This window comes from Pantoea sp. Mb-10 (assembly GCF_021272205.1).
Lineage (GTDB): Bacteria > Pseudomonadota > Gammaproteobacteria > Enterobacterales > Enterobacteriaceae > Pantoea.
Map to the genome: position 1 here is coordinate 286,801 of NZ_JAJSDX010000002.1, position 115,343 is coordinate 402,143.

General features: G+C 56.6%; 96 protein-coding genes, 2 tRNA genes and 1 riboswitch (1 of these 99 running past the window's edge). Of the genes, 51 read left to right on the forward strand and 47 right to left on the reverse strand.

Going from position 1 to position 115,343, the window contains the following annotated elements:
• Window positions 1-58: 58 nt before the first annotated feature.
• On the reverse strand, window positions 59-2,203 hold the full coding sequence (pta, locus tag LU196_RS04670) for a phosphate acetyltransferase (RefSeq protein WP_232759497.1): 2,145 nt from the start codon (window positions 2,201-2,203) through the stop codon (window positions 59-61).
• Between the two features lie 76 nt (window positions 2,204-2,279).
• Window positions 2,280-3,482: an acetate kinase gene (gene ackA / locus LU196_RS04675; protein ID WP_232759498.1), complete on the reverse strand. Its 1,203-nt coding sequence runs from the start codon at window positions 3,480-3,482 to the stop codon at window positions 2,280-2,282.
• Window positions 3,483-3,820: 338 nt separating this feature from the next.
• Here ackA and yfbV point away from each other — a divergent pair, with 338 nt between their 5' ends.
• Window positions 3,821-4,273 (forward strand): terminus macrodomain insulation protein YfbV, encoded by a 453-nt coding sequence (gene yfbV, locus LU196_RS04680; RefSeq protein ID WP_232759499.1) that lies wholly within the window; start codon window positions 3,821-3,823, stop codon window positions 4,271-4,273.
• A 155-nt stretch (window positions 4,274-4,428) separates the two neighbouring features.
• A complete protein-coding gene (locus tag LU196_RS04685; protein WP_232759500.1) occupies window positions 4,429-5,091 on the forward strand; it encodes a sugar phosphatase in 663 nt (220 codons plus the stop codon).
• Window positions 5,092-5,118: 27 nt separating this feature from the next.
• On the opposite strand, the gene yfbR is transcribed toward LU196_RS04685, so the two are convergent.
• Window positions 5,119-5,718 (reverse strand): 5'-deoxynucleotidase, encoded by a 600-nt coding sequence (gene yfbR, locus LU196_RS04690; protein WP_232759501.1) that lies wholly within the window; start codon window positions 5,716-5,718, stop codon window positions 5,119-5,121.
• A gap of 110 nt (window positions 5,719-5,828) precedes the next feature.
• Window positions 5,829-7,046, reverse strand: a complete 1,218-nt coding sequence (locus tag LU196_RS04695; protein WP_232759502.1) for a pyridoxal phosphate-dependent aminotransferase — start codon at window positions 7,044-7,046, stop codon at window positions 5,829-5,831.
• A gap of 957 nt (window positions 7,047-8,003) precedes the next feature.
• Between LU196_RS04695 and lrhA the strand changes: the two genes are divergently transcribed.
• The 15 genes from lrhA (at window position 8,004) to LU196_RS04770 (ending at window position 25,206) form a co-directional block, all read left to right on the forward strand.
• The gene (gene lrhA, locus LU196_RS04700; RefSeq protein ID WP_232759503.1) at window positions 8,004-8,927 is read left to right on the forward strand and encodes a transcriptional regulator LrhA; all 924 of its coding nucleotides are present in this window, start codon (window positions 8,004-8,006) and stop codon (window positions 8,925-8,927) included.
• Window positions 8,928-9,579: 652 nt separating this feature from the next.
• Window positions 9,580-10,023, forward strand: a complete 444-nt coding sequence (locus LU196_RS04705; protein ID WP_232759504.1) for an NADH-quinone oxidoreductase subunit A — start codon at window positions 9,580-9,582, stop codon at window positions 10,021-10,023.
• 15 nt (window positions 10,024-10,038) lie between these two features.
• Window positions 10,039-10,716, forward strand: a complete 678-nt coding sequence (locus LU196_RS04710; RefSeq protein ID WP_021509214.1) for an NADH-quinone oxidoreductase subunit B family protein — start codon at window positions 10,039-10,041, stop codon at window positions 10,714-10,716.
• A gap of 116 nt (window positions 10,717-10,832) precedes the next feature.
• On the forward strand, window positions 10,833-12,632 hold the full coding sequence (gene nuoC, locus LU196_RS04715; RefSeq protein WP_232759505.1) for an NADH-quinone oxidoreductase subunit C/D: 1,800 nt from the start codon (window positions 10,833-10,835) through the stop codon (window positions 12,630-12,632).
• Window positions 12,633-12,634: 2 nt separating this feature from the next.
• Entirely contained in the window at window positions 12,635-13,150 is a 516-nt protein-coding gene (gene nuoE, locus LU196_RS04720) for an NADH-quinone oxidoreductase subunit NuoE (protein WP_232759506.1), read from the forward strand.
• Window positions 13,147-14,493, forward strand: coding sequence for an NADH-quinone oxidoreductase subunit NuoF (gene nuoF / locus LU196_RS04725; RefSeq protein WP_232759507.1), 1,347 nt, complete (start codon window positions 13,147-13,149; stop codon window positions 14,491-14,493). Before nuoE ends, nuoF begins: the two co-directional genes overlap by 4 nt.
• A gap of 100 nt (window positions 14,494-14,593) precedes the next feature.
• The gene (nuoG, locus tag LU196_RS04730) at window positions 14,594-17,317 is read left to right on the forward strand and encodes an NADH-quinone oxidoreductase subunit NuoG (RefSeq protein ID WP_232759508.1); all 2,724 of its coding nucleotides are present in this window, start codon (window positions 14,594-14,596) and stop codon (window positions 17,315-17,317) included.
• Entirely contained in the window at window positions 17,314-18,291 is a 978-nt protein-coding gene (gene nuoH, locus LU196_RS04735; protein ID WP_232759509.1) for an NADH-quinone oxidoreductase subunit NuoH, read from the forward strand. Before nuoG ends, nuoH begins: the two co-directional genes overlap by 4 nt.
• Window positions 18,292-18,303: 12 nt before the next feature.
• The gene (gene nuoI, locus LU196_RS04740; protein WP_128601518.1) at window positions 18,304-18,846 is read left to right on the forward strand and encodes an NADH-quinone oxidoreductase subunit NuoI; all 543 of its coding nucleotides are present in this window, start codon (window positions 18,304-18,306) and stop codon (window positions 18,844-18,846) included.
• Between the two features lie 10 nt (window positions 18,847-18,856).
• A complete protein-coding gene (gene nuoJ, locus LU196_RS04745) occupies window positions 18,857-19,408 on the forward strand; it encodes an NADH-quinone oxidoreductase subunit J (protein ID WP_232759510.1) in 552 nt (183 codons plus the stop codon).
• Window positions 19,405-19,707 carry an NADH-quinone oxidoreductase subunit NuoK gene (gene nuoK / locus LU196_RS04750; protein WP_034825057.1) on the forward strand — a complete coding sequence of 101 codons (303 nt, stop codon included), beginning with the start codon at window positions 19,405-19,407 and terminating at the stop codon, window positions 19,705-19,707. Before nuoJ ends, nuoK begins: the two co-directional genes overlap by 4 nt.
• On the forward strand, window positions 19,704-21,539 hold the full coding sequence (gene nuoL, locus LU196_RS04755; RefSeq protein ID WP_232759511.1) for an NADH-quinone oxidoreductase subunit L: 1,836 nt from the start codon (window positions 19,704-19,706) through the stop codon (window positions 21,537-21,539). The genes nuoK and nuoL overlap by 4 nt, the downstream gene beginning before the upstream one ends.
• Before the next feature lie 83 nt (window positions 21,540-21,622).
• Window positions 21,623-23,143, forward strand: coding sequence for an NADH-quinone oxidoreductase subunit M (nuoM, locus tag LU196_RS04760; protein ID WP_232759512.1), 1,521 nt, complete (start codon window positions 21,623-21,625; stop codon window positions 23,141-23,143).
• Between the two features lie 6 nt (window positions 23,144-23,149).
• Window positions 23,150-24,607 (forward strand): NADH-quinone oxidoreductase subunit NuoN, encoded by a 1,458-nt coding sequence (gene nuoN, locus LU196_RS04765; RefSeq protein ID WP_232759513.1) that lies wholly within the window; start codon window positions 23,150-23,152, stop codon window positions 24,605-24,607.
• A 146-nt stretch (window positions 24,608-24,753) separates the two neighbouring features.
• Window positions 24,754-25,206 (forward strand): GNAT family N-acetyltransferase, encoded by a 453-nt coding sequence (locus tag LU196_RS04770; protein WP_232759514.1) that lies wholly within the window; start codon window positions 24,754-24,756, stop codon window positions 25,204-25,206.
• A gap of 33 nt (window positions 25,207-25,239) precedes the next feature.
• On the opposite strand, the gene LU196_RS04775 is transcribed toward LU196_RS04770, so the two are convergent.
• Complete coding sequence (locus LU196_RS04775) at window positions 25,240-26,898, reverse strand: glucan biosynthesis protein D (protein ID WP_232759515.1); 1,659 nt, start codon at window positions 26,896-26,898, stop codon at window positions 25,240-25,242.
• A 284-nt stretch (window positions 26,899-27,182) separates the two neighbouring features.
• On the opposite strand from LU196_RS04775, the gene elaB reads away from it, so the two are divergent.
• Window positions 27,183-27,506 (forward strand): stress response protein ElaB, encoded by a 324-nt coding sequence (gene elaB, locus LU196_RS04780; protein ID WP_232759758.1) that lies wholly within the window; start codon window positions 27,183-27,185, stop codon window positions 27,504-27,506.
• 140 nt (window positions 27,507-27,646) lie between these two features.
• Entirely contained in the window at window positions 27,647-28,843 is a 1,197-nt protein-coding gene (locus LU196_RS04785; protein ID WP_232759516.1) for a nicotinamide mononucleotide deamidase-related protein YfaY, read from the forward strand.
• 25 nt (window positions 28,844-28,868) lie between these two features.
• Here the strand turns inward: LU196_RS04785 and yfaE are convergent, their stop codons facing one another.
• The 4 genes from yfaE to ubiG all read right to left on the reverse strand — a co-directional run bounded on the left by yfaE (window position 28,869) and on the right by ubiG (window position 33,906).
• Entirely contained in the window at window positions 28,869-29,129 is a 261-nt protein-coding gene (yfaE, locus tag LU196_RS04790; RefSeq protein WP_232759517.1) for a class I ribonucleotide reductase maintenance protein YfaE, read from the reverse strand.
• A gap of 2 nt (window positions 29,130-29,131) precedes the next feature.
• Window positions 29,132-30,262 (reverse strand): class Ia ribonucleoside-diphosphate reductase subunit beta, encoded by a 1,131-nt coding sequence (gene nrdB, locus LU196_RS04795; protein ID WP_232759518.1) that lies wholly within the window; start codon window positions 30,260-30,262, stop codon window positions 29,132-29,134.
• A gap of 68 nt (window positions 30,263-30,330) precedes the next feature.
• Window positions 30,331-32,616, reverse strand: a complete 2,286-nt coding sequence (nrdA, locus tag LU196_RS04800) for a class 1a ribonucleoside-diphosphate reductase subunit alpha (protein WP_232759519.1) — start codon at window positions 32,614-32,616, stop codon at window positions 30,331-30,333.
• A 561-nt stretch (window positions 32,617-33,177) separates the two neighbouring features.
• Window positions 33,178-33,906 carry a bifunctional 2-polyprenyl-6-hydroxyphenol methylase/3-demethylubiquinol 3-O-methyltransferase UbiG gene (ubiG, locus tag LU196_RS04805; protein WP_232759520.1) on the reverse strand — a complete coding sequence of 243 codons (729 nt, stop codon included), beginning with the start codon at window positions 33,904-33,906 and terminating at the stop codon, window positions 33,178-33,180.
• A gap of 177 nt (window positions 33,907-34,083) precedes the next feature.
• On the opposite strand from ubiG, the gene gyrA reads away from it, so the two are divergent.
• Together gyrA and rcsC are read left to right on the forward strand one after the other, a co-directional pair.
• Window positions 34,084-36,723: a DNA topoisomerase (ATP-hydrolyzing) subunit A gene (gyrA, locus tag LU196_RS04810; protein ID WP_232759521.1), complete on the forward strand. Its 2,640-nt coding sequence runs from the start codon at window positions 34,084-34,086 to the stop codon at window positions 36,721-36,723.
• A 163-nt stretch (window positions 36,724-36,886) separates the two neighbouring features.
• The gene (rcsC, locus tag LU196_RS04815; RefSeq protein WP_232759522.1) at window positions 36,887-39,736 is read left to right on the forward strand and encodes a two-component system sensor histidine kinase RcsC; all 2,850 of its coding nucleotides are present in this window, start codon (window positions 36,887-36,889) and stop codon (window positions 39,734-39,736) included.
• Window positions 39,737-39,781: 45 nt separating this feature from the next.
• Here rcsC and rcsB read toward each other — a convergent pair whose 3' ends face one another.
• The 3 genes from rcsB to LU196_RS04830 are packed head-to-tail and all read right to left on the reverse strand — an operon-like array spanning window position 39,782 to window position 44,269.
• Window positions 39,782-40,432 (reverse strand): response regulator transcription factor RcsB, encoded by a 651-nt coding sequence (gene rcsB / locus LU196_RS04820; RefSeq protein ID WP_033791627.1) that lies wholly within the window; start codon window positions 40,430-40,432, stop codon window positions 39,782-39,784.
• Between the two features lies 1 nt (window position 40,433).
• A complete protein-coding gene (gene rcsD, locus LU196_RS04825) occupies window positions 40,434-43,091 on the reverse strand; it encodes a phosphotransferase RcsD (protein ID WP_232759759.1) in 2,658 nt (885 codons plus the stop codon).
• A 23-nt stretch (window positions 43,092-43,114) separates the two neighbouring features.
• A complete protein-coding gene (locus LU196_RS04830; protein WP_232759523.1) occupies window positions 43,115-44,269 on the reverse strand; it encodes an MFS transporter in 1,155 nt (384 codons plus the stop codon).
• An 841-nt stretch (window positions 44,270-45,110) separates the two neighbouring features.
• On the opposite strand from LU196_RS04830, the gene ompC reads away from it, so the two are divergent.
• Window positions 45,111-46,235: a porin OmpC gene (gene ompC, locus LU196_RS04835; RefSeq protein WP_232759524.1), complete on the forward strand. Its 1,125-nt coding sequence runs from the start codon at window positions 45,111-45,113 to the stop codon at window positions 46,233-46,235.
• A gap of 225 nt (window positions 46,236-46,460) precedes the next feature.
• On the opposite strand, the gene LU196_RS04840 is transcribed toward ompC, so the two are convergent.
• Window positions 46,461-46,616, reverse strand: a complete 156-nt coding sequence (locus LU196_RS04840) for a hypothetical protein (protein WP_232759525.1) — start codon at window positions 46,614-46,616, stop codon at window positions 46,461-46,463.
• 400 nt (window positions 46,617-47,016) lie between these two features.
• Here LU196_RS04840 and apbE point away from each other — a divergent pair, with 400 nt between their 5' ends.
• From apbE to LU196_RS04860, 3 genes are all read left to right on the forward strand, one after another.
• Window positions 47,017-48,051 (forward strand): FAD:protein FMN transferase ApbE, encoded by a 1,035-nt coding sequence (gene apbE, locus LU196_RS04850; protein ID WP_232759527.1) that lies wholly within the window; start codon window positions 47,017-47,019, stop codon window positions 48,049-48,051.
• A gap of 15 nt (window positions 48,052-48,066) precedes the next feature.
• Window positions 48,067-48,708 (forward strand): DNA oxidative demethylase AlkB, encoded by a 642-nt coding sequence (gene alkB, locus LU196_RS04855; protein WP_232759528.1) that lies wholly within the window; start codon window positions 48,067-48,069, stop codon window positions 48,706-48,708.
• 84 nt (window positions 48,709-48,792) lie between these two features.
• Window positions 48,793-50,445 carry a multidrug ABC transporter permease/ATP-binding protein gene (locus tag LU196_RS04860; RefSeq protein WP_232759529.1) on the forward strand — a complete coding sequence of 551 codons (1,653 nt, stop codon included), beginning with the start codon at window positions 48,793-48,795 and terminating at the stop codon, window positions 50,443-50,445.
• A gap of 168 nt (window positions 50,446-50,613) precedes the next feature.
• Here the strand turns inward: LU196_RS04860 and LU196_RS04865 are convergent, their stop codons facing one another.
• Window positions 50,614-50,817: a hypothetical protein gene (locus LU196_RS04865; RefSeq protein WP_232759530.1), complete on the reverse strand. Its 204-nt coding sequence runs from the start codon at window positions 50,815-50,817 to the stop codon at window positions 50,614-50,616.
• A 268-nt stretch (window positions 50,818-51,085) separates the two neighbouring features.
• Here LU196_RS04865 and LU196_RS04870 point away from each other — a divergent pair, with 268 nt between their 5' ends.
• Window positions 51,086-51,595: a hypothetical protein gene (locus tag LU196_RS04870; protein WP_232759531.1), complete on the forward strand. Its 510-nt coding sequence runs from the start codon at window positions 51,086-51,088 to the stop codon at window positions 51,593-51,595.
• Window positions 51,596-51,641: 46 nt separating this feature from the next.
• Here LU196_RS04870 and LU196_RS04875 read toward each other — a convergent pair.
• The 3 genes from LU196_RS04875 to LU196_RS04885 form a co-directional block, all read right to left on the reverse strand.
• Window positions 51,642-51,718, reverse strand: a tRNA-Pro gene (locus LU196_RS04875).
• Window positions 51,719-51,790: 72 nt separating this feature from the next.
• On the reverse strand, window positions 51,791-53,545 hold the full coding sequence (gene yejM / locus LU196_RS04880; protein ID WP_232759532.1) for an LPS biosynthesis-modulating metalloenzyme YejM: 1,755 nt from the start codon (window positions 53,543-53,545) through the stop codon (window positions 51,791-51,793).
• A 23-nt stretch (window positions 53,546-53,568) separates the two neighbouring features.
• Window positions 53,569-53,796 carry a YejL family protein gene (locus tag LU196_RS04885; protein ID WP_232759533.1) on the reverse strand — a complete coding sequence of 76 codons (228 nt, stop codon included), beginning with the start codon at window positions 53,794-53,796 and terminating at the stop codon, window positions 53,569-53,571.
• Window positions 53,797-53,954: 158 nt separating this feature from the next.
• On the opposite strand from LU196_RS04885, the gene yejK reads away from it, so the two are divergent.
• Window positions 53,955-54,959, forward strand: a complete 1,005-nt coding sequence (gene yejK, locus LU196_RS04890; RefSeq protein ID WP_232759534.1) for a nucleoid-associated protein YejK — start codon at window positions 53,955-53,957, stop codon at window positions 54,957-54,959.
• A 99-nt stretch (window positions 54,960-55,058) separates the two neighbouring features.
• Here yejK and rplY read toward each other — a convergent pair whose 3' ends face one another.
• Together rplY and LU196_RS04900 are read right to left on the reverse strand one after the other, a co-directional pair.
• Entirely contained in the window at window positions 55,059-55,343 is a 285-nt protein-coding gene (rplY, locus tag LU196_RS04895; protein WP_232759535.1) for a 50S ribosomal protein L25, read from the reverse strand.
• 129 nt (window positions 55,344-55,472) lie between these two features.
• Window positions 55,473-57,227: a DEAD/DEAH box helicase gene (locus tag LU196_RS04900; protein ID WP_232759536.1), complete on the reverse strand. Its 1,755-nt coding sequence runs from the start codon at window positions 57,225-57,227 to the stop codon at window positions 55,473-55,475.
• A gap of 201 nt (window positions 57,228-57,428) precedes the next feature.
• On the opposite strand from LU196_RS04900, the gene rsuA reads away from it, so the two are divergent.
• The 3 genes from rsuA (at window position 57,429) to LU196_RS04915 (ending at window position 60,038) form a co-directional block, all read left to right on the forward strand.
• Window positions 57,429-58,151 (forward strand): 16S rRNA pseudouridine(516) synthase RsuA, encoded by a 723-nt coding sequence (gene rsuA, locus LU196_RS04905; RefSeq protein ID WP_232759537.1) that lies wholly within the window; start codon window positions 57,429-57,431, stop codon window positions 58,149-58,151.
• Between the two features lie 12 nt (window positions 58,152-58,163).
• Complete coding sequence (locus tag LU196_RS04910; protein WP_232759538.1) at window positions 58,164-59,357, forward strand: Bcr/CflA family multidrug efflux MFS transporter; 1,194 nt, start codon at window positions 58,164-58,166, stop codon at window positions 59,355-59,357.
• Window positions 59,358-59,711: 354 nt separating this feature from the next.
• Window positions 59,712-60,038, forward strand: a complete 327-nt coding sequence (locus LU196_RS04915) for a hypothetical protein (RefSeq protein ID WP_232759539.1) — start codon at window positions 59,712-59,714, stop codon at window positions 60,036-60,038.
• A gap of 2 nt (window positions 60,039-60,040) precedes the next feature.
• On the opposite strand, the gene yejF is transcribed toward LU196_RS04915, so the two are convergent.
• The 9 genes from yejF to yeiP form a co-directional block, all read right to left on the reverse strand.
• Window positions 60,041-61,618: a microcin C ABC transporter ATP-binding protein YejF gene (gene yejF / locus LU196_RS04920; protein WP_232759540.1), complete on the reverse strand. Its 1,578-nt coding sequence runs from the start codon at window positions 61,616-61,618 to the stop codon at window positions 60,041-60,043.
• Window positions 61,619-62,641 (reverse strand): ABC transporter permease, encoded by a 1,023-nt coding sequence (locus LU196_RS04925; protein WP_232759541.1) that lies wholly within the window; start codon window positions 62,639-62,641, stop codon window positions 61,619-61,621.
• Window positions 62,638-63,732 (reverse strand): microcin C ABC transporter permease YejB, encoded by a 1,095-nt coding sequence (locus tag LU196_RS04930; protein WP_232759542.1) that lies wholly within the window; start codon window positions 63,730-63,732, stop codon window positions 62,638-62,640. Before LU196_RS04930 ends, LU196_RS04925 begins: the two co-directional genes overlap by 4 nt.
• Window positions 63,733-63,741: 9 nt before the next feature.
• Window positions 63,742-65,547, reverse strand: a complete 1,806-nt coding sequence (locus tag LU196_RS04935; RefSeq protein ID WP_232759543.1) for an extracellular solute-binding protein — start codon at window positions 65,545-65,547, stop codon at window positions 63,742-63,744.
• A 43-nt stretch (window positions 65,548-65,590) separates the two neighbouring features.
• Window positions 65,591-67,156, reverse strand: a complete 1,566-nt coding sequence (locus LU196_RS04940) for a cyclic di-GMP phosphodiesterase (RefSeq protein WP_232759544.1) — start codon at window positions 67,154-67,156, stop codon at window positions 65,591-65,593.
• 272 nt (window positions 67,157-67,428) lie between these two features.
• Window positions 67,429-68,004, reverse strand: a complete 576-nt coding sequence (gene mepS / locus LU196_RS04945) for a bifunctional murein DD-endopeptidase/murein LD-carboxypeptidase (protein WP_232759545.1) — start codon at window positions 68,002-68,004, stop codon at window positions 67,429-67,431.
• Between the two features lie 516 nt (window positions 68,005-68,520).
• Window positions 68,521-69,228: a phosphatase PAP2 family protein gene (locus LU196_RS04950; RefSeq protein WP_232759546.1), complete on the reverse strand. Its 708-nt coding sequence runs from the start codon at window positions 69,226-69,228 to the stop codon at window positions 68,521-68,523.
• Between the two features lie 44 nt (window positions 69,229-69,272).
• Window positions 69,273-70,247 (reverse strand): GTP-binding protein, encoded by a 975-nt coding sequence (locus tag LU196_RS04955; protein ID WP_232759547.1) that lies wholly within the window; start codon window positions 70,245-70,247, stop codon window positions 69,273-69,275.
• A 94-nt stretch (window positions 70,248-70,341) separates the two neighbouring features.
• Window positions 70,342-70,914 (reverse strand): elongation factor P-like protein YeiP, encoded by a 573-nt coding sequence (yeiP, locus tag LU196_RS04960; protein ID WP_232759548.1) that lies wholly within the window; start codon window positions 70,912-70,914, stop codon window positions 70,342-70,344.
• Window positions 70,915-71,064: 150 nt separating this feature from the next.
• Here yeiP and LU196_RS04965 point away from each other — a divergent pair, with 150 nt between their 5' ends.
• From LU196_RS04965 to fruA, 4 genes are all read left to right on the forward strand, one after another.
• Window positions 71,065-71,337: a YkgJ family cysteine cluster protein gene (locus tag LU196_RS04965; RefSeq protein WP_232759549.1), complete on the forward strand. Its 273-nt coding sequence runs from the start codon at window positions 71,065-71,067 to the stop codon at window positions 71,335-71,337.
• Between the two features lie 256 nt (window positions 71,338-71,593).
• Entirely contained in the window at window positions 71,594-72,724 is a 1,131-nt protein-coding gene (fruB, locus tag LU196_RS04970) for a fused PTS fructose transporter subunit IIA/HPr protein (protein ID WP_232759550.1), read from the forward strand.
• The gene (fruK, locus tag LU196_RS04975) at window positions 72,721-73,659 is read left to right on the forward strand and encodes a 1-phosphofructokinase (protein WP_232759551.1); all 939 of its coding nucleotides are present in this window, start codon (window positions 72,721-72,723) and stop codon (window positions 73,657-73,659) included. Before fruB ends, fruK begins: the two co-directional genes overlap by 4 nt.
• A 16-nt stretch (window positions 73,660-73,675) precedes the next feature.
• Window positions 73,676-75,373 (forward strand): PTS fructose transporter subunit IIBC, encoded by a 1,698-nt coding sequence (fruA, locus tag LU196_RS04980; RefSeq protein WP_232759552.1) that lies wholly within the window; start codon window positions 73,676-73,678, stop codon window positions 75,371-75,373.
• 41 nt (window positions 75,374-75,414) lie between these two features.
• Here the strand turns inward: fruA and nfo are convergent, their stop codons facing one another.
• A complete protein-coding gene (nfo, locus tag LU196_RS04985) occupies window positions 75,415-76,272 on the reverse strand; it encodes a deoxyribonuclease IV (protein ID WP_232759553.1) in 858 nt (285 codons plus the stop codon).
• A 161-nt stretch (window positions 76,273-76,433) separates the two neighbouring features.
• On the opposite strand from nfo, the gene LU196_RS04990 reads away from it, so the two are divergent.
• From LU196_RS04990 to LU196_RS05010, 5 genes are all read left to right on the forward strand, one after another.
• Window positions 76,434-76,811, forward strand: coding sequence for a YkvA family protein (locus tag LU196_RS04990; RefSeq protein WP_232759554.1), 378 nt, complete (start codon window positions 76,434-76,436; stop codon window positions 76,809-76,811).
• A 9-nt stretch (window positions 76,812-76,820) separates the two neighbouring features.
• Complete coding sequence (gene yieE, locus LU196_RS04995; protein WP_232759555.1) at window positions 76,821-77,687, forward strand: DNA-binding transcriptional regulator YeiE; 867 nt, start codon at window positions 76,821-76,823, stop codon at window positions 77,685-77,687.
• A 124-nt stretch (window positions 77,688-77,811) separates the two neighbouring features.
• On the forward strand, window positions 77,812-79,278 hold the full coding sequence (locus LU196_RS05000; RefSeq protein WP_232759556.1) for an amino acid permease: 1,467 nt from the start codon (window positions 77,812-77,814) through the stop codon (window positions 79,276-79,278).
• Between the two features lie 179 nt (window positions 79,279-79,457).
• Window positions 79,458-80,513 (forward strand): iron ABC transporter permease, encoded by a 1,056-nt coding sequence (locus LU196_RS05005; RefSeq protein ID WP_232759760.1) that lies wholly within the window; start codon window positions 79,458-79,460, stop codon window positions 80,511-80,513.
• The gene (locus LU196_RS05010) at window positions 80,513-81,301 is read left to right on the forward strand and encodes an ABC transporter ATP-binding protein (protein WP_232759557.1); all 789 of its coding nucleotides are present in this window, start codon (window positions 80,513-80,515) and stop codon (window positions 81,299-81,301) included. The genes LU196_RS05005 and LU196_RS05010 overlap by 1 nt, the downstream gene beginning before the upstream one ends.
• Before the next feature lie 38 nt (window positions 81,302-81,339).
• Here LU196_RS05010 and fghA read toward each other — a convergent pair whose 3' ends face one another.
• Genes fghA through ptrR form a run of 3 tightly spaced genes read right to left on the reverse strand, consistent with a single transcriptional unit; the run spans window position 81,340 to window position 84,274 of the window.
• Window positions 81,340-82,182 carry an S-formylglutathione hydrolase gene (fghA, locus tag LU196_RS05015; protein ID WP_232759558.1) on the reverse strand — a complete coding sequence of 281 codons (843 nt, stop codon included), beginning with the start codon at window positions 82,180-82,182 and terminating at the stop codon, window positions 81,340-81,342.
• 12 nt (window positions 82,183-82,194) lie between these two features.
• The gene (locus tag LU196_RS05020) at window positions 82,195-83,319 is read right to left on the reverse strand and encodes an S-(hydroxymethyl)glutathione dehydrogenase/class III alcohol dehydrogenase (protein WP_232759559.1); all 1,125 of its coding nucleotides are present in this window, start codon (window positions 83,317-83,319) and stop codon (window positions 82,195-82,197) included.
• A 43-nt stretch (window positions 83,320-83,362) separates the two neighbouring features.
• Window positions 83,363-84,274 (reverse strand): putrescine utilization regulator PtrR, encoded by a 912-nt coding sequence (gene ptrR / locus LU196_RS05025; protein ID WP_232759560.1) that lies wholly within the window; start codon window positions 84,272-84,274, stop codon window positions 83,363-83,365.
• Between the two features lie 103 nt (window positions 84,275-84,377).
• Between ptrR and LU196_RS05030 the strand changes: the two genes are divergently transcribed.
• The 7 genes from LU196_RS05030 (at window position 84,378) to mglC (ending at window position 92,610) form a co-directional block, all read left to right on the forward strand.
• Window positions 84,378-85,508, forward strand: coding sequence for a YbfB/YjiJ family MFS transporter (locus LU196_RS05030; RefSeq protein ID WP_232759561.1), 1,131 nt, complete (start codon window positions 84,378-84,380; stop codon window positions 85,506-85,508).
• Between the two features lie 125 nt (window positions 85,509-85,633).
• Window positions 85,634-86,299 (forward strand): GTP cyclohydrolase I FolE, encoded by a 666-nt coding sequence (gene folE, locus LU196_RS05035; protein ID WP_232759562.1) that lies wholly within the window; start codon window positions 85,634-85,636, stop codon window positions 86,297-86,299.
• A 45-nt stretch (window positions 86,300-86,344) separates the two neighbouring features.
• Window positions 86,345-87,505, forward strand: a complete 1,161-nt coding sequence (gene yeiB, locus LU196_RS05040; protein WP_232759563.1) for a DUF418 domain-containing protein YeiB — start codon at window positions 86,345-86,347, stop codon at window positions 87,503-87,505.
• A gap of 142 nt (window positions 87,506-87,647) precedes the next feature.
• Complete coding sequence (gene galS, locus LU196_RS05045) at window positions 87,648-88,688, forward strand: HTH-type transcriptional regulator GalS (protein ID WP_232759564.1); 1,041 nt, start codon at window positions 87,648-87,650, stop codon at window positions 88,686-88,688.
• A 303-nt stretch (window positions 88,689-88,991) separates the two neighbouring features.
• Window positions 88,992-89,987: a galactose/glucose ABC transporter substrate-binding protein MglB gene (mglB, locus tag LU196_RS05050; RefSeq protein ID WP_232759565.1), complete on the forward strand. Its 996-nt coding sequence runs from the start codon at window positions 88,992-88,994 to the stop codon at window positions 89,985-89,987.
• A gap of 73 nt (window positions 89,988-90,060) precedes the next feature.
• Window positions 90,061-91,581: a galactose/methyl galactoside ABC transporter ATP-binding protein MglA gene (mglA, locus tag LU196_RS05055; protein ID WP_232759566.1), complete on the forward strand. Its 1,521-nt coding sequence runs from the start codon at window positions 90,061-90,063 to the stop codon at window positions 91,579-91,581.
• 18 nt (window positions 91,582-91,599) lie between these two features.
• Complete coding sequence (gene mglC / locus LU196_RS05060) at window positions 91,600-92,610, forward strand: galactose/methyl galactoside ABC transporter permease MglC (RefSeq protein ID WP_232759567.1); 1,011 nt, start codon at window positions 91,600-91,602, stop codon at window positions 92,608-92,610.
• A gap of 60 nt (window positions 92,611-92,670) precedes the next feature.
• Here the strand turns inward: mglC and sanA are convergent, their stop codons facing one another.
• The 6 genes from sanA to metG all read right to left on the reverse strand — a co-directional run bounded on the left by sanA (window position 92,671) and on the right by metG (window position 99,550).
• A complete protein-coding gene (sanA, locus tag LU196_RS05065) occupies window positions 92,671-93,390 on the reverse strand; it encodes an outer membrane permeability protein SanA (protein WP_232759568.1) in 720 nt (239 codons plus the stop codon).
• A 132-nt stretch (window positions 93,391-93,522) separates the two neighbouring features.
• A complete protein-coding gene (locus LU196_RS05070) occupies window positions 93,523-95,220 on the reverse strand; it encodes an NAD-dependent malic enzyme (protein ID WP_232759569.1) in 1,698 nt (565 codons plus the stop codon).
• A 157-nt stretch (window positions 95,221-95,377) separates the two neighbouring features.
• Entirely contained in the window at window positions 95,378-96,274 is an 897-nt protein-coding gene (gene cdd / locus LU196_RS05075) for a cytidine deaminase (RefSeq protein ID WP_232759570.1), read from the reverse strand.
• Between the two features lie 125 nt (window positions 96,275-96,399).
• Window positions 96,400-97,092: a CidB/LrgB family autolysis modulator gene (locus LU196_RS05080; RefSeq protein WP_232759571.1), complete on the reverse strand. Its 693-nt coding sequence runs from the start codon at window positions 97,090-97,092 to the stop codon at window positions 96,400-96,402.
• Window positions 97,085-97,459: a CidA/LrgA family protein gene (locus LU196_RS05085; RefSeq protein WP_232759572.1), complete on the reverse strand. Its 375-nt coding sequence runs from the start codon at window positions 97,457-97,459 to the stop codon at window positions 97,085-97,087. The genes LU196_RS05080 and LU196_RS05085 overlap by 8 nt, the downstream gene beginning before the upstream one ends.
• Before the next feature lie 57 nt (window positions 97,460-97,516).
• Window positions 97,517-99,550, reverse strand: a complete 2,034-nt coding sequence (gene metG / locus LU196_RS05090) for a methionine--tRNA ligase (protein ID WP_232759573.1) — start codon at window positions 99,548-99,550, stop codon at window positions 97,517-97,519.
• A 161-nt stretch (window positions 99,551-99,711) separates the two neighbouring features.
• On the opposite strand from metG, the gene apbC reads away from it, so the two are divergent.
• Window positions 99,712-100,824: an iron-sulfur cluster carrier protein ApbC gene (gene apbC / locus LU196_RS05095; protein WP_232759574.1), complete on the forward strand. Its 1,113-nt coding sequence runs from the start codon at window positions 99,712-99,714 to the stop codon at window positions 100,822-100,824.
• On the opposite strand, the gene LU196_RS05100 is transcribed toward apbC, so the two are convergent.
• Entirely contained in the window at window positions 100,821-101,273 is a 453-nt protein-coding gene (locus tag LU196_RS05100) for a GNAT family N-acetyltransferase (RefSeq protein WP_232759575.1), read from the reverse strand. The genes apbC and LU196_RS05100 overlap by 4 nt on opposite strands.
• A 228-nt stretch (window positions 101,274-101,501) precedes the next feature.
• Between LU196_RS05100 and ahpC the strand changes: the two genes are divergently transcribed.
• From ahpC to thiD, 3 genes are all read left to right on the forward strand, one after another.
• Window positions 101,502-102,065 carry an alkyl hydroperoxide reductase subunit C gene (ahpC, locus tag LU196_RS05105; RefSeq protein WP_010617942.1) on the forward strand — a complete coding sequence of 188 codons (564 nt, stop codon included), beginning with the start codon at window positions 101,502-101,504 and terminating at the stop codon, window positions 102,063-102,065.
• Between the two features lie 70 nt (window positions 102,066-102,135).
• Window positions 102,136-103,704, forward strand: coding sequence for an alkyl hydroperoxide reductase subunit F (gene ahpF, locus LU196_RS05110; RefSeq protein WP_232759576.1), 1,569 nt, complete (start codon window positions 102,136-102,138; stop codon window positions 103,702-103,704).
• A 594-nt stretch (window positions 103,705-104,298) separates the two neighbouring features.
• A riboswitch (TPP riboswitch) is annotated at window positions 104,299-104,395 on the forward strand.
• A 176-nt stretch (window positions 104,396-104,571) separates the two neighbouring features.
• Window positions 104,572-105,372: a bifunctional hydroxymethylpyrimidine kinase/phosphomethylpyrimidine kinase gene (gene thiD / locus LU196_RS05115; RefSeq protein ID WP_232759577.1), complete on the forward strand. Its 801-nt coding sequence runs from the start codon at window positions 104,572-104,574 to the stop codon at window positions 105,370-105,372.
• 35 nt (window positions 105,373-105,407) lie between these two features.
• Here the strand turns inward: thiD and LU196_RS05120 are convergent, their stop codons facing one another.
• A complete protein-coding gene (locus LU196_RS05120; RefSeq protein ID WP_232759578.1) occupies window positions 105,408-106,094 on the reverse strand; it encodes a GntR family transcriptional regulator in 687 nt (228 codons plus the stop codon).
• Between the two features lie 331 nt (window positions 106,095-106,425).
• Window positions 106,426-106,501: transfer RNA gene (locus tag LU196_RS05125), tRNA-Asn, on the reverse strand.
• Between the two features lie 295 nt (window positions 106,502-106,796).
• Here LU196_RS05125 and LU196_RS05130 point away from each other — a divergent pair.
• Window positions 106,797-107,918 carry a Gfo/Idh/MocA family protein gene (locus tag LU196_RS05130; RefSeq protein ID WP_232759579.1) on the forward strand — a complete coding sequence of 374 codons (1,122 nt, stop codon included), beginning with the start codon at window positions 106,797-106,799 and terminating at the stop codon, window positions 107,916-107,918.
• A gap of 26 nt (window positions 107,919-107,944) precedes the next feature.
• On the opposite strand, the gene yegS is transcribed toward LU196_RS05130, so the two are convergent.
• The 6 genes from yegS to mdtC all read right to left on the reverse strand — a co-directional run.
• Window positions 107,945-108,844 (reverse strand): lipid kinase YegS, encoded by a 900-nt coding sequence (yegS, locus tag LU196_RS05135; protein ID WP_232759580.1) that lies wholly within the window; start codon window positions 108,842-108,844, stop codon window positions 107,945-107,947.
• Window positions 108,845-109,088: 244 nt separating this feature from the next.
• Window positions 109,089-110,444, reverse strand: coding sequence for a tRNA 5-hydroxyuridine modification protein YegQ (gene yegQ / locus LU196_RS05140; protein WP_232759581.1), 1,356 nt, complete (start codon window positions 110,442-110,444; stop codon window positions 109,089-109,091).
• A gap of 129 nt (window positions 110,445-110,573) precedes the next feature.
• A complete protein-coding gene (gene baeR, locus LU196_RS05145) occupies window positions 110,574-111,281 on the reverse strand; it encodes a two-component system response regulator BaeR (RefSeq protein ID WP_232759582.1) in 708 nt (235 codons plus the stop codon).
• Between the two features lie 3 nt (window positions 111,282-111,284).
• Window positions 111,285-112,676, reverse strand: coding sequence for a two-component system sensor histidine kinase BaeS (gene baeS / locus LU196_RS05150; RefSeq protein ID WP_232759583.1), 1,392 nt, complete (start codon window positions 112,674-112,676; stop codon window positions 111,285-111,287).
• Window positions 112,673-114,076 carry a multidrug transporter subunit MdtD gene (mdtD, locus tag LU196_RS05155; protein ID WP_232759584.1) on the reverse strand — a complete coding sequence of 468 codons (1,404 nt, stop codon included), beginning with the start codon at window positions 114,074-114,076 and terminating at the stop codon, window positions 112,673-112,675. Before mdtD ends, baeS begins: the two co-directional genes overlap by 4 nt.
• Window positions 114,077-114,097: 21 nt before the next feature.
• On the reverse strand, window positions 114,098-115,343 hold the final stretch of the coding sequence (gene mdtC, locus LU196_RS05160; RefSeq protein WP_232759585.1) for a multidrug efflux RND transporter permease subunit MdtC. 1,841 nt of this gene lie beyond the right edge of the window; only the last 1,246 of its 3,087 coding nucleotides appear in the window; the start codon falls outside the window, past its right edge; its stop codon occupies window positions 114,098-114,100.

Sequence of the window (115,343 nt, forward strand, 5' to 3'; positions counted from 1 at the left end):
AAAAAAAAGCGCATGCGGTTCATGCCCGCATACGCTTTATACCAGGAGCTGCGGCTGCTTAACCTTCGGCCTGCTGCGACTGAATCGCCGTCAGCGCAATGGTATAGACGATGTCATCAACCAAGGCGCCGCGCGACAGATCGTTGACCGGCTTACGCATGCCCTGCAGCATTGGCCCGATGGAGATCAGATCGGCGGAGCGCTGAACCGCTTTGTACGTGGTATTACCGGTGTTGAGATCCGGGAAGATAAATACCGTGGCACGGCCCGCCACCGCCGAGTTTGGCGCTTTCGATTTCGCCACATCCTCCATGATGGCGGCGTCATACTGCAACGGACCATCAATGACCAAATCGGGACGTTTTTCTTGGGCAATACGCGTGGCTTCACGCACTTTTTCCACGTCACTCCCTGCACCAGAATTACCGGTTGAGTAAGAGATCATCGCGACGCGCGGATCGATGCCAAAGGCTTTCGCGGAATCGGCGGACTGAATGGCAATCTCGGCCAGCTGCTCGGGATTCGGATCGGGGTTGATGGCGCAGTCGCCGTAAACCAGCACCTGCTCAGGCAGCAGCATAAAGAACACCGAAGAGACCAGCGAGCTGTTGGGCGCGGTTTTGATCAGCTGCAGCGGCGGGCGAATCGTGTTGGCGGTGGTGTGCACCGCACCTGATACCAGGCCGTCCACTTCGCCGCTCTCCAGCATCATGGTGCCCAGCACCACGTTATCTTCCAGCTGCTCCTGCGCCACCACTTCCGTCATGCCTTTGCTCTTACGCAGCTCGACCAGGCGCGGCACATAGCGTTCGCGCACCACTTCCGGATCAACAATTTCGATGCCTTTGCCCAGCTCAACGCCTTGCGCTGCAGCGACACGCTGAATTTCATCGGGATTGCCCAGCAGCACGCAGGTCGCGATGCCGCGCTCCGCGCAGATGGCCGCGGCTTTGACGGTGCGCGGCTCGTCACCTTCCGGCAGCACAATACGCTTCCCGGCTTTACGCGCCAGCTCGGTCAATTGATAGCGGAACGCAGGCGGCGACAGACGGCGGCTGCGCTCTGATGTCGCCGTTAACGACTCAATCCACTCGGCATTGATAAAGTTGGCCACGTACTCCTGCACTTTTTCAATGCGCTGCGTGTCGTCGGCAGGCACTTCAAGGTTAAAGCTTTGCAGGCTAAGCGAGGTCTGCCAGGTGTTGGTCTTGACCATAAATACCGGCAGGCCGGTCTGGAAGGCACGCTCGCACAGGCGGGCAATCGGCGCTTCAATGTGATAGCCGCCGGTCAGCAGAATGGCACCAATTTCAATGCCGTTCATTGCGGCCAGGCAGGCGGCAACGAGTACGTCAGGGCGATCGGCTGAGGTCACCAGCAGCGAGCCAGGTCGGAAGTGCTCCAGCATATGCGGAAGGCTGCGCGCACAAAACGTGACCGATTTCACCCGGCGGGTGTGGATTTCCCCTTCGTTAATGACCTCGGCATTCAGGTGGCGGCACATATCGATAGCGCGCGTGGCGATCAGTTCGAAGCTCCAGGGAACGCACCCCAGCACCGGCAGCGGACTGTTAGCGAACAGCTGTTTGGGATCGATATTGGCGACGCTGGCTTTCGAGGAATCATCAAAAATTTCTGACAGGTCCGGGCGCGTGCGGCCCTGCTCGTCGACTGGCGCATTGAGTTTGTTGATGATAACGCCAGTGATGTTTTTGTTTTTACTGCCGCCGAAGCTGCTCTGCGTGAGTTCAATGCGCTCTTTAAGCTGCGCAGGCGAGTCGTTGCCCAGTGCCATCACGAAGACGATTTCCGCGTTGAGCGTTTTGGCGATTTCATAATTAAGCGCGGAAGCAAACTGGTGTTTACGGGTTGGCACTAAGCCTTCGACCAGCACCACTTCAGCATCCTGCGTGGTCGCGTGATAGTTGGCAATGATCTCTTCCATCAGCACATCTTGCTGGTTGGAACCCAGCAGCGACTCTACGCGTGACATTTGCAGCGGCACGGCGGCTGGAATGGCGGAGTGTTGGCGGATGATGGTGGTGGTCTGATCGGGTGCATCGCCGCCAGCTCGCGGTTGAGCAATGGGTTTAAACACGCTGAGGCGTACGCCTTTGCGCTCCATCGCACGGATCACGCCAAGGCTGACGCTGGTCAGGCCGACGCTGGTGCCGGTGGGAATGAGCATGATTGTACGTGACACAATAAAAACCTCTCAGGAAGTGCAGACGGGCTAAAACCGCTCCGTCAGCCTGCGCTGACGGAGATAAAGGGAGGAATCAGGCGGTGAGGCGCGCCGCATCCTGGGCAATGACCAGCTCTTCGTTGGTGGGGATCACGACAGCCGGGCGGGTGCCCTCTTTATTAATGAAGCCCGCCTTACCGAAGCGCGCTGCGAGGTTGCGCTCATGATCGACGTCAAAGCCCAGCAGGGCCAGTTTACCCAATGCCAACTCTCGCACCAGCGCCGCGTTCTCGCCGATACCGCCGGTAAAGACCACCGCATCCAGGCGGCCATCCATCAGTGCAGTGTAGCTGCCGATATACTTCGCCAGGCGGTGGCAGAACACATCCATGGCGCGTTTGGCATCCGCTTTCGTCGCGTAGTTATCTTCAACGTAGCGGCAGTCGCTGGTGACTTCCGTCAGGCCGAGGAGACCAGACTCTTTGGTGAGCAGCTTATTAATGGCATCGACGCTCATGCCGAGGGCGTCATGCAGGAAGAAGACGATAGCCGGATCGATGTCACCGCTGCGGGTGCCCATCACCAGGCCTTCCAGCGGCGTGAGGCCCATTGAGGTATCGACGCATTCGCCATTGCGGATGGCAGAAACGGAACCGCCGTTGCCTAAGTGGCAGGTAATGATGTTCAGCTCGCTCACCGGTTTGTTGAGCATTTTGGCGGCTTCCTGCGTCACATAGTAGTGGCTGGTGCCGTGTGCGCCGTAGCGACGAACGCCATGCTCGCGATAGAGTGCGTAGGGCAGGGCGTAAAGATAAGACTCTTCCGGCATAGTCTGATGGAAAGCGGTGTCGAACACTGCCACATTTTTGTCAGACAAGTGCGGGAAGTTCTTCATGGCTTCTTCAATGCCGATCAGGTGCGCGGGGTTATGCAACGGCGCGAAAGAGGAGGCATCCTTGATCCCTTGCACCACGGACTCGTCAATGATCACCGATTTTGTCAGCTTTTCGCCGCCGTGGACGATACGATGACCAATTGCAGCGATTTGTGCAGAAAGCGCGGGTTTTTGTGCCAAAATAGTTTTAACGATGAAGTTCAGCGCTTCGCTGTGTGCGGCGCCTGCGCCAAGCGGTGCTTCCTGTTTGCTGCCTTCCAGTTTCCATTTGATGCGTGCTTCGGGCAGATGAAAACACTCCGCCAGACCTGAAAGGTATTCGTCGCCAGTGGCAGGGTTGAGGATGGCAAACTTGAGGGATGAGCTGCCGCAGTTCAGAACCAGGACTAACTTCGTCGACATGGAAGTACCTATTTGATTTAGTAGTGGCGAAAAATGACGCAATCAGACTAACAGCGTAGCCCATGAATGCGGGTCACTTTATGATTAACATCATGCGCTAGTCAAAAAAGCCTGGATGCGCAAAAAATTTCGGTAATTTTACGCATTATTTTGAAATCCACTGGGCTAATATGCCGCTGACGCACGCTTTTATTACGCTAAAGCTTCCGGTAATGTTGTTAAAACGGCGTCAGAATACCCAGTGTGACCTTCAAAGACAAAATCTTTTGAAAGATGTTACGTAAAGTTGTGTTAGTGGCTATTTTTTTTAAAAATTGCAGTTTTAGTTGAGGTCTCTCATGGCAAATGACACGGGCAATCCTGGCTGGTTTGGATTATTTCAGCGCGGCCAGCACTATATGAAGACGTGGCCGGCGGATAAGCGCCTCGCGCCGGTTTTCCCTGAGAACCGCGTGGTAACGGCCACCCGCTTCGCGATTCGTTTTATGCCGCCGTTAGCGGTTTTCACGCTGACGTGGCAGATTGCGCTGGGCGGTCAGCTTGGCCCTGCGATCGCCACCGCGCTCTTTGCCTGCAGCTTGCCCATGCAGGGGCTATGGTGGCTAGGTAAACGCGCCATCACGCCGCTGCCGCCTTCGCTGTTGAATTGGTTTCATGAAGTGCGCGCGAAACTGGAAGAGGCGGGACAAGCCAGCGCGCCGGTGCAGGGTAAGCCGACGTATCAGTCGCTGGCCGACGTGCTGAAGCGCGCATTTAAACAACTCGATCGCACCTTCCTCGACGACCTGTAATGCCTCAAAAACGCCCCCAACCGTGCGGGGCGTTTTCCTTTCTGCTTCTCTTACACGTTCTGCCCGCAGCAACATGCGCGGGCATACCGATCCGCCATTGCCTATGGCACACTAACGCGCCTAGAGCATTCCAATGCCTGTAAAAGGAGCAACGCGTGAAGAAGTACAAGGGTTTTCTGTTTGATCTCGATGGCACGCTAGTGGATTCCCTGCCTGCAGTGGTTCGCGCCTGGTCGCGCTGGGCCGAACGCCACGGCATTGCAGCTGAGGAAGTACTGGGCTTTATTCACGGCAAACCGGCCATGAGTTCACTGCGTCACTTTATGCCCGGCCAGAGCGAGGAGGCGATTCAGGCGGAGTTTCGCTGGCTGGAACGGCTTGAAGCGGAAGACACCGATGGCGTGCAGGCGATTGCTGGCGCGGCAACGCTGCTAGCGTCATTGAATGCGCAGCAGATCCCATGGGCCATCGTCACCTCGGGTTCTGTACCGGTTGCACATGCGCGCCACAAGGCCGCCGGATTACCCCTGCCAGAGGTTTTTATCACGGCAGAGAATATTACGCACGGCAAGCCGCATCCCGAGCCCTATCTATTGGGGGCCAAGCGTTTAGGACTCGCGCCAACGGAATGTATTGTGGTTGAAGACGCCCCAGCAGGGATTATCGCTGGATTAGACGCGGGCTGCGCCGTGGTGGCGGTTAACCCACCGGCCAACGCGCCGCGTGGCCATGAGCTGATGCTTCGCGTGGATAACCTCGCACCGCTGCGGGTTGAAAAAAACGCGGCGGGCGACGTGGCATTAACCACCTTACGCTAGAAGGCGGGCCAGTGAGGCCCGTTCAGCTTAAAGCGGTGAGTCTTGAGAAATTTCATCCAGAGATAAGCTGAAGCTGGGAATAAACACCTCGACGAAATAGTCCATCTCGGGTGAGCGCCGCTGCGCCAGGGTTTTTTCCAGCCGCGCTTTTGCCAGCAGGAACTCATTATTGCCCGCCGACAGCTCCTCCAGACATTTCAGATAGGCGCACAGCGCATCCGCCTGCTTGACCACCGCTTGCTCGCTTTCTGTATGCAGATGCTCATCTAACAGTGGCCGGTAGGCATCCTGCAGCTCAGGGGGCAGCATCTCAATCAGCTTATGCTGTGCGATTTTTTCTATCTTCTTATATTCATGAGCAATTTGCGCATTGTAATACTTAACGGGCGTAGGCAAATCGCCGGTTAACACTTCACTGGCGTCATGATATAGCGCGAGCATGGCGATGCGATCGGCATTGAGGTTGCCATTAAACTTTTTGTTTTTAATTACCGCGAGCGCGTGCGCCACCATCGCGACCTGAAGGCTGTGCTCTGAAACATTTTCGGTGCGCACGTTGCGCATCAGCGGCCAGCGATTAATCAATTTGAGACGCGAGAGATGGGCAAAGAAGTGACTACGGGTCATGACGGATTCCTGTTGCTGCGAGTAGGTGCCTCACTGAAAGCATGACAGTATATACGCTTCATGCCGCCACCGCAGAAGGGATGCCAGCGGCCTCCCTTCTGCGGCGAGGATCACTGACGATAGCCGAGAATAAACCGGCCAAACTTGTTGATCGCCATTTCCAGATCGTCAACGCGCGGCAGCGTGACGATGCGCACGTGATCGGGCCATGGCCAGTTGAACGCGGTGCCTTGTACGAGCAGGACTTTTTCCTGCAACAGGAAATCGAGCACCATTTTTTGATCGTCGAGGATATTAAATTTTTTGGCATCAATGCGTGGGAACATATAGAGCGCTCCCTGCGGCTTGACGCAGCTTACGCCGGGAATCTCGTTGATCAGCTCCCATGCGCGCTGCCGCTGCTCGTAGAGCCGTCCACCGGGTGCAATAAATTCACTGATACTCTGATAGCCACCGAGCGCCGTCTGGATAGCATGCTGCGCGGGCACATTGGCGCACAGGCGCATCGACGCCAGCATTTCAAGCCCCTCGATATAGCCTTTAGCGTGGTTTTTCGGTCCATTCAGCACCATCCAGCCCTGACGGAAACCCGCCACGCGGTAGGTCTTGGAGAGCCCGTTAAAGGTCACCGTTAAGAGGTCCGGTGCCAGAGCGGCGATAGAGTGATGCTGCGCCTCGTCATAGAGGATTTTGTCGTAGATTTCATCGGCAAAAATGATCAGATTATGCTGACGGGCAATCTCGACAATCTCCATCAGCAGCGCCTTGCTGTAAACCGCGCCGGTAGGATTATTCGGGTTAATGATCACGATGCCGCGCGTGCGTGGGGTGATCTTACTGCGAATATCGTCAAGATCCGGGAACCAACCGGCAGATTCATCGCAAAGGTAATGTACGGCTTTACCACCGGATAACGACACAGCGGCGGTCCAGAGTGGGTAGTCCGGCGCAGGTACCAGCATTTCATCGCCGCTGTTCAGCAGCGCTTGCATGGCCTGAACAATAAGCTCAGAAACGCCATTGCCAATATAGATATCCTCTACCGTCACGTCGCGCATATCCCGTGCCTGATAGTGCTGCATGATGGCTTTACGTGCGGAATAGAGTCCTTTTGAATCGCAATAACCCTGCGCGCTCGGCAAGTTGCGAATCACATCAACCAGAATTTCATCGGGGGCTTCAAAACCAAAAGGGGCGGGGTTGCCAATGTTCAGTTTGAGAACTTTGTTACCTTCTTCTTCAAGGCGTTTTGCTTCTTTAAGCACTGGACCACGGATGTCGTAACAGACATTTTCCAGCTTTCCGGATTTATCAATTTGAAAATTCATTGTTACCGCCTCAGTGGGCAGAGTCCTTTAACCTGCCGCAAAAAATAAAACCCGCCCAATTTACTCCTCTCACTGCGACAAAAGAAGGGCAGCGGCGGGTTTTGGCGCGTTTCATATTTTTTGCGGTCATAGATGGTATGAAAAAGGAATAACATCATCATTACTAGTGTTTAAATCTAAAATTTCGTAAATATTTAGAGTATTGCGCCATATTTCATTTCGGGCGTTTCCGGCTTCGTCCTATGTTATCAGACTAAAAAGCGGTGATAGTTTTGTCGCACGCGATGAATAAAGTGATTAGCGACGTGATGAAATAGTTAAAGGAATCTTTTTAGATGCCGAATAATTGTTCACTTAATGGCGGGGAAAGAGATAAAACAATTTCGCCAGTGAATGATTATTCACTTTTGCGCCATAAAACCTGAAAGCGAGCTGACCTCAAACACGACAGTAAACAGAGATTAAATAGTATTTTTGTTGGATCTTTAGCACTTGTTGAAAAACGGTACGGAACGGTTTTCCGAAACGTTAAAAGTCGCAAAGGCGGTATTTTATGGGCAATACGCAGTAAAATCGCACGGTTTGGCACAAAAACATTTCCATTTTTGGCCTAAAAATGATTAAGTATAACTTATTATTTGATGCGCCTTAACGCATCGCATCAGCAAAACACGCTGTTACCGCTTTTGCCCCGCCGGCCTTTTTCGCGGGAAACCAGACAACTACGCAGCTGCCTGCATCTTTTGCACTCAGTTTTAGCCCAAAGTTGTTCTGTCTTTGATTGATGACGCTGCTCCAGAGGGATGGGAGAGAAGGGCGTCGGTTTCCGTTTAATACAATTTTGGATGGACGCTTCAACACAGGGCGGCCGTCAAGCACCATTATCGCTTGTCGCTTTGATAAGCGGTGATACACCAGGGTAGTAGTTTAAAAAAATCTTATAAGTGAAGAAAAAACATGACTAATGCAAATCGTCCGATACTCAATCTCGACCTCGATCTGCTGCGTACCTTTGTTGCCGTTGCTGACCTGAATACGTTTGCAGCCGCGGCTGCAGCCGTGTGCAGAACGCAGTCAGCGGTGAGCCAGCAGATGCAGCGTCTGGAGCAGTTGGTAGGTAAAGAGCTGTTTGCCAGACATGGACGTAATAAATTGCTTACGGAGCACGGCATTCAACTGTTGGGCTACGCGCGCAAGATCCTGCGCTTCAATGACGAAGCCTGCACCTCGTTAATGTACAGCAATATCCAGGGTGTCCTGACCATTGGCGCCTCTGATGATACTTCCGATACCATTCTGCCGTTTCTGCTTAACCGCGTAACGTCGGTGTATCCAAAACTGGCCATCGACGTCCGGGTTAAGCGTAATCCCTTCATGATGGAAATGCTCAACCAAGGCGAAGTGGATTTGGTGGTGACCACTTCCAGTCCGGGAAACTTTACGCATCAGGTGCTACGTACGTCGCCCACGCTCTGGTACTGCGCGGCGGACTACATTTTCCAGCGCGGGGAAGCTATTCCACTGGTACTGCTGGATGAGCCAAGCCCGTACCGCGATATGGCGATTGACCACCTTAACGAAGCCGGCATTCCTTGGCGCATCTCTTACGTTGCCTCAACGTTGGCTGCGGTGCGCGCAGCGGTAAAAGCCGGTTTAGGCGTGACGGCGCGTCCGGTTGAAATGATGAGCCCGGAACTGCGCGTCATGGGTGCGGCGGAAGGCTTGCCAGTTCTGCCCGATACCCAGTACCTGCTGTGCCGCAACCCGGACAGCGAGAATGAGTTGGCGCTGGCAATCTTCAACGCGATGCAATCAACGAACGATCCTTACAACTTGAGTGCCAACGCCGATGGCGCGCTGCTGTTGGATGACGAAGAGTAAAGCATGAAATAGCGGGGGCTTTTATACCGCGCCCTGACGCCAATAAACACGCGAAAATAAGCCTTAGACTGCGATTGTGCAGCTAAGGCTTTTTTTATGCCCCTCAATCGAGGGTTTTTAGCGTTTATAGTGAAAGTAAACTGCTAAACACCACGCGAAAGCATTTTTATTCCATTTTGGAATCAATTGGAAGTTACTTATCATTTTGTTAGCAGTTACTGCGCCGTGGTTGCGCCGTGATACTGCTTGTTTTTGCACCAAAAAACATAATTATGTGTTCTGGATCATAAAAATAGCCCTGTTTAGGGGGCGGAAATCCCGGTAAGACCTGCCAAAATATGGGGGTTAACTGCACGATCCATGCATGCGAATCCCCACTACACTGAAAATAACCTCACAGACTGAAGCGATTTAGCTGGCGCTCAGGAAGGGGAATGTTAATAATATAATGCGGGTGTAAAATAATGTTTGGATACTTTTGTCAAAGTTGACAAAAGGTTATAGAAAGGAGTAAAAACCCCTATAAAATTGCTGTTTATTCCTCAATGACAGCACAGTTTATAAGGTTTTTTTCCTTCCCTTGAATCGATGTGGTGCGTTTGCTGCGCGCGAGCAGGATGCCATCGCCACTTTTGATGAGTAAGCAAAGAGTATGTCAACAGCCACTGAAGTCATTGCCCACAACTGGGCATTTATCGTTTTTATCGTCATTGGATTCGGTCTCTGCGCCTTTATGCTTACCGGCGGTTGGTTGCTGGGCGGTCGTGCGCGTGCGCGCCATAAAAATACCCCGTTCGAGTCGGGCATAGAGTCCGTAGGTGATACCCACATTCGCCTCTCCGCTAAATTCTATTTGGTTGCGATGTTCTTTGTGATTTTTGACGTCGAAGCCCTCTTTTTATACGCCTGGTCGACTTCTATCCGCGAAAGCGGCTGGATCGGCTTTGTCGAAGCCGCAATTTTCATTTTGGTGCTACTGGCTGGCCTGGTTTATCTGGTGCGCATTGGTGCGCTGGATTGGGCACCTGCGCGCCGCCGCGTGGTGGTCAAATCAAGCCCGGTTAGCCATAACCACACCAATCCTCATAAGCAGTAAAAGCGAGGCAATAAGATGGACTACACGCTGACACGCGTAGACCCGAACGGCGGCGATAACGATCGTTATCCCCTGCAAAAACAAGAGATTGTGACTGATCCTCTGGAACAGCACGTGCACCGTAGCGTGTATATGGGCAAGCTTGAGCATGCTTTGCACGACATGGTGAACTGGGGACGCAAAAACTCTCTCTGGCCCTATAACTTCGGCCTTTCCTGCTGCTACGTGGAAATGACGACGTCATTCACGGCAGTGCACGACGTGGCGCGCTTTGGTGCCGAAGTTATGCGTGCTTCGCCGCGTCAGGCTGACTTTATGGTCATTGCAGGGACGCCGTTTACCAAAATGGCCCCGGTCATTCAGCGTTTGTACGACCAGATGCTGGAACCGAAATGGGTGATCTCCATGGGCGCCTGCGCGAACTCAGGCGGCATGTACGACATCTATTCGGTGGTGCAGGGCGTTGATAAATTCCTGCCGGTAGACGTCTATATTCCAGGCTGCCCGCCGCGTCCGGAGGCTTACATGCAGGCGCTGCTGCTGCTGCGTGAATCCATCGGTAAAGAGCGTCGTCCGCTCTCTTGGGTGGTAGGCGACCAAGGTGTTTACCGTGCCAATATGCAGTCTGAGCGTGAAAGGAAGCGCGGTGAACGTATCGCCGTTACCAACCTGAGAACCCCAGACGAAGTTTAAGCGACCCGTAGAAGGATGGCATTTCGGCCGCAGCAGAACATGACAATTTATTGTGTGCCGCCATCCTGACGCTTTCATTTGAGTGCCTGAGTACAGGCCGGAATGGTGAGTAACGTATGACAGATTTGACCACGCAAGATCTCGCTCAGCCTGGCTGGCAAACCCGCGATCACCTTGATGATCCGGTTATCGGCGAGCTGCGTAACCGTTTTGGGCCTGATGCCTTTACCGTTCAGGCGACCCGCACCGGTATTCCGGTGGTTTGGATTAAGCGTGAACAGCTGCCAGAAATCATCGAGTTCCTGCGCAAGCTGCCTAAGCCGTACGTCATGCTGTATGACCTGCATGGCGTAGATGAACGTTTGCGCACCCACCGTGCCGGTCTCCCGGCGGCGGATTTCTCTGTTTTCTACCATCTGCTTTCTATTGAACGTAACCGCGACATCATGCTCAAGGTGGCGTTATCCGAAAACGATCTGAATGTGCCCACCATCACCAAAATTTTCGCCAATGCCAACTGGTACGAGCGCGAAACCTGGGAGATGTTTGGTATTACGTTCAACGGTCACCCACACCTTACGCGCATTATGATGCCGCAGACGTGGGAAGGGCATCCGCTGCGCAAAGATTATCCCGCGCGCGCCACCGAATTCGATCCTTTTACGCTGACCAAGCAAAAAGAGGATCTGGAGATGGAGTCGCTGACGTTCAAACCTGAAGACTGGGGAATGAAGCGCGGCACCAACAGCGAGGACTTCATGTTCCTCAACTTGGGGCCAAACCATCCGTCGGCGCACGGTGCGTTCCGCATCATTCTGCAGCTCGATGGTGAAGAGATTGTGGATTGCGTACCGGACGTGGGCTATCACCACCGCGGCGCCGAAAAGATGGGCGAGCGTCAATCGTGGCACAGCTATATTCCCTATACCGACCGTATTGAATATCTGGGCGGCTGCGTTAATGAGATGCCTTATGTGCTGGCGGTAGAAAAGTTGGCCGGCATCACAGTACCGGATCGCGTCAATGTGATTCGCGTTATGCTCTCTGAGCTATTCCGCATCAACAGCCATCTGCTGTACATCTCAACCTTTATTCAAGACGTCGGCGCCATGACGCCAGTGTTCTTTGCCTTCACGGATCGTCAAAAAATTTACGATGTGGTCGAAGCGATTACCGGTTTCCGTATGCACCCGGCCTGGTTCCGCATTGGCGGCGTGGCGCATGACCTGCCGAAAGGGTGGGAACGCTTACTGCGTGAATTCCTCGATTGGATGCCCAAGCGTCTGAAAGAGTATGACAAAGCCGCACTGCGCAATACCGTGCTGATGGGCCGTTCACAAGGCGTTGCGGCGTACAACATGGATGAAGCGCTGGCGTGGGGAACTACCGGTGCGGGTCTGCGTGCCACAGGTCTGGATTTTGACGTGCGCAAATGGCGTCCCTATTCAGGCTACGAAAACTTTGATTTCGAGGTGCCAGTGGGCGCGGGCATCAGCGACGCGTACACGCGCGTTCAGCTGAAAATGGAAGAGATGTGGCAGTCGCTGCGCATTCTTGAGCAGTGCTTAAAAAATATGCCGGAAGGCCCGTTCAAAGCCGATCATCCGCTGACCACACCGCCGCCGAAAGAGCGCACGCTGCAGCACATCGAAACCCTGATTACGCACTTCCTGCAAGTTTCATGGGGCCCAGTGATGCCAGCCAACGAATCATTCCAGATGATCGAGGCGACCAAAGGTATCAACAGCTATTACCTGACCAGCGATGGCAGCACCATGAGCTACCGCACGCGCGTGCGCACGCCGAGCTTCCCGCATCTGCAGCAGATTCCTTCGGTAATCCGCGGCAGTCTGGTATCCGACCTGATCGTATACCTTGGTAGCATCGATTTTGTTATGTCAGACGTGGACCGCTAATTATGCACGATCAAAAAATTGCCATTCAAACCATCGACCCTAACGAGGTCTTTGTGCTGAGCGAGGCCGAGCACCACGCTATCGAGCATGAAAAACACCATTATGAAGATGCACGCGCCGCGTCGATCGAGGCGTTAAAGATTGTGCAGAAGCAGCGCGGCTGGGTGCCAGACGGTGCCATTCACGCCATTGCTAACGTTCTTGGCATTCCTGCCAGTGACGTAGAAGGGGTAGCCACGTTCTACAGCCAGATTTATCGCACGCCAGTGGGGCGCCACGTTATTCGCTACTGCGACAGCGTGGTATGCCATATCACTGGCTATCAGGGTATTCAGTCCGCGCTAGAGCAAAACCTGAACATTAAGCCGGGCCAAACCACGGCCGATGGCCGCTTTACCCTGTTGCCGACCTGCTGTCTGGGTAACTGCGATAAAGGGCCAACCATGATGGTCAACGACGATACGCACGTTCACCTGACGCCGGAAGGCATCGCCAACCTGTTGGAGCAGTATCCATGACCTTTAAACAGATCATTCGTACTGCGGAAACACATCCTCTGACGTGGCGTCTGCGTGACGATAAGCAGCCGATTTGGCTGGACGAATACCGCAGTAAAAACGGATATGTTGGCGCAGAAAAAGCCCTCAAGGGGCTGAGCCAAGATGAGATCGTTGCCACCGTCAAAGAATCCGGTCTGAAAGGCCGCGGTGGCGCGGGTTTCAACACCGGCCTGAAGTGGAGCCTGATGCCCAAAGATGAATCCATGAACATCCGTTACCTGCTGTGTAACGCCGATGAAATGGAGCCGGGCACCTATAAAGACCGCCTGTTGATGGAGCAGTTACCGCATCAGCTGGTGGAAGGCATGCTAATCAGCGCCTATGCGCTCAAAGCTTACCGGGGCTACATCTTCCTGCGCGGAGAGTATGTGGAAGCGGCCGAGAATTTGCGTCGCGCCATCGCGGAAGCCACGGAAGCGGGCTACCTCGGAAAAAACATTCTGGGCACCGGTTTTGATTTTGAGCTGTTTGTGCATACCGGCGCAGGACGTTACATCTGCGGTGAAGAGACGGCGCTGATCAACTCGCTGGAAGGCCGTCGCGCGAACCCGCGCTCTAAGCCGCCGTTCCCGGCGAGTGCGGGCGTGTGGGGCAAACCCACCTGCGTGAATAACGTCGAGACCCTGTCCAATGTCCCGGCCATCTTCCTGAATGGCGTGGAATGGTACAAGAATATCTCTACCAGTGAAGACACCGGCACCAAAATGATGGGCTTCTCCGGACGGGTGAAAAACCCTGGCGTTTGGGAGCTGCCCTTTGGCACCACCGCGCGTGAGATTCTTGAAGAGTACGCTGGCGGCATGCGCGATGGCCTGAAATTCAAAGCCTGGCAGCCGGGCGGTGCAGGCACCGACTTCCTGACCGATCAGCATCTCGATCTGCCGATGGAATTTGCCAGCATTGGTAAAGCGGGTAGCCGCCTGGGTACCGCACTGGCGATGGCCGTGGATCACGAAATCAATATGGTGTCGCTGGTGCGCAACCTGGAAGAGTTCTTTGCGCGTGAATCCTGCGGCTGGTGTACGCCCTGCCGCGACGGCTTGCCGTGGAGCGTGAAAATTTTGCGCGCGCTAGAGCAGAAACAGGGCCAACCGGGCGACATTGAAACGCTGCTGCAGCTCTGCCGCCAGCTCGGACCCGGCAAGACATTCTGTGCTCACGCACCGGGTGCCGTCGAGCCACTCCAGAGCGCCATTAAATATTTCCGTGAAGAGTTTGAGGCCGGCATCGCGCCGCAGGTGTTCGGGAATACCCGATCCATCGGGGGCATTCAGCCCAACCTGCTGAAAGCGCGCTGGTAAGCCGCTGCTTTATACGGGACGCCCGCTGCGCACGCGCGCGGGTAGAGAATTAGATGTTTAACGCTCGTCCGCGGACGAGCCTTACGGAAGCATGTTCACTATGGCTACAATTCATGTAGACGGTAAAGAATATGATGTGAACGGAGCGGACAACCTGCTGCAGGCGTGTCTCTCTCTGGGCCTTGATATTCCTTATTTTTGCTGGCATCCCGCGCTGGGAAGCGTGGGTGCCTGCCGCCAGTGTGCGGTCAAGCAATTCCAGAATGCCGAAGACACGCGCGGCCGCCTCGTTATGTCCTGCATGACGCCGGCCTCGGATGGAACCTTCATCTCCATTGACGATGGCGAAGCGAAAGAGTTCCGTGAGAGCGTGGTGGAGTGGTTAATGACTAACCACCCGCACGACTGTCCGGTGTGTGAAGAGGGCGGTAACTGCCACCTGCAGGATATGACGGTGATGACGGGACACAGCTTCCGTCGCTATCGCTTCACCAAACGTACCCATCAGAATCAGGATTTGGGCCCGTTCATTTCTCATGAGATGAACCGCTGTATTGCCTGCTATCGCTGTGTGCGCTACTACAAAGACTACGCTGACGGTAAAGATCTCGGCGTCTACGGCGCGCACGACAACGTCTACTTTGGCCGTCCCGAAGAGGGCACGCTGGAAAGCGAGTTCTCCGGTAACCTGGTGGAAATCTGTCCTACCGGCGTCTTTACCGATAAAACGCACTCCGAACGCTATAACCGCAAGTGGGATATGCAGTTTGCGCCAAGCATCTGCCAACAGTGCAGCGTGGGATGTAACACCAGCCCCGGCGAACGCTATGGCGAACTGCGCCGTATCGAAAACCGCTATAACGGCACGGTAAACCACTACTTCCTGTGCGATCGCGGTCGCTTCGGCTATGGCTACGTCAACCGTAAAGATCGCCCCCGTCAGCCGATGCAGCTGCGCGGCAATAGCTGGATCACGCTCAACGCTGAGCAGGCGGTGAATGCCGCTGCTGACGTATTGCGCCAGGCTAATAAAGTGATTGGTATTGGTTCGCCGCGCGCCAGCATTGAGAGTAACTTTGCCCTGCGTGAACTGGTGGGTGCCGAAAACTTCTCTACGGGTATGCCTGCGGGTGAGCAGGAACGCGTTGCCCTGATGTTAGATATTCTGCGTGAGGGAGGGATCTACACGCCTTCGCTGCGCGAAATCGAAAGCTACGATGCGGTACTGGTGCTGGGTGAAGATCTGACGCAGGTCGGTGCGCGCGTTGCGCTCTCTGTACGCCAGGCCGTAAAAGGCAAAGCGCGCGACATGGCGGCGGCACAGAAAGTGGCCGATTGGCAGATCGCCGCCATCCTTAACATTGGCCAGCACGCAAAGCATCCGCTGTTTGTCACCAACGTTGATGAGACCCGTCTGGATGATATTGCCGCGTGGAGCTATCGCGCCCCGGTTGAAGATCAGGCGCGCCTCGGCTTTGCCATCGCCCACGCGCTGGATGAAACGGCGCCGTCAGTCGCCGATTTCGACAGCACCTTGGACGGTAAACTGGATGTTGTGGTACAGGCGCTAGCGGGTGCCAAAAAGCCACTGATCATCTCCGGTACGCACTCAGGCAGCACCGCCATGATTGAAGCCGCAGCCAACGTAGCGAAAGCGCTGAAAGCGCGCGGATCTGATGTCGGTATTACGCTGCTGGCTGATGCCGCCAATAGCATGGGCTTGGGCATGATCGGCGGACAAACGCTGGATCAGGCGCTGGAGCAGTTGCGTAACGGTGAAGCCGATGCGCTCGTGGTGTTAGAAAACGATCTCTACCGTCACGCGCCTAAAGCCGTGGTCGATGCCGCACTGGCGCAAACCGCGAACGTTATCGTGGTGGATCACCAGCGCACTGCGACCCTGGAGAAAGCCGGTCTGGTGTTCTCAACCGCCAGCTTTGCGGAAAGCGACGGCACGTCGATTAACCACGAAGGCCGCGCGCAGCGTTTCTTCCAGGTTTACGATCCGGCCTATTACGACGAGAGCATTGTGATGCTGGAAAGCTGGCGCTGGTTGCACTCGCTGCACAGCACGCTTGAAAGCCGTCACGTTGACTGGACGCAGCTCGATCACGTGATCGACGCGGCGATCGTGGCGCTGCCGCAGTTAAAAGGCATTAAAGACGCGGCGCCTGACGCCAGCTTCCGTATTCGCGGTCAAAAACTGGCCCGTTCGCCGCACCGCAGCAGTGGCCGTACCGCCCTGCGTGCGAATATCAGCGTACACGAGCCGCGTCAGCCGCAGGACAAAGACACCATGTTTGCCTTCTCAATGGAAGGGAACAACCAGCCAAGCGCACCGCGTTCGCAGATTCCATTTGCCTGGGCGCCCGGTTGGAACTCCCCACAGGCGTGGAACAAGTTCCAGGATGAAGTGGGCGGTAAACTGCGCCACGGCGATCCTGGCGTGCGTTTATTTGAGGCGGGAAACGGTACGCTTCCGTGGTTCACTGCCGTACCGGCGCGCTTCACCGAAGGCGAGCAGTGGCGCGTTGCGCCTTACTACCAGCTGTTTGGCAGTGAGGAGATGACGCAGCGTTCACCTACCTTCCAAAAACGTATGGCACCGGCCACCTTGGTGATTAACCCTGCCGATGCAGAAAAGCTGGGTGTGAACCCAGGGGCTTCAGTGGAGTTGGTGTGCGCCGGCGAAACGGTGCGCTTACCCGTTCGTTTCTCTGCCGCGTTGCAGGCAGGGCAGGTGGGGCTGCCGCTGGGTATGCCGGGCGTACCACCGTTCCTTTCCGGTGCGCACATTGACAAACTGCAGGAGGCGGCACAATGAGCTGGCTGACACCGGACGTTATCGACATCATCCTCCAGATTGTGAAAGCCATCGTGATCCTGCTGGTGGTAGTGGCCTGCGGTGCGTTTATGAGCTTCGCCGAGCGTCGCTTGCTCGGCCTATGGCAGAACCGCTACGGTCCTAACCGCGTCGGCTGGGGCGGCTCGCTGCAGTTGGCTGCGGACATGATCAAAATGTTCTTCAAAGAGGACTGGGTTCCGCCGTTTACCGACCGCTTTATCTTCACGTTGGCGCCGGTCATCGCCTTTGTGTCGCTGCTGCTGGCGTTTGCGATTGTGCCGGTTTCACCGACCTGGATGGTGACTGACCTCAATATCGGTCTGCTGTTCTTCCTGATGATGGCTGGACTGGCGGTTTACGCCGTGCTCTTTGCTGGCTGGTCAAGTAACAACAAATACTCACTGCTGGGCGCGATGCGTGCTTCAGCGCAAACGCTGAGCTATGAAGTGTTTCTTGGACTTTCGTTGATGGGCGTCGTTGCGCAGGCAGGATCGTTCAACCTCAATGCCATTGTTGAGAACCAGGCGCACCTGTGGAACATCATCCCGCAGTTCTTTGGTTTCGTTACCTTCTGCATCGCCGGCGTGGCGGTGTGTCACCGTCACCCGTTTGACCAGCCTGAAGCTGAGCAAGAGCTGGCCGATGGCTATCACATTGAATATGCCGGCATGAAGTTCGGTCTGTTCTTCGTGGGCGAATATGTGGCGATTACCACTGTTTCTGCGCTGATTGTGACGCTGTTCTTCGGTGGCTGGCACGGTCCATTCCTGCCGCCGTTCATCTGGTTTGCCCTGAAAACGGCATTCTTCATGGTGATGTTTATCCTGATTCGTGCTGCGCTGCCGCGTCCACGTTACGACCAGGTGCTGTCGTTCGGCTGGAAAGTTTGTTTGCCGTTGACGTTATTGAACCTGCTGGCGACCGCCGCAGTGATTCTGTACAGCGCGCAGTAAGGGGTTTTAGAAATGACATTAAAAGATATTGTCGTTGGCTTCGGCACGACAGTGCGCAGTATCTGGATGATCGGCATGCATGCCTTCGCCAAACGTGAGACGCAGATGTACCCGGAAGAGCCGGTTTACCTGCCGCCGCGCTACCGTGGACGCATCGTGCTGACGCGCGATCCTGACGGTGAAGAACGCTGTGTGGCGTGCAACCTGTGCGCCGTAGCCTGCCCGGTCGGCTGCATCTCGCTGCAAAAAGCGGAAATGCAGGATGGCCGCTGGTATCCGGAGTTTTTCCGCATCAACTTTTCCCGCTGCATTTTCTGTGGTCTGTGTGAAGAAGCCTGTCCTACCACGGCGATTCAGCTGACGCCTGACTTTGAGCTGGGTGAATTCAAACGCCAGGATCTGGTGTATGAAAAAGAAGACCTGCTGATTTCCGGCCCGGGTAAATATCCGGAGTACAACTTCTACCGCATGGCGGGGATGGCGATCGACGGTAAAGAGAAAGGCGACGCGGAAAACGAAGCCAAGCCCATCGACGTCAAAGGCTTGTTGCCCTAAGGAGCCAGCTATGGAATTTGCGTTTTATCTTTGCGGACTGGTGGCGGTGCTAACAACGCTGCGCGTCATTACTCATACCAATCCGGTTCACGCACTGCTGTACCTGATTATTTCACTGCTCTCCATTGCGGGCGTGTTCTTTTCAATGGGCGCCTACTTTGCCGGTGCGCTGGAAATCATCGTCTACGCGGGTGCCATTATGGTGCTGTTCGTGTTCGTGGTGATGATGCTCAACCTGGGCAAAGCGCAGCAGGATCAAGAGCGCGAATGGCTCAAACCGACGCTGTGGATCGGTCCTGGCATTGTTTCTCTGCTGCTGCTGGCAGTGATGATTTACGCCATTAGCACCGCGCACGATCAGGGCATTGATGGCACGGTCATTGATGCGAAAGCGGTGGGAATTAGCCTGTTTGGCCCGTACGTTCTGGCTGTGGAACTGGCTTCGATGCTGCTGCTGGCGGGCTTGGTGGTGGCCTTCCATATTGGGCGTGACGAGCGTCAGGGCGAAGTGCTAAGCAACCGTCCAACGGATGCGCAAGCGAAGAAGGAGGAGCATGCATGATCCCGTTACAACATGGCCTGATGCTGGCTGCCGTGCTGTTTGTTCTCGGCCTGACCTCACTGGTTCTGCGCCGCAATCTGCTGTTTATGCTCATTGGTCTGGAGATCATGATCAACGCCGCCGCGCTTGCGCTGGTGGTGGCGGGCAGCTATTGGGGACAAGCCGATGGCCAGGTGATGTACATTCTGGCAATCAGCCTCGCGGCGGCCGAAGCCAGTATTGGTCTGGCGCTGCTGCTCCAGCTTTATCGTCGTCGTCAGACGCTGAACATTGACACTGTGAGCGAGATGCGCGGATGAATCTTCTCTACTTAACCGTACTGTTTCCGCTGATCGGCTTTTTGCTGTTAGCGTTTTCCCGTGGTCGCTGGTCGGAGAACCTGTCGGCGACGGTGGGCATGGGCTCGGTGGGGCTTGCCGCTCTGACCACCCTGTTTGTTGGCATGGAGTTCTTTAGCCACGGCCAACAGCCATTTACCCAGCCGCTCTGGACCTGGATGCAGGTTGGCCAGTTCAATATCAAAGTGAATTTGGTGCTGGATGGCCTGTCTTTAACCATGTTGTCAGTGGTCACGGGCGTGGGCTTCTTTATTCACATGTTCGCCTCATGGTACATGCGCGGTGAAGAGGGATATTCACGCTTCTTCGCCTATACCAACTTATTTATCGCCAGCATGGTGGTATTGGTCCTGGCGGACAACCTGATGCTGATGTATCTCGGTTGGGAAGGGGTGGGCCTCTGTTCTTACCTGCTGATTGGCTTCTATTACAGCAATCCAGAGAACGGCAAGGCGGCGATGAAAGCCTTTATTATCACCCGTGTGGGTGATGTGTTCCTCGCCTTCGCGCTGTTCATTCTCTACAACGAACTGGGCACCCTGAACTTCCGCGAACTGATGACCCTGGCACCTGCGCACTTTGCCGCAGACAACCATATGTTGCAGTGGGCCACGCTGATGCTGCTCGGCGGCGCGGTCGGTAAGTCGGCTCAGCTGCCGTTGCAAACCTGGCTGGCGGACGCCATGGCCGGTCCGACACCGGTTTCAGCGCTGATCCACGCGGCGACCATGGTGACAGCCGGTGTCTACCTGATCGCCCGCACGCATGGCCTGTTCCTGCTGACGCCAGACGTGCTGCATCTGGTAGGCATTGTCGGTGCCGTGACGCTGGTGCTGGCAGGCTTTGCAGCGCTGGTGCAAACCGACATCAAACGCGTGTTGGCTTACTCCACCATGAGTCAGATCGGCTACATGTTCCTGGCGCTGGGCGTTCAGGCGTGGGATGCCGCCATCTTCCACCTGATGACGCACGCCTTCTTCAAAGCGCTGCTGTTCCTCTCGTCCGGTTCGGTGATTCTGGCTTGCCATCACGAGCAGAACATTTTCAAGATGGGTGGCCTGCGTAAGAGCATTCCACTGGTTTACGTTTGCTTCCTGGTGGGTGGCGCAGCGCTGGCGGCACTGCCGCTGGTGACGGCCGGTTTCTACAGTAAAGATGAGATCCTGTTCGGTGCGCTGGCAAATGGTCACGTCAATCTCATGGTGGCGGGTCTGGTCGGCGCCTTCCTGACCTCAATCTATACCTTCCGCATGATTTTCATCGTCTTCCACGGCGAAGAAAAAATTCATGCGCACGCCGGTAAAGGCATTACGCATCACTTACCGCTCATTGTGCTGCTGGTGCTTTCTACTTTCGTGGGCGCGTTGATTACGCCGCCGCTGGCGGGCGTTCTGCCGGAGAACACTTTTGGCGAAACAGGCAAAGTGGCGCTGGAAGTGACCTCTGGGGTGGTCGCGGTGCTGGGCATTCTGATCGCTGCCGCGCTCTGGCTGGGTAAACGTCAGCTGGTGAGCCGCGTGGCCAACAGCGCACCGGGTCGCTTCTTTGGCACGTGGTGGTTCGCGGCTTGGGGCTTCGACTGGCTCTACGATAAGGTTTTCGTTAAACCTTATCTGGGTGTGGCGTGGCTGCTGCAGCGCGATCCGCTGAATGCCGTGATGAACCTGCCTGCGCTGCTGTCGCGTATCGGCAATAAAGGCCTGGTGACCAGTGAGAATGGCCACCTGCGCTGGTACGTTGCGTCCATGAGCATTGGCGCTGTGGTTGTGCTGGCGCTGATGCTGGTGATCTAAAGATTGATGAGCGGGGCGAGTTCGCTCGCCCAATTAGAATGTCAAAATTGCCTGAAGTCAGGCAATAAAAAGGGAAGTTCGCCGTGTTATTACCTTGGCTAATAATCATCCCCTTCGTCGGGGGCTTGCTTTGCTGGTTAGCGGAGCGCCTCGGCGCGAAAGTGCCGCGCTGGATCGCCATGATCACCATGGGGCTGACGCTGGCGCTTGGCCTGCAGCTGTGGCTGCAGGGAGGCTATTCATTGACGCAGGCTGCCGGTATTCCGCAGTGGCAATCGACGTTCCTTGTGCCGTGGATTCCGCGTTTTGGTATCAATTTCCATCTGGCAATTGATGGGCTTTCCCTGTTGATGGTCGTGCTGACGGGGCTGCTGGGCTTGATGGCGGTGCTGTGCTCATGGAACGAAATTGAGAAATATCAGGGCTTTTTCCACCTCAATCTGATGTGGATCCTCGGTGGCGTAATCGGCGTGTTCCTGGCCATCGACATGTTCCTGTTCTTCTTCTTCTGGGAAATGATGCTGGTGCCGATGTACTTCCTCATCGCGCTCTGGGGTCATAAAGCGTCTGACGGCAAAACCCGTATCACTGCGGCCACCAAATTCTTCATTTATACCCAAGCGTCCGGTTTGGTGATGCTGATTGCGATTCTGGCGCTGGTGTTTGTGCACTACAGTGCCACCGGTGAATGGACCTTCAGCTACGAGCAGCTGCTGAAGACGCCGATGTCGCATACCGTTGAATACCTGCTGATGCTGGGCTTCTTTATCGCGTTCGCCGTGAAAATGCCGGTCGTACCGCTGCACGGCTGGCTGCCCGATGCGCACAGTCAGGCGCCGACGGCAGGCTCGGTCGACCTCGCCGGTATTTTGCTGAAAACCGCGGCCTATGGTCTGCTGCGCTTCAGCTTGCCGCTGTTCCCGCACGCTTCCGCCGAATTTGCGCCTATCGCCATGTGGCTGGGTATTATCGGCATCTTCTACGGCGCGTGGATGGCGTTCTCGCAGACGGATATCAAACGCCTGATCGCCTACACCTCTATCTCGCACATGGGCTTCGTGCTGATTGCCATCTATACCGGCAGCCAGCTGGCGTTCCAGGGCGCGGTGATCCAGATGATCGCCCACGGCCTGTCCGCTGCCGCGCTGTTTATTCTGTGTGGTCAGCTGTATGAGCGTCTGCATACACGTGATTTGCGCCAGATGGGCGGTTTGTGGTCACGTATTAAATGGATCCCGGGCTTATCGCTGTTCTTTGCGGTGGCGAATCTCGGCATGCCAGGCACCGGTAACTTTGTCGGCGAGTTTATGATCCTTACCGGCAGTTTCCAGGTGGTGCCGGTTATCATCGTGATTGCCACCTTTGGTCTGGTGTTTGCGTCGGTGTACTCCCTGATCATGATGCAGCGTGCCTACTACGGTGAAGCCAAATCTACCGAGCCGCTGCCGGGCATGTCCCCGCGTGAATTTATGACCATTGGCGTGCTGGTGGTGCTGCTGACGCTGTTGGGCGTCTATCCTCAGCCGATCCTCGACACGTCCCACGCTGCGATGAGCAATATTCAGCAGTGGTTTACCGCTTCAATTTCAACTACAAGGCCGTAATTCGCCATGACAATAACTCCTCAACAATTGATCGCGTTACTGCCGCTGTTAATCGTCGGATTGACGGTGGTGGTTGTGATGCTGTCCATTGCGTGGCGACGCAACCACTTTGTTAATGCCACCCTGACAGTGATTGGACTCAACCTTGCGCTGTTTTCACTCTGGTTTGTTAGCCACGTGGGTGCGCTGGATGTCACGCCGTTGCTGCGCGTGGACGGCTACTCCATGTTCTATACCGCGCTGGTAATGCTGGCGAGTTTGGCCACCTGCACCTTCGCGTATCCGTGGCTGGCGGGCTACCCTGACAACAAGGACGAGTTTTATCTGCTGGTGCTGATTGCCGCACTGGGTGGCGTGGTGCTCGCCAGCGCCAACCATCTGGCGGCGCTGTTTATTGGTATTGAACTGCTGTCTCTGCCGCTGTTTGGCTTGATTGGCTATGCGTTCCGTCAGAAACGGTCGCTGGAAGCCGCGCTGAAATACACCATCCTTTCTGCGGCCGCCTCATCGTTCCTGCTGTTTGGTATCGCCCTCATTTATGCCGATTCCGGGAGCCTCAGCTTTGTTCAGCTGGGAAAAAGCCTGAATGACGGCATGATTCAGCAGCCGCTGCTGCTGGTGGGGTTGGGCATGATGATTATCGGCCTTGGCTTTAAGCTGTCGCTGGTGCCGTTCCACCTGTGGACGCCCGATGTCTACCAGGGCGCGCCCGCGCCAGTTTCGACCTTCCTGGCTACCGCCAGTAAAATCGCGATTTTTGCCGTGATCATGCGCCTGTTTATGTACGCGCCGGTGACGGACAGCGAAGCGGTACGCACGGTACTGGGCGTGATTGCCTTTGTCTCGATTCTGTTTGGTAACCTGATGGCGATTTCGCAGAGCAACATCAAGCGTCTGCTCGGCTACTCTTCTATTGCGCACTTGGGTTATCTGCTGGTGGCGCTGATTGCGGTGAAAACCCATCAGCTGTCGCTGGAGACGGCGGGGGTGTATCTGGCAGGCTACCTGTTCAGCAGCCTCGGCGCCTTTGGCGTGGTGAGTTTGATGTCCAGTCCTTACCGTGGCCCGGATGCCGACTCGCTCTACTCTTACCGCGGTCTGTTCTGGCACCGTCCCATTCTGTCTGCGGTGATGACCGTGATGATGCTGTCGCTGGCGGGCATTCCGATGACGCTCGGCTTCATTGGCAAATTCTACGTGATCGCGTCTGGCGTAAATGCACACCTGTGGTGGCTCACGGGGGCGGTGGTGGCGGGCAGTGCCATCGGTCTCTATTACTACCTGCGCGTAACGGTAAGCCTCTATCTCAGCCCGCCGGAGTTGCACACCCGCGATACGCCCGCCAACTGGGCATTTACGGCAGGTGGCGTCGTGGTGCTGATCTCCGCGATTTTGGTGCTGCTGTTAGGGGTGTATCCGCAGCCGCTGATCTCGCTGGTGCAGATGGCGCAACCGCTGATGTAACCCTTCACAGCCGCACACTAATCAGGCCTTCGGGCCTGATTTTTTTTGCCTACCGCTTGGCCAGACAAAGCCAGATGTGAGCGTCCCTGCGGCGCGGGGTGTGTTATTCTGCACTTTCCTTTCTCCGATGCATATCAGGAATTATTATGGATATTCAATGGGTTGATTGCCATCACCGGGCGCTAAACGTGCAGCAGCTGCACCGGTTACTGGCGTTACGTAATCAGGTATTTATCGTCGAGCAAAACTGCCCTTACCTGGATATCGACGGGCAGGATCTGGCACGCGACAATCGTCATATTCTGGGGGAATTGGAGGGGAAGCTGCTGGCTTATGCGCGCGTGCTCACGCCTGCCGACGACGCCGCACCGGTGATGATTGGCCGCGTGATCGTGTCACAGGAGGCGAGGGGGCTACAGCTGGGTTACCGCCTGATGGAGAAGGCGCTGGAGAGCTGTGAGCAACACTGGCCGCAGCACGCCATTTATCTTTCAGCCCAGGCACATCTTGAAGGGTTCTACGGCCGTTTAGGCTTTAGCGCGGTGGGGGAGGTGTATCTGGAAGACAACATTCCGCATATCGGTATGCAGAGAGGATAGCGACGAGGTGTGCACCTCGTCGCCTGTGCTGAGTTAGCCCGGCGTCATTTGCCGATCGTCGGTGTATTTACGCTGATCCGGGGCCGGTGGGAAGTATTGGTAGAGCCACGTCTCGCTGAGCGTCTCTTCTTTGGTACGCAGGAATAGCCGCATCTCCACCGGTTTAGTGGACGCGCTGGTTGGATACCAATCGAACAAAATGCGATAGCCATCGATCGGCTCAACGTAGAGGATCTCCACCTGTTTGACCGTCCCGTCAGACACGGTAATCACCGGCTCGATCCCTTTCGGCGCGGCTGCTTTCAGGTCGCCACCGATAAAATCAATGGCAAAGCGGCGGCACCAGGTATCCGGGAAGTGTTCCCCCGGCGCCCAGCCTTCCGGGAAGCCGCCAATGCCGGTGCGGGTGGCATCCACGCGCGCCAGGCCGCTGCGTACCGGCGGCAGCTGGCTCCAGTAGAGTTTGTACTGGAAGCTAAATTCACTGCCCGCTTTCACCGGTTCGCTGGGCTGCCAGAAGCAGACCACGTTATCCAGCGTTTCACCGGTGGTGGGGATCTCCATCAAATTGATAGCACCTTTACCCCATTTGCCAATCGGTTCTACCCACAAACTCGGACGCTTGTCATACCATCCGATCACATCCTGATAGTTTTTAAAGTCGTGATCGAGCTGTAACAGGCCAAACCCACGCGGATTCTCATCCTCGTAAGCGTTAAATTGCAGCCGCTGTGGATTGTTCAGCGGGCGTGCAATCCATTCGCCTTTTCCGGTCCACATGGCAAGGCGATCGGAGTCGTGAATCTGCGGATGGTACGTATTGCACATGCGGCGTTCGTTGGTTCCGCAGCTGAACATGCTGGTCATGGGGGAAATCCCCAGCTGACGGATCTCTTTGCGTGCAAACAGGTGGTTCTCCACCTCCATCACCACGCGCTTCTCTTCGCAGTGGATAGTGAACTTGTACGCGCCGGTCAGACTGGCGCCGTCCAGCAGGGCGTATACCACGAACGTGGTGTCGTCGGCTTTGGGCGTTTCAAACCAAAATGCCGTGAAATCAGGGAACTCTTCCTGCCCATTACTGAACGTATTGACCGCGACGCCGCGCGCTGACAGGCCATACTGATAGGTTTCATCTACGGCGCGGAAATAGCTGGCACCGAGGAAGGAGACGATGTCACGTCGCGCCAGCTCAGGTTTTTTAAAGGCGCGGAAGCCGGCAAAACCGAGATCGGTTTTACCGACCAACTGCTGCGTATCCACATTCGCATCATGGTAGTTAAACAGTTCAGGGCGGAAGTGAATTTCGCGCGCTTCGCGGCTGGCAGCATCCACGGAAAACATGCGAATACGGCGTTTAAAGCCCATGCCCACGTGGAAAAACTGCACATCCAACTCCCGGTCGGGGATGTTGTTCCACAGCGAGTGATTGGCGTCGTACTGAATTTCGTTATAGGCCTGCGGCGTTAGATTGGCCAAGGTGGCGGGCAATGGGCCGGGGGCGCCGCCCCAAGGCTGCTTCGCGAGCGCAGCGGCTTTCTTTTTCAATACATCGAAATCGAAACGCACTGCGGTGCCGTCAGCGATGCCGTCATCGGCCCAGGCAGACTGCGCAAACAGCGAGGAGAGCCCGGTCATACCGCTAACGGCAGAGAGGGCCATGGACGCTTTCATAAATTTTCTACGATTCATGCCGGAGTTCTAATCCTTAGCTGCTCGGGTGTATTTAACTGCCATAAGGACGCAGGGCGTCTGGCTTCAGGGAGTTACGACAGTGGCGAAAACAAAAAATTCAGTGCGCTGAAAATTTATCAGATTAATCAACTAAGCGAAGCAGATTTCGTTGCCGCACGTAACGTTTTTTTCTCTGGGATGCGGCTTTATCACCCCGATAGCGTGGGATCCTGGCAGCCAGCCCCGCAAAGCGGAAATTAATGACTATAGTTAATCGACGAGTTATTACATGGAGGAACTGCATCGTGTCATCTACCAATCAATTTGAAAACCGTTTTGAAACCCACCTTGATGATGATTTGGCGCTGCTGACGGAGACGCTGGAGGAAGTGCTGAAATCCTCGGGCGATCCTGCCGATCAGAAGTATATCGAGCTGAAAATGAAGGCAGAGAAGGCGCTGGAAGATGTAAAACATCGCGTCAGCCAGGCGTCTGACAGCTATTACTACCGCGCAAAACAGGTGGCATACCAGGCTGATGACTATGTGCATGAGAAGCCGTGGCAGGGTATCGGCATCGGCGCGGCGGCCGGCCTGTTTGTTGGCTTGCTGTTAGCCCGTCGTTAATCCCTTTGGGCGTAACCGCGGTTGCGCCCGTTCTTTCCTCGCCCGCTTTCTTCTTTCTGATGACTTCGCACGCTTCGTGATTGTGTTTCACGCGTCTCCTTCCTACAGTTAATGCCTACAGGGACAAGGAGAAAACTCACGTGATACGCGTAGAAATGCTCGCCACGGGCGATGAAGTTTTACACGGGCAAATTGTCGATACCAATGCCGCCTGGCTGGCCGAACTGCTGTTTCAGCACGGCCTGCCTATGACCAGCCGCACCACGGTTGGCGATGCGATGTCCTCGCTGGTGGAAACGCTGGTACAGCGTAGCCACATCGCCGATGTACTGATCGTCAATGGCGGCCTTGGTCCCACCAGCGACGATCTCAGTGCGCAGGCCGCCGCCGAGGCCAGCGGCACGGAACTGGTGATGCACGAGGCGTGGCTGGAAAAAATGGAGGCGTGGTTCGCTGGACGCGGCCGCGTCATGGCACCCAGTAACCGCAAGCAGGCGCAGATCCCGGCTGGCGCTGAAATGCTCAATAACCCGGTGGGCACCGCCTGCGGCTTTGCCATGCAACTCAACCGCTGCTGGATGTTCTTCACGCCGGGCGTGCCGTCTGAGTTTAAAACCATGGTTGAAGAGGAGATCCTGCCGCGTCTTAAGCAGCGCTTTGAGCTGCCCGCGCCGCCGCTCTGCCTGCGCCTAACCACCTTTGGCCGCGGCGAAAGTGACATTGCCAACGAGCTTGAACCGCTGCCCCTGCCGCAGGGCGTGGTCATGGGGTATCGCACCTCCATGCCCATTATTGAAATCAAGTTGACCGGGCCGGAAACACAGCGCGTGGCGATGGAGCAGGTGTGGCAGCAGGTGAAATTGCTGCTGGCAGAGTGCACCATTTTTGAAGGGCGAGAAGGCCTGCCGCCTGCGCTGGCGCGTGAGCTACAGCAGCGTGGTTTTCGTTTAGCACTCAGCGAACAGTTTACCGCAGGTCTCTTGCACTGGCAGTTAGCGTCGGCGGCAGTGCCGCTGAGCGCAGCGGAAATTCTGCCACCGCAGCAGGAAGATCTCGACACGCAGGTGGCGCGCACGCGCGCGCTGGCCGCACGGGAAGGCACCATGCTGGCGCTGTCGGTGGGCGATTTACACGAGGGAGAAATTGCCCTGGCCCTACACACGCCGGAAGCCAGCTGGGGGCAGCGCGTGAAGTTCTCGCCGGGGCGTCATAATCTGGAAACGCGGCAAAAAGTGGTGGCGATGATGGCGATGAATATGCTGCGCCGCTGGCTGCATGGCAGTGACGTCACCACCGGGTACGGCTGGATTGACGTGCTGGAAACGGTGAAAAGCTGAGGCCGCCCGAACAGGCGGCCTGACATCAAAGCTCGATCTCAATCTCCCCCTTGGCGCGGCAGCAGCAGGGCAAAATCTCGCCCTGCTGAATAAACGCCAGGGGGGGTTCTGCATAATCCACTTCGCCTTTTAACAAGCGCATGCGGCAGGATCCGCAGTACCCTTCGCGACACTGAAATTCCACGCACAAATTGTGCGCTTCCAGCGTCGTCAAGAGATTGGGGTGATCGTCTGCGCACTCCAGCCGGGAGCCGGAACTGCGCAGAATGACGACAGAACGACTCATGATTACAGCTGGAAATCGTTAAAGTCGTCTTCGCCCACTTCGGAGTCAATCTGACCCACCAGATACGAGCTCACTTCCACTTCCTGCGGCGCGACCTGCACGTTGTCAGACACCAGCCAGGCATTGATCCACGGAATTGGATTTGAACGCGTCTGGAACGGCAGGTCGAGGCCCACCGCCTGCATACGGATATTGGTGATGTACTCGATGTACTGACACAGAATATCTTTGTTCAGACCGATCATTGAACCGCCGCTGAACAGATATTCCGCCCACTCTTTTTCCTGCTCGGCGGCTTTTTTGAACAATTCAAAGCACTCGTCGCGGCATTCGGCGGCAATCTCTTTCATTTCCGGATCGTCTTCACCGCTGCGCATCAGGTTCAGCATATGCTGCGTGCCGGTGAGGTGCAGCGCTTCATCACGTGCAATCAGACGAATAATTTTTGCGTTGCCTTCCATCAATTCACGCTCGGCGAAGGCGAAAGAGCAGGCGAAGCTGACATAAAAGCGAATCGCTTCCAGCGCGTTGACGCTCATCAGGCAGATATACAGCTGCTTTTTGAGCTTGCGCAGATTGACTTCCACCGTCTTACCCGCCACCTGATGCGTACCTTCGCCCAGCAGATGCCAGTAGTTGGTCATTTCAATCAGGTCATCGTAGTACTTTGAGATATCCTGGGCACGCGCCAGAATTTGCTCGTTGGTCACGATGTCGTCGAAAACCAGCGACGGATCGTTGACGATGTTACGGATGATATGGGTGTAAGAGCGCGAGTGGATCGTCTCGGAAAACGCCCAGGTTTCAATCCAGGTTTCCAGCTCGGGAATCGAAATCAGCGGCAGCAGCGCCACGTTGGGGCTGCGGCCCTGAATCGAGTCCAGCAGCGTCTGATACTTCAGGTTGCTGATGAAGATGTGCTTTTCATGATCGGGCAGCGCCTGATAATCGATGCGATCGCGTGAGACATCGACTTCTTCCGGACGCCAGAAAAAGGAGAGCTGCTTTTCGATCAGCTTTTCAAAAATGTCATATTTCTGCTGGTCGAAACGCGCAACGTTAACGGATTGACCAAAGAACATCGGTTCTTTCAGCTGATCATTCTTGTTCTGCGAAAATGTGGTGTAAGCCATGACTGAGTCCAAAAAGTGAAACGGGCTGGCTGTGCCAGCCCTGAGATGAAAAAGCGCCTGACTTGCGGTTAGATCTTACAAGCGCCGCTTTCGCAGCCATCATCCTGAATGGACGGGGCTAAATCGTCCTGTGCATCTTCCGCACCGTCACGGGTGTTTTGGTAGTACAGGGTTTTCACGCCAAATTTATACGCCGTCAACAGATCCTTCAGCAGCTGTTTCATCGGCACTTTGCCGTTGGCAAAGCGGCCAGGATCGTAGTTGGTGTTCGACGAGATGGCCTGATCGATAAATTTCTGCATCACGCCGACCAGCTGCAGATAACCATCGTTGGAAGGCATTTCCCACAGCAGTTCGTACTGATCTTTCAGACGCTCATACTCCGGCACCACCTGACGCAGGATGCCGTCTTTCGACGCTTTGATCGAGATGTGACCGCGCGGAGGCTCGATGCCGTTGGTGGCGTTTGAAATCTGCGAGGAGGTTTCAGACGGCATCAGCGCTGAGAGCGTAGAGTTACGCAGGCCGTGTTGCGTGATCGATGTACGCAGACCTTCCCAGTCCAGATGCAGCGGCTCGCTGCACACCGCGTCAAGATCCTTTTTGTAGGTATCAATCGGCAGAATGCCCTGCGCATAGGTGGTTTCGTTGAACCACGGGCAGGCACCTTGCTCTTTGGCCAGTTCATTTGAGGCTTTCAGCAGATAGTACTGAATGGCTTCAAAGGTTTTGTGCGTCAGATTGTTGGCGCTGCCGTCGGAGTAACGCACGCCGTTTTTCGCCAGGTAGTACGCGTAGTTAATGACGCCAATGCCCAGCGTACGGCGGCCCATCGCGCCACGCTTCGCGGCCGGGATTGGGTAGTCCTGATAATCCAGCAGCGCATCCAGCGCACGCACTGCAAGGGTCGCAAGCTCTTCCAGATCATCAAGGCTCTCAATGGCGCCAAGGTTAAACGCAGAGAGCGTACAGAGAGCGATTTCACCGTTTTCATCATTCACGTCTTCCAGCGGCTTGGTTGGCAGTGCGATCTCCAGGCAGAGATTAGACTGACGCACCGGCGCAATGCTGGGATCAAACGGACTGTGCGTGTTGCAGTGGTCCACGTTCTGGATGTAGATGCGGCCAGTTGAGGCACGCTCTTGCATCATCAGCGAGAACAGATCCACGGCTTTCACGCGCTGTTTGCGAATGCTGCTGTCTTTTTCATACTGCGTGTACAAACGCTCAAACTCGTCCTGATTGGCGAAGAAGGCGTCATACAGGCCCGGTACGTCAGACGGGCTGAACAGCGTGATGTCTTCGCCTTTCAGCAGGCGGGTGTACATCAGCTTGTTGATCTGCACGCCATAGTCCATATGCCGCACGCGGTTGCCTTCCACGCCGCGGTTGTTTTTCAATACCAGCAGGCTTTCGACTTCCAGATGCCACATAGGGTAGAACAGCGTGGCGGCACCGCCGCGTACGCCGCCCTGCGAGCAGGACTTCACTGCCGTCTGGAAGTGCTTATAGAACGGAATACAGCCGGTATGGAACGCCTCACCGCCGCGAATTGGGCTACCCAGCGCGCGGATACGGCCCGCATTAATGCCAATACCCGCACGCTGTGACACGTACTTCACAATGGCGCTGGAGGTGGCGTTAATGGAGTCGAGGCTGTCGCCGCACTCAATCAAAACGCAGGAGCTGAACTGACGGGTAGGGGTGCGCACGCCCGACATAATCGGCGTAGGCAGCGAGATCTTGAACGTCGAGATCGCGTCGTAAAAGCGTTTGATGTAGTCCATACGGGTATCGCGCGGATAACCGGAGAACAGGCACGCCGCAACCAGAATATACAGGAACTGGGCGCTCTCGTAGATTTCACCGCTTACGCGGTTTTGCACCAGGTATTTCCCTTCAAGCTGTTTCACGGCGGCGTAGGAGAAGTTCATGTCGCGCCAGTGGTCGATAAACGCGTCCATCTGCTCGAACTCTTCCACGCTGTAATCTTCCAACAGATGGCGATCGTACTTCCCCATCTCGACCATTTTTACCACTTGGTCGTAGAGTTTGGGTGGCTCAAACTGGCCATAGGCTTTTTTGCGCAGGTGGAAAATCGCCAAGCGCGCGGCCAGGTACTGGTAATCCGGCGCATCGCGTGAAATCAGGTCTGCTGCGGCCTTGATAATGGTCTCATGGATATCAGAGGTGCGGATCCCATCATAAAACTGGATATGCGAGCGTAACTCAACCTGAGAGACCGAGACGTTGTTCAGGCCCTCAGCGGCCCAATCCAGCACTCGGTGAATCTTATCGAGATCAATACGTTCTTGACGGCCATCGCGTTTAGTAACGAGCAGACTTTGGTTCATGTCGCGTGTTTACCTGTCCATGAAATACAAAATTATCCCCCGGTATGCACAAGGTCTATGCACAAGTCGCTCATTGTGAGTAAACCTGTGGATAAACACTATATATAGGGGGTGCGGGAAGTTTGAACAACAATATGGTGAGTATTCTAGCCAGCATTCTGTTCATCACAAGAGTTGATTTTCACAAAAAAATCCGTCTACGGGGGTGGCTAAAATCCTGGATCCCCATGCCACAAGGCTTACAACAGCTGTCAACCGGGCAGCACTTTTTTTTCATAGTTTGATCGAGCGCTGGTTTATTGCTCAACGGCAGCAGTGCAAGAATTTTCTTAGCGCAAATAACCCGTCAGCGCGCCGAGTCGCAGCGAACATTTACCGCAAACGGTGTGAAATTTTTGTGACGAAAACAGCCTAGAGAAAAGGGATGGGAGCGTCTAAGAGGAAATTGATCTGATGAAGCCGGTGGGCTTGCTGACCCTGAAGCCAGCAAGACAAATCAGCCTGACAGCGGAAGCAAAAGATGCCCCTTATGCTCTCAGGCATGAGCGTGGTCAACCGGGGTTAGTCCGCTTGGCAGTGGGCATGAATCATATAGTTAACGTCAACGCCGCGTCCGAGGCGGAACTGATTGGTCAGAGGATTGTAATGAAGGCCGATCATGTGCTTTTCACGCAGCGGCGTTTCATCAACCCAGTTCAGCAGTTCAGCAGGACGAATAAATTTCTTCACGTCGTGCGTGCCGCGCGGCACCATGCGCAATACGTACTCTGCGCCAAAGACTGCCAGCAGCCAGGCCTTGGGATTACGATTGATGGTGGAAAAAAAGACTTCGCCCCCCGGTTTCACCAGCCGCGCGCAGGCCAGCACCACGGAGCGCGGATCCGGCACGTGCTCCAGCATCTCCATGCAGGTCACCACATCGTACTGCCCAGCGTGACTGTTGGCGTGATCTTCAACGGTTTGCTGCACGTAGTTGATGCTAACGCCGCTCTCTTGTGCGTGCAGGCGAGCAACCTCTAACGGCTCTGCGCCCATATCGAGCCCGGTGACCTCTGCGCCCTCGCGTGCCATGCTCTCGGCGAGGATGCCGCCGCCGCAGCCGACGTCGAGCACTTTTTTGCCAAATAGCCCGTCGCTGTGCTGCGCAATCCAGCCAAGTCGCAGGGGGTTAATACGATGAAGCGGCTTAAATTCACCCTCTAAATCCCACCAGCGTGAGGCCACGGCTTCAAATTTGGCGATTTCAGCGTGATCGACGTTCTGGCGGCTTTCCTGCGGTTGTTCACTCATTGAATCATTACTCCTGGCAAAATATGGCTTCAGTATAAACGCTTAAGCCAGCCCAGCGCATCTTTCAGCGCGAAGGAAAAGCGCCATTAAACCCCGCTTTACGTTCACCGCACGTAAGCGATGTGATATACTTTCGCACCTTTAAAAACCGGCATTAAGTAGAGGGATAGCGGCTCCATGAGCGACCTTGCGAGAGAAATTACACCGGTCAATATCGAAGAAGAGTTGAAGAACTCTTACCTCGATTACGCCATGTCGGTCATCGTTGGCCGAGCTTTACCTGATGTGCGTGATGGCCTGAAGCCGGTGCACCGCCGTGTGCTTTTCGCCATGAGCGAACTGGGTAACGACTGGAACAAACCTTATAAGAAATCCGCCCGTGTGGTCGGTGACGTGATCGGTAAATATCACCCGCACGGTGATTCTGCGGTTTACGAAAGTATCGTCCGTATGGCTCAGCCGTTCTCCCTGCGCTATATGCTGGTTGACGGTCAGGGTAACTTCGGTTCAGTGGACGGCGACTCCGCTGCCGCGATGCGTTATACCGAAGTGCGTATGGCGAAAATCTCCGCTGAACTGCTGGCCGATCTGGAAAAAGAGACGGTCGACTTCGTACCTAACTACGACGGCACCGAGCAGATTCCGGAAGTGCTGCCCACCAAAATTCCGAACCTGCTGGTAAACGGCGCGTCCGGTATTGCCGTCGGCATGGCCACGAACATTCCGCCGCACAACCTCACGGAAGTGATCAACGGCTGCCTGGCCTTTATCGACGATGAAAACATCACCGTTGAAGGTCTGATGGAACACATCACCGGTCCGGATTTCCCGACCGCGGCGTTTATCAACGGTCGCCGGGGTATTGAAGAAGCGTACCGCACCGGACGCGGCAAAATTTATATTCGCGCGCGCGGTGAGATCGAAACCGATGCGAAAACCGGTCGCGAAACCATCATCGTCAATGAAATTCCGTACCAGGTTAACAAAGCGCGCCTGATCGAGAAAATCGCCGAGCTGGTTAAAGAGAAGCGTATTGAAGGCATCAGCGGCCTGCGCGACGAATCGGATAAAGACGGTATGCGCATCGTGATTGAAGTCAAACGCGATGCGGTCGGTGAAGTGGTTCTCAACAATCTCTATTCATTGACCCAGCTGCAAATTTCCTTCGGCATTAACATGGTGGCGCTGCATCAGGGCCAGCCAAAGATCATGACGCTGAAGGAGATCATCGAGGCCTTCGTTCGTCACCGCCGCGAAGTGGTGACGCGTCGTACCATCTTTGAACTGCGCAAGGCGCGCGACCGCGCGCACATCCTTGAAGGTCTGGCCATTGCGCTGGCCAACATTGAGCCCATCATCGAACTGATTCGCCGCGCGCCAACGCCTGCGGAAGCGAAATCAGGCCTGCTGGCGCAGCCGTGGAATCTCGGCAACGTGGCAGCGATGCTGGAACGTGCTGGCGACGACGCTGCGCGTCCGGAGTGGCTGGAACCTGAGTTCGGTATTCGCGACGGTGCCTACTACCTGACCGAGCAGCAAGCACAGGCCATTTTGGATCTGCGCCTGCAGAAACTCACCGGGCTTGAGCACGAAAAGCTGCTGGACGAATACAAAGCGCTGCTTGAGCAGATTGCTGAACTGCTCCACATCTTGCAGAGCGCAGAGCGCCTGATGGAAGTGATCCGCGAAGAGCTGGAAGCGATGCGCGATCAGTTTGGCGATGCCCGCCGCACTGAAATCACCGCCAACAGCGCGGACATCAACATCGAAGACTTGATTAATCAAGAAGATGTGGTTGTCACGCTCTCCCATCAGGGCTACGTGAAATACCAGCCGCTTTCGGATTACGAAGCGCAGCGTCGCGGTGGCAAAGGCAAGTCTGCGGCGCGTATCAAAGAAGAAGACTTTATTGATCGCCTGCTGGTGGCCAATACCCACGATACGATCCTGTGCTTCTCTAGCCGTGGTCGTCTCTACTGGATGAAAGTCTATCAGCTGCCAGAAGCAAGCCGTGGGGCGCGTGGTCGTCCTATCGTCAACCTGCTGCCGCTGGAAGCCAACGAGCGTATTACCGCCATTCTTCCTGTGCGTGAATACACCGAAGGCTACAACATCTTCATGGCGACCGCTGACGGTACCGTGAAGAAAACCGCTCTGCAGGAGTTCAGCCGTCCGCGTAGCGCCGGCATCATCGCCATTAACCTGCGCGAAGATGATGAGCTGATTGGCGTCGCGTTGACCAACGGCAACGATGAAGCGATGCTGTTCTCCGCCGGCGGTAAAGTGGTGCGCTTCGCAGAGGGTGCCGTACGTGCAATGGGACGCTCGGCATCCGGCGTACGCGGCATTAAGCTGGCCGAAGGTGACAAAGTTGTGTCATTGATTGTGCCGCGTGAAGAGGGCGCGATCCTCACCGTGACGCAGAATGGCTACGGTAAGCGCACGTCCAACAGCGAATACCCGACCAAGTCACGTGCGACGCAAGGTGTCATCTCGATTAAAGTCACCGAACGCAACGGACCGGTAATCGGTGCGGTGCAGGTCGTGGATGGCGATCAGATCATGATGATCACCGACGCCGGTACGCTGGTGCGCACCCGCGTATCCGAAGTCAGCGTGGTGGGCCGTAACACCCAAGGCGTGATCCTGATTCGCACAGCCGAAGACGAGAACGTGGTGGGCTTGCAACGCGTAGCGGAGCCGGTTGAAGAAGAAGAGCTTGACGCCATCGACGGCAGCGTACCTGAAGGTGAAGATGAGATCGCACCGGAAGTGGACGCGGAAGATGACGCACCCGACGCAGACGAAGACGAGTAATCTGGCGCGGTAGCACAGCGGCAGGGCGGGCAACCGACCTGCCGTTTTTTTGTCTGAGTTTTAGGCCCAAACGGGCGCGCTGGCTGGCTTTTTTACCCTGATAAAGCTAGTGTATGAGAACGTTTTACACGTCCAATAACCCCATATCGCCTGTGAGTCTCCTTTGAAATATCTGGTCTCCTTTCGCACCACGCTTCGCATCTCGCGCTATCTTTTCCGTGCGCTGGCGCTGCTGCTTTGGACGGTGGGCGCGCTGTTAACCACCTTTTACATCATCAATGTGCTGCACCAGAAAGAGAACGGGGTGCGCCAGGAGTTCGCCACCAATTACGGGCAAACCGAGTGGTATGTGCGCCATTCTGCGGACATGATGCGCGAGCTCAAATACATCACCGAGAATCGCCTGAGCGGCGGCACGGGCATGGAGGTGCTGAATGCGTTTCCCGGCAGCAGAGAGACGTTGCCGCAGTTTACCCCGCTGTTTTCTGACGGTGATTGCACGGCGATGAGTTCCACCTGGCGTAACTCCCTCGAGGCGCTAAGCTATTTCATTAACTACTGGAAAAGCAACTTTGCTTCCGCTTATGAGCTGAACCGGGTGTTTTTTATCGGCGGCGAAAACCAGTGCCTCGCTGATTTTACCTTGGGCAACAACAATACCGTCGAACGTGAACGTAGCTTGAAAGCGCTGCGCGACCGCGTGCTCCACTACCGCAGCAGCAACGAAGAGCAGCGTCGTAACCCGATATACTGGATCACCGCCAGCGCCCAGCCCGGCGTCGGCACCTTCTACATGCTGATGCCGGTTTACGTCGCCAACAAGCTGCAGGCGCTGCTGGGTGTTGAGCAGAATATTCGTCTGGACGAGTTTATTCAGCCCGGCGGCTTACCGGTGGTGGCGACCCTGACGGATGAGAACTATCGCCCGCTGATCAGTTCGCGGCGCGGTGGGCCGGGCTTTTCGCTCGACGATCTGCCCGATGACAGTACCTGGTTCGGCTACCTGGACAGCTATCGCCAGCTGGTGCTAAAAAAGCCGCTGCCGCCGTCTAATCTCAATGTGGTGTGGTCGCTGTCCACCGATGTCCTGATGGACCAGCTAAAGCTGCTGCTGATCAATGCGCTGCTGCTGAATCTGCTTAGCGCCTTGGTGCTGTTTACGCTGGCGTGGTTCTTTGAACGCCGCATGTTCATGCCGGCCGAAGACAGCGCACACCGACTGGAAGAGCATGAGCAGTTCAACCGCAAGATCGTCGCCTCCGCGCCGGTGGGAATTTGTATTCTGCGGACCCGCGACGGCACCAACATCCTCAGTAACGAACTGGCGCATAACTACCTGACGCTGCTGACGCACGAAGATCGCCAGCGGCTTAATGAAATGATTGGCGGTCAGCAGGTTAACTTCGTTGACGTGCTGACCGGCAGTAATACCAACCTGCAGATCAGTTTTGTCCACTCGCGCTATCGCAACGAAAACGTCGCGATTTGCGTGCTGGTGGACGTGTCAGCGCGCGTGCGTATGGAGCAGTCGCTGCAGGAGATGGCGCATGCGGCCGAACAGGCAAGCCAGTCCAAATCCATGTTCCTGGCGACCGTGAGCCATGAATTGCGTACGCCGCTCTACGGCATTATCGGCAACCTTGACCTGCTGCAAACCAAAGCGCTACCCAAAGGAGTGGAGTCGCTGGTCACGGCAATGAATAACTCCTCCAGCCTGCTGCTGAAGATCATCAGCGATATTCTCGATTTTTCTAAAATCGAATCAGAGCAGCTGAAAATTGAGCCGCGGCCTTTCTCGCCACGCGAAGTCGTAAACCACATCGCCAGTAATTATCTGTCGCTGGTGCTGCGTAAACGGCTGACGCTTTACGTCCTGATGGAAAACGACGTGCCGTTGGCGATGGAGGGCGACCCCATGCGCTTGCAGCAGGTGATCTCCAACCTGCTTAACAACGCCATTAAGTTTACCCACACGGGATGCATTATTTTGCACGTGTATGTTAAAGAGGGGTATTTGGCCTTCCGCGTGCGTGATACCGGCGTGGGCATTCCAGCGAAAGAGGTGACGCGTCTGTTTGATCCTTTCTTCCAGGTCGGTTCCGGCGTGCAGCGTAACTTCCAGGGCACCGGTTTGGGCTTGGCGATATGCGAAAAACTCATCAACATGATGGACGGCGATATCGAGGTGGATTCAGAGCCGGGCATGGGCAGCCAATTTATTGTCCGCATCCCGATCTACGCGGGACAACAACCTGCGCCGCCGCTGCTGGATGGTCTGCAAGAGAAAGCCATCTGGCTGGATATGCGAAACGACTATCTCGGTAGCTTCTTGCTGCGGCTGCTGCAACAGCAGGGTATCCAGGTCGCGGATTACCAAGGCGAGGCGGCAGCCGATGACGTGATCATCAGTGACCATGAGGACGCGCTAGACCAGGCCGTGCGCGCGCACATTCTTATCAGCGGCGACCACATTGATATGCCGCAGGAACGCGCGCCGGGCCAGTGGGTACACTGCAGCGCGACGTTGCACGATCTGCCTCTGCTGCTGGGCCGTATCTATCGCCTGAACGTTGACAGCGAAACCAGCACGCCGCTGCCGCTGCCGGGCGCACGCGAAACAGAAAATTACGACGACATTATTGTGCTGATCGTGGATGACCATCCGATCAACCGTATGCTGTTGTCGGAACAGCTTGGCACGCTGGGCTATCAAACTAAAACGGCGCAGGACGGCGTAGATGCGCTTAACGTACTCAGCCGCAATCACATTGATATTGTGCTGAGTGACGTCAACATGCCGAACATGGATGGCTATCGCCTGACGCAGCGCTTGCGCCAGCTGGGACATGCTTTCCCGGTTATCGGGGTCACGGCCAACGCGTTGGCAGAAGAGAAACAGCGCTGCATGGATGCAGGCATGGACAATTGCCTGTCGAAGCCGGTGACGCTGGATGTGCTGAAAAGTACGTTGGCGCGCTACGCGGCGCAGGTAAGAAAAGGTCGGGAAGGGTAGGGAAGAGACGAATGAACGGGCGCAGCAGGTGCGCCCGTATGGGTATTAATCTTTGTCGACCTGCGTGGCGCTGACGGATGAAAGGTAGTTCAGCAGCGCGATATCGTTATCCACGCCCAGTTTCATCATGGCAGATTTCTTCTGGCTACTGATGGTCTTGATACTGCGGTTGAGCTTTTTGGCAATTTCCGTTACCAGGAAGCCTTCAGCGAACAAACGCAGCACTTCACTCTCTTTCGGCGACAGACGCTTGTCACCGTAGCCACCCGCGCTGATTTTTTCCAGCAGTTTGGCCACGCTTTCTGGCGTGTATTTTTTGCCTTTCTGCAAGGCGGCCAGCGCCTTAGGCAGATCGGTAGGAGCACCCTGTTTCAGCACAATCCCTTCGATATCGAGATCCAACACGGCGCTCAGGATCGCCGGGTTATTGTTCATGGTCAGAACGATAATCGACAGATCCGGATAATGGCGCTTGATGTATTTGATCAGGGTAATGCCATCGCCGTATTTTTCGCCCGGCATGGAGAGATCGGTAATCAGGACGTTAGCATCCAATTTGGATAAGCTATTGATCAATGCTGTCGAGTCTTCGAACTCGCCTACAACGTTAACCCATTCAATCTGTTCCAGTGACTTACGGATACCGAACAGAACAATTGGATGGTCATCGGCAATAATTACATTCAGGTTATTCATCTTATTGGTTACCTTGCTGCAGCAGTTGATTGACGTAAGCGTCAATTTCACTGGTGGTATTTTTAATCGTCAGATCATCACAGAGTTTAATCTGCTGTTCCAACTCTTCACAAAGCTGTTTACCTGGAACCAGATTTAGCATGGCGAATACGCCTTTCAGGCGATGCGCTGTCTGAGCAAGCGAGGCGTAGTCCTTCTCCGCCGACTCAGTATACAGTCTCTTCACATCAGGCGGTACTGTCTCGGTAAACAGCTGAAAATAGCCTCCGCTCAGCAGTGGAGTCTCAGCCTCTTCTTCGCGGCTCTCCTCCAGCAAATCATGAGACAGTTGCTTTTCAATCAGTCCCAGTAATGCATCAAGTAGCGCACTACTGAGATTGAAATTCACGCGGTACTGCTGCTCGTTCAGAGCGTGGTACCCCATTTCGTCACCGGCGAGCAACAGTGCCCAGCCCGTGAGACGACCGGGATCGTCGGTCACCAGCACATCGTGTTCTTGTCCAGACAAGCGTTCGTCAGACGTGAGGCACTTCGCGCCCCAGTTTTCCAGATGGCGGCAAACGATCTTGTGCACATCTTCCACCGCGATATCCACCAGCGCGGTGACGCCTTCCAGGAGTTTTTCTTCCTGTTCGCTTTGCTGCTCAAGCGTCAGCGGCAGTTGGATATGATAGCGCGTGCCGATCTCCGGTCTCGCGGTGATATCCAGCTGGCCGCCCATCTGCTTGCAAAGCTGCTTGCACAGGAATAAAGCCATGCCAGAAGCCTGACCATAGCGATCTTGGGTCGTTTCACCTAAATACGGGAAATCGACGTTTGCCAGCTCATCCACGCTCAAACCTGAACCCGTATCGACCAATTGCAGCAGGACGGTGTCCGGTTTGGTTTCGTGCGCGTTGACTTCCAGCGTAATTTTACCCCAGCGCGTGGTGGTCAAAGCATAGTGCATAAGCGTGGTAAGCACCTTGCGCAGCGCACGACGATCGCCAAAACGCATCTCGTCGTTGGCCAGATGATTATTCATTACCAGCGCCAGCCCCTTACGGCGCAGCAGCGGCAGCGTCTCCAGCGCGATCTCATCCAGCAGTTCTTGCAGGCTAAACACGCTCGCATCTGGCGACCAGTCGTGGGCTTCGAGGCGATTCAGCAGCACGATATCGTCCACCAGCCGCGCCAGCCCCTGGCTCTCATCCAGCAGATCCAGCACGCTCTCATCCTCGGTGTGCTGACTGAGCTGCACCAGCTGCGCCACCATGCTTTCCAGCGGCTTATTCAGCGCGTGGCCGAGATTGTGCATAAGCTGCTGGCGCATTTGATGGTTGCGATCCAGCACCTGCTGCGCTTTTTGCAGCTTTTTGTTCACCAGCAGCTCGCGATCTTGATCGCGCATCATAAACAGCTGGGTATGTGGCGACAGCATGCTGCGTGCGTGGCGAATTTCGTAGACTTCATTGTTAATGGTGGCCTGCAGTACGCCCTGGTGCTGATCGGACATATTGATGATTTTCTGCAGGTTAAGATGGGGCAACAAATGCTCGGCAATCTTGTTGCTTAACAACGTACGGTTAGTGGCGAAATCATACACCAGCAGGCCCACAGGCAGGCTGGCAACAATCTCTTCGTTGAGCATCCGCAGCGAATCAAGCTCGGCGCTCTGGTTTTCATTTGGCCGCAGCGACTGCTGCCGCAGCAGCGTGATGCCCGCCAGCGACAGCAGCACCAGCGCCACATAAATCAACAGCGGCCACAACAGATTGTGCAGCGTATCCACAGCCAACACCGTCAGTGGGATGCGGTACACCAGCTGCAGCGACGTGCTGGGTAAGGTCGCGGCGATTTCCAGGTTAGGATTCACCAGCGACACATGGGTGGATTCGCTGGTGGTATCGTCGCTGGTGCCCGAGGTCGTCGTGCCGGTCTCCTGGCGCAGCTGGAAGTTCTCCAGCGGCATATTGCGGGGGATCAGGTCGTTAACCGGCAGGTCAAACGCCACCACGGTGGCCAGGTGGCCGGGCTGATTGAAGGTGGTGCGCAGGGTGAAGTAGTGGTCGTTTTGCCAGCTAAAGTGGCGTAGCGGCGAGAAGCTTTCGCGCTCATCCAAGGCATTAGCCTGCTGCAGCATCTCTGCACGGCGGCTGTCCACCAGCGAGGTGATTGCGCTCTCTTTGTAACGCGTGGCCATATCTTTCAGCGGCAGCGTGGAGATCATGATCAGGCTGTTGTCCTGCCCATTCAGAAAATACATCGACCACGTGGGGTTCTCGGCGCCCCAGAGCGTGTCGAGGTAATTTGACATACGCATCGACATGTCCAGCGTGCTGCCATCGTGCGAGCCAAAAATCAGCGCTTCGGTCTTACGCCGGGTTTTTTCCAGATAGTAAACATCGGGGCGCAGACGTGTTTCCTGAAGGTTGCTGTTGGGCGTGGAGCCTACGGCGCTGGTGGCGAGGTTTTCATAAATTTGCCACGTGGCGAAACGATAGGCATCAATGCGCTTTTGCATGGCCCGTGCGAGATCGCTCATCGCATAACGCTTATCGGTCAACCGGGCATTGATGCTGTTATGCACCATGGCACCCAGCGCAAGAAACAGGACCAGGTTAAACACCACAAAAAAGCGGGTAACGTTGCCGGACGTTAACGGAAATTTGTAAGGCAGCATATTGTTTCAGGATCCTGCAATTATCGCGTTACCAGACGGGCGCTGGCGGCAACGGCCAGCAGCAGCAAGGCGATAAGTAAAAATGCGCCGCTCAGGCTGAGCCACTGGGAAATCAATCCGATCAAAGCCGGGCCTGAAAGAATACCTGCATAGCCCAGCGTTGTCATGGCGGAAATCGCCAGATTTGCGGGCATTTCACGCTGGTTTCCGGCGGCGTTGAACAGCATGGGCACCGTGTTGGCCAAACCGAAACCCACCAACAGGAAAGCCAGCAGCGCCACTTGCGGCCACGGCAGCAAAACGGCAAGCGTCATTCCGGCGGCAGCGGTCAGGGCACCCGTGAGCATCACCGGATAGCGTCCAAAGCGTTGGATCACGCGGTCGCCCGTCAGGCGGCCCAGCGTCATCGCCACCGAGAAAATGGCATAACCCAGACCGGCGTGCGCCACGCTGATTTGTTGGCTCTGCAATAACAGCAGGGCGCTCCAGTCAAGCACGGCACCTTCGGCCAGAAACAGGATAAAGCAGAGCAGGCCAAGAAAGGCGACCCAACCGCGCGGCACCACCAGCCACGGCTGATCGGGTTGATCCAGACGTTCGGTCATTAGCGTGGGCAGACTTAGCATTAACAAGATAGCGATCAGGAGCATCACCAGCCCCACGGCCTGTAATGGCGTCAAGCCGACGCTTAATAGCAGGCTGATAGAGCCAGCCCCCAGAATGCCGCCCAGGCTAAAGAAGCCGTGGAAGCCTGACATCATGGGGGTGCGCGCCGCTTTTTCCACCTCAACCGCCTGGACGTTCATCGCCACATCAACCATGCCAAGGCCAGCGCCGAAAACGCCGAGCGTCAGGGCCATCAGCCAGACGGTATCGACAAAGGTTAATAGCGGCAGCATGGCCAGCACCACCACGCTGGCGCACAGGATCACCTGGCGGCAGCCGAATCGAGCAATCAGCGCGCCGGTCACCGGCATAGCCACCAGTGAACCCATGCCGAGGCAAAGCAGCAGGCCGCCAAGTGACGCTCCGCTTAGCGCCAGGCGCTCGCTGGCATAGGGCACCAGCGGTGCCCATGCTGACATGCTCAATCCAGCAATCAAAAATACAAGGCGCGTGCCGGCGTGGACACGGGGATGAAGAGCGTTACGCTGTGCGGCGTCCAGTGATGTCATAAAGGGGTTTTCATTAACCAGTAAAGCCAGGAAGTTTAGCATTAAAACGAACACATACGCGGCATCTCATCGTCGCGCGCGTCGCACATGGCACATTCACTACGCGGCATATTACCGATGTTTTTAGCACCGTGGCATTTTTCCAGAACTTTCCTGGGCTGCCTCAGCGTCTGTGGCAGTGTGGTTTGAACAGGCATTGCCAGCCGCAATAAGAGGAGCAGGGCAAGAAAATGGTGCAATGAAAGAAAGAAAAGCGTGGTGTAAGAACCTTTTACTTTGTTTAGCGCATAAATTAACCCGCTTGAGGGAAGTATAATGTGCGCATTAAACCGAAGGCGTAAACCCAGAGCGAGTCGTCTAAGTGGATGTTAATTTTTCTGTGAGTACAGGTGCGGTACACGTTATTAAGCGAAGCAGGGAGAATGAGCAAAAAAAAGCCGGACACAAGGTCCGGCAGGAATCAGGGTAATTGAATCATTCGGGGTGAATGAAGGTAATAATGAAATAAATGATGATAGCGGGAGTAATTGTAGGCGCTCGAAGTCCAGAAGTTTTATCATTCAGTGCGGCATGGGTGTTTTTGTAAATCAATGATTCTTATGATTTTAAATTTCACTTGTCATTCTGTGCGATTATTTTTAATCAATCGTGCTGCTGAGAAGTTCCGCGTAATTTACAAATTGAAATACATATTAAAGACAAAGAGACACTTTTGGAAATTTAGTATCATTTTCACAATAGATTATTGCCTCGTATAAATTAACAATGGCGTGCCGGCTGAATTTTATCCATTCGGTTCGCAGTGGCATATATAAAAGGCACATTTTACGAGGGCAATAAAATGAAACGTCGCGTTCTCTCCCTACTGGTTCCTGCTGTGTTGGCGGCGGGGTCAGCCAGCGCAGCTGAAATCTATAACAAAGACGGGAATAAATTAGACCTTTACGGCAAAGTTGATGGGTTGCATTACTTCTCTGACAACGATGATTCAGATGGCGATCAATCTTATCTGCGTTTCGGCTTTAAGGGCGAAACGCAAATCGCTGACCAGCTTACCGGCTACGGCCAGTGGGAGTATCAGGCTGCGCTGAATACCGCTGAGAGCGAAGGCACCAAAAATAGCTATACCCGCGTGGGCTTTGCGGGGCTGCGCTTCGGTGATGCCGGCTCCTTTGATTACGGCCGTAACTATGGCGTGGCCTATGATATTGGCGCGTGGACCGATGTGCTGCCCGAATTTGGTGGTGATACCTACGGCGCGGACAATTACATGTTCCAGCGCGGCAATGGCATGGCGACCTATCGCAACACCAATTTCTTTGGGCTGGTGGATGGCTGGAACTTTGCCGTGCAGTATCAGGGCAAAAATGATAATCCGACGGAAGCAATCGGTTCCGGTCGCGACGTGCTGGGTGAGAACGGCGATGGCTGGGGCCTGAGCACCACTTATGACCTCGGTGCGGGCTTTGGCATTGGTGCGGCGACGTTCCAATCCGATCGCACCAACAACCAGAATGGCAACAATCCGCGTACCGCGACGATTCTTGGCCGCGGTGACAAAGCGCAGGCGTATACCGGTGGCCTGAAATACGATGCGAACGACGTCTACCTTGCCGCCATGTACACCCGCTCTTACAACGCCACCCGCTTTGGCGACAGTACCAGCAGCGATGGCGTATACGGTTTTGCCGATACCGCGGACAACTGGGAGCTGGTGGCGCAGTATCAGTTCGACTTTGGGCTGCGTCCGTCACTGGCGTTTGTGTCATCACGCGGCAACGTACAAGGCTTTGGCGACCAGAATTTGAAAAAATACGTGGATGTCGGCGCGACGTACTACTTCAACAAAAATATGTCGACCTACGTCGATTATCAAATCAACCTGTTGGATGATAATACTTTCACGGATGCCGCTGGAATCAATACCGATGATGTCGTGGCGCTGGGCCTGGTTTACCAGTTCTGATGCGCGGTTGCGTGGCCTGCGGGCCACGCTGTGCCGCCGTTGATGCCTCAAAGCCCATGCTTTCCCGGGTTCTGACTCACGGTGCGGGCCGCGTTCAGCCCGCAAGAGCTTTAGAAGCAAGCGATACTCCTACCGCTGTTCGATTATCACACGGCATATCAACAGTACCAATGCGAGAAGGCGCCCGGACGCGCATCCGGGCCTGTGCGAGCAGTGAGCGTTAGCTTAATGTATTTTGCGCCGCCGCAGGCGCGCTTCATCAGTTTGCGCCGCGTGATTCAGTGCGGTGGCGCTGCCTTCCATCGCGACGCCTGCCAACGTAAAGGCAGAAAAATTGAGCCAATCCCGCCAGCGGGTACGTGCCGTTTTTTCCTTTTCCATACTGCATCTCGCTTGTTGTTCAACACAGCTTCAACAATGCAGGATTCATGCCAGTACACCGCTCGCAGCGCCACATGCGCCGCGGCCGCTTTGTTACACTCTTACCGCCCTGGCACAGTGCAGGGCGTAGCCCTTTTGGTGCGACGCTCAGCGGCGACGTGATGGGTAATGCTGGATCAGGCGATGGCGGTAACGCTGCCAGCTGCGAAACGATCCATAAATGAACAATACGGCGGAAACGGCAACAATCATAAATAGCATCTGTCTCTCCTTTCATGAGGGGGGCAGTAATGGACCATCCTGAGAGATCGTGTTCGTGACTTCAACCAGATTTAGCCTGGTTTACATGCTATTTGTGCTTTGAAACATCGGGAATAAGTGTGTTACAGAGGGTTGATGGATGAAAATTAAGCGGATTCTGCTGGTCATTGGTGTGGGTTTCTTACTCAGCAGCTGCGATAAACCTGATGCGCCGCGCACGCTGGTGCTGGAAGGGAAAACCATGGGCACCGTGTGGCGTGTCAGTTTGGCGGGGGTTGACGTGACGCGCAAGCCTGCGTTACAGCGGCTGATTCAACAGCAGCTGGATGAAGATGACCACCAGCTCTCCACGTGGAAAAAGGATTCTGTGCTGTCGCAGTTCAATGCCTATCAGGGCACAGCCCCCCAGCCGGTGAGTGCGGATATGGCGGATATTGTGACCGCAGCGCTGCGCATCGGCGCCAAAACCGACGGTGCCATGGATATTACCGTCGGCCCGCTGGTGAACCTGTGGGGATTTGGCCCCGGTAAACCACCTGCCCATACGCCGGACACGCGCGCGATTGCCGCGGCAAAGGCGCAAACCGGCCTGCAGCATCTGCGCGTGCTGCAGGGCGTTGATGGGCAGTGGCTGCAAAAAGATTTACCGAGCTTGTACGTCGATCTTTCAACCATGGGCGAGGGCTATGCAACCGATCATCTCGCACGACTGATGGAACAGCAGGGCATCACCCGCTATTTGGTCTCGGTCGGCGGCGCGGTCCTGAGCCGCGGGCGTAACGCTGACGATCAGCCGTGGCGCGTGGCTATTCAGAAGCCCACCGATCGTGAAAACGCGGTGGAAGCGCGGGTGGATTTACAGGGGCACGGCATCAGCACCTCCGGCAGCTATCGCAACTACTATGAATTAGATGGCAAACGTATCTCGCACGTCATTGACCCGGCAACCGGACGGCCCATTACGCACAAGCTGGTCTCGGCGACGGTGATCGCCACCACCGCGCTGGAAGCCGACGGCTGGGACACGGGACTGATGGTACTGGGCCGTGAGCGCGCCGAGAAACTGGCGTTAAAAGAACATCTGGCGGTGTATTTGATCAGTAAAGAGGGCGACGGATTCAGCCACTGGATGTCGCCGCAGTTTGCCTCTTTTCTGATCGATAAAACCCACTAACCTACGGAGGCGCAGATGCTGGATTTATTTGGTGATGAGGCACCGTGGCAAGAGCCGCTCGCGGAAGGGGCGGTCATTTTACGCCGCCGCGCCCGCGAGGAGGCCTGCGCGCTGCTGGCGGCCATTGAAGCGATTGCGGCGCAAAACCCGTTTGTACACCGCATCACGCCGGGCGGCTATCGCATGTCGGTGGCGATGACCAACTGCGGCGACGTGGGCTGGTCTACCGACGCGCGCGGCTACCAGTACAGCGAACGAGACAATGCCAACGGACAGAAATGGCCACCGATGCCCGACCTGTTTCGCGCGCTCGCCCTGCAAAGCGCGCGGGAGGCGGGGTTTCCTGACTTCAATCCTGATGCCTGTCTGATCAACCGCTATGAGCCCGGTGCCAAGCTGTCACTGCATCAGGATAAAGACGAGAAGGATCTGCGGCAGCCGATTGTGTCCGTGTCGCTGGGACTGCCCGCCGTTTTTCAGTTTGGCGGCTTCGAACGCGGCGAAGCGACGCAGCGCGTGCTGTTGGAGCACGGCGATATCGTGGTATGGGGCGGACCGTCACGCCTGCGCTACCACGGCATTTTACCGTTAAAAGCAGGCGTCCACCCGGACGCCGGGCCCTATCGCTTTAATTTAACCTTCCGCCGTGCGCGCTAGCGTTACTGAAATGAGAATTATTCTTGCTATCATCCGGTGCGTCATTAAACTGCAGGCTGCTTGATTGACCACCGGAATGTCTTCATGGCTTTACTGCACGTTGTTTTTCGCCAGTACCGCTGGCCGTTTATTGGCGTTATCCTGCTGACTCTGTTAAGCGCCGTCTTGGGCATTGGCCTGATTGCCTGGATTAATACCCGCCTGATCGTTGCGGTGGATACCGGCTTTTCCGTCCTGCCCAGTTTCCTCGGGCAATTGATTCTGCTGATGGCCGTCACGCTGGGTTCACAGCTGGCCTTAACGCAGCTTGGGCACCACTTTGTTTGGCGCCTGCGCGGCGAATTCATTAAGCGCATCCTCGATACTCGCCTTGAACGCATTGAGCAGATCGGCAGCGCGCAGCTGCTGGCGGGACTCACCAGCGATGTGCGGGCGATAACGCTGGCGTTTGTGCGCCTGCCAGAATTGATTCAGGGCATCATTATTACGCTGGGTTCCGCGCTATATCTGGCGTGGCTGTCACCGAAAATGCTGCTGATTACGCTGCTGTGGCTGGCGGTGACGCTGGTGGGCGGCTGGCTATTGGTGTCGCGCGTGTATCAGCATATGGCGAAGCTGCGCGACATAGAAGATGATCTCTACCGGGATTTCCAAACCATTATCGACGGGCGCAAAGAACTTCGACTCAATCGTGAGCGGGCGCAGCTGATTTACGACAGCGTTTATCAGGTAGATGCTACACGCTATCGCCACCATATTGTGCGTGCCGATACGTTCCATCTGAGCGCAGTGAACTGGTCAAACATCATGATGCTCGGTGCCATAGGTATGGTGTTTTACATGGCGAACGGCTTGGGCTGGGCTAACACCGCCGTGGCCGCGACCTATTCACTGACGCTGCTGTTTTTGCGCACGCCGCTGCTGGCGGCGGTGGGTGCGCTGCCCACCTTACTGAGCGCGCAGGTGGCGTTTCGCAAAATCCATCTTTTTGACCTCGAACCCTATCGGCGTGATTTCGCTGCGCCCGCGCCCGCCAAGACCTGGCAAACGCTGGAGCTGCGTGATGTCTGCTTTCACTACGGCGAGCAGGGCTTTCACATCGGGCCGATCACGCTGACGCTACGCCGCGGCGAGCTGGTGTTTTTGATTGGCGGCAACGGTAGCGGGAAATCCACGCTGGCGATGCTGCTAACCGGCCTTTATCAGCCTACCGGCGGTACGGTGCTGCTGGATGGGCAAGCCGTTGACTGGCGCAACATCGACAGCTATCGCCAGCACTTCTCGGCGGTGTTCACCGATGTTCACCTGTTTGATCGTTTAATTACCCAGGGCGCGCAGCCAGCCGATCCGGCGCTGGTTGAGCAGTGGCTGAAACGGCTTAAGATGCAAAACAAGCTGCAGCTAAAGGGGAATCAGGTGCGCGACCTGCATTTGTCGAAAGGACAAAGCAAACGGCTCGCGCTGCTGCTGGCGGTGGCAGAGGAGCGTGACATTCTACTGCTGGACGAATGGGCTGCCGATCAGGATCCGCATTTCCGCCGTATTTTTTACCGGGAACTGCTGCCGTGGCTGCAGGCTGCGGGAAAAACCGTGTTTGCCATCAGTCATGACGATCATTACTTTGCCCATGCTGATCGCCTGTTAGAAATGCGCGATGGGCGGCTGGTTGAACTGGTTGGTCATGAACGTGACCTGGCGACGTTAGATGCGGTACAGCGCACCGATACCGGCCAGTGAACATCAGGTAAAACGGTGCGTAATGCGTATTGAGTTTTAAGGCTGCGGACCAATAAAGAAAGGGGCGAGCAGGGCGAAAAGCAGGAGCAAACGGAAAATAGCGCATCGCGGCTGACGGTTAACGCACCGTGTTACCCGCCAGCCGCGCGAGGGACAAGCCAACGTCGCTTAATGGTTGGGTGGAATAGCCATACCTTTAATTTGTACTACGAAATGCTGATGCCCTTTAGTAATGCGCGCACCGCGGTCGCACCAACGTGACGCCAGGCGGAAGAAGTCGTCGCTATCGATATCATAAGCCAGTTCGACCTTGCTGATGCCAGAATGCAGAAGCTCTTCCGCGTCCTGTAGGTTTTTTGCTTTGATAACCATAATCGTTGTCCATCTCAAACAGGGGAGACCAGAGTAAAACGATTGTGTGACGTTTTTGTTTCAGTTTGATGAAGTCCTGAGAAAAGCGCATGAAAACGTGATCGCGATCATCATGGATTGCTTGAAATAACCGTTTGATTATATGCATAAATAATAACGCATCGCGATCGGCCTGCTGGCGGTGGCGGCGGCTCGCGCTGCCATAAAGCTGTCACCCTTTACCGCTACGCTGACGCCACCTGAGACGACGTTTATGGGGAGTATGAATATGCATACCGGTTCAAGCCTCTTACTGGCCATGGCTATGAGCACGACCGCCGTACAGGCGGCGGATCTTTCTTTTCTCAATCCGCAGGGCAACATCGAGATGCAGCCCGGAAAGCTGCTGTTTTTGCATAAACTGCACTACCGCAAACTCTATGAGGAGAAGCCCTTTCCCGATGCGGTGATCTATTACTACAGCAACGGGGTGTATAAGATATTGTCGCAGGGAGAGAACCACTACGGCCTGTATGTGCAGCAGGGCAGTATCAAAGATCAAACCTACACCATTCGCTACATTTCGGCACCGTCACAGGATTGGGGCGGGAAAACCGCGTTTCACCAATTAACCTATGTGAATGGCGCGCAGGCGTCCCTGTTCCTGCAGAACGCCATCACCGATACCGGTGAACAGATCGCGCAGCAAAACGGCGAGTTTATTCTGCAGGAAGAGGGGCTGGATGCGGTCGATAATGGTCGCTGGGACGACAACATGAAAATCGCCCCCAAGAAATAGGCAATAAAAAAGCAGCCTTGGGAGGCTGCTTTTTTTTGGGATTATTTGGTCGGCACGAGAGGATTTGAACCTCCGACCCCTGACACCCCATGACAGTGCGCTACCAGGCTGCGCTACGTGCCGATCGTGGAGAAGTAGTCTACTGACTTCGCGCGCATTTGCAAGATGCAGACGCGCTAACTGCCTTATATTTAATCAGTTAGCGATAAATCGTTTCTCTTCCGTTAACACCTGCAACAGCAGCGCCAGCTCCGGTTTGTGATCCTTGAGCTTATTCCCTTCGGCATCATAGGCGCTGTAGCTGCCGTTATTATTCAGCACCAGGGTGACGTTAGGCGTGGTCACGACCAGTTTGCCGTCTTCGCTGCTGGCCACCCAATTGTGCTGACGCGGGGCGGCAAACAAGTCCTGGCCCTGCGAATAGTCGCCGGGATTATTACGCACATGCAGCAAGCGCTGCATCAGCGTCGTCATCACATCCTGCTGATCGGTCAGGGTGTTGATGGTTTGGGCTGGCGTATTTGGCCAGTGCACCACCAGCGGCACCTGAAGCGTCGCACGATTGCCCGGGTTGTCCTCTTTGTCGTCCAGGGCCTGCGCCCGCTGCGCCGTGATCACAACCACAGTGTTTTTGAGCAAGTCGCGCTGCTGAAGCGTTTGCAGCACGGCGGCAATCTGCTGATCGACACCCGCCGCCTGCCGCAGATAGCTACGCTGACGCGCTTTCACGTTATCGCCTTTGGTATCGATGCCGTTGAGCGCTATCCACGAGAACCACGGCGCACGGTTATCTTGCTGGCCCTTGAGCCAGCTTTGCCACTGGCTCACGGTGGTGCTGTCGGGCTGTCCGTTTGCTTCCGGCAGCGTGTAGTCGGCGAGTAGCGCCTGGCGGTACAGCGGTTGGCTGAAACCGTCAGAAGAGAAGAGACCGAACTGATAGCCCTGATGGTTCAACGCCGACAGCAGCGCCGAGGGCATGCGCATGGCCAGGACGCCATCCATGTAGCTCGACGAAATGCCGTAAAATAGGCCAAACAGCCCTTTATCCGGCTGGATACCCGCGCTGTAATGCTGGGTAAAACGCACGTTCTCACTGGCAAACTGATTCAGCGTCGGCAAGGCTTTGCTCAGCGTGGCATTGTTCAGGCTCTCTACCGTGAGCACCAGCAGATTGTGACGCGAACCCGCATCGCGGAACGTGATATCGCTAAGTGGATATTGCACAGACAGCGCTTCCGGATCGCCCTGCTGCACCAGCCTGCGCTGGTAAGCCTGCGCGTCCAGCAGTCCGTGACGTTCAAGGAAACGGCGTGCCGTCATGGGATAAGAGAGCGGCAGGTTAGCGCGCTGCATCGTAATAGGACGATAGAAATTGGCATCGGCCCAGATGTACAACAGGTGGCTGGCAAAGAAAGCGGTAATGAACAGTGCCGCCAGCGGCTTACCAAAGCTGCGGCGGTTCAGACTGCGCAGTTTCTGCCAGCTCCAGGTGGCAAACAGCATCTCCACCAGGAAAATCAGCGGCACGCTGATAAACATAAGCTGCCAGTCGCGCGCCATCTCGCTCTGGTCGGGATTGATCACCAGCTCCCACACCACCGGATTCAGGTGCAGGTGGAAGCGATTGAACACTGCGCTGTCGACCATGATCAGCGTTAATCCCGCCGTCGCGACCATCGCGGACAGCACCCTCAGCAGGCGCTGCGACATCACCACAAAGGTAAGCGGGAAAACGATCAGCAGATACGCGGCGAACACAATAAAGCTGAAGTGGCCAATCCAGCTGGTATAAGCATAAATGCGGCCCGCAAGGGACGCGGGCCAGTCGGCAACAAACAGATAGCGACTGCCCAATATCAGCGCGAACAGGATATTAAACAGGGCGAACCAATGCCCCCAGCTGATCATCTGGGAGACTTTTTCACGGTAGCGCTGCCGGTTGGTTACCATATTTATAAGGTCAAATGTGCAATTTAATGGGCGTTGTCATCGCGCACGGAAGACTGCAGCGCGTCCGCGAAAGAGCGTGCCAGGCTACGGCGCTGGGCCGGAGAGACACTGGTATTGATCAAATTAGTGACCATGTTTCCCAACACCATCAGGGAAAGATCGGTAGGCGCTTTGTCTTTTTCAAGAACCTGCGCCAGCTGTGCGAGCAGCTGTTCAACGCGCTCGTCGCTGTAACGGGATGATTGTGGCATATCGTCGATTAATCAAGTGTGAAAGGGCGACATAGTACCGTAACAACGCCCTTTTTTCCGCACTTTTATCGCAAGCAAAGCGATCCCTTTGTGCGCGGAGTTGAAAGCGGCGTCGGGCGGTGTTTGAATACGCGCCTGAGCCCAAAGGAGAGTTTACCATGAGTCTGGATATCGACCAGATTGCCCTGCATCAGTTAGTGAAACGTGATGAGAATCAGCTGGAGCTGGTGTTACGCGATACGTTGCTGCCCACGACGCGGGCGGTCGAAGAGATGGCCGAAGAGCTGCACCGCGTCTATAGCGCCAAAAGCAAAGCGTACGGACTGTTCAACGAAGGAAGCGAACTGGCCGAGGCGTTGCGCCAATGCCGTCAGGGTCAAGATGACTTTCTGGCTTTCAGCCGCGCCGCCACCGGACGCCTGCGCGACGAACTGAGCAAGTACCCGTTTGCCGAAGGCGGCGTGGTGCTTTTCCTGCATTACCGCTATTTGGCGGTGGAGTATCTGTTGGTGGCCGTGCTGAACAGCCAGTCCAGCATGCGCGTCAACGAGCAGTTGGATATCAGCAGCACGCACTATCTCGACATTAACCACGCCGATATTGTGGCGCGCATCGATCTCACCGAATGGGAAACCCAGCCGGAGTCTACTCGTTATCTCACCTTCCTGCGCGGTCGCGTAGGGCGCAAGGTGGCGGATTTTTTCATGGATTTCCTTGGCGCCAGCGTGGGATTGGACACCAAAGCGCAGAACCGTGGATTGCTGCAGGCCGTGGACGACTACTGTGCGGAATCCAATCTGGATAAAACAGAACGGCAAAACTATCGCCAGCAAGTGTATAGCTACTGCAACGAACAGCTGCAGGCCGGTGAGGAGATAGCGCTGCAGGATCTGTCCAGCGAACTGCCGCCGCTGGGGGAGAAAACCTTCCAGGCTTTTACCGAAGAGCAAGGCTATGCGCTTGAGGAGCACTTCCCTGCGGATCGCAGCACGCTGCGCCAGCTCACCAAATTTGCCGGTAGCGGCGGGGGCTTAACGCTGAACTTTGACGCGATGCTGCTGGGAGAACGTATTTTTTGGGACCCGACAACGGACACCTTAACCATCAAAGGTACACCGCCGAATCTGCGCGACCAGTTACAGCGCCGCACCGGCGGTCAGTGAATCCGCGCACCCGGCGGGTCGTTTCCCCGTCGGGCAAGCTGACAGAAAGCCATAAAAAAACGCCGCAAGTGCGGCGTTTTTTTTATCAACTCGCAGCGATTAGGCGCGAACGAAGTCGATGTGGTGCAGTTTTGGCTTGAACGGGTGGCGCTGAACAGCCTGAACTTTTACTTTGATCTCTTTGCCATCAGCAACCAGCGTCAACACGTCGCTGTAGAACTCAGGCTTAACCTGCATGTTCATGACCAGGTCATGATCCAGTTCAACAGCAACCGGTGCTTCAGTTCCGCCATAAACGATAGCCGGGAACTTGTTTGCTGCGCGCAGGCGGCGGCTCGCACCCTTACCCTGCTCTTTACGTACATCTGCGTTGATAGTGAACATCGTGATATCTCTTCGTTATTCCTGTTACAGGCGACCCAGCAACAGAACGGTTATTCAAACGCTTTTACGGATGCAAAAGCGGGCGGCATTATAGCCGTATCGGAGCAGGGGGGCAAATGATTCCGCCGCTCAGCGCAGTTCGTTGGCGCGCCGAAAGCGGCCCTGATAGTCGAACACTTTTTCTCGCACCTGCCAAAAGTGACCTTTCGCGCGCGCGACCACAAAATCGGGATGGCGCAGCAGCGGTTGCAACGCGATGACGTCAGCGGCGGTTTGCCAGCCCAGCGGCACGCCGGGCGCGCGCTGGTGCGGACGCATAAAAACGTGCTCAAACGCTTTACGCTGCGCGGGCGTCTGTAAGCGGAAGCGTTCGCTGACGCTGGTGCCCTCTTCATCGTAATAGGTGGCTTTAAGCCATTCGCCCTGGCTATCGCGCCCCTGCTCCAGCGTCATGCCGCCGCAGCGCAGCACGCGCGCATCTTTGAGCTTCAGGGCGGCTTTAAGCATATCGTCAGGATCAACCAGTACGCGTGCGCACTGATGACAGCGGCGCGCAGCAATATCGTTTTCTGCGTTGCAGTCCGGGCAGTTTTTGAAGCGAAAGCGATAATCACACTGTTCGCGCTCGCCCTCGTCATCTTCCAGCACGCCTTGACAGCGGCGGCCAAAATGCTCGATCACGTGGCCATCCTCGGTGGCTTTGCCCCAGAACGTGTTGGCGAAGCCACACGCCGGACAAAACACCTGCACTGGCTGGTTGTCGCTGGCGCCTTTGGGGGCACCCACTTCAGGCGTGAAAAGATCGTGCGGATTACCCGCGTAATCCAGAATCACACAGCGGGTTTTCCCCGGCGCGAGACGCAGGCCACGCCCAACGATTTGCTGATACAAACTGACCGATTCAGTGGGGCGCAGGATAGCAATCAAATCCACGTGCGGCGCATCAAAGCCGGTGGTCAACACGGCAACATTCACCAGAAATTTAAGCTGTTGGGCTTTAAACGCGGAGATAATGCCGTCGCGCGCTTTGCCCGGCGTGTTAGCCGAGATCAGGGCGCTGTTTTCCGGCAGCAGTGACAAGATCTCCTGCGCGTGCTCCACCGTGGCGGCAAAGATCATCGCACCGCGGCTCTCCTCCGCAAACTCAACGATCTGGCGAATAATTTGCGGCGTAATACGCTGCTGTCGGGTGAGTTCGCGGTTAAGGTCGGCTTCGCTGAATAAGCCGCTGTTTTGCGGCACCAAACGGCTGAAATCATACTGCACCACCGGCATATCCAGTCGCTCCGGCGGGACGAGAAAGCCATGTTTAATCATATAGCGCAGGGGCAGTTCAAAAATGCAATCGCGAAACAGCGCCTGCGCATCGCCGCGCACCATGCCGTGATAATGAAAGTGATAAATCCACCCTTTGCCGAGGCGAAACGGCGTGGCGGTCAGGCCGAGCAGCCGCAGTGACGGATTGTGTTGGCGAAGGTGTGCGAACAGTTGCTGATATTGGCTCTCTTCGCTGTCGCCGATGCGGTGGCACTCGTCCACGATGACCAGCGAAAAGGCGCTGTCAAACTGGTCGAGATTGCGCGCTACAGACTGCACGCTGCCAAACACCACCTTACTTCGCGCCTCTTTGCGCTGCAGGCCCGCAGCAAAAATGTCGGCCTCCAGCCCGTAGGCCTGATATTTACTGTGATTCTGCTCAACCAGCTCTTTTACGTGCGCCAGCACCAGCACGCGACCGCGCGCCAGACGTGCCAGTTCGGCGATCACCAGGCTTTTACCGGCGCCGGTAGGCAGCACAATCACCGCGGGCGTTGCATGGCGACGAAAGTGCGCGAGGGTGGCGTCAACGGCCTCTTGTTGATAAGGACGGAGCGTAAATGACATCGACATTAACTTTTTACTGAATGGACACCCAGTATGCCATGAAAGGCACGGAAACGCAGGCGCACTACTGTTAGCAGGCGAAGGAAAAGGCTATACTGCCGAGACATTTTTAGCGGATCTCCCGGCAAGTTTGCGCCTTGGGCGCAGCGGGACATAACACCGTGACATTTCCCTCCGCAGTAACAGGCAAAAAACACATTCATGCGACTCGATAAATTCATCTCTCAGCAGCTGGAAGTTAGCCGCGCAATTGCTGGCCGTGAAATACGCGCCAGAAAAATCACGCTCAATGGCGAAGTGGTGCGTGACACCGCGTACAAAGTGCAGCCGCAGGACGTCATCGAGTATGACGGCCATCCGCTGGTGGTTCAGCACGGCCCGCGCTATTTTATGCTGAACAAGCCGCAAGGCTACGTCTGTTCCACCGACGATCCCGATCATCCCACCGTGCTTTACTTTATCGACGAGCCTGCGGCGTTCAAGCTGCACGCCGCAGGCCGCCTGGATATTGATACCACCGGTTTGGTGCTGCTCACCGACGATGGGCAATGGTCGCACCGCATTACTTCGCCGCGCCACCATCTGGCGAAAAGCTATTTAGTTGAACTGGAAGCGCCGCTTGATCCCGCCCTGGTGGAGACGTTTGCCGCCGGGATTCAGCTGCACAATGAGAAAACCCTGACCAAACCCGCCGAGCTTGAAATCCTGGATGAGAAAGCCGCGCGCCTGACGCTCAGTGAAGGGCGCTACCATCAGGTCAAGCGTATGTTCGCCGCCGTGGGCAATCATGTGGTGGCGCTGCACCGCGAGCGCATTGGCGACATTGTGCTGGATGAGGCGCTGGGTGAAGGTGAGTACCGTGAGTTAACTCAGGAAGAGGTCGACAGCATCGGGCTGCCTGACGAGCTTAAACAGTCTAAATAAAGAGGAGAGGCCGTGCGTAAGGAAAAAAATTCACCGGCGGGCTTGGTGGTGATACTCGGGTTGCTGGCGATGCTGATGCCGCTCTCCATTGATATGTATTTGCCTGCCATGCCGCAAATTGCCCGTGAATTTGGCGTCGCGCCTGGCAGCGTGCAAATGACGCTCAACCTCTACATTCTGGGGTTCGCCATTGGACAGCTGGTTTACGGGCCGCTGGCCGACAGCTATGGCCGCAAGCCGGTGATTGTGTTGGGAACGCTGATTTTCGCCTGCGCGGCGGCGGCCTGTGCGCTCTCACACTCTATCGATCAGCTGATTTTAATGCGCTTCCTGCACGGTTTATCCGCTGCGGCCGCAAGCGTGGTGATTAACGCCCTGATGCGCGACAGCTACTCCAAAGAGGACTTCTCGCGCATGATGTCGTTTGTGATGTTAATCACCACCATTGCGCCGCTGTTAGCACCGATCATCGGTGGCTGGCTGTTATTACTGTGGAACTGGCACGCCATTTTCTGGGCGCTGTCGCTGGCGGCGCTGATCACCACCGTGCTGGTGGTGACGCAAATTCGCGAGACGCTTAAACCGGAACAGCGGCAGCGTTTTCATTTGCGTACCACCTTGGGCAATTTTGTTACGCTGGTGCGGCACAAGCGGGCGTTTAGCTACATGCTGGCGAGTGGCTTCTCCTTTGCGGGCCTGTTTACTTTTCTTAATGCCGGTCCGTTTGTGTATATCGAAGTCAATCACGTCTCGCCGCAGAACTTTGGTTATTACTTCGGTTTGAATGTGGTGTTCCTGTTTGTTATGACGCTTGTCAACAGTCGCGCGGTGCGCCGTTTTGGTCCGCTGGCGATGTTCCGGCTGGGGCTGCTGATTCAATTCTCCATGGGACTGTGGCTCTTGGTGGTCAGCGCCTTCAATTTGGGATTTCTGCCGCTGGTGTTTGGCGTCGCGATGTTCATCGGCTGCGTGGCGGTGGTCTCTTCCAATGCCATGGCGGTGATCCTCGACGCCTTTCCGCACATGGCGGGCACCGCGTCTTCGCTGGCGGGTACGCTGCGCTTTGGCGTCGGCGCGCTGGTTGGGGCGCTGCTTTCACTGGTCAATCTGAACAGCGCATGGCCCATGGTGGCTTCCATTGCGCTGTGCGCGACGCTCTCTCTTATCCTGTTTAGCTACGCTTCTCGTCCTTCTCGCGCGGGCTAAGCGCGCGAGGCCCTTCGCGCCGCCTTTCGTGGGGGCGCGGCGCCCACCTGCGCCTGGGTTGTCGATCCCTCACGCCTCGCCTCGTGGCAAACGCGTCGCGTGCAGCGGCTAAATGTTTCCTGATTGTGAAAAATAATAAGAAAAAAAGTAAAGAGATTGCGTCTAAAATGAATGTCTATGGCTGGCGAACCGCGCAAAGATGCGCTTAAATGCGAGAATGCCCGCAAAAAGTAAATCTTCAGCGCGCTACGTTATCAAAACGCGAAGACTCGCCTTGACATTAACTTTAGAGCAATCGACTTAGTGCAATAGCGATCGCCGTGAACCACGTACACGTTTCTGGGGACAGGACCTATGTTGCAACTCTCCGTTATGCATCGTCTACCGCAGCTTTATCGGTGGTCGCTGGATCATGTAGGTAAAATAGAACAGCAGGATGCGCTCAGCGGCACCGCGGATGAGGGGCTGGTGGCGCTGCGCTTGCTCAGTCATGAAGGCCTATCGGCGCTGGAAATTCTGCACCAGCTGCAAGAGACGCTGGCGCAGATTCAAGTGGAAGGCAAAATTGCCGAATATGAAGGACAGCCGTGTTTACTGATTCGACGCAGCGATGAAAGCGCCACCAGCTGCTGTTTGAAAAATCAGGGCGTGGCCATGGCGGAAACCTTCGAAGGACACTGACATCACCGCTCGCCCATCGCCGCAGCCAGCAGCTGACGCGTATAGTCGCTGGCAGGGGCGTTAAACACCGCCTCGCAGCTGCCTTGCTCTATCACACTTCCCTCGCGTAGCACCACCAACTGATGACATAGCGCGCGCACCACCTGTAAATCATGGCTAATGAGCACATATGCCAGCTGATGTTGCTGCTGTAAACGGCGCAGCAGGATGAGAATTTGCTTCTGCACCGATCGATCGAGTGAAGAGGTGGGCTCGTCCAGCACGATGAGACGCGGCTGTAAAATCAGGGCGCGTGCAATGGCGATGCGCTGACGTTGGCCACCGGAAAACGCGGCCGGATAGCGCGAACGGCTGGCTGGATCCAAACCGACCTCTTCCATGACCGCGATCACGCGCGCCTCCTGTTCGGCAGGGTTCAGTTCGGGCCGATGAACCGCCAGTCCTTCGGCAACGATCTGCTGCGCCGTCATGCGCGGATTCAGTGACGCGTTAGGATCCTGAAACACCACCTGGATACGCTGGCGTAGCGGCAGCAGTGCCTGCCGTGAGAGCTGGTGCAGCGGCTCACCCTCAAACCAGATTTCACCGCGTGCGGTAATCAAGCGCAGCAACGCCAGCGCGGTGGTGCTTTTACCGGATCCCGATTCTCCCACCAGCCCCAGGCTTTCGCCAGGCTTCAGGGTGAAACTGAGGTCTGTTAATGCCGTTTTCTCACGCACGGTACGTTTAAACACACCGCGTCGAACCGCGAAACGGACCTGTAACTGCTTTACGTCGAGCAGCGGCGGCGCATCCGCGAGCGGAACGGGCAGGCCGTCGGGCTCCGCGTCCAGCAGTTCCCGCGTATAGGCATGCTGTGGCTGCAGGAACAGTGCACGGCTGCCCTGACTCTCGATTTCCCGGCCGTGGCGCATCACCGTGACGCGATGCGCCAGCTGCCGCACAAGAGTCAGGTTGTGGGTAATAAACAGCATGCCCATGTTTAGCTCGCGCTGCAGCTCACGCAGCAGCTGTAGAATTTGTGCCTGCACGGTAACGTCCAGCGCGGTGGTAGGCTCATCGGCAATCAGCAATTTGGGCTGGGTTAACAACGCCATGGCTATCATGACGCGCTGCCGCTCTCCGCCCGACAGCTGATGCGGGAAATCCTGCAGGCGCGACGCGGCGTGCCGGATGCCAACGCGATCGAGGCAGCTGAGTATCTCGCCGCGCGCGGCTTCGCGCCGCATGCCGCGGTGTAATGAGAGAACCTCATACAGCTGTTTTTCAAGGGTGTGCAGCGGATTCAGCGACACCATGGGTTCCTGAAAAATCATCGCCATCTGGTTGCCGCGCAGGCCGCGCATCTCGCGCTCGCTGGCCTGCAAAATGTCGCGTCCGGCAAAAACGATATCGCCGTGGGGAAAGCTTACCGGCGGCGGCAGCAACCGCATGATCGCCAGCGCCGTGAGGCTTTTCCCCGAACCGGATTCTCCCACCAGCGCCAGCGTTTCACCCGCCTCAACGTGCAGCGAAACATCGTGTACCACGGGCTGGCCATCAAACGCTATCGCCAGGTGCTTGACGGATAACAGACTCATTTACTGACCTCGACTTGGATCAAAGGCGTCGCGCACGGCTTCGCCAATAAAAATCAGCAGCGACAGCAGCAGCGCGAGCGTGAAGAAACCGGCGAGTCCGAGCCACGGTGCCTGTAAATTGTTTTTACCCTGCAACAGCAGTTCCCCCAGCGAAGGTGAGCCCACCGGCAAGCCGAAGCCGAGGAAATCCAGCGAGGTGAGGGTGGTGATGGATCCACACAGGATAAAGGGCAGATAGGTCAGCGTGGCGACCATGGCATTGGGCAAAATATGGCGCAGCATAATCCGCGCATCGCTGACGCCCAGCGCGCGTGCGGCGCGGATATAGTCAAAATTGCGCGCGCGCAGAAACTCGGCGCGCACCACGCTGACCAAACTCATCCAGCCAAAGAGCACCGTCACCAGCAGCAGCCAACCGAAACCGGGCTGAATCACGCTGGAAAGTAAAATCAGCAAGAACAGCGAGGGCATACCGGACCAGACTTCAATCAGACGCTGACCGATCAAATCCACCCGCCCGCCAAAATAGCCCTGAATCGCGCCGACCACCACGCCAATCACGCTGGAAAACAGCGTCAGCAACAGGCCAAAAAGCAGTGAAACCCGGGTGCCATAGAGCAGCCGCGCCAGCACGTCGCCGCCGTTAGCATCGGTTCCCAACCAGTTTTGTGCAGACGGCGGCGAGGGGAACGGCACCTGCGTGGCGAAGTTGATGGTGCTGTCACTGAAGCGGATCGGCGCCCAGATCGCCCAGCCCTGCTGCGCGATGCGCTGCTGCAGCCACGGGTCCTGATAATCTGCTGCCGTGGCAAACTCGCCGCCGTAATCGCGTTCGCTGTAAGTATGCAGCAGCGGCACATACCAGCGCGCCTGATAGCGCACCAATAGCGGTTTGCTGTTCGCCAGCAGCTCTGCGCCCAAGGAGAGGACAAAAATCACCAGGAAAATCCACAGTGACCAGTAACCACGCCGGTTGTGGCGGAAGCGCTGCCAGCGCTGCTGGTTAATCAGTGAGAGCGTCATTGGCGTCCCTCGAAATCGATGCGCGGATCCACCAGCGTATACGTGAGATCGCTGAGAATATTCATCATCAAACCTATCAACGTGAAGATATAGAGCGTGCCGAACATCACCGGATAGTCGCGCTGAAGGGTGGCGTCGTAGCCCAGCAGGCCTAAGCCGTTGAGCGAAAACATCACTTCAATCAGTACCGAGCTGGTAAAGAACATGCTGATGAAGGTGGCCGGAAAACCGGCGATGACCAGCAGCATGGCATTACGAAACACGTGGCCGTAAAGGATACCTTTTTCATCAAGGCCTTTGGCACGCGCCGTGACCACGTACTGTTTGCGTACTTCATCCAGGAACGCGTTTTTGGTCAGCATCGTCAGCGTGGCGAAGCCGCCAATCACCGTGGCCAGCACCGGCAGCGCAATGTGCCAGAGGTAATCGCCGATTTTGCCATACCAGGACAGGCTATCGAATTGCGGGGAGGTCAGGCCGCGCAGCGGAAACCAGTCTAAATAGCTGCCGCCCGCAAACAGGACAATCAGCATAATCGCGAACAAGAATGCCGGCACCGAGTAGCCGATGATAATGAATGTGCTGCTCCAGATATCGAAGCGACTGCCGTTGTGCACGGCTTTTTTGATGCCGAGCGGGATCGAGACCAGATAGATAATCAGCGTGCTCCACAGGCCGAGGCTGATGGAGACCGGCAAACTCTCTTTGATCAATTGCAATACCGAGGCGCTGCGGAACAGGCTGTCACCAAAATCAAAGCGCAGGTAGTTCCACAGCATGTCGCCGTAGCGCTGCAAAAGGGGTTTATCAAAGCCGTAGCGGTGGGTGATCTCCGCGACCACTTCGGGGTCAAGGCCGCGTGCGCCGCGGTATTGGCTGTCACCCGGATTGGCCGCAGCCAGCACGCTGCGTTCGCTGGCGGCGGGGGGCCCTCCGTTGGCAAAGCCGCTGCTGTGGCCAAACTGGGCGTTGGCCAGCGCCTGATCCACCGGCCCACCGGGCGCAATCTGCACGATAAAAAAGTTGAGCGTAATGATGGCCCACAGCGTGGGGATCACCAGCAACAGTCTACGAAAAAAATAGGACGCCACGCGACCTCCTTAACGTTGATCGGCGGGTAGCCTGGCGGCTTTCGCGCCGTCATACCACCAGTTTTCCAGCCCGGTAGCGTAGGCCGGTTTTACGGCAGGCGAGGCGTATTTGTCCCACCAGGCGAGTCGCTGCTCGGCGTCATACCACATCGGGATCATATAAGCATTCCACAGCAAGACGCGATCCAGTGCCTGCCCGAGCGGCAGCAGGGCGGTACGATCGCCTTGGCGATCGGCAATCTGTTGCACCAGATTATCCACCCGCGGATCTTTCACGCGCGGCGTATTCCATGACGAGTTGATATACGGCGATTGCCAGATGGTCTGCAGGCTGGTGGAAGGCCACGGCATCGCCTGATACAGCGTCTGGATCATATCGTAGTCGCCGTTGCGCAGACGCCGCAGAAACTGCGAGTTATCGACTTGTCTCAGCGACATGCTGATCCCCAAACGCTGCAGGCTGTGCTGGAACGGCAGCGCCCAGTCATTTTGTGCCCCGCTGCGTAGCAGCAATTCAAAGCGGAACACCTGTCCGGTTTTATCGTTAACCAATTGCTGATTTTTAACGTGCCAGCCGGCGTCGTTCAGCAGGCGCAAAGCCTTCAGCAGGTTCGCGCGATTAAATCCGGTGCCGTCAGAGCGCGGCGGTAGGTAAGGCTCGGTGAACAGCGCCGGCGGCAGTGTTGCTTTGAACGGCGCGAGCACGCGCTGCTGTGCCGCATCGGGAACGCCTTGTGCGGCGTAGTCGGTGTTCTGGAAGTAGCTGCTGGCGCGCTGGTAGGCCCCGTAAAACAGCGCCTTGTTCATCCATTCAAAATCAAAGGCCAGCGTGAGCGCCTGACGCACCCGGCGGTCGGCAAACAGCGTTTTTTCATTGTTAAACGCCAGCCAGCGGGTATCGGTGGACACGCGATTGGGCGTGGTGGATTGCACAATGAAATGCTGGGTGAAGTTGCGGCCGTGATACTGGGTGGCCCACTTTTTCGCCGACACCTCTTCACGCAGATCCACCGCGCCCGCTTTGAAGGCCTCAAACGCCACGTTGTCATCCAGATAATAGTCATAGCGCAGCGTATCAAAGTTATTACGGCCGCGATTAACCGGCAGGTCGGCGGCCCAGTAATCCTTGACGCGCCCGTACTGAATATACTGCCCCTGCTTGTAAGCAGTAACGCGGTAAGGGCCGCTGGAGAGCGGCGGATAACCAAGTGGCTCATTGAATTTTTTGTTCTGCCAAAAGGTGTGCGGTAGCACGGGCAGCGTCAGCCAGCTCAGAATCAAGTCTTTGTCCGGTTTGGGCATGGTGATGCGCACGATGCGCTGATCCAGCGCCTTAACCTCAACGCCGCGAAACGCGACGCGAAACTGCGGCACCCCCTCTTTCATGAACTTCTCAAAGGTGAATGCCACGTCCTGCGCCGTAATGGGAAGGTGATTGTGGAAGCGCGCAAGTGGATTCAGCGTGACCTCCATCCAACGAAAATCCGCAGGATAGCGCGCCGACAGCGCAATCAGCGGGTAGAAGCTGGCGGGTTCGTCATCGGATGCGGTAAAGAGCCCGTCATACAGGGTTTCTGTGCCCACACCGGGATTCCCGCGTGACGCATAGCGATTGAAGTTATCCCAGGTGCCGACAACCGCTATCGACAGCTTGCCGCCTTTTGGCGTGCCGGGATTCACGTAGTCATAGTGGGTGAAGTTGGTGCCATACTTAGGCTCGCCCAGCTTGGCGAAAGCGTGGCTCTCGCTAACGGTGGCGGCCTGCAGGGGAAGCGCACAGCTTATAACGAGTGCAGTGACAATGCGCAGCAGCATGAGCGGGATTCTCCATGAAACAATAGCCTTGCACGCAAGCCTTTTAGGCCAACAGCGACGGATTTTGATAATAGTTGATGAGCCTTTCCGGGCATAACGGGCGGCTGAACAAATAGCCTTGCAGGTGGGTTACACCGTGATTAACCAGCCACGTCATCTGATCGGTGCTCTCGACGCCTTCCGCCACGGTTTTCAGATTGAGCCGTTTTGCCAGCAGCAGTACCGCGTCCAGCACCGGCGAATTGACGGTTTCTCTGCCAATGCTCTGTACGAAGCCGCGATCGATCTTCAGGTAGTCGAACGGGTATTTTTCCAGATAGAGCAGGGCGCTGTGGCCGGTGCCAAAATCATCAATCGCCAGCTTGATGTTGTTTTGGTGCAGCCAGGCAAAATGCTCACCGGCGTTATGCTCTCCCACCATAGTGCGCTCTGTAATTTCAAACACGTAGCTGAAATGGTCGGGCGGCATGGCGTCAACCCAGGCTCGAACGTGCTGGCGGAAATCCGCTGCGGCAAGATGCAGGGCCGAGAGGTTGAGGCTCATACGCGTGCCGCGTGGCAGCGTATGACAAAGCGTGTGAGCGTCGCGCGCCACCAAAGCAAAAAGATGCTGCGTCAGGGGGACAATAAGGTTTTGCGCTTCAGCACTGCTGATAAACGCGTCAGGCGGAATCAGGCCTTCGGTGGGATGACGCCAGCGCAGCAGCGCCTCTACGCCATACGGCTGACCGTTATGCGCGAGCACTAACGGCTGGTACTCAACGTGAAACTGTCCGCGCTTTATGCCCTGCAAAATTTCTTTACCGGGTCGTTGACACAGCGTTAACAGCAGCCAACTTGTGCCCGCCATCAACAGCGAAAACAGCAGGCCGCTGACTAAAATCATGTGCAGATCGCCCGCGGAGACCGTGCTGCCGTACAGCAAAAACTGCATGTCGTTGTGGTTAACCGCCAGCGTATTAAGCGCGGGTGGCAAATCGCTAACGTTAATCACCTGATTGCTGCCGCTCAACAGCGCTTTGTTACCGACCACCAAGGCTAAACGGGTGATTTCAGGGTGATAAGAGGCCAGAAGCTGATAACGCGTCAGGGTGATATTCAGGGTGGCAAAGATGCCGCTCTGTTCCGCGCCGGAGCGTTTCATCCACAGCGCCAGCGCCGGTTTCATCGGCTGCATGGGGGTGCCTTCCAGCAGACGGATATCGTACTCACGCTGCAGATTGGAGCTCGGTGATATGCGGTTGACCGCCAGCAAAAACGCGCCGGTGGCTGACGAGCAATACGCGTTGCCGCGATCCACCAGCAGAATGGCGCGCAAATTACTGATAAACGCGGCGTGCGCCGTTAATGCCTGGCTGACGCTGGCGCAGGGGCGCTGCGAGTAGGGCTGTAAGGGGGAGAGGGTCTCCTCCAGCGTGCTGATGACTTGCTCAAGATCGTCACGGCTCTGAATAAGCAGCTGTTCGTGCTGTTGAATGCGTTTATGCCAGGTCAAGGTCAATAAAACGGTGACAAACAGCAGGAAAAACCCCAGTCCGCTTAGCGCGCTCAGCCAAGCGACCCGGCGCACGTAGGTGGCATGACGTTTAAACGTCCCCGACAGTGGCATGGAGTGCATTCCTCTTTATGACGCCATTTTCTTTTTAATAGCAGCGCAGGCAGCGACGGAAGGCGCTGTGCGCGCGTCGTCTGGCCGGTCATTTCAGCGCTGACTGTTGCGGTCAGCAAGCAAATGAGGATATACCGAGCGCGCAAAAAAAGTCTTGTTATATTTTTGATTTTAATTACTTTTCTACCGCGATTGCGCGTATTTTGGGCAAAAAAAAACGCTGCATGGCAGCGTTTTCATTTTCTCTGGCTGAGAAGGATATCGGGCGCAAATTAGCTTGAGTGTTTGGCTAATACGCGACGCGCTTCACGGTAGCGAGATTTCCAATAGCTCTCATTGAGGCTGGAAATCATCACGCCGCTGCTGGTGGACGCGTGAACAAAGTTGTCGTTACCAAGATAAATGCCCACGTGACGACCGGTTGAACCGGCGCGGAACAGGACTAAATCACCTGGACGCAGTTTGTTGCGTGAAATCTCTTTGCCGGTATCTTGCTGCTCTGACGTAGAGCGCGGCAGTTCTAAACCAAACTGATCGCGAAAGGTGCGCTGAACAAAAGCAGAACAATCGATGCCGCGCTTGGTGTCACCGCCTAAACGGTAACGTACGCCTTTCCAATCGGTGTACTGTTCCATGATGCGGGACTTAACGTCCACGTTCTGCACCATCTGTTCAAATTCGTCTTGAGACGCCTGAAGTAAAAAACCATTCTGGTTGTTAACTTCATGATTCTCGTTATTCGCGCTCTGACCGTTATGTGTGCTACTACATGCCGATAAAAGTGTTGCTAAAGCGACTGCGGGTAAAATATGTCTGAGGTATCTCAGTATTGGTTGAGACTTGACCATTATCGGTGATTTCCTTCGATGTCCTTACGACAAAATGTCGCCAGCCAGATGACAAAACGGGTCGAGATTAATAAGAGCGACTCTCTAAGACAATTCCTTAATTACTAAAATGTGTTAATGCACACATTTTTCGCTGCTTAAGGCACCGCATTTTATGCTACTTGCTTGAGATCGGAATCGAGGTTAACCGATTACAGGCCGCGTGGCGAGTGCTTTTAAATAAATTTCGATAGCTTTTATTGATGTGAAATCAATTTGTGACACTCTGGCTACTTTATCATCGATTGGTCGTGTTTACGGGCCAATTAGCGGCAGGAACAGGCGCTATTTCACCGGCTAAGGTGCATTTTGAGAGGGTTCTGGGTGGACAGGCTTCAGATAAAGGCTAGCAGAGCGGGGGGTTGCCATAATCTTTTCTTTTATCAGTAAAAAAATTAGGTTGCTAATGATTATTGATAAAATTTTGATAAGCGCGGGGACAACCCCTAAGCGAGCCAGTTCACCCGCGCTTAACAATTACCGTTGTGGCTTATATTTGCCAGGCAGTGTGCGATATAACCAATTGACGAGCACGTCACTGGCGGGGGTTAACAACCACCAGCTTAGGCCAACAAGAATCACTGAAAGTGAGCCTACAGCAATGTCGGTGAACCAGTGCGCACCCGCCATAACGCGCGGCAGCGAGAACAGCACCACAATTAATGCGCCACCGACAAAGGCCCGTACGCCAAAATAGCGGGCCATAAAGCAGGCGAAGATGATCAGCATCATGCCGTGGTCGCCGGGGAAGCTGTCCTTGGAGGCGTCCTTCGCGGGGATGCCAGTGAGTTCGCTGACGCGATGCACGTTATCGAAGAACAGCGTGGGGCTGGAATGTTTCACCGGCAGCAGGTGACCGAGCTGATTCAGCACCACCGCGGTAAGCAGCATTGTGATGCCAATAGCAAACAGGCGCCGCCGTCCTTGCGGCGTTTCCCTGCGCCAGTAATGCAAATAGAGTAGCCCCATCGCCAGCAGCGATACGGCGTCAAAGCCGCGAAAATTGGCGATCGCCACCAGCAGGGCAAAAGCGTGGTGATCCACCATTTGATCGTTAAAGCCGAAAAAAATGGCCTTATCAATGTTGAACCAGAAGCCGTGGTCGGGAGGCAAGTACCAAGAAAGAAACAGCATCACGCCCAGCGCATTCAGCAGCAGGATCGTGATTAAACGTGTTGCGCGCATAAGAAATAACTCAAAAAGAAAAATAACGGGGCAACCTAACGCAGCTAATTTAAACGAATCTTCAACAGCGCGGTTTGCAAACTATTCCAGTCAGCCGGCTGATGATGAATCAGTTCGATGCGGCTGTCCGGCGGTGAAGTAGGACGGGTTTCGATGAACAGGTCATCCCCCTGACGATTAATGGTGACCACCCCGTCTGGCGTGCGCAGAACCCCTTTTACGCGATCAACCGGTGCGTGCCGGGCCCACTCCAGCGCAGCGATGGTATCAAACACCGTCTCGCCATCGAAAATCCACCCGCACGAAGCATAGCCTTGACCTTCATTAAGCGCACGGCGCCAACGGGCAGAATTATCCAGCTTGAGCGCGGCCAGCCCGTTTCGCGGCGCGGCATGCGCGTGGTGAATGGCATCCGGTATCGCACGATCCGCTAAGGCCGACTGCTGCAACAGCGTCGGATCGATCTCGCCCCATGCCGTTTCCACGAGCGTACGGTCACCCAGCGAATGGCGCTGCCAGTCGGTTAAGCGCGCGCGATCGTCGTCGGACCAGCGGTCGCGCTTGTTGGCAATAATAATGTCGGCAGCGGTAAGCTGATCGCGGAAAGTGTGGTTCTCAGCGATGCGCGCGTCGGCGAGCTGGCGCGGATCCAGCAGCGTGAGCGTCGCCTCCACGGTAATCCAGGGTTGATAGACCGCAGAGCGCAGCAGGGTGAGCAGCTGTTTGGGATGACCGAGTCCGGTGGGTTCGATGATCACGCGGTCGGGCTGATTCTGTTTAAGCAGCATATTCAGCCCGACCTGCAGCGGAAAGCCGTTGACGCAGCACAGGCAACCACCGGGGATCTCTTTCAGCGTGGCACCGCGATCGGCCAGCAGCGCGCCGTCGATGCCAATTTCACCGAACTCATTCACCAAAATCGCCCACTTTTCGTCGGCCGGTTTGTGCGCCAGGAGATGCAGCAGCGTGGTGGTTTTGCCGCTGCCGAGAAAGCCAGTCAGGATATTAACGCGCGTCATAAATAACTCCCTGTGTTAGCGCGCAGAGCAACAGGCCCGGCGCGGACGAGGCTGTTATATTATAACAGCCCGCCGCAGCCGGAAAAGCGGGTAATCAATCGGCGCGGCCCATATAGCGACGCTCAGCAATATGAATGCGGATGCGGTCGCCATTGCTCAGGTATTCCGGCACCTGAATAGAGAGACCGGTGCTCATGGCGGCTGGCTTGGTGCGTGCGCTGGCTGAAGCGCCTTTAATGCCGGGCGAGGTGTCAACAATGTCCATATCCACGGTTTGCGGCAGCTCCAGCGCCAGCACTTGGCCGTCCATGGTCAACACCTGAATGCCGGGAATGCCGCCCTCAGGAATAAACAGCAGCTCTTCTTCAATCTGATCCCGTTTGAAGGAGTAGGGGGTGTAATCTTCATCATCCATAAATACGTATTCGTCTCCGTCGATATAGGAGAATGTCACGGCGCGACGGCTGAGCTGGATAGCATCAATGATGTCGTCGCCTTTAAAGCGTTCTTCTACTTTGAGCCCGGTGCGCACATCGGTAAAACGCATTTTATACAGCGTGGCGGCACCGCGCGCGCTGGGGCTTTGCACATCAATATCTTTCACCAGCAGCAGTTTGCCGTTCCAGGTGACAGCCATTCCTTTTTTAATCTCATTTGCCTTGGGCATGATGCGTTCTCGTTAGCGGAATAAAGATGCGCGCCACGTTACGCCCGCGCTGAAAAACAGGCAAGTCGGCCGCGCTAAAATTGTTGCCCCCGCATAGTAATTGCGTCAGGAGACTGCTATTGTCGCGCCAGATTTTTACAGGAGCAGCTGATGTTTTGTCGTGACCAGTGCGGCGCCTGTTGCACCGCCCCCTCTATCTCCTCGCCGATTCCGGGTATGCCTCACGGCAAGCCAGCCAATACGCGCTGCGTGCAGCTTGATGAGCAGCAACGCTGTAAAATCTTTGGCTCGCCGCTGCGGCCTGCCGTGTGCGCCGGTCTGCAACCCAGCCGCGAAATGTGCGGCCGCGATCGTGACGCGGCGATGACCTACCTGTTGACGCTGGAAGCAGAGACCGCCCCCGAAAAGCTGACGGGCTGCTGACCGCGCTCGCCTGCCTGTCGCTGCGCTTACAGCACCTTGTTCAGCTTGCAAAGCAAGAAAATTCTTAAATCCCGAATGAAGTGTGCGTAACGTCAAAAATCTGCTAATCCCTTCGCACATTTCCTTGCCTGTTAGCGGGCGCTGTACCATATTCCCTGAAACGTTTCAGCGTTGTTACGTGGGCTTACGCCGACGCGCGCAACGCGTTATGTCGCCATCAGGCTGAAACGATTCAATTCAGCAAGTGAGGAGAGATATGTTCCAGCTCGAAGTTCAGGCCATTCATACCGGTGCTAGCGCACAAAACAAAGAAGAGGCCATTCGTCAGGTCGCAGCGGCGTTGACCGCTGCCGGAAACGTCGCCGAAGGTTACGTCAACGGCATGCTGGCGCGTGAACAGCAAACCACCACGTTTCTGGGCAACGGGATTGCAATCCCGCATGGCACCACCGACACCCGCGACTTAGTGTTAAAAACCGGTGTACAGGTTTACCAGTTTCCGCAAGGCGTGGACTGGGGCGACGGACAAACCGCCTATGTGGCTATCGGCATTGCCGCCAAATCCGATGAACATCTTGCGCTGCTGCGCCAGCTCACCCACGTACTGAGTGACGACAGCGTAGCGGCCCAGTTGAAAACGGCTTCCGCTGACGAGTTGCGCGCGCTGCTGATGGGTGAGAAGCAGGCGGCGGAGTTCAGCTTTGATACCTCGCTGATTGCCGTTGATGTCGCGGCAAACGATTTGATGACGCTGCAGGCGCTGAACGCGGGTCGTTTACAGTCCATCGGCGCTGTTGATGCGCGTTTTGTGACGCAGGCCATCTCTACCACGCCGCTGAGTCTGGGACAGGGCATCTGGCTCAACGATAGCGCCGAAGGCAACCTTCAGAGCGCCATCGCCGTAAGCCGCGCCGCGACACCGTTTACCCATCAGGGCGAAAGCGTCGCCATGCTGCTGACCGTGGCCGCCACGGACGCGCGTCCGCTTGAGGTGCTGAGCTATTTGAGCGCGCTGCTGCAGAATAACAAAGCCCAGCGCCTGCTTGACGCGGATGCGGCGGGCGTACTGGCGCTGCTGACCAGCGAAGTAGATGAAACGGCCGATGTGCTGACAGCGGAATTCACCATCCGCAACGAGCACGGGCTGCATGCGCGTCCGGGCACGGCGCTGGTGAGCGTGATTAAGCAGTTTAACAGTGACATCACCGTCACCAACCTTGACGGCAGCGGCAAACCGGCCAACGGACGCAGCCTGATGAAAGTGGTGGCGCTGGGCGTCAAGAAAGGCCACCGCCTGCGCTTTACCGCCAGCGGCGAAGATGCGCAGCAAGCAATCGACGCCATCGGTGAAGCCATTAACAGCGGCTTGGGCGAGGGGGTGGCATGAGCCGTCGTGTTGCAACCATCACACTGAACCCTGCTTACGATTTGGTGGGCTATACGCCCGAGATCGAGCGCGGTGAAGTCAATCTGGTGAAAACCACCGGACTGCATGCGGCAGGTAAAGGCATTAACGTGGCCAAAGTCCTTAAAGATTTGGGCATTGACGTCACCGTTGGCGGTTTTCTTGGCAAAGAGAATCAGGACGGCTTTCAGCAGCTGTTTAGCGAGCTAGGCATTGCGAACCGTTTTCAGGTGGTGCAGGGCCGTACGCGCATTAACGTCAAACTCACCGAAAAAGATGGGGAAGTCACCGATCTCAACTTCTCGGGCTTTACCGTCACGGCGCAGGATTGGGAACGTTTCACCACCGATTCCCTCTCCTGGCTCGGACAGTTTGACATGGTGTGCGTGAGCGGCAGCTTACCCGAAGGCGTGGCGCCCGAAGCCTTTACCCAGTGGATGAGCGATCTGCGCACGCTGTGCCCCTGCATTATTTTCGACAGTAGCCGCGAGGCGCTGGTGGCAGGGCTGAAAGCGGCACCGTGGTTAGTGAAGCCTAATCGCCGCGAGCTGGAAATTTGGGCGAACCGCAAACTGCCTACGCTGCAGGACGTGATTGCAGCCGCACATGAACTGCGCGAGCAGGGCATTGCGCATGTGGTGATTTCTCTGGGTGCGGAAGGTGCGCTCTGGGTGAATGCCTCAGGCGAATGGATCGCCAAGCCGCCTGCGTGCGAAGTGGTGAGCACGGTGGGGGCCGGAGACTCGATGGTCGGCGGACTGATTTACGGCCTGCTGATGCGCGAATCCAGTGAACACACGCTGCGTTTGGCCACGGCAGTGGCGGCGATGGCCGTCAGCCAAAGCAACGTTGGCGTTACCGATCGTACCCAGTTGGCCGCAATGATGGCGCGTGTCGACTTACAACCCGTTAACTGACAGCAGGAGAGCGATAATGAAAACGCTGCTGATAAAAGATGCTTCACTTGGCCTTGCTTCCGCACACCTTGCACTTGAGCGCCTGCGCGCCAGTGCCGCGCAGGCAGGACTGACGCTAACCGATAACGCCGCAGACGCCGAGCTGGTGCTGGTTGCGGGCCATCAGGCGCCGCAGGATGCGGCACTGGCAGGAAAATCTGTCGCGCTGGTGGATGTGCAGCAGCTGCTGCGCGATCCGCTGGCGGCCATTGATCAGGCCAAAGCCCAGGCGAAAACCTGGCAGCCCGCAGCGGCACCGGCTGCGACAACGGTTGCAACAGGCAGCGCGCAAAAACGCATCGTGGCAGTGACCGCCTGCCCAACGGGCGTTGCGCATACCTTTATGGCTGCCGAAGCCATTGATGCTGAGGCGAAAAAGCGCGGCTGGTGGGTGAAAGTTGAAACCCGCGGCTCAGTGGGCGCAGGCAATCCGATTACGCCAGAAGAAGTGGCGGCAGCCGATCTGGTGATCGTCGCGGCCGACATCGATGTGGATCTGGCGAAATTCGCGGGCAAACCGATGTACCGCACCTCCACCAGCCTGGCGCTGAAGAAAACCGCGCAGGAGCTGGATAAGGCGCAGGCAGAAGCCAAAGTCTATCAGCCTTCGGGCAATAGCGCCGCTGCCAGCGGCCAAGGTGACAGTAAAGAGAAAGCGGGCGCCTATCGTCACCTGCTGACCGGGGTTTCTTACATGCTGCCGATGGTGGTTGCCGGCGGCCTGAGCATTGCGCTCTCCTTTGCCTTCGGTATCACCGCGTTCAAAGAGCAGGGCACCCTGGCCGCCGCGCTGATGCAAATCGGTGGAGGAAGCGCCTTCGCGCTGATGGTTCCGGTGCTGGCTGGCTTTATTGCCTTTTCCATCGCGGACCGTCCGGGTCTGACGCCGGGCCTGATTGGCGGTATGATCGCCACCAGCATCAACGCAGGGTTCTTGGGCGGGATCATCGCGGGCTTTATTGCCGGCTATGCAGCGAAGCTGATCAGCGGCAAGTTGAAGCTGCCACAAAGTATGGAGGCGCTGAAACCCATTCTGATCATTCCCCTGGTCGCGAGTTTGATTACTGGCCTGCTGATGATCTACGTCGTGGGCAAACCGGTAGCGGGCATCATGAGCGGTCTGACGCACTGGCTGTCCAACATGGGCACCGCCAACGCCGTGCTGCTGGGCGCCATTCTGGGCGGCATGATGTGCACCGACATGGGCGGTCCAGTCAACAAGGTGGCTTACGCATTTGGCGTGGGGCTGCTGAGTTCACAAACCTATGCGCCAATGGCCGCGATCATGGCGGCGGGTATGGTTCCACCGCTGGCCATGGGCTTGGCGACGCTGGTTGCACGTCGTAAGTTCAACAAAGGCCAGCAGGAAGGGGGCAAAGCGGCGCTGGTGCTCGGCCTGTGCTTCATTTCTGAAGGTGCCATTCCGTTTGCCGCCCGCGACCCAATGCGCGTGCTGCCTTGCTGTATCGTGGGCGGTGCCATCACCGGCGCGATCTCCATGGCGATTGGTGCCAAGCTGATGGCACCGCACGGTGGGCTGTTTGTGCTGCTGATTCCAGGGGCTATTACCCCGGTGCTGGGATATCTGCTGGCGATTGTGATCGGTACTGCGGTAGCGGGTCTCGGTTACGCCATTCTGAAACGTCCGGAAGAAGAGCTGGCCAAAGCGGCTTAAGCGTTACCGGCAATAAAAAAGGGAGCCTTGGCTCCCTTTTTTTATGCGCTCACGCTAGCGCGTTGTTCGGCCTTCAGCCAGGCAATCTCATCCCGCCAAATGTCAGGGTTGATGGTTTCCAGAATCATCGGGATGCCGTCAAAACGCGCATCTTTCATTAACCAGCTAAACACCGTTTTGCCAATGTTGCCTTCACCCAGGCTATGGTGCCGGTCAACCCGGCTGCCCAGGGCGCTTTTGGCGTCATTCAGATGCATGCCGCGTAAATATTGGAAGCCTACAATGCGCGCAAAGTCGGCAAACGTCTGTTCACACGCGGCTTCGGTGCGCAAATCATAGCCGCCGGCAAACGCGTGACAGGTATCAATGCAGACGCCCACGCGCGATTTATCTTCAACGTGCTCAATGATGGTGGCGAGGTGCTCGAAGCGGAACCCCAGATTGCTGCCCTGGCCCGCCGTGTTTTCGATCACCGCCACCACATTTTTCGTCTTATCGAGCGCAATATTAATCGACTCAGCAATGCGTTTCAGGCAGGCTTCTTCATCAATTTGCTGCAGGTGGCTGCCGGGATGGAAATTGAGTAGCGTCAGCCCCAGCTGTTCGGCACGCTGCATTTCATCCAGAAACGCCTCACGTGACTTCTCCAGTGCATCCTGCACCGGGTGGCCGAGGTTAATCAGATAGCTGTCGTGCGGCAGGATTTGCGCAGCGGTAAAATGATACTGTTCACAGGCGCGTTTAAAGGCGTCAATCACCTGCGCTGACAGCGGGGCTGCCTTCCACTGACGCTGATTTTTGGTAAACAGGGCAAAGGCGGTGGCCTCAAGCTCATGGGCGCGAAGCACTGCCTGGTCTACGCCGCCTGCTGCACTGACGTGTGCGCCGATATATTTCATGCCACTCTCCGGTTGGGCGATAGGTGAAACAAAGCGCCCATCATAGCGGAACCGTCAGCATCAGGGTATGGTAGCGCCTGCGATCGTGGCATTACCGGTTTCATACCGTCAATACTCACGCGATAGGTTATCGACCACACGACGTGACAAGAGGGATAGCAATGTTCGTGCGCTTGCGCCGCTGGGCTCGGCTGATAAAACGGGATGTACTGACGCTGTGGTTCGCCTGCCGCGATCCGCGTACGTCGTGGTGGTTTAAGCTGCTGGCGTTTGGCGTGGTGGCTTATGCCCTCAGCCCCATCGATCTCATTCCTGATTTTATTCCCGTGTTGGGGCTACTGGATGACGCCATTATCGTACCGCTCGGGGTGATCATTTTGCTGCGCCTGTTGCCGCGTGAAATTCGCATCAGCAGTGCGGAGCGGGCCGAGGTGCAGCGCGCACGCGGCAAAAAAATCATCAGTCGTAGCGGCCTGGCCATTGTGGTGCTGATGTGGCTGGCGGCTATTGCGTATCTTGTTAAGCATTACGCACTGTAAGGAGGATGCTTGCACATCACGCTGCGTCAGATTGAGGTCTTTACCGAGGTGCTGAAAAGCGGGTCTACCACCCAAGCCTCACAGGTGCTGGCGCTGTCGCAATCTGCGGTGAGCGCTGCGCTAGCCGACCTTGAAGGTCAGCTGGGCGTGCAGCTGTTTGATCGCGTGGGTAAACGTCTGGTGCTGAATGAGCACGGGCGCTTGCTCTATCCGCGCGCGGTGGGATTGCTGGAGCAGGCGGGCGAAATAGAACAGCTGTTTAGCGAGGATAACGGTGCCGTGCGGCTTGCTGCCAGCAGCACCATTGGCAATTATCTCCTGCCCGGTATGATCGCCCACTACCGCCGCGATTTCCCGCACCTGCCGCTGGAGTTGAGCGTCGGCAACAGCCAGGATGTGATGCATGCCGTAGCGGATTTTCGCGTGGACATTGGCTTTATTGAAGGGCCGTGCCACGAGCCGGAGATCATCAGTGAGCCGTGGCTGGAGGATGAACTGGTCATTTTTGCCGCGCCCGATGCCGCGATCCTACAGCAGCCTGTGACGCCTGCGACGCTGGCCGCCGCGCCCTGGATTCTGCGTGAGCGCGGGTCCGGTACGCGAGAGATCGTGGATTATCAGCTGCTGTCGCATCTGCCGCAGTTCCAGCTTGGCATGGAGTTGGGCAATTCGGAAGCGATCAAACACGCGGTACGGCACGGCATGGGGATCAGTTGCTTATCGCGCCGCGTCATTACCGATCTGCTGGATAGCGGCGCACTGCTTGAAGTCAAAGCGCCGCTGCCGCGGCTAACGCGCACGCTTTATCGCATTCATCATCGGCAAAAACACCTCTCCAACGCGCTGCAGCGTTTCCTTACGTATTGTCGGGAATAACCCTTCCCAGGCTAATAATCAGCGGGCGATTATGAAGGTAACTAATAACCCGCTGGGAATGCTATACAGCTTAGGGTTAGCTGCTACAATCGCGCCTTATTTTTATCCGCTATAGCGTTTACACATGCATAATGACACAAAAACAACACAACAACCTGGCCTGCGCCGAGCCTTAAAAGCGCGTCACCTCACCATGATCGCCATTGGCGGTTCGATTGGCACCGGGCTGTTTGTCGCCTCCGGCGCGACGATCTCCCAGGCAGGCCCCGGCGGGGCGTTGCTCTCCTATGCGCTGATTGGCCTGATGGTCTACTTCCTGATGACCAGCCTCGGCGAGTTAGCGGCTTTCATGCCGGTTTCCGGTTCGTTCGCCACCTACGGCGCCAAATACGTTGAAGAAGGCTTTGGCTTCGCGCTGGGCTGGAACTACTGGTACAACTGGGCGGTCACCATCGCGGTGGATCTGGTTGCCTCTCAACTGGTGATGAATTACTGGTTCCCGGACACGCCCGGCTGGATCTGGAGCGCGCTGTTCCTCGGCCTGATGTTTTTACTTAACGTTATTTCGGTCAAAGGCTTTGGCGAAGCGGAATATTGGTTCTCACTGATTAAAGTGGTCACCGTGGTGATTTTTATCGCGGTGGGCGTGCTGATGATTACCGGCATCCTGCGCGGCGCAGAGCACGCGGGCTGGCACAACTGGACGGTGGGTGAAGCGCCGTTTGCCGGCGGTTTTGCGGCGATGATCGGCGTGGCGATGATTGTGGGTTTCTCGTTCCAGGGCACGGAGCTGATCGGTATTGCTGCAGGCGAATCAGAAGATCCGGCGAAAAACATTCCGCGCGCGGTGCGTCAGGTATTCTGGCGTATTCTGCTGTTTTACATCTTTGCCATTTTGATTATCAGCCTGATTTTGCCCTACACCGACCCGCAGCTGCTGCATAACGATGTTACCGACATCAGCGTCAGCCCGTTTACGCTGGTGTTTAAGAACGCGGGTCTGCTCTCGGCGGCGGCCGTGATGAACGCGGTAATCCTGACGGCGGTACTGTCAGCGGGTAACTCGGGCATGTATGCCTCGACGCGTATGCTGTATAACCTCGCGCTGGAAGGGAAGGCGCCGCGCCTGTTTGCGCGTCTTTCCAAAGGCGGCGTGCCGCGCAACGCGCTAATCGCCACGACGGTGGTGGCGACGCTCTGCTTCCTGAGTTCGAAGTTCGGCAATCAGGAAGTCTATCTGTGGCTGTTGAACACCTCTGGTATGACCGGTTTTATCGCGTGGCTGGGTATTGCCATTAGCCATTACCGCTTCCGTCGCGGCTATGTTGCTCAGGGCAACAATGTTGCCGACCTGCCATATCGCTCGGGCTTCTTCCCGCTGGGCCCGATTTTTGCCTTTGTGCTGTGCTTAATGATTACGCTGGGCCAAAACTATCAGGCGTTTCTCAATGACACCATTGACTGGTACAGCGTAGCGGCAACCTACATTGGCATTCCGCTGTTTCTGTTGATTTGGCTCGCCTACCGGCTGGTGCGGCGCACGCGCATCGTGAAATACAGTGAAATGGAATTTCCTGCTTTCAAAGAGTAGTTCTGTCAACGCGGCCTCGGCCGCGTTGTTTATCGCCGCAGGATCTGCTGGCTCTCCCGTTTTTTTGGGATTTGTAACACTGTTATAATTGATAATTATTATCACCTGGACTATTGTGGCAGCCGTTACGATTTCGACAAGAAACAGGATGAAAAATGCACACCACGGACTCCGCGCTCATGGCGGATAATCGCCGCGAAGCTGAAACCATGACGCATTATCGTCAGATTCTGCGTCAGCGCCTGCTGATGATAGGCGTATTGGTCCTGATGATACTGGCCTCCGTTGTTCTTGATTTCACGCTGGGCCCAGCCGGCCTGTCGCTTGACACCCTGTGGCAAACCCTGACGCAGCCTGACACTATGGACGCCGGAACGCGCGTCATCGTCTGGGATATCCGCCTGCCTTACGCGCTGATGGCGGTCGTCGTAGGCTGCTCGCTCGGCCTGGCCGGCGCGGAAATGCAAACCATCCTGAATAACCCCTTGGCCAGCCCCTTCACCCTGGGCGTCTCGTCGGCGGCAGCGTTCGGCGCCGCGCTGGCCATCATTCTCGGCATTGGCATTCCCGGTATTCCCGATCAATGGTTTATTTCAGCCAATGCCTTCGTGTTCGCGCTATTCGCTGCCCTGATGCTGGACGCGGTGACGCGCTGGACCAAAGTTTCGACCTCCGGCGTGGTGCTGTTTGGGATTGCGCTGGTCTTCACCTTCAACGCGCTGGTCTCAATGATGCAGTTTATTGCCAGCGAAGACACCTTGCAGGGCTTGGTGTTCTGGACCATGGGCAGCCTCGCGCGCGCCTCGTGGGAAAAGCTGGGGGTGCTCAGCGCCGCGTTTGCGATACTGGTTCCTTTTTCCCTGCTCAGCAGCTGGAAACTCACGGCGCTGCGTCTTGGGGAAGATCGCGCCGTAAGCTTTGGCATTGATGTGCGCCGCCTGCGTCTGGCGACGCTGCTGCGCATCAGTATTCTCTCCGCGTTAGCGGTCGCGTTTGTCGGCCCCATCGGTTTTATTGGGCTGGTGGCACCGCACATTGCCCGCATGATGTTCGGCGAAGATCACCGCTATTATCTGCCAGCGAGCGCGCTGGTGGGGGCGCTGGTGCTGTCGCTCGCCTCGGTGGCGTCGAAAAACCTCATTCCGGGCGTCATTATTCCGGTGGGTATTGTGACCTCGCTGGTCGGGGTGCCGTTCTTCCTGAGCATCATTCTGCGCCACCGGGGGACCGTCTGATGGAACAAGGGTTACAACTGCGTCATTTCCACGCCGGTTATCCAAAACGCAACGTCATCGAGGATCTTAGCGTTACGCCGCTGCCGCGTGGCCGCATTACCGTGCTGCTCGGCCCCAACGGCTGTGGCAAATCCACGCTGCTGCGTGCGCTGGCCGGTTTGGGTAAAGGGCGGGGCGAACTGTGGCTGAACGGCGAAGAGCTGATGTGCCAGCCGTTTAGCAAACGGGCGCAGCGGGTGGTTTATCTGCCGCAAAGCCTGCCAGCGGGTGTGCATTTGCACGTGCTGGAATCCATTATCGTGGCGCAGCGTGCGTCTGGCGGCTTACATAGCGCGTCCAGCGAAGCGGAAATCATGCATTTGCTGGAACAACTCGGCATCGCACACCTGGCCATGCGCTACCTTGACCAGCTCTCAGGCGGTCAAAAACAGCTGGTAGGACTGGCGCAGTCGCTGATCCGTCGACCGGAGCTGCTGCTGCTGGATGAGCCGCTCAGCGCGCTGGATCTGAATTACCAGTTCCACGTCATGGATCTGGTGCGTCGTGAAACGCGCCTGCGCAATATGGTGACGGTGGTGGTGGTGCACGACATCAATATCGCGCTGCGCCACGCCGATCATGCGCTGATGCTGAAAGACGGCGCGCTGCAAGCGCAGGGCGCGCCAGCCGAGGTGATCACGGCAGACACCCTGGCGCACGTGTACGGGGTGCGTGGCCGTATCGAGCACTGTTCGAAAGGGATGCCGCAAGTGATGATTGACGGACTGGTCGCGGAGTCGCTGGTCTAAAAAGCAGGGCGCGCCATGCGCGCGCCCGCGTTATGCCGTTAGATCAACAGATGCTTCGCATGGAAGCGCAGGTGATCCTCCACAAAACTGGCGATGAAGAAATAGCTATGGTCATAGCCCGGCTGAATGCGCAGCGCAAAGGGGAACCCCTGCGCCTGCGCCACCGCCTCTAACTGCTCGGGGCGCAGCTGATCGGCGAGGAACTGATCGCCATCGCCCTGGTCAATCAGCAGCGGGAGACGCTGCTCCACGTTTTGCATCAGCCAGCAGCTGTCCCATTCGCGCCACGTGCTGCGATCCTCGCCCAGGTAGGCCGTAAAGGCTTTTTGACCCCAGGGCACGTCCATTGGATTAACAATCGGCGCGAACGCCGAGGCGGAGGCGAAGCGCCCGGCCAGTCGCAGCGCCAAGACCAGCGCACCGTGGCCACCCATTGAGTGGCCCATGATCGACTGGCGATCGCTCAGCTTGAAATTATCGGCCACCAGCGCGGGCAGCTCTTCACTGAGATAATCGAACATCCGGTAATGGGTCGCCCACGGCGGCTGCGTGGCGTTCAGGTAGAAGCCCGCGCCTTGGCCCAGATCATAACCGCTGTCATCCGCGACGGCATCACCACGTGGACTGGTATCCGGCATGATCAATACCAGACCCAACTCCGCGGCCACGCGCTGCGCGCCCGCTTTAGTGGTGAAGTTTTCGTCGTTACAGGTCAGTCCCGCCAGGAACCACACCACCGGTGGCGGCGTGTCCTGCTTGGGCGGCGGCAGAAAAATGCTAAACGTCATCGGGCAGTTCAGCACGTCTGACGCATGGCGCCAGCGCTGCTGCCAGCCGCCAAAAATACGGTGCTCTTCCAACAGCTCCAAATTGCCTGTCATCACGCCCCCTGCTTATTTGGTGAAGTGCACCACCGAACGGATCGACTTGCCTTCGTGCATCAGGTCAAAGGCATCGTTGATCTCTTCCAGCGGCATGGTGTGCGTGATGAAATCATTCAGCGCGAATTTCCCGTCGAGGTAATCCTGCACGATGCCTGGCAGCTGCGTGCGGCCTTTGACGCCGCCAAAGGCGGAGCCGCGCCAAACGCGCCCGGTGACCAGCTGGAAAGGACGCGTAGAAATTTCTTCGCCCGCGCCCGCAACGCCGATAATCACCGATTCGCCCCAACCCTTATGGCAGCACTCCAGCGCCGAGCGCATGACGTTGACGTTACCGATGCATTCAAAGGAGAAGTCTACGCCGCCATCGGTCATCTCAACAATCACGTCCTGAATCGGCTTTTCATGATCTTTCGGGTTGACCAGGTCGGTTGCACCCAGCTTGCGCGCCAGGTCAAATTTGCTGGTGTTGATGTCGATGGCGATGATGCGGCCGGCTTTCGCCATTTTTGCACCGATGATCGCTGAGAGGCCAATGCCGCCCAGGCCGAAGATAGCGACCGTATCCCCTTCTTTTACCTTGGCGGTGTTCATTACTGCGCCCATGCCGGTGGTGACGCCACAGCCCAGCAGGCACACTTCTTCCAGCGGCGCGTCTTTGCTGATTTTCGCCAGCGAGATTTCCGGCACCACGGTGTATTCGGAGAAGGTGGAGGTACCCATATAGTGGAAAATCGGCTTACCGTCTTTAAAGAAGCGCGTGGTGCCATCTGGCATCAGGCCTTTGCCTTGGGTGGCGCGAATGGCCTGGCAGAGGTTAGTTTTGCCAGAAAGACAGAACTTACATTTGCCGCATTCAGGGGTGTAAAGCGGGATCACATGATCGCCCACCGCGACGCTGGTGACGCCTTCACCGACGGCTTCCACCACGCCGCCGCCTTCGTGACCGAGGATGGCGGGAAACACGCCTTCGGGATCTTTACCGGAGAGCGTATACGCATCGGTATGGCAAACGCCGGTGGCGACAATGCGCACCAGCACTTCGCCTTTTTGCGGCGGCATGAGATCCACTTCTTCAATTTTCAGCGGTTCGCCCGCTGCCCAGGCAACGGCTGCGCGGGTTTTAATCATGTTCATACACTCTTCCTTTGATGTCGTGGTGAATTACAGCGTAAAACGCTCAGTCGGCTGACTGCAGCGGATGCAGCAGCTCATCATTGAGCGGTCGGTCGTCAAACATATCGATAATCAAATATTTCAGGGCTTCCACGTTCGGTGTGAACGCGTCGCGGCGCCACATCAGCCAGGTGGCGGTGTCACGGTAAGCGGGTGGCAGCGTATGCTGCTGCACACGCGCTTGCGCAGGCATTTGCGCCAGCACCGAGGCGGGCATCATGGCCACGCCCGCGCCGCCGGCCACGCATGCCACCATGGCGTGATACGACTGAATTTCCATCACGCTGTGCGGCGAGGTATGGCTTTCGCGATACCACGATTCCAGTTTAGTGCGATATGAGCAGCTGCTGCCAAAGGCAAACAGCGTGTCCGCCTGCACGTCACGCGCGCTGTGTATCGGCGCATGGTCGAGGCTGGTGATCAACACCATCTCTTCGTGAAATGCGATACAGCCATTGAGATCGTCGTGGCTCGCCGGGCCGTCCACCAGCGCCGCGGCCAGCGTACCGGCGCGCACTTTATCGATGATATCGCCGGAGGTGCCGGTTACCAGTGACAGTGCCACGCTGGGATAACGGTGGTGGTAAGCGGCCAGCAGAGCAGGCAGGCGCGTGGCGGCGGTGCTCTCCATGGAGCCAAACGCAAAATTGCCCCCCGGCTCACCCGCGCGCGCCATGTTCAGCGCTTCGTCGCTAAGTGCCAGGATGCGCTGAGCATAGTTGAGAAAATTGTGTCCCATAGGCGAAAGGCGTAGCCGCTGTTTCTCACGTATAAACAGATCGACGCCAATTTCTTCTTCCAGCTGACGCAGGCGCGTGGTGAGATTAGAGGGCACACGATGAAGCACTTCAGCCGCGCGCGCCAGGGAGCCGGTTTCGGCCACAGAGCAGAACATACGCAGCTGTACCAGATCCATATTCTCTCCTCGTGAGCAACTTGGTTAATAATATTCACTTTTCGTGAGTCTAAACATCCAGCATGCTGGTGACAAGGGTAAATCACAGGTCTTTGAGGTCAGGATGGCATTTCGCGTCGCGCTGAGCGCGTTTCTAAGTTTAGTGGTTGCAATGGGGATTGGTCGGTTTGCGTTTACGCCGCAGGTACCGCTGATGATTCACGACCACCAGCTGACGCTAAGCAGCGCCAGTTTGGTCGCAGCGTTCAACTATCTCGGTTATCTCTGTGGATCGTTCGATGCGATGCGCGCGCGACGTCGCGTTGAGTGGCGACTGCAGGCGGGCGTGTGGGGCGCGGTGGCGCTGACGCTGCTCTCGGCCTGCGTGAGCGGACCGTGGCTGCACGGGCTGATTCGCTTTCTGATTGGCTGCGCCAGCGGCTGGGCGCTGGTGCTGGTGGCGGCGTGGAGCAATGAGCAGCTGCTCCACCACGGGCGGCCCGGGCTTTCCGCGGCGGTGTTTGCGGGCCCCGGCACCGGTATTTTCCTCAGCGGCATTGTCGCCGTGGTGCTCCACGCCAGCGGTGTGAGCGCCGCGTTTGCCTGGGCAACCTACGGCGTGATGGCGCTGCTGCTGATTGCGGTGATTGCGCGCTTCCTGCCGCGCACCGGGCAGCTGCATCGTCCCAGCGAAGCGCCCGCGCCGCTGGTGCTCAATGGCGATCTCAAACGTCTGGTGCTGAGCTACAGCCTGGCGGGTTTTGGCTATATATTGCCCGCCACATTTTTGTCGCAAATGGCGGCGGCACGCTTTCCCGACAGCGCGTTTGCGCAGTTTGTCTGGCCGGTGTTCGGCGGGGCGTCGGTTGTCGGCATTGTGCTGGGGATTCTGACGCGCCGCTGGGGCAGCACGCATCTCCGGCTGGCGATGGTGCTGTGGGCGCAGGCGCTGGGCGTCATTGCGGCGATAGTGGTTCACGGCCTGCCGGGGCTGCTGATAGGGGCGCTGCTGGTGGGAGGCGGCTTTTTATGCGTCGTGCAGATGGCGCTGCAATATGGCCGCGAACTGGCGCCGCAGCATGCGCGCTACCTGGCGGGATTGCTCACCACCGGCTACGCGCTGGGCCAGCTGGGTGGGCCGCTGCTGTCGTGGATCGCGACCTCACTGTGGCAGCGACTCGATCCGGCGCTCTGGGTGGCCGGTATGGGGTTACTGATCGCGGGTGCGCTGGTGCTGCGCCGCACGACGCGCTAAATCCCGTGCCTGTCCAATCAGATTGATTGCTGGATTACGCGCGTATTGTGTTTCACAATACGCGCTCAGAATTTCCCCCGCAGGCTGTTCGCCGCGGGTGCATCACCAGCCGGAGAGAGAGTACGATGAGCACCTTAAGTCAGGAAGCCGCCTTGGTTCATGAAGCGTTACTGGCGCGTGGCCTGGAAACGCCGCTGCGCGCCCCGGTGCGCGAAATGGATGACGAAACCCGCAAGCGCGAAATCGCCGATCACATGACCCAAATCATGCAGCTCCTGAATTTGGATCTGAACGACGATAGCCTGATGGAAACGCCGCATCGCATTGCCAAAATGTATGTGGATGAGATCTTTTCCGGCCTGGACTACGCCAACTTCCCAAAAATCACCGTCATCGAAAACAAGATGAAAGTGGATGAGATGGTGACGGTGCGCGACATCACGCTGACCAGCACCTGTGAGCACCACTTTGTGATTATCGACGGCAAGGCCACCGTGGCCTACATCCCAAAAGATAAGGTCATCGGCCTCTCTAAAATCAACCGCATTGTGCAGTTTTTTGCCCAGCGTCCGCAGGTGCAAGAGCGCTTGACCCAGCAGGTGCTGGTGGCGCTGCAAACGCTGCTTGGCACCAACAACGTCGCGGTGTCCATTGACGCCGTGCATTACTGCGTTAAAGCGCGCGGGGTGAAAGACGCCACCAGCGCCACCACCACGACGTCGCTTGGCGGCCTATTTAAATCCAGCCAGAACACGCGTCAGGAGTTCCTGCGCGCGGTGCGTCACAGCTGATCCCAAGGCGGCTCAACAGCCGCCTTTTTTACGCCTAAGGTTTGCATGCAACGCTATCTTGCGCTGGATTTCATTCGTGGCTGCGCCATTCTCGGCATTTTACTGCTGAACATCGTGGCGTTTGGCTTACCGTCGGCGGCCTACCTCAATCCGGCATGGCAGGGCAGCGCCTCGCTTTCCGATGCCTGGACATGGGCCATCATGGATGCCCTGGCACAGCTCAAATTTTTAACGCTGTTCGCGCTGCTGTTTGGTGCTGGACTGTCGCTGCAGTCAGCGCGCGGCACGCGCTGGATCACCGCTCGCCTGACGCTGCTGGTGCTGCTGGGTTTCATACACGCGGTGTTTTTCTGGGACGGCGATATTCTGCTGGATTATGGCTTAATTGGGCTGATCGTCTGGCGCATGCTGCGCGACGCTCCCTCCAATCAGGCGCTGTTGCAAACCGGGGCGCTGCTGTATCTCTTGGGTTGTGGCGCGCTGCTGGCGTTTGGCGTCGTCTCAAGCCCGACCGCGCCGCAAAACTGGCTACCGGGCGCCGCGACGCTGGAATATGAGCATTTTTGGAAAGTGCAGGGCGGTCTGGAAGCGATGCAAAACCGACTCGGACAGCTCTCGTCAGGGCTAATGGCGCTTGCCGCGCAGTATGGCTGGCAGCTGGCTGGATTGATGTTAATCGGCGGCGCGCTGCTGCGCAGCGGCTGGCTGAAAGGGGAGTTTAGCGTGCAGCACTATCGGCGCGCAGCAGCGCTGCTGCTGACGGTAGGTTGGCTGATCGCGTTACCGGGCATTGTGGGGCAGTGGTGGCTGGGATGGGATTATCGCTACAGCGGGTTTTACCTGCAGCTGCCACGCGACCTCGCCAGCCCGTTCATCAGCCTGGGCTATGCCGCACTTTGCTTCGCGCTATGGCCGCATATCTGCGCGACGCGCATCAGTCGCGCCATTCAGTGCGTGGGACGCATGGCGTTAAGTAACTATCTGCTCCAGACGCTGATTTGCACCACGCTATTTTACCGCTTTGACTTGTTTATGGCATTTGACCGCCTGACGCTGCTGGCGCTGGTGCCTGCTGTCTGGCTGGTCAATATTCTCTTTTCCGTACTGTGGTTACGCGTCTTTCGGCAGGGGCCGATGGAGTGGCTGTGGCGTCGGCTGACGCGTTTGGCCGCGGGAAAATCTGCTGCATCCTCTGCTATCAGATAATGACCTGCATCACAAAGGTTACAGAATTGCATGTAACCGCTTTCATTGGTGTGACGTGATTCACGTAGTGTCCTGCCTCGGCCTGCCAGAATAGCGCCGTTACGCGCACCCTGCGCATTTATAGCCTCTGTGGAATCACTGCATGATAACGATTCGAGATGTCGCCCGTCAGGCCGGTGTATCCGTAGCCACCGTCTCGCGTGTGCTCAATAACAGCAGTGCCGTCACGCCCGACACCCGCGATGCGGTACTCCAGGCGGTAGAATCATTGGGATATCGCCCGAACGCCAACGCGCAGGCGCTGGCCACGCAGGTCAGCGACACCATTGGCGTCGTGGTGATGGACGTGTCCGACCCGTTTTTTGGCGCGCTGGTAAAAGCGGTGGATACCGTGGCGCAGCGTATGCACAAACACGTGCTCATCAGCAATTCGTGGCATCAGGAAGAGAAAGAGCGACACGCCATTGAGGTGTTGATTCGTCAGCGCTGTAACGCGCTGGTGGTGCACGCGAAAACGCTTTCAGACGCTGAGTTGGCGAGTTTTATGGACCAGGTGCCGGGTATGGTGTTGATTAATCGCACTATTCCCGGTTATGCCCACCGCTGCGTGTGCCTCGACAACACCACCGGTGCGCTGGTCGCCACGCGCATGCTGTTACAACAGGGGCACCAGCGCATCGGTTATCTCAGCTCCAGCCATCCCATTGAAGATGTCAGTCAGCGGCGGGAAGGCTGGCTGCAAGCCCTGTCAGAACAAGGCATTACGCCACAAGAGTCGTGGATTGCCCACGGCGAACCGGACATGCAGGGCGGTGAGGCCGCAATGGTCGAGCTGCTGGGCAGAAATTTGCATCTGACCGCTGTGTTTTCCTACTGCGACGGCATGGCTGCCGGGGCATTGACCGCGCTAAAAGATAACGGCATTCAGGTGCCGCAGCATTTTTCCGTCATCGGCTTTGATGATATCCCGATTTCCCGTTACACCGATCCGCAACTGACGACTGTACGCTATCCCATTGTATCCATGGCAAAACTTGCCACTGAGCTGGCGCTTAGAGGCGCTACAGGACAGCTTGATCCACAGGGCATTCACTGCTTCCTGCCCACGCTGGTGCGTCGCCACTCGGTGGCTCAGCGGCAAATTGTGGAGTCGGTCACTAATTCAGGTGATACCGCCGTGTAACCGTTTCCAATCTGTGATTGTATTCACAGTTAATTAACAGCCCCCTCACTATGATGGCAGCGTCTCACCGGACTGAAACAGCATGTAACACCGCATCCTGCGTACAGGCATGTTTCAGCAGCCGATTGAAAAAGCACACAACATGCATCAGGAAGCGTTTTCGCATTGGGAAGTCAGGCACGTACGCGTGGCCCGGTTTTGCGTGACGCGTCCGCACCACACCGATTGTAACCGACGGCGCAGGCGGCCCGCAGGCAGCAGGCGCAATGATGATATGCCCTACATAAAAAAACCGGAGATACCATGAATAAGAAGGTTTTCACGCTCACAGCACTGGTTGCCAGCATGATGTTTGGTGCAGCCGCGCACGCCGCCGATACCCGCATTGGCGTGACCATCTATAAATACGATGACAACTTCATGTCGATGGTACGTAAGGACATCGAGAAAGAAGCGAAAAGCCTCGGCGGCATTCAGCTGCTGATGAACGACTCGCAGAACGATCAGTCCAAACAAAACGATCAGATTGACGTGCTGATGGCGAAGGGCGTGAAAGCGCTGGCCATTAACCTGGTTGATCCCGCTGCTGCGGCAGTGGTGATCGACAAAGCTCGCGCTAACGATGTGCCGGTGGTGTTCTTCAACAAAGAACCTAACGCCAAAGTGCTGGCCAGCTATGACAAAGCTTACTACGTGGGAACTGACTCTAAAGAGTCAGGCATCAAGCAGGGCGAGCTGATTGAAAAGCACTGGAAAGCCACGCCAGCGTGGGATCTGAACAAAGACGGTCAGATTCAGTTCGTGCTCCTGAAAGGTGAGCCAGGCCACCCGGATGCGGAAGCCCGCACCAAATACGTTATTGATACGCTGAACAAAGATGGCATCAAAACGCAGCAGCTGGCGATGGATACCGCAATGTGGGATACCGCGCAGGCTAAAGACAAAATGGATGCGTGGCTCTCAGGCCCGAACGCCAACAAAATTGAAGTGGTCATCGCGAATAACGACGCCATGGCAATGGGTGCGGTTGAAGCACTGAAAGCCCACAACAAAACCTCCATTCCGGTGTTTGGCGTGGATGCGCTGCCAGAAGCGCTGGCGCTGGTGAAATCAGGTGCGATGGCGGGTACCGTGCTGAATGACGCGGAAAACCAGGCAAAAGCCACCATTGATATGGCGAACAACCTCGCGCAGGGCAAAGAGCCAACGGCGGGCACCAACTTCAAGCTGGTAGATAAAGTGGTGCGCGTGCCTTACGTACCGGTTGATAAAGAAAATCTGTCTCAGTTTGTGAAGTAATTCGTCACGGGCGCGGCGTTTTAACGCCGCGCCATGTTGCCTCTGAACAACGCTTTTTTTAGCCAGGTAAATTATGGCCAGTGAGAATCCGACCACACAGCGTGAATATCTGCTGGAGATGACGAATGTCTCGAAATCATTTCCAGGGGTGAAAGCCTTAGATAATGTGAATTTAAAAGTGCGGCCGCACTCGGTCCATGCCTTAATGGGCGAAAACGGCGCCGGTAAATCGACATTATTAAAATGCCTGTTTGGTATTTATAAAAAGGATACGGGGAGCATCCTGTTTCAGGGTGAGGAAATTGATTATAAGAGCTCCAAAGAGGCGCTGGAAAATGGCGTATCAATGGTGCATCAGGAATTAAACCTGGTTCTGCAGCGCAGCGTAATGGATAACATGTGGCTGGGCCGTTATCCACAAAAAGGCGTGTTTGTCGATCAGGAAAAAATGTATCGCGACACCAAAGCGATCTTTGATGAATTAGATATTGATATCGATCCACGCGATAAAGTAGCCAATCTTTCTGTGTCGCAAATGCAGATGATTGAAATTGCCAAAGCGTTCTCATATGACGCGAAAATCGTGATCATGGATGAGCCGACCTCCTCGCTGACGGAAAAAGAGGTTAACCATCTGTTTACCATTATCCGCAAGCTGAAAGATCGCGGCTGCGGCATTGTCTATATTTCGCACAAGATGGAAGAGATTTTCCAGCTGTGCGATGAAATCACCATTTTGCGTGATGGACAGTGGATCGCCACCCAGTCGCTGGAAGGGCTGGATATGGACAAGATCATTGCCATGATGGTAGGCCGCTCGCTGAACCAGCGCTTCCCGGATAAACACAACGTGCCGGGCGAAGTGATTCTTGAGGTGCGTAATTTAACCTCGCTGCGTCAGCCGTCTATTCGCGATGTTTCCTTTGACCTGCACAAAGGTGAGATTCTGGGCATTGCCGGACTGGTGGGCGCCAAGCGTACCGATATCGTGGAAACGCTGTTTGGCATTCGCGAAAAGTCGGGGGGCACAATTAAGCTGCACGGCAAAGCGATTAACAACCACAGCGCCAATGAGGCCATCAATCACGGTTTCGCGCTGGTCACCGAAGAGCGCCGCTCCACCGGTATTTATGCTTACCTGGATATTGGATTTAACTCGCTTATTTCCAACATCAAAAAGTATAAATCCAGCATGGGGCTGCTTGATAATAAACGCATGAAAAGCGATACCCAATGGGTGATCGATTCGATGCGCGTTAAAACGCCGGGACATCACACGCAAATTGGATCGCTGTCAGGTGGAAATCAGCAGAAAGTCATTATCGGACGTTGGTTATTAACGCAGCCAGAAATTCTGATGCTGGATGAGCCAACGCGCGGTATTGATGTGGGCGCGAAATTTGAAATTTACCAATTGATTGCTGAACTGGCAAAGAAAGAAAAAGGCATCATTATTATTTCTTCCGAAATGCCAGAACTGCTGGGAATTACCGATCGTATTTTAGTGATGAGTAATGGCCAGGTAGCGGGCATTGTTGATACCAAAACGACCTCGCAGAATGAAATCCTGCGTTTAGCGTCATTACACCTTTAATGAAGCAAGGGCTTTAACATGAAAGCGACTACTAAAAAGAATGCGCTGACCTGGTTAAAAGAGGGCGGCATCTATGTTGTCCTGTTCGTACTGCTGGCAATTATTATTTTCCAGGATCCCACATTTTTAAGTTTAATGAACCTGAGTAACATTCTGACGCAATCGTCGGTGCGTATTATTATTGCGCTGGGCGTTGCCGGATTGATTGTTACGCAAGGGACCGACCTCTCCGCCGGACGTCAGGTGGGCTTGGCCGCGGTGGTTGCCGCCACGCTGCTGCAATCCATGGACAACGCCAACAAAGTGTTCCCGCATCTGGATACCGTGCCGATTCCGCTGGTGATTCTGACGGTGTGCATCATCGGTGGCGTTATCGGTCTGGTTAACGGTGTGATCATTGCTTACCTCAAAGTGACGCCGTTTATCACGACGTTGGGCACCATGATCATCGTTTACGGTATCAACTCGCTCTATTACGACTTCGTGGGCGCGTCGCCGATTGCCGGATTTGACGCAGGCTTCTCTAAATTCACCCAAGGCTTCCTGCGCTTTGGTGATTTTAAACTCTCGTTCATCACTTTCTACGCCATCATCGCCATTGTGTTTGTCTGGATCCTGTGGAACAAAACGCGTTTTGGTAAAAATATCTTTGCCATCGGCGGTAACCCGGAAGCGGCTAAAGTCTCTGGCGTCAACGTGCCGTTGAACCTGATTCTGGTGTATGCCCTTTCTGGCGTGTTCTATGCGTTCGGCGGGATGTTGGAAGCGGGCCGTATCGGCAGTGCCACCAACAACCTGGGCTTTATGTACGAGCTGGATGCGATTGCGGCGTGTGTGGTCGGCGGCGTGTCGTTTGCCGGCGGCGTGGGCACCGTGGCGGGTGTCGTGACCGGGGTGATCATCTTCACCGTGATCAACTATGGTTTAACCTATATCGGCGTTAACCCTTACTGGCAGTACATCATCAAGGGCGGCATTATTATCTTTGCCGTGGCGCTGGATTCGCTGAAATACGCGCGTAAAAAATAGCTTTTCTCTGCAGAAAAAGGCCGCGACTGTCGCGGCCTTTTTTATTTCCGCTATCCAGCGCTATTTTTGTCGCTTCTCGTCCAGCTCCAGCAGCTGCTCAGGCGTTACCGCTGGATAGCTCTGCGCATCTTCCGGGACGTCGTGCACGGCTGGAATAGGAACCAGCGGGCCGAGAAAGCGCGGCTCGCGTTTCATCAGGTAGAGATCGGCCAGCGCGCCAAGCCGGGCACCCACTTCGCGGAAACGCACTGACAGCATATTTTTCGGTGAGGGCACCGCGTAGCACTGCGCCTGGATACCCAAGTTCAGCGCGATATAGAGCGCACGCTCACAGTGAAAGCGCTGCGTGATGATAATAAAATCGTTGGTATCAAATACTTTCCGCGTGCGCACAATCGAATCTAGCGTGCGGAATCCAGCATAATCCAGCACGATATCGGCGGGATCGACCCCCGCTTTGATCAGATCGCGGCGCATCGTTACTGGCTCGTTATAGCTCTGCTGCGCATTGTCTCCGCTCAACAGCAGGTAGTTCACCTTGCCGCTGTTATAGGCGTTAAGCGCACCCTGAATGCGATAGAGATAATATTGGTTAATGACGCCAGTGCGGTAGTACTTGGCGGTGCCAAGCACCACGCCAACCTGACGATGGGGCAGCGAGGCAACATCGTCGTAGATGTAGGGCGCGGTTTTGTAACTTATCCAGCGATCAAGGCCGAGCGCCGTCGCCATCATCGCTAAAATGATGAAAATCAGACCGATGAAAACGCGTTTAATCATGCGCGCGGGCACTCAGATGGCGGATAAACCGAATGCAGCAAGGCTACTTGAGGCGGGTGCGGTAAGCAAGTTAACGCCAGTTGCCTGGCGTTTTTTTAAGCGTTGCCGGAGGGCGCCGGCAAACGCCCTCGGTTAGATGGAGGTACGGCGATAGTGACGATACTGCGGCAGCCAGAAATTGTTGTTAACGGCTTTCGACAGCACATCTTCTGACGTGACTACCGCCACGCCCGCCAGCTGCGCCGCTTTGCCCACTTCCATGGCGATCAGTTTTGAGACGCCCTGAATGTGTTTGATCTCCGGCAAGACCGGACCTTCACCGTCGTTCACCAGCGGCGAACAATCGGCCAGCGCGCGGCTGGCGGTCATCAGCATGGAGTCGGTCACGCGGGTGGCACCGGCCGCGATCACGCCCAAGCCAATTCCCGGGAAGATATAGGAGTTGTTGCACTGGGCGATAGGATAGGTTTTCCCTTTCCAGGTCACCGGAGAGAAGGGGCTGCCGGTGGCCACCAGCGCCGCGCCGTCGGTCCAGGCGATAATATCCGCTGGCGTCGCTTCAACGCGTGATGTCGGGTTCGAGAGCGGCATCACAATCGGACGCGGGCAGTGTTTGTGCATCTCACGAATGATCTCTTCAGTGAACAGCCCTGGCTGGCCTGACACACCGATCAGAATATCTGGACGGGCGTTGCGCACCACATCGAGCAGGGAAATGGAATCGTTGGTAACGTCCCACTCTTTGAGGTTTTCGCTTTTCTGCACCAGCTTGGTTTGGAAATCCAGCAGATTTGGCAGTTTGTCGGTCAGCAGGCCGAAGCGATCGACCATCATGACGCGTGCGCGCGCTTCATCGTCAGTCAGACCTTCCGATTTCATCTGCGCAATAATCTGCTCGGCGATACCGCATCCGGCAGAACCGGCGCCGAGGAACACCACTTTTTGCTCGCACAGGCGGCTACCTGCCGCACGGCTGGCGGCAATAAGCGTGCCGACCGTCACCGCTGCGGTGCCCTGAATATCATCGTTAAAGCAGCAGACTTCATCCCGATAGCGTTCCAGCAGCGGCATGGCGTTTTTCTGCGCGAAATCTTCAAATTGCAGCAGCACGTTAGGCCAGCGGCGTTTCACTGCCTGAATAAATTCGTCAACAAAAGCTTCGTACTCTTCGCCCGTGATGCGCGGATGACGCCAGCCCATATACAGCGGGTCGTTCAGCAGCTGCTGGTTATTGGTGCCGACGTCCAGCACCACCGGCAGCGTATAAGCCGGACTGATGCCGCCACAAGCGGTGTACAGCGACAGTTTTCCGATAGGGATCCCCATGCCGCCGATGCCCAGGTCGCCCAGGCCAAGAATGCGCTCGCCGTCGGTGACCACAATCACCTTCACATTCTGCTTGGTGGCGTTTTGCAGCATGTCTTCAATGCGATCGCGGTTGTTATAGGAGATAAACACGCCGCGCGCGCGGCGATAAATTTCCGAGAAGTGTTCGCACGCCGCGCCAACGGTGGGGGTGTAGATAATGGGCATCATCTCTTCGAGATGATTGTCGAGAAGGCGATAGAAAAGGGTTTCGTTGGTGTCCTGGATATTGCGCAGATAGACGTGCTTGTCGTTGTTGTTTTTGAAATCCAGGAATTGTCGCCAGGCGCGTTCTGCCTGCTCTTCGATGGTCTCAACGGCGTCAGGCAGCAGGCCGTTAAGGTTGAATTCGTTACGTTCTTCCAGCGTGAATGCGCTGCCTTTGTTCAACAGCGGAAATTCCAGCAAGATCGGACCCGCGTAAGGAATATACAGCGGACGTTTACTTTCGTACTCGAGTTCCATGCAGTGTTTGCTCCGGTTGCAGTGTCTGCTGGCGCGTCGACGGGAGAGCGAGACGCCAGACCTGTTTTTAACGACGTTCTGGCGCCCGATCCTATGAGATTTCTTGCAGATGTACAGCTTTTGTTAACAGCAGGTCACAAAAGCGATGAAACGATCACTAAACTGATGTTTTTGAAACTAAAGTAACTGAAAAATCGTCACAGCCCAGTGCGGCCAGCGTGGCGCGCGTGGCGTCGCGCTGGGTCAGGGTGCACGCCTCACATTCCGCCAGTACCGCCTGCTGCACGCTGTGAACGTCTTCGTGATGCATGTTCAGCATAATCAGCGCCGCCTGCAGCGGCGGTAAACTCGGATTGAACGCCGCATTTTCAGCGTAGCGACCGCTATAAAGATTGCCGGCGCGGGTGCGCAGCGCCACGCCGCTGTAGCTGCGGCTGTACGGCGCATGACTCTGGTCCGCAGCCGTAATGGCGGCCTGCTGCAGCGCATCGCCGTGCGGCACGAAACCTTGCTGATTGGGCGTCATCAACCGCTCAGCAATATCCAAATCGGCCGGTCCAAACGCGTCTGGCAGGTAATCGGCCAGCGTATTCACGGCGCGACCTGGCAGGCTAATGCGGATGGCGGTGCCGCTGTTGAGTTCATTCATAAACTGCCGACAGTGACCGCAGGGCGTGTAGTTCACCGTGATGGTCGCCAGCGCAGGCTCTCCGCGTAGCCAGGCGTGCGCGATGGCACTCTGCTCCGCGTGAATGGTTTGCTGCATGGTGGCGTGCGTGAACTCCATGTTGGCGCCGAAATACCATGCGCCGCTGGTGCCACGTGCGATAGCACCCACGTTAAAATGAGATATGGGAGCCACGGCGCAGCAGGCAGCGATAGGCAGTAGCGCCAGCGCCAGCGCATCGTCATCCATTCCGGTTGCCTGTTGCAGCTGCGTCACCGCCTGTGGGTTTAACACGCCGTGAAAATTTTCATCGTCCAGCAGTGGCTGAAGGGCGCGTTGTAAGGTAACGGGCAGTGTAGCGAATGCCGGGTTAAATCGTGGATGCATGGTGTGATGACCTCATAAAACGCGGTGGCGGCAACGCGCCGCCTGAGGTTTATATGTGATCCATGTCGCTATGACAATGCAAGTTGCTTAGGTTGTTTCAACTTTGCGAGATCTCTCGCAAAGTTTTAGCCCAACCACCGCATCAGCAGCGGGAAAATAAACGGCGCCAACAGGGACGTAATAATGCCGCAGATCACCAGCGCCAGTGAGCTGAACGCACCTTCCTGGTAATCGACCTCGGCGGCGCGCGCCGTGCCCAGGGCGTGCGAGGCGTTACCGATTGCCAGCCCGCGCGAGGCGGTTTTACGCACGCCAAACAGGTTCAGGAGCGTATGTCCCAGCACCGCGCCGAGTACGCCAGCGATAAGCACGCAGATTGCGCTGATGGCGGGGATGCCGTGCAGCGAACCCGACACCGCCATGGCAATCGGTGTGGTGACGGACTTGGGCAGAATCGTGGCGGCAATTTGCGGCGTCGCCCCCATCCACAGCGCAATGGCCGTGCCGGACACCATGGCCGTGAGGCTGCCTATAAAACAGACGGTAATGATGGTTTTCCAGCGCGCCCGAATCTGGTGCATCTGCTCATAGAGCGGCAGCGCGAGCGCGACGACCGCAGGCTGCAACAGCTGGTTAAGCAGCGCGCTGCCGGCAAAATAGCGGCTGTAAGGCAGATGGGTCAGCAGCAAAATAGGGATGATGATCGCCATCGCCACCAGCAAGGGATTGACCAGTGGCAGTTTGAGTTTGCTCGCCAGCTTGCGCGCCAGCAGAAAGGCCGCCAGGGTCAGCGGCAGCGACCACCAGGCATCACTCATGGGATTTTCCTCCCCGCTGCTGTAGGCGGTCTGCGCTCAACCCCACAATCAGCAGAACCAGAACCGTGCTGAGCGTGCAGGAGACCACAATCGGGCCAAACTGGGCGGTGAGCAGATCGGTGTAGCTCATTACGCCCACGCTAATCGGCACGAACAGCAGGGCCATATAGCGGATCAGCAGATGGCAGCCGGGTTTCACCCACTCTACTGGCAAAATTTGCAGCGCCAGCAGCATAAACAGCATCAGCATGCCGAGGATACTCCCCGGCAGCGTAAACGGCAGCAAGCGCGCCAGCCCGTTACCGGCATACAGCGCAGCGTAGATAATGATAAAGGCGCGCAGATAGCGCCAACAGGCAGTTAACACAACAGGCTCCTGACGTTTAACCCCATAAAAAAGCCGCCTGACAGGCGGCTGGTTCACTTACTTCACGGGCATGCCGGGCTGTGCGCCGCTGTCCACGGACAGCACAAACAGGTCTTTGCCGCCCGGTCCCGCAGACAGCACCATGCCTTCTGAGACACCAAAGCGCATTTTACGCGGCGCAAGGTTAGCGACGATGATGGTCATTTTACCCACCAGCACCGAGGGATCCGGGTATGCCGCGCGGATGCCGGAGAAAATCTGGCGCTTCTCACCGCCCAGATCCAGCGACAGGCGCAGCAGCTTGTCGGAGCCTTCCACGCACTCTGCCTGCTCGATCAGCGCCACGCGCATGTCCACTTTGGCAAAATCATCAATGGTAATGGTATCGCCAATCGGTGCATCCGCCAGCGGACCGGTTGGTGCAGGCGCGTTGGCCGCTGCCGCATCCTCTTTAGAGGCCGCAATCAGCCCGTCGACCTTCGCCATTTCAATACGTCCGTACAGCGCTTTAAACGGGGCAACCTGGTGATTCAACAGCGGTTGGGCAATCGCATCCCACTGCAGTTCGCTCTGCAAGAATGCTTCGGCGCGCTCGCTCAGCGCAGGCAGCACCGGTTTCAGCCAGGTCATTAATACGCGGAACAGATTAATGCCCATTGAACAGATGGCCTGCAGATCGCCGTCGCGGCCTTCCTGTTTCGCCACCACCCACGGCGCTTGCTCATCAACGTAGCGGTTCGCGCTATCCGCCAGCGCCATGATGTCACGAATAGCGCGGCTATATTCACGATTTGCCCACGCCTCGCCGATGCGCTCGGAGGCGTCCACAAAGGTCTGATAAAGCGCAGGGTCAGCCAACTCACTGGCCAGCTGGCCGTCAAAGCGTTTGGTAATGAAGCCAGCGTTACGCGAAGCCAGATTCACCACTTTGTTGACGATGTCGGCGTTCACGCGCTGGACAAAATCTTCCAGGTTCAGATCGATGTCGTCAATGCGCGAGGAGAGCTTGGCCGCGTAATAGTAGCGCAGGCTGTCGGCGTCGAGATGCTGCAGCCAGGTGCTGGCTTTGATAAAGGTGCCGCGCGATTTTGACATCTTGGCGCCATTCACCGTCACATAGCCGTGCACAAACAGATTGGTCGGCTTGCGGAACTGGCTGCCTTCCAACATCGCTGGCCAGAACAGGCTGTGGAAATAAACGATATCTTTGCCAATGAAATGGTAGAGCTCGGTGGTCGACTCTTTTTGCCAGAATTCATCGAAATCAATGTCGCCGCGCTTGTCGCACAGGTTCTTGAACGATCCCATGTAACCAATTGGCGCGTCCAGCCAGACGTAGAAATACTTGCCCGGCGCATCGGGAATTTCAAAGCCAAAGTAGGGCGCGTCACGGGAAATATCCCACTGCTGCAGCCCGGCGTCGAACCACTCCTGCATTTTGTTAGCGACCTGCTCTTGCAGCGCACCGGAGCGCGTCCACGCCTGCAGCATGGCGCTGAACGACGGCAAGTCAAAGAAGAAGTGCTCAGAATCGCGCATCACCGGCGTCGCACCCGACACCACGGATTTCGGATCAATCAGCTCGGTTGGGCTGTAGGTCGCGCTGCATACTTCACAGTTATCGCCATATTGATCGGGCGCTTTGCATTTTGGGCAGGTGCCTTTCACAAAACGGTCCGGCAGGAACATGCCTTTTTCAGGATCGTAGAGCTGTGAAATGGTGCGGTTCTTAATAAAACCGTTCTCTTTCAGACGGGAATAAATGAGCGAAGCCAGTTCGCGGTTCTCTTCACCGTGCGTAGAGTGGTAGTTATCATAGCTGATATTGAAGCCGGCAAAATCCGCTTCGTGCTCTTGCTTCATCTCCGCGATCATCTGCTCGGGCGCAATGCCGAGCTGCTGTGCTTTCAGCATGATCGGCGTACCGTGCGCATCGTCCGCGCAGATGAAGTAAACCTGGTTGCCACGCATTCGCTGGTAACGGACCCACACGTCAGCCTGAATATGCTCAAGCATGTGACCTAAGTGGATAGAGCCGTTTGCGTACGGCAGGGCGCACGTTACCAGAATTTTTTTAGTGACTTGAGTCATAATTTGCGTAGCTTTCCGTGAATGAAAAATCGGGTTTAGATGTTAACTGATGCACCCTCTGGCGTAAACACGGCTGCTCCGCTACGTCACTTTTAATGGCTATCTGATATCATTGAAAGCACATCGCCGATCGCTGGCGCCATGAAAAGAGAGGAGTAGGGATGACTTCACAATCCCGGCAGCATCACACCCCTGAAGCCCTGCGCGCTGTGGTTATCAGCGTCCTGAATCGCTTTGACCATCCCACGCTGCGTCACAATCTGGTCACGCTGAAAGCGCTGCACCACGTGGCGCTGCTGGACGACACGTTACATATCGAACTGCTCATGCCGTTTGCGTGGGGCAGCGCCTTTGACGAACTGAAAGCCGAAACCAGCGCCGAGCTGCTGCGTTTGACCCAGGCGCGCGCCATCGACTGGCGTCTGCGTCACGACGTCGCCACGCTGAAGCGGGTAAAAAACCTGCCGGGCGTGAGCGGCGTAAAAAATATCATTGCCGTGAGTTCGGGCAAAGGCGGCGTGGGCAAATCCAGCACCGCCGTGAACCTGGCGCTGGCGCTGGCGGCGGAGGGGGCCAGCGTCGGTCTGCTCGATGCGGATATTTACGGCCCGTCCGTGCCCAGTATGCTGGGCACCTCGCATGAACGTCCCACCTCGCCTGATGGCAAACACATGGCGCCTATTCTCGCCCACGGTTTAGCCACTAACTCAATTGGTTACCTGGCCTCCGAGGACAATGCGATGGTATGGCGCGGGCCGATGGCGAGCAAAGCGCTGACACAGCTGCTCAATGAAACGCTGTGGCCTGAGCTGGATTACCTGGTGCTGGACATGCCGCCGGGCACCGGCGACATTCAACTTACGCTGGCGCAAAACGTGCCGGTGACCGGCGCGCTGGTGGTTACCACGCCGCAGGACATTGCGCTGATGGATGCGCGTAAAGGCGTGGTGATGTTTGAAAAAGTCAGCGTACCGGTGCTGGGTGTGGTCGAGAACATGAGTATCCATATCTGCAGCGAATGCGGGCATCACGAACCCATTTTTGGCACCGGCGGCGCGCAGCGGCTGGCGGATGATTATCATATCCAGCTGCTGGCTCAGCTGCCGCTGCACATCACGCTGCGGGAAGATTTGGACGACGGCGAGCCTACCGTAATACGCCGTCCGGACAGCGAATTTACCGCACTGTATCGCCAGCTGGCGGGGCGCGTAGCGGCCCAACTCTACTGGCAGGGCAGCGTCATTCCCGGCGATATCGCCTTCCGGGCGATCTAACCCGCAGCCTTGCCGCTGGCGCGCGCCGCCAGCGGCAAGTGCATCAGCACGTATTTGCCTTGTTCGCTTTCACCCAGCGCTTCCCGATGCCAGCCCTGTTTTTCGTAAAAAGCCAGCGCCGCGCGGTTTTGCGCCAGACACTTCAGCGCGCCGGTCGAGGTGAAGCGCTGCTGCGCCGCGGTAAGCAGGGCGCTGCCGACGCCGCGCCCCTGGAAAGCAGGATCGACAAACAGGCTGTGTAAGAAGTTATCGTTGTCCAACACCCCGGCAAAACCGACGCGATGGCCTTCTAACTCTGCCACCAGCACCGTTTCTCCCAGGATTACCGCATCAAAATCTTCCAGCTGCCAGGCATCGCCTTTTAGCCACGTCCAGCTGTGGCGTCGCGCTGCCAGATAGAGCGTGCGCAAAAAGGGCCGGTCGCTTTCCTTAAACAAACGAATCTCCACATCAGGCTCCCGCAATAGAGGTCATACTCTAAAAGTAGCAGGCGACGCCAAAGGCGAGAAAGCCTGTTAAATGCCGGGTTAATCTGTGTAGAATGCCGCGGCAAGCCGCATGAAATCTGGCTTTGGGCCACTTGATAGCTTTTGGTTATCTGAGTGATAACGCCTGCTTATTAGAAGTTGGCCCAAAAATTATGTAACTTGCATCACATATTTTAACGGAGGTCACTCATGTCCATTATTAATACCAAGATCAAACCCTTTAAAAATGCCGCCTTCAAAAACGGCGAATTCATCGACGTAACCGAAAAAGACGTTGAAGGTAAATGGAGTGTTTTCTTCTTCTATCCGGCTGACTTCACCTTCGTATGCCCGACTGAGCTGGGTGATGTTGCAGACCATTATGAAGAGTTCCAGAAGCTGGGCGTAGATATCTACTCCGTTTCCACTGACACGCACTTTACCCACAAAGCCTGGCACGGTTCTTCTGACACCATCGCCAAGATCCAGTATGCGATGATCGGCGACCCAACTGGCGCACTGACCCGCAACTTCGAAATCATGCGTGAAGCTGAAGGTCTGGCCGATCGCGGTACGTTCATTGTTGACCCAGAAGGTATCATCCAGGCGATCGAAATCACCGCAGAAGGCATCGGCCGCGACGCCTCTGACCTGCTGCGCAAAGTGAAAGCCGCCCAGTACGTGGCTTCTCACCCAGGTGAAGTGTGCCCGGCTAAATGGAAAGAAGGCGACGCCACGCTGGCACCATCACTGGACCTGGTTGGCAAAATCTAACCACCGCCCAGCCCTTCGATCTTTCTCAATCGGGTGCTGCGGCACCCGATTTTCTTGACAGGAACTCACTATGCTCGACACCAATTTAAAAACGCAGCTCAAGGCCTACCTTGAGAAATTAACAAAACCGGTTGAGTTGATTGCTACGCTGGACGACAGCGCGAAATCTGCTGAGATTCGCACGCTGCTGACCGACATCGCCAGCCTGTCAGAAAAAGTCAGCTTCCGCGAAGAGAACGATCGGCCGGTGCGTAAACCTTCGTTTTTGATTACCAATCCTGGCCGCAGCGGCGGGCCGCGTTTTGCCGGCTCCCCAATGGGCCACGAATTTACCTCCCTGGTGCTGGCACTGCTGCAGACCGGTGGGCATCCTTCTAAAGAAGCGCAAAGTCTGCTGGAGCAGGTTGCGGCGCTGGACAGCGAGCTGCACTTTGAAACTTACTATTCGCTGTCGTGCCATAACTGCCCGGATGTGGTACAGGCGCTGAACCTGATGGCGATCCTGAACCCGCGCATCAGTCACACGGCCATCGACGGCGGTATGTTCCAGCACGAGATCACCGAACGTAACGTGATGGGCGTGCCGGCGGTTTACCTCAACGGTAAAGAGTTTGGTCAGGGCCGTATGAGCCTGGCTGAGATTGTGGGTAAAGTGGATACCAACGCCGACAAGCGCGCCGCAGAAGAGTTGAATAAACGTGCGGCCTACGACGTGCTAATTGTTGGCAGCGGCCCGGCAGGGGCGGCAGCAGCCATTTACTCGGCGCGTAAAGGCATCCGCACCGGTCTGATGGGCGAGCGCTTCGGCGGTCAGGTTTTGGACACGGTCGACATCGAAAACTACATCTCCGTGCCGAAAACCGAAGGCGCCAAGCTGGCGGGTTCCCTGCGTGCGCACGTGGAAGATTACAACGTTGACGTCATTGATACCCAGAGCGCCATCAAACTGATTCCGGCGGCAAAAGCGGGCGGTTTACACGCGCTCGAAACCGCCTCAGGCGCGGTGTTGAAATCGCGCAGCATCATCATTGCCACCGGCGCGCGCTGGCGCAACATGGGCGTCCCGGGCGAAGAGCAGTATCGCACCAAGGGCGTGACCTATTGCCCACACTGCGACGGCCCGCTGTTTAAGGGCAAGCGTACGGCGGTCATTGGCGGCGGTAACTCCGGTGTCGAAGCGGCCATCGATCTCGCGGGCATCGTTGAGCACGTCACGCTGCTGGAGTTCGCGGGCGAAATGCGCGCCGACAAAGTGCTGCAAGATAAACTGCGCAGCCTGAAAAACGTGGATGTGATCCTCAATGCGCAAACCACCGAAGTCAAAGGCGACGGCAGTAAAGTCACCGGCCTGAGCTACATCGACCGCACTAACCAAACCAGCCATGAGATCGCACTGAGCGGCATCTTTGTGCAAATTGGATTGCTGCCGAACACCGGCTTCCTGGAAGGCGCGGTTGAGCTGAACAGAATGGGCGAAGTGCTCATCGACGCCAAATGCGAGACCAGCCTGAAAGGGGTATTCGCAGCAGGCGACTGCACCACGGTGCCGTACAAGCAGATCATCATCGCCAGCGGCGAAGGTGCGAAAGCCTCTCTAAGTGCTTTTGATTATCTGATCCGCACCAAGCCGGCTGAATAATGCTGCGATAGCCACGCCATCACCCCGCAACCTGTGTTGCGGGGTTTTTTTTATCCCAACCACCGACGCGCCTGTGCATCACTGATATCGCGATAAAACACTTTGTGCAGTCGCACCCCGCAGCCTGTGCACCGCGCCTGAACATACGTGCACATGCCCTGTCGTCCATCAGGACGCTGCGCGCCGCACCGCGTAATGCGCATAACGTGCCAGCGATGGGCGTGGGGAATCCAAGCCAGAAGCCGTGAGATCATCTTGAGTCCGTGAGAAAAGCGTTAAACCGCAGGGATTAAGCCCGCACGGCGTCGCGATGACGTTGATATGTATCAAGCTCCGGCCTTACCGCACGCTTTTTTACTTCCTGGTGTCGAATAGCGCAACTTCAGCGCTTTACGCTGCAGCGCAATGGACGCCGGGCATTGATCTGGCAAGGTATCGCCGAGGGCGGCGCAAAAATAGTCGCTGCCCGAGGGGGATGTGCGCCGGGAAAATGACGTGGGCGCGCACGCTTCGCCACCTTCAATCTGCCTGCGCGCGTGCGGCTTGCGCTGTTCCCGCGCCTTGCCGTATGCTGAGGCGCAGTAACGCCTGTTACTGAATGACTCGGGGTGCCCTTCTTTGTGAAGGCTGAGAAATACCCGTATTACCTGATCTGGATAATGCCAGCGTAGGGAAGTCAGATGCCTGACCGCATTCGCCTTCTTGATCGCCGGTTGGGAGCCTTATGACCTATCAACCTGACCTTCTTGCTCACGCGCCGTGCGCGCCTGCCTTCTTACCGCCACACGTTTGTTGCCGGATACTCACCGTTCCGCCTGCCTGCGGCGCCTTTTTCACTGGCATCAACGGCGCGACGGAGGCGGCGGCATGAAACGCATCAATGCCCTGACGATTGCAGGCACCGATCCCAGCGGCGGCGCGGGAATCCAGGCCGATCTCAAAGCGTTCTCGGCGCTGGGCGCCTACGGCACCAGCGTAATCACCGCGCTGGTGGCGCAAAATACCTGCGGCGTGCGGTCGGTCTATCGCGTTGATCCAGACTTTGTCACCGCTCAGCTGGACGCGGTGCTGGATGATGTACGCATTGATACCGCCAAAATCGGCATGCTCGCCGAGGCGGCCATCGTCGAGACCGTCGCGCAGCGGCTGGAACAGGCCCGACTGCCGTTTGTGGTACTGGACACGGTGATGGTGGCAAAGAGTGGCGATGCGCTGCTGTCGCCCGAGGCGGTGGCGACGCTGCGTGAGCGTTTGCTGCCGCAGGTGTCACTCATCACACCCAACCTGCCTGAAGCCGCAACGTTGCTGGGGTGCGCGCAGGCGCAGGATGAAACGGACATGCGGCGCCAGGGGGACGCCCTGCTGCAACTCGGCTGCGACGCGGTGCTGATGAAGGGCGGGCACCTGCTGCACGCCGAAAGCCCCGATTGGCTGATTACGCGCCGTGGACACCAGCGCTTTACCGCCGCGCGCGTGGCGACGCGCCACACGCACGGTACCGGCTGTTCACTCTCGGCGGCGCTGGCCGCGCTGCGTCCACAGCAGCCGGATTGGCCAGCCACCGTGGCGGCGGCAAAAGACTGGCTACAGCAGGCGCTGCGGCACGCGGATTCTCTGGAGGTGGGGAAGGGGATTGGGCCGGTGCACCATTTTCATCACTGGTGGTAAGCCGCAGGTTAGCCTAATGCCGGAGCTGTCCGGCGCTAGGGCGTTTCAAACCACGCGCTGTTCTGCGCCGCAATCGGGGCCATGTTAAGCATCATCGCTTGCAGATGGTGGCGCAGGGCGCACTCTGCGGCGTCAGCATCGCCAGCTTGCAGCGCCTGAAAAATTGCCCTGTGCTGTTGAATCAGGCTCTCCGGCGGCGCCAGCGCACTCAGCGTCAGAAAACGCACGCGATCCAGCGTGGCTTTGATGTTCTCGACCGTTTCCCATGCCAGCAGGCAATCAATGCCCTCGGCAATGAGACGATGAAACTCATCGTCGAGCAGCATAAAAGCCTGACTGTCGTGACGTTCTGCGGCGAGGTGCTGGAGCTGTAAGTTGTGTTCCAGCGCCATTAACCCGTTGGCGGTCAGCGTTAGCGCGGCGCGGCGCACCACGGCAACCTCCACGGCTTCGCGAATAAAGCGCCCGTCGGCCACGCGCTGCAAAGAAATTTTGCGCACGAAGGTGCCGCGCTGCGGCAATACCTGCACCAATCCCGCTTCGGCCAGTTTAATAAAGGCCTCACGCACCGGCTGACGCGAGACGTTAAAGCGCGTAGACACGTCTTTCTCCGACAGCAGTGCGCCCGGTTGAATGGCACAGGTGACGATATCTCTACGCAAATAGCGGTAGATCTGCTGATTAACAGGCTCGCTGGCGGTAAGGGTATAGGCGGTCGACATGCGGCAATATCCGTATTACGGCCAGCACGGCTAGCCTGAAATGAAAACGACTGCCCCTGTGCGCAGCGGGTGAGCAATCGGCGAGCTCGCCGCCTGTTGCCTGAGCGACGAAGGGGCCCTCGCGCGGGAAGTATGCGAGCATGGCGGTACGTCGCGCAGCAAGAGAGGGCAACATAGCGTTACCGATTCTACCCGACAACCCTAAGGGTGAAGGTTGTGAACCGGCTCACAGCGGGGGCCATCAACGGCGTAGCGTAGGGGAGGTCAGCGCCGCGCGGCTGAGCAACGGGCATAAAAAAAGCAGCCGTAAAGGCTGCTTTTTTCAAGAATTTGGCTCCTCTGACTGGACTCGAACCAGTGACATACGGATTAACAGTCCGCCGTTCTACCGACTGAACTACAGAGGAATCGTTTGGAACGGGGCGCATATTATCGGGGTGGCTGAGGGTTGTCAAAGCCCTTTTTCATAATTTTTTCTGACTGCCGAATAAAGCGTCAATCTGCCGTCGCGAAGAAGCGATGACGGCGAATAGCACGGCTGTTTGTGATTGAAATCACTATTGTTGTGCAAAATTACATCCTGATTTGTCGGTTATGTCAGATACCTCGCAAAGATGATCACAGATATTTCATTTCGCCGTTGTGACGGCAAAAAACGAAACATATATTCCGCATCATCTCCCCTCCTGTAGCAGGTGCAGCATGAACAAAGTCAGAATCGGTATGATCGGCAGTGGCTATATTGGTCGTTGTCACGCCATTGCCTATGCGCAGGCGCCGACGGTTTTCCCGCTCAAGGGCGAAATCGTGCGTGAGATGCTGGCCGAGGTGGATATCGAGCGGGCCAGGACACAGGCTGCCGCGTTCGGTTTTGCGCGCGCCACGGCAAACTGGCGCGAATTGGTGAGCGATCCGCAGATTGACGTCGTGGATATCTGCGCCCCGAACTTTTTGCATAAAGCGATGGCGCTTGAGGCAATCCGCCACGGCAAACACGTTTACTCAGAAAAACCGCTGTCCCTGTCGGTCGCGGACGCAGAAGAAATGGTGCTCGCCGCGCAGCAGGCCGGTGTAAAAACGCTGGTAGGCTTTAACTACATGAAAAACCCCACCAGCCAACTGGCGCGGGAGATCATTGCCGCTGGCGAAATTGGCGACGTGGTGCACTTTTATGGCACCCATAACGAAGATTATCTCGCCCGTCCCGAGACGCCGCTGGATTGGCACTGCCAAAAAGCGCTGGCAGGATTGGGCGCGCTGGGCGATTTGGCCGCCCATATCGTCAATATGGCGCACTATTTGGTGGGTGAGATCGAGGAAGTCAGCGGCGATATGATGACGGTCATCGCCCAGCGTCCCGACCCCAAGGATCCCGCGCGGCTGCTGCCGGTGGAGAACGAAGATCAGGCCAGCGCGCTGCTGCGTTTTAAAAACGGTGCGCACGGCGTGTTTGAAACCTCGCGCATTGCCTGCGGCAGCAAAATGGGCCTGACTTACGTGGTTACCGGCACCAAAGGCACGCTGCGCTATACCCAAGAGCGCATGGCGGAACTTGCGCTCTACAATCACGACGATCCCGCCGGGCGCCAGGGGTTTAAAACCTTACTGACCGGACCGGCGCACCCTGACTATGCCAACTTCTGTGTGTCGGCGGGGCACGGCATTGGCTTTAACGATCAAAAAACCGTGGAGATCCGCGATCTGATCAATGGCATCGCCGCCGGCGATCGTCTGTGGCCGGATTTCACGGAAGGGCTGCAGGTGCAAAAGGTGTTGGAAGCGGTAGCCATCTCGGCAGTGGAGCGTCGCTGGGTCAAAGTGTAAAAGGGGCGTCTGACGCCCCGTGGCGATCACGCCAGCAGTGGACACTGCGGTGGCAGACGGCAGTTTAGCGCGCCAGGCATCACCTCAAGGGTAAACTCACTGCCGGTCAGCGGCTCGCCGTCGAGATTAAACGTCATCTCATTGGGCGAGCGTATGGTCAGGGACGGCAGCTGTGCGGTGACGATATTGGGGTTCTCATCGTCACGCGTCAGCGAGTGCAGCAGCGTAGGCAGCAACTCCTGCGCCGTCACGATGCTGAGATTCAGTACGCCGTCATTAATGAGCGCCTCCGGGCAGAGTTTTTGCCCGCCGCCCGCCTGACGCCCATTCCCAATACCGATCACCAGCGCATCGCCCTGCCAGGCAAAGCCCGGCCCGCTGATTTCACAGCTATCTGGCTTCAGGGCATCCACGCGCATTAAGCCGTGAATAAAGTAGGAGACGCCGCCCAGCGCGGATTTCAACTTTTCCGGCGTTTCCGTGGTGATTCGCGTGCCAAAGCCGCCGGTCGCCATATTGATAAAGAAGCGATCGCCGTTCACGCAAGCAAGATCGATAGCGCTCGCTTTGCCCACCAGCGCCAGACGCAGCGCGGGCTCCATCTCCGCGGGAATGCCCACGCTGGTGGCGAAATCGTTGGCGGTGCCCAGCGGTAAAATACCCAGTACCGGGCGCTTTTCAGCAGGCAGCTTTGCCAATGCCGTGGCGATCTCATTGACGGTGCCATCGCCGCCGCCAGCGACCACGGTTTCCGCCTGCAGCGTCACGGCTTCCTGAATATAGCGTTCACCGTCGCCCTTTTCCCATGTGACTCGAACCGCCACGTTAAACCCCTCGTCACGCAGCGTGGTGACGGCGGCGCGCAGATCTTCGTTGCCCGCGCCTTTCCCGTTGAGGATCAGCATGGTGAGCGAATTAGTTTGCATAATCAGTTCCTTGATGCGTGATTCAGTGCAGTGGTTATAGCATAGCTGCGGCGAAAACTTTATTTTGCGGAGGCGGAAAAAAAGAAGACCCGCACGGGGGAGCCGGGCGGGTGAATGAGGTGGTTCCTGATAGAACTTGCCGTTAGTTGTTACTCGTTAGCAGCAGGCGCGATGATAAGGCGCACGTGCCTGGCGGTCTGTGATCCTGTTCTAACTTCCCCATTTTCTTTACGAAAGTGGGATCTCAACCACGCGGCGCCTGCGTGGTGCCTTCGCCATTAAAGTTGCGCAGCAGCAGGGCATACGTCAGCGCCACCGAGGCCGGTACCGGCATCCAGACCCGGTGCCCGTCGCCGGGCGCGACCTGCACCGCGTCGCCGCGATCGTTTTGCAGCGTCTCCAGCGTGGCATTGAGGTTGCCCTCAGGCGTCATGATCTCCACGGCATTGCCCACCATAAACTTATTCTTTACGGCGATTTGTGCCCAGTCACCGCGCCGTTCGCCGGTAAATTCACCGACCAACTGCTGCCGCTCAGACACCGAAAAACCCTGCTGATAGTTTTGGTAACTGTCGTGCGTATGGCGGCGTAAAAAGCCCTCGGTGTAGCCTCGGTGCGCCAGGCCTTCCAGCGTTTCCAGGAGCGAGGCGTCAAAGGGTTTTCCCGCGGCGGCATCATCAATCGCGCGGCGGTAGACCTGCGCGGTGCGCGCGCAGTAGTAAAAGGACTTGGTGCGCCCCTCTATTTTCAGCGAATGCACGCCCATTTGGCTCAGGCGCTCCACGTGCGCCACGGCGCGCAGATCTTTGGAATTCATGATGTAGGTGCCGTGTTCATCTTCAAACGCGCTCATGACCTCGCCGGGCTTCATTTTTTCTTCCAGCAGGAAGACCCGATCGGTGGGGGCGCCGACGCCCAGCGTGGGTGGCTGGACGGTCACGGGCTGATGAATGCCAACGATATTGCCGAGGTCGTCCTGCTGGCCCTCCTGCACGTTGTATTCCCAGCGGCACGCATTGGTGCAGGTACCTTGGTTGGGATCGCGTTTGTTGAGATAGCCGGACAGCAGGCAGCGCCCCGAGTAAGCCATGCACAAGGCGCCGTGCACAAAAATTTCCAACTCCATCTCCGGCACCTGCGCGCGAATCTCGGCAATTTCGTCCAGCGACAGTTCACGAGAGAGGATCACGCGCGTGAGGCCCCTCTGCTGCCAAAATTTCACCGTGGCCCAGTTTACCGCATTGGCCTGCACGGAAAGATGAATCGGCATGGCGGGGAACGCCTCGCGTACCAGCATGATCAGCCCAGGATCGGACATGATCAGCGCATCGGGCTGCATCGCCACCACGGGCGCTAAATCGCGGATAAAGGTTTTTAACTTCGCGTTATGCGGCGCAATGTTCACCACCACATAGAATTTCTTACCCAGCGCGTGCGCTTCGGCAATGCCCTGCGCCAGCACCTCGTGGGTAAATTCATTATTACGCACGCGCAAACTGTAGCGCGGCTGGCCCGCGTAAACAGCGTCGGCGCCGTAGGCAAAGGCGTAGCGCATGTTCTTCAGCGAGCCTGCTGGAGAAAGGAGTTCGGGTTTAAACATGGGGCGTCTCGCGGCTGTCGAATCGGCCGGTCATTGGATGACCGCACAGGGCTGCGGCAAACAGCCCTGCAAAAAGTGGGGATTTTAGGCGGACGCGGGCGCGAAGTAAATTGATCGCGATCAACGCCGCTAGATCACACGGCAGACATCCGCTTCCCAGCGATAACCCATGCCGTAAACCGCGCGAATGAACGGCTGGTCAGCATCCAGATTCTCCAGCTTGCGCCGCAGATTTTTAATGTGGCTGTCGATGGTGCGATCGGTCACCACGCGATAGTCATCGTACAAGTGGTTTAACAGCTGCTCGCGCGAAAAGACTTTGCCAGGCTCCAACGCCAGGGTTTTCAGCAGGCGAAATTCGGCGGGCGTGAGCTCCAGCGCCTGCTCGCGCCAGCTGGCCTGGAAGCGGCCTTCATCGATGATCAGCGGCGACGTCAGCTGCGCCTCTTCCGGCGAGCGGCGTACGCGGCGCAGAATGGTTTTCACGCGCGCCACCACTTCACGCGGGCTAAACGGTTTGCAAATGTAGTCATCCGCGCCGATTTCCAGGCCCAGCAGGCGGTCAATCTCTTCGGTGCGTGCCGTGACCATGATAATTGGCAGCTCGGAAAAGCGGCGGATCTCCCGGCACAGCGTCAGGCCGTCGCGGCCGGGCAACATCAGGTCCAGCAGCATCAAGTCAGGCGGTGTATTTTGCACATAATTCAGCACCTCGCTGCCGTCGGCAATATGGTGCGTGCGATAGTTAGAGGCTTGCAGATAATCCATCATCAGCTGTGCCAGCTTGGGCTCATCTTCTACAACAAGAATCAGGGGATCGTGGCTGTCCGGGGTCATAAGTCATTTCTGGTAGGGAACATACGGCAAGTTTAGCCTGATTTGCAGTCCACCTAAATCAGAGTGACGCGCAGAAATCGTGCCGCCGTGCGCTTCAACGATATTTTTACATATGGCCAGTCCCAAACCGGAGCCGCCGCTGGCGCGATTGCGCGAGCTTTCCGCGCGGAAGAAACGCTCAAACAGCTGCGCCAGCTGCGTCGCCTCCACGCCGGGTGCGCTATCGGCAAAATCCAACTGCCACTGCTCTCCAGAGAGCGCCATGCTAAGCTGCACGGTGCCGCCTGCGTCGGTGTAGCGCAGGCTGTTTTCCAGCAAATTGGTAAACAGCTGCATCAGCCGATCGGGATCGCCAAAGCTCTCGGCCTCAGCGGGCAGGGCAAGCTGCAGCGTCAGGCCGTGGCTGCGATAGCGCGCGGCAAAACTGCCCGCGACCACTTCCAGCAGCTGCACCAGCTCCACCGGCTGTTTGCGATAGGCCAGCGCCCCCGCATCCGACAGCGAAAGCTGATGCAGATCCTCCACCAGCTTGGTGAGCACCACCACTTCGCTTTGCAGTGAGGCCACGGCCGCCTGCGTCAGCGGTCGCACGCCATCCTGCATCGCTTCTAACTCGCCGCGCAGGATCGCCAGCGGCGTCCGCAGCTCGTGGGAGATATCGGCCATAAATGCGCGGCGGTTACTCTCATTCTTTTCCAGCGAGCGGGCGAGCTGATTAAAATCGCGCGCCAGCTGACCAATCTCATCGCTGCTATCCACTTCCACGCGGGTGGCAAATTTGCCCGCGGCCAGGTGGTGCGTACCGTCCACCAGCCGCTTTAACGGCGCCAGCAAGCCGCGTGCCAGCAGCCAGGTGACCAGCGCGGCCAGCAGCGTGGTTAGCGCGACAATCATCCAGCTGGTTTGGCGCTGCTGGCGATCGAAATTGATGTCGGTACTGCGGGTGAGCCGCTCGGCAGGGGAGGCGATGACCCAGCCCACCACTTTGCCATTGCTGGTGGTGATGCTGCGTCGAGACCCTTCCGGCGGCACCGGGGCGCGCGGGCCAGACAGCACCTTATACTGCTGATCGATGATCCAAAACTGGGTGCGCCAGCCGTGCGGCGGCAGCTGATTGCCGCTGCCAGGGTTCTGCTCCAGCGAGCGCAAGATGGTGAAAATCAGGCGATCGTTATTGCGTAAAAAATCCCAGCTGCCGTGCTGCTCGTACTGGTCGGCCAGCGCATCACTCAGCAGAGTGAGACGCTGCTCGTTGCCGCGCTTAATATAATCCACAAAACCGTGCTCAAAGCTGAGGCGCACGCCCCAGTGCATGGTAATAATCACCAACATGCAGGTTGAAAAGATGGCGATAAACAGTTTGGCGCCAATGCCGAGTCTGACCGGCTGTTTCATGATTTTCTCCTGCGGGTGAGTACCACGTTTTTACTGATGTCGCGGGGAACACGCCAAAACACCAGCGCGGGCAGCGCGATAATGACCGCCATACAGAGCCAGCTGTACATAAATGTCTGTTGCACCGCCGCACCGTTGCCCAACGCGCCATGGCTAAAGGCCCCGAGCAGCAAACCGGCCACGGTCACGCCGATGCTCATGGCCAGCTGCATCACCATGGAGAGCAAGCTGTTGCCACTGGAGGCGAGATCGTCCGGCAGATCTTTCAGGGTTAAGGTATTCATGGAAGAGAAGCGCACCGCATTGACCATGCCCTGTAAAAACAGCACCAGCGGCAGCAACCACCACACCTGCAATAGCGCCACCAGCGGAAACAGCAGCACCACGCCCGCAAGCGCCAGGGTCGCGCCCACTAGGGCCCGGCGATAGCCAAACCGGTTTACCAACTGCACGACTGCCCGCTTAACGCCCATATTGCCCAGCACCATGGGGATCATCATCAGCCCGGCGTGAAACGGGCTGAAGCCGAGGCCGACCTGCAGAAAGATCGGCGTCATGAACGGGAGCATGCCGCTGCCGATGCGCCCGGTTAAGCTGCCCAGCAGACCGATACGGAACAGGCGGTTATCAAACAGCCGCAGGCTGAACAGCGCGCGCGCGTTGCCGCGGCTGTGCCACAAATACAGCAGCAGCGCTGACACCCCAGTGACCACGAGCACCGCCAATCGCCACGTCGAGTCGCTGCTGCGCGTGCCATCCAGCGCCAGCGTGAGCGTCGCCATACCGATAGCCAGCAGGGTGAAGCCGAGGAAATCAAAGCGTCGCGGCGGCAGCGCGCCGTTGGGCAGCAGCAGTAAGGCAGCCACGGCACCGACCATGCCCACCGGAATGTTGATCAAAAAAATCCAGTGCCAGCTGGCGTACTCCACCAGCACGCCGCCCAGCGCCGGACCGAGCAGCGGGCCGATTTGCCCCGGTAACGTCACGAACGTCATCGCCGACATATACTGTTCGCGCGGGACAATTTTCATGACCGTCAGGCGGCCCACCGGCACCAGCATGGCGCCGCCGATGCCCTGTACGACACGCGCCAGCACCAGCTGATCGCGGGAGTCCGCCAGGGCACACAGCAGCGACCCTAAGCTAAACAACACGATGGCGCTGCAAAACACCTTGCGCACACCAACGCGGTCCGCCAGCCAGCCGCTGAGCGGCAGCATCACCGCGACCGTCAGCACATAGGCCACAATCACCGCATGCATTTGCTGTGGACTGACGTGGAGATCGCGCGCCATCGACGGGATCGCCGTGTTGACGATGGTGGTGTCCAGCGTCTGCATAAAGAAGCCGAAGGCGACAATCCACAGCTGCCAGCGCACGCTGGCGGGTTGCGTTTCCACATTCACTCCCCAGCCCGGTTTTTACCGGGCGCGCGTCTCATTAAGGTGGGCCACTGTTTTACGTCGGCGGCTCAGCTTATCCATCATCAGGTAGACCACCGGCGTGGTGTAGAGCGTCAGCAGCTGGCTCATCACCAGGCCACCGGCGATAGTAATGCCCAGCGGTTGGCGCAGCTCCGCACCGTCGCCGCGGGTCAGCACCAGCGGCAGGGCACCGAACAGCGCGGCCAGCGTCGTCATCAGGATTGGCCGAAAACGCAGCTGGCAGGCCTGGAAGATCGCTTCACGCGGCGTCAGATTACGGCTGCGCTGGGCCTCAAGGGCAAAGTCCACCATCATGATGGCATTCTTCTTCACGATGCCAATCAGCAGCAGAATACCGATAAGGGCGATGAGGCTAAACGGTGTGTTAAACAGTTTTAGCGCCAGCAGCGCGCCCACGCCCGCCGAGGGCAGGGTGGAGAGGATGGTCAGTGGATGCACATAGCTTTCGTACAGGATGCCCAGCACGATATACACCGCGGCAATCGCCGCCAGCATTAGCCACAGCTGATTAGACTGGGACTGCTGGAACACCTGCGCGGTCCCGGCAAAGCTGCCGCGCACGCTGGACGGGACGCCCAGCGCCGTCATGGTACGATCGATGGCGTCTGAGGCCTGCGACAGCGAGACGCCTTCCGGCAGGTTAAAGGAGACCGTAGAGGCCGCCGACAGCCCCTGATGGTTGACCGACAGCGGGGCGTTAGCCGGCTGCCACTTAGCAAAGCCGCTAAGCGGGATCGCCGCGCCGTCGCTGTTGATAACAAACATCTTATCCAGCGCGCTAATATCCTGGGTGTAACGCGGATCCACTTCCATCACCACTTTGTACTGATTAAGCGGCTGATAAATGGTGGAAATTTGCCGCTGTCCGAAGGCGTTATTCAGCAGCGCGTTCGCTGCCGACACGTCAATGCCTAGCTGCGCCATGCGGTCGCGGTCATAGGTTAACGCCATTTCACTGCCGTGATCTTGCTGGTCTGAGTTGACATCGGCCAGCTCCGGCAAGGCTGCTAGCGCTTCGCGAATTTTGGGTTCCCACGTGCGCAGATCGGCCAAGTTATCGGACAGCAGCGTGTACTGATAGCTGGCGTTGGATTCGCGCCCGCCAACGCGGATGTCCTGCACGGCGTTCAGATAAAGATTGGCGCCTGGCTCTTTTGCCAACTTGGTGCGCAGGCGAGCAATCACCGCTTGCGCATTCTCGCTGCGCTCAGAAAGGGGTTTG

Excerpts from the sequence above, each read along its gene's own strand:
- ackA (WP_232759498.1), bottom strand. The coding sequence starts at position 3,482 with ATGTCGACGAAGTTAGTCCTGGTTCTGAACTGCGGCAGCTCATCCCTC.
- yfbV (WP_232759499.1), top strand. The coding sequence starts at position 3,821 with ATGGCAAATGACACGGGCAATCCTGGCTGGTTTGGATTATTTCAGCGC.
- yfbR (WP_232759501.1), bottom strand. The coding sequence starts at position 5,718 with ATGACCCGTAGTCACTTCTTTGCCCATCTCTCGCGTCTCAAATTGATT.
- LU196_RS04695 (WP_232759502.1), bottom strand. The coding sequence starts at position 7,046 with ATGAATTTTCAAATTGATAAATCCGGAAAGCTGGAAAATGTCTGTTAC.
- lrhA (WP_232759503.1), top strand. The coding sequence starts at position 8,004 with ATGACTAATGCAAATCGTCCGATACTCAATCTCGACCTCGATCTGCTG.
- LU196_RS04705 (WP_232759504.1), top strand. The coding sequence starts at position 9,580 with ATGTCAACAGCCACTGAAGTCATTGCCCACAACTGGGCATTTATCGTT.
- LU196_RS04710 (WP_021509214.1), top strand. The coding sequence starts at position 10,039 with ATGGACTACACGCTGACACGCGTAGACCCGAACGGCGGCGATAACGAT.
- nuoC (WP_232759505.1), top strand. The coding sequence starts at position 10,833 with ATGACAGATTTGACCACGCAAGATCTCGCTCAGCCTGGCTGGCAAACC.
- nuoE (WP_232759506.1), top strand. The coding sequence starts at position 12,635 with ATGCACGATCAAAAAATTGCCATTCAAACCATCGACCCTAACGAGGTC.
- nuoF (WP_232759507.1), top strand. The coding sequence starts at position 13,147 with ATGACCTTTAAACAGATCATTCGTACTGCGGAAACACATCCTCTGACG.
- nuoG (WP_232759508.1), top strand. The coding sequence starts at position 14,594 with ATGGCTACAATTCATGTAGACGGTAAAGAATATGATGTGAACGGAGCG.
- nuoH (WP_232759509.1), top strand. The coding sequence starts at position 17,314 with ATGAGCTGGCTGACACCGGACGTTATCGACATCATCCTCCAGATTGTG.
- nuoI (WP_128601518.1), top strand. The coding sequence starts at position 18,304 with ATGACATTAAAAGATATTGTCGTTGGCTTCGGCACGACAGTGCGCAGT.
- nuoJ (WP_232759510.1), top strand. The coding sequence starts at position 18,857 with ATGGAATTTGCGTTTTATCTTTGCGGACTGGTGGCGGTGCTAACAACG.
- nuoK (WP_034825057.1), top strand. The coding sequence starts at position 19,405 with ATGATCCCGTTACAACATGGCCTGATGCTGGCTGCCGTGCTGTTTGTT.
- nuoL (WP_232759511.1), top strand. The coding sequence starts at position 19,704 with ATGAATCTTCTCTACTTAACCGTACTGTTTCCGCTGATCGGCTTTTTG.
- nuoN (WP_232759513.1), top strand. The coding sequence starts at position 23,150 with ATGACAATAACTCCTCAACAATTGATCGCGTTACTGCCGCTGTTAATC.
- LU196_RS04770 (WP_232759514.1), top strand. The coding sequence starts at position 24,754 with ATGGATATTCAATGGGTTGATTGCCATCACCGGGCGCTAAACGTGCAG.
- LU196_RS04775 (WP_232759515.1), bottom strand. The coding sequence starts at position 26,898 with ATGAATCGTAGAAAATTTATGAAAGCGTCCATGGCCCTCTCTGCCGTT.
- yfaE (WP_232759517.1), bottom strand. The coding sequence starts at position 29,129 with ATGAGTCGTTCTGTCGTCATTCTGCGCAGTTCCGGCTCCCGGCTGGAG.
- nrdB (WP_232759518.1), bottom strand. The coding sequence starts at position 30,262 with ATGGCTTACACCACATTTTCGCAGAACAAGAATGATCAGCTGAAAGAA.
- nrdA (WP_232759519.1), bottom strand. The coding sequence starts at position 32,616 with ATGAACCAAAGTCTGCTCGTTACTAAACGCGATGGCCGTCAAGAACGT.
- ubiG (WP_232759520.1), bottom strand. The coding sequence starts at position 33,906 with ATGAGTGAACAACCGCAGGAAAGCCGCCAGAACGTCGATCACGCTGAA.
- gyrA (WP_232759521.1), top strand. The coding sequence starts at position 34,084 with ATGAGCGACCTTGCGAGAGAAATTACACCGGTCAATATCGAAGAAGAG.
- rcsB (WP_033791627.1), bottom strand. The coding sequence starts at position 40,432 with ATGAATAACCTGAATGTAATTATTGCCGATGACCATCCAATTGTTCTG.
- LU196_RS04830 (WP_232759523.1), bottom strand. The coding sequence starts at position 44,269 with ATGACATCACTGGACGCCGCACAGCGTAACGCTCTTCATCCCCGTGTC.
- ompC (WP_232759524.1), top strand. The coding sequence starts at position 45,111 with ATGAAACGTCGCGTTCTCTCCCTACTGGTTCCTGCTGTGTTGGCGGCG.
- LU196_RS04840 (WP_232759525.1), bottom strand. The coding sequence starts at position 46,616 with ATGGAAAAGGAAAAAACGGCACGTACCCGCTGGCGGGATTGGCTCAAT.
- apbE (WP_232759527.1), top strand. The coding sequence starts at position 47,017 with ATGAAAATTAAGCGGATTCTGCTGGTCATTGGTGTGGGTTTCTTACTC.
- alkB (WP_232759528.1), top strand. The coding sequence starts at position 48,067 with ATGCTGGATTTATTTGGTGATGAGGCACCGTGGCAAGAGCCGCTCGCG.
- LU196_RS04860 (WP_232759529.1), top strand. The coding sequence starts at position 48,793 with ATGGCTTTACTGCACGTTGTTTTTCGCCAGTACCGCTGGCCGTTTATT.
- LU196_RS04865 (WP_232759530.1), bottom strand. The coding sequence starts at position 50,817 with ATGGTTATCAAAGCAAAAAACCTACAGGACGCGGAAGAGCTTCTGCAT.
- LU196_RS04870 (WP_232759531.1), top strand. The coding sequence starts at position 51,086 with ATGCATACCGGTTCAAGCCTCTTACTGGCCATGGCTATGAGCACGACC.
- yejM (WP_232759532.1), bottom strand. The coding sequence starts at position 53,545 with ATGGTAACCAACCGGCAGCGCTACCGTGAAAAAGTCTCCCAGATGATC.
- LU196_RS04885 (WP_232759533.1), bottom strand. The coding sequence starts at position 53,796 with ATGCCACAATCATCCCGTTACAGCGACGAGCGCGTTGAACAGCTGCTC.
- yejK (WP_232759534.1), top strand. The coding sequence starts at position 53,955 with ATGAGTCTGGATATCGACCAGATTGCCCTGCATCAGTTAGTGAAACGT.
- rplY (WP_232759535.1), bottom strand. The coding sequence starts at position 55,343 with ATGTTCACTATCAACGCAGATGTACGTAAAGAGCAGGGTAAGGGTGCG.
- LU196_RS04900 (WP_232759536.1), bottom strand. The coding sequence starts at position 57,227 with ATGTCATTTACGCTCCGTCCTTATCAACAAGAGGCCGTTGACGCCACC.
- rsuA (WP_232759537.1), top strand. The coding sequence starts at position 57,429 with ATGCGACTCGATAAATTCATCTCTCAGCAGCTGGAAGTTAGCCGCGCA.
- LU196_RS04915 (WP_232759539.1), top strand. The coding sequence starts at position 59,712 with ATGTTGCAACTCTCCGTTATGCATCGTCTACCGCAGCTTTATCGGTGG.
- yejF (WP_232759540.1), bottom strand. The coding sequence starts at position 61,618 with ATGAGTCTGTTATCCGTCAAGCACCTGGCGATAGCGTTTGATGGCCAG.
- LU196_RS04925 (WP_232759541.1), bottom strand. The coding sequence starts at position 62,641 with ATGACGCTCTCACTGATTAACCAGCAGCGCTGGCAGCGCTTCCGCCAC.
- LU196_RS04935 (WP_232759543.1), bottom strand. The coding sequence starts at position 65,547 with ATGCTGCTGCGCATTGTCACTGCACTCGTTATAAGCTGTGCGCTTCCC.
- LU196_RS04940 (WP_232759544.1), bottom strand. The coding sequence starts at position 67,156 with ATGCCACTGTCGGGGACGTTTAAACGTCATGCCACCTACGTGCGCCGG.
- mepS (WP_232759545.1), bottom strand. The coding sequence starts at position 68,004 with ATGGTCAAGTCTCAACCAATACTGAGATACCTCAGACATATTTTACCC.
- LU196_RS04950 (WP_232759546.1), bottom strand. The coding sequence starts at position 69,228 with ATGCGCGCAACACGTTTAATCACGATCCTGCTGCTGAATGCGCTGGGC.
- LU196_RS04955 (WP_232759547.1), bottom strand. The coding sequence starts at position 70,247 with ATGACGCGCGTTAATATCCTGACTGGCTTTCTCGGCAGCGGCAAAACC.
- yeiP (WP_232759548.1), bottom strand. The coding sequence starts at position 70,914 with ATGCCCAAGGCAAATGAGATTAAAAAAGGAATGGCTGTCACCTGGAAC.
- LU196_RS04965 (WP_232759549.1), top strand. The coding sequence starts at position 71,065 with ATGTTTTGTCGTGACCAGTGCGGCGCCTGTTGCACCGCCCCCTCTATC.
- fruB (WP_232759550.1), top strand. The coding sequence starts at position 71,594 with ATGTTCCAGCTCGAAGTTCAGGCCATTCATACCGGTGCTAGCGCACAA.
- fruK (WP_232759551.1), top strand. The coding sequence starts at position 72,721 with ATGAGCCGTCGTGTTGCAACCATCACACTGAACCCTGCTTACGATTTG.
- fruA (WP_232759552.1), top strand. The coding sequence starts at position 73,676 with ATGAAAACGCTGCTGATAAAAGATGCTTCACTTGGCCTTGCTTCCGCA.
- nfo (WP_232759553.1), bottom strand. The coding sequence starts at position 76,272 with ATGAAATATATCGGCGCACACGTCAGTGCAGCAGGCGGCGTAGACCAG.
- LU196_RS04990 (WP_232759554.1), top strand. The coding sequence starts at position 76,434 with ATGTTCGTGCGCTTGCGCCGCTGGGCTCGGCTGATAAAACGGGATGTA.
- LU196_RS05000 (WP_232759556.1), top strand. The coding sequence starts at position 77,812 with ATGCATAATGACACAAAAACAACACAACAACCTGGCCTGCGCCGAGCC.
- LU196_RS05005 (WP_232759760.1), top strand. The coding sequence starts at position 79,458 with ATGGCGGATAATCGCCGCGAAGCTGAAACCATGACGCATTATCGTCAG.
- LU196_RS05010 (WP_232759557.1), top strand. The coding sequence starts at position 80,513 with ATGGAACAAGGGTTACAACTGCGTCATTTCCACGCCGGTTATCCAAAA.
- fghA (WP_232759558.1), bottom strand. The coding sequence starts at position 82,182 with ATGACAGGCAATTTGGAGCTGTTGGAAGAGCACCGTATTTTTGGCGGC.
- LU196_RS05020 (WP_232759559.1), bottom strand. The coding sequence starts at position 83,319 with ATGAACATGATTAAAACCCGCGCAGCCGTTGCCTGGGCAGCGGGCGAA.
- ptrR (WP_232759560.1), bottom strand. The coding sequence starts at position 84,274 with ATGGATCTGGTACAGCTGCGTATGTTCTGCTCTGTGGCCGAAACCGGC.
- LU196_RS05030 (WP_232759561.1), top strand. The coding sequence starts at position 84,378 with ATGGCATTTCGCGTCGCGCTGAGCGCGTTTCTAAGTTTAGTGGTTGCA.
- folE (WP_232759562.1), top strand. The coding sequence starts at position 85,634 with ATGAGCACCTTAAGTCAGGAAGCCGCCTTGGTTCATGAAGCGTTACTG.
- yeiB (WP_232759563.1), top strand. The coding sequence starts at position 86,345 with ATGCAACGCTATCTTGCGCTGGATTTCATTCGTGGCTGCGCCATTCTC.
- galS (WP_232759564.1), top strand. The coding sequence starts at position 87,648 with ATGATAACGATTCGAGATGTCGCCCGTCAGGCCGGTGTATCCGTAGCC.
- mglB (WP_232759565.1), top strand. The coding sequence starts at position 88,992 with ATGAATAAGAAGGTTTTCACGCTCACAGCACTGGTTGCCAGCATGATG.
- mglA (WP_232759566.1), top strand. The coding sequence starts at position 90,061 with ATGGCCAGTGAGAATCCGACCACACAGCGTGAATATCTGCTGGAGATG.
- mglC (WP_232759567.1), top strand. The coding sequence starts at position 91,600 with ATGAAAGCGACTACTAAAAAGAATGCGCTGACCTGGTTAAAAGAGGGC.
- sanA (WP_232759568.1), bottom strand. The coding sequence starts at position 93,390 with ATGATTAAACGCGTTTTCATCGGTCTGATTTTCATCATTTTAGCGATG.
- LU196_RS05070 (WP_232759569.1), bottom strand. The coding sequence starts at position 95,220 with ATGGAACTCGAGTACGAAAGTAAACGTCCGCTGTATATTCCTTACGCG.
- cdd (WP_232759570.1), bottom strand. The coding sequence starts at position 96,274 with ATGCATCCACGATTTAACCCGGCATTCGCTACACTGCCCGTTACCTTA.
- LU196_RS05080 (WP_232759571.1), bottom strand. The coding sequence starts at position 97,092 with ATGAGTGATGCCTGGTGGTCGCTGCCGCTGACCCTGGCGGCCTTTCTG.
- metG (WP_232759573.1), bottom strand. The coding sequence starts at position 99,550 with ATGACTCAAGTCACTAAAAAAATTCTGGTAACGTGCGCCCTGCCGTAC.
- apbC (WP_232759574.1), top strand. The coding sequence starts at position 99,712 with ATGACTTCACAATCCCGGCAGCATCACACCCCTGAAGCCCTGCGCGCT.
- ahpC (WP_010617942.1), top strand. The coding sequence starts at position 101,502 with ATGTCCATTATTAATACCAAGATCAAACCCTTTAAAAATGCCGCCTTC.
- ahpF (WP_232759576.1), top strand. The coding sequence starts at position 102,136 with ATGCTCGACACCAATTTAAAAACGCAGCTCAAGGCCTACCTTGAGAAA.
- thiD (WP_232759577.1), top strand. The coding sequence starts at position 104,572 with ATGAAACGCATCAATGCCCTGACGATTGCAGGCACCGATCCCAGCGGC.
- LU196_RS05120 (WP_232759578.1), bottom strand. The coding sequence starts at position 106,094 with ATGTCGACCGCCTATACCCTTACCGCCAGCGAGCCTGTTAATCAGCAG.
- LU196_RS05130 (WP_232759579.1), top strand. The coding sequence starts at position 106,797 with ATGAACAAAGTCAGAATCGGTATGATCGGCAGTGGCTATATTGGTCGT.
- yegS (WP_232759580.1), bottom strand. The coding sequence starts at position 108,844 with ATGCAAACTAATTCGCTCACCATGCTGATCCTCAACGGGAAAGGCGCG.
- yegQ (WP_232759581.1), bottom strand. The coding sequence starts at position 110,444 with ATGTTTAAACCCGAACTCCTTTCTCCAGCAGGCTCGCTGAAGAACATG.
- baeR (WP_232759582.1), bottom strand. The coding sequence starts at position 111,281 with ATGACCCCGGACAGCCACGATCCCCTGATTCTTGTTGTAGAAGATGAG.
- baeS (WP_232759583.1), bottom strand. The coding sequence starts at position 112,676 with ATGAAACAGCCGGTCAGACTCGGCATTGGCGCCAAACTGTTTATCGCC.